94 protein-coding genes, 4 tRNA genes, 3 rRNA genes and 1 pseudogene (2 of these 102 running past the window's edge) are annotated in these 115343 nt (G+C 51.2%); 46 read left to right on the plus strand and 56 right to left on the minus strand.

Annotation, left to right across the window (positions count from 1 at the left end; all coding sequences use genetic code 11):
* The 3 genes in view from rimP to infB are tightly spaced (at most 27 nt apart) and all read left to right on the plus strand, a layout consistent with a single transcriptional unit that may run on beyond the window.
* Window positions 1-201 carry the 3' portion of a ribosome maturation factor RimP gene (gene rimP / locus DQM57_RS05775; RefSeq protein WP_167395547.1) on the plus strand. It extends 231 nt beyond the left edge of the window, so 201 of the gene's 432 nt are visible here — the last part of the coding sequence; the start codon falls outside the window, past its left edge; the stop codon is at window positions 199-201.
* 27 nt (window positions 202-228) lie between these two features.
* Window positions 229-1731: a transcription termination factor NusA gene (nusA, locus tag DQM57_RS05780; protein WP_111727246.1), complete on the plus strand. Its 1503-nt coding sequence runs from the start codon at window positions 229-231 to the stop codon at window positions 1729-1731.
* Window positions 1732-1742: 11 nt separating this feature from the next.
* Entirely contained in the window at window positions 1743-4610 is a 2868-nt protein-coding gene (gene infB, locus DQM57_RS05785; protein WP_111727247.1) for a translation initiation factor IF-2, read from the plus strand.
* Between the two features lie 293 nt (window positions 4611-4903).
* Here infB and DQM57_RS05790 read toward each other — a convergent pair whose 3' ends face one another.
* On the minus strand, window positions 4904-6244 hold the full coding sequence (locus DQM57_RS05790; RefSeq protein WP_197711713.1) for a GTPase/DUF3482 domain-containing protein: 1341 nt from the start codon (window positions 6242-6244) through the stop codon (window positions 4904-4906).
* Between the two features lie 73 nt (window positions 6245-6317).
* On the minus strand, window positions 6318-7658 hold the full coding sequence (locus DQM57_RS05795) for a DUF2868 domain-containing protein (protein WP_111727249.1): 1341 nt from the start codon (window positions 7656-7658) through the stop codon (window positions 6318-6320).
* A gap of 144 nt (window positions 7659-7802) precedes the next feature.
* Between DQM57_RS05795 and trhA the strand changes: the two genes are divergently transcribed.
* The gene (gene trhA / locus DQM57_RS05800; protein WP_107859681.1) at window positions 7803-8429 is read left to right on the plus strand and encodes a PAQR family membrane homeostasis protein TrhA; all 627 of its coding nucleotides are present in this window, start codon (window positions 7803-7805) and stop codon (window positions 8427-8429) included.
* Window positions 8430-8492: 63 nt separating this feature from the next.
* Here trhA and DQM57_RS05805 read toward each other — a convergent pair whose 3' ends face one another.
* Window positions 8493-9911: an alanine/glycine:cation symporter family protein gene (locus DQM57_RS05805; RefSeq protein ID WP_111727250.1), complete on the minus strand. Its 1419-nt coding sequence runs from the start codon at window positions 9909-9911 to the stop codon at window positions 8493-8495.
* A 323-nt stretch (window positions 9912-10234) separates the two neighbouring features.
* On the opposite strand from DQM57_RS05805, the gene DQM57_RS05810 reads away from it, so the two are divergent.
* Window positions 10235-10963, plus strand: a complete 729-nt coding sequence (locus tag DQM57_RS05810) for a YebC/PmpR family DNA-binding transcriptional regulator (protein WP_003678253.1) — start codon at window positions 10235-10237, stop codon at window positions 10961-10963.
* 56 nt (window positions 10964-11019) lie between these two features.
* Here DQM57_RS05810 and DQM57_RS05815 read toward each other — a convergent pair whose 3' ends face one another.
* From DQM57_RS05815 to DQM57_RS05820, 3 genes and pseudogenes are all read right to left on the minus strand, one after another.
* A complete protein-coding gene (locus DQM57_RS05815) occupies window positions 11020-11508 on the minus strand; it encodes a disulfide bond formation protein B (RefSeq protein ID WP_111727251.1) in 489 nt (162 codons plus the stop codon).
* 337 nt (window positions 11509-11845) lie between these two features.
* Window positions 11846-12026 (minus strand): annotated as a pseudogene (locus DQM57_RS10030) (hypothetical protein).
* A 286-nt stretch (window positions 12027-12312) separates the two neighbouring features.
* On the minus strand, window positions 12313-12777 hold the full coding sequence (locus DQM57_RS05820; protein ID WP_107859678.1) for an Lrp/AsnC ligand binding domain-containing protein: 465 nt from the start codon (window positions 12775-12777) through the stop codon (window positions 12313-12315).
* 224 nt (window positions 12778-13001) lie between these two features.
* Here DQM57_RS05820 and alr point away from each other — a divergent pair, with 224 nt between their 5' ends.
* A complete protein-coding gene (alr, locus tag DQM57_RS05825; protein WP_111727252.1) occupies window positions 13002-14060 on the plus strand; it encodes an alanine racemase in 1059 nt (352 codons plus the stop codon).
* A 60-nt stretch (window positions 14061-14120) separates the two neighbouring features.
* Here the strand turns inward: alr and DQM57_RS05830 are convergent, their stop codons facing one another.
* From DQM57_RS05830 to DQM57_RS05870, 9 genes are all read right to left on the minus strand, one after another.
* On the minus strand, window positions 14121-15476 hold the full coding sequence (locus tag DQM57_RS05830; protein ID WP_111727253.1) for a PFL family protein: 1356 nt from the start codon (window positions 15474-15476) through the stop codon (window positions 14121-14123).
* A 14-nt stretch (window positions 15477-15490) separates the two neighbouring features.
* Window positions 15491-15763: an ACT domain-containing protein gene (locus DQM57_RS05835; protein ID WP_108043754.1), complete on the minus strand. Its 273-nt coding sequence runs from the start codon at window positions 15761-15763 to the stop codon at window positions 15491-15493.
* A gap of 128 nt (window positions 15764-15891) precedes the next feature.
* Window positions 15892-16629 (minus strand): toxin-antitoxin system YwqK family antitoxin, encoded by a 738-nt coding sequence (locus tag DQM57_RS05840; RefSeq protein WP_108043753.1) that lies wholly within the window; start codon window positions 16627-16629, stop codon window positions 15892-15894.
* Window positions 16630-16781: 152 nt separating this feature from the next.
* Window positions 16782-17681 (minus strand): 50S ribosomal protein L3 N(5)-glutamine methyltransferase, encoded by a 900-nt coding sequence (gene prmB / locus DQM57_RS05845; protein ID WP_167395548.1) that lies wholly within the window; start codon window positions 17679-17681, stop codon window positions 16782-16784.
* A 261-nt stretch (window positions 17682-17942) separates the two neighbouring features.
* Window positions 17943-18056 (minus strand): 5S ribosomal RNA (gene rrf / locus DQM57_RS05850).
* Between the two features lie 96 nt (window positions 18057-18152).
* Window positions 18153-21044 (minus strand): 23S ribosomal RNA (locus DQM57_RS05855).
* 345 nt (window positions 21045-21389) lie between these two features.
* Window positions 21390-21465 (minus strand) — tRNA-Ala (locus DQM57_RS05860).
* Window positions 21466-21470: 5 nt separating this feature from the next.
* Window positions 21471-21547, minus strand: a tRNA-Ile gene (locus DQM57_RS05865).
* A gap of 100 nt (window positions 21548-21647) precedes the next feature.
* Window positions 21648-23188, minus strand: a 16S ribosomal RNA gene (locus tag DQM57_RS05870).
* Together the 16S, 23S and 5S rRNA genes with 2 tRNA genes alongside form the textbook arrangement of a ribosomal RNA operon.
* Before the next feature lie 506 nt (window positions 23189-23694).
* Between DQM57_RS05870 and coaBC the strand changes: the two genes are divergently transcribed.
* Entirely contained in the window at window positions 23695-24879 is a 1185-nt protein-coding gene (coaBC, locus tag DQM57_RS05880) for a bifunctional phosphopantothenoylcysteine decarboxylase/phosphopantothenate--cysteine ligase CoaBC (protein ID WP_111727254.1), read from the plus strand.
* 67 nt (window positions 24880-24946) lie between these two features.
* On the opposite strand, the gene DQM57_RS05885 is transcribed toward coaBC, so the two are convergent.
* The 3 genes from DQM57_RS05885 to gmk form a co-directional block, all read right to left on the minus strand.
* Entirely contained in the window at window positions 24947-27103 is a 2157-nt protein-coding gene (locus tag DQM57_RS05885) for a RelA/SpoT family protein (RefSeq protein ID WP_108044132.1), read from the minus strand.
* 95 nt (window positions 27104-27198) lie between these two features.
* Window positions 27199-27405 (minus strand): DNA-directed RNA polymerase subunit omega, encoded by a 207-nt coding sequence (gene rpoZ / locus DQM57_RS05890; RefSeq protein WP_108044116.1) that lies wholly within the window; start codon window positions 27403-27405, stop codon window positions 27199-27201.
* 57 nt (window positions 27406-27462) lie between these two features.
* Window positions 27463-28080, minus strand: a complete 618-nt coding sequence (gene gmk, locus DQM57_RS05895; protein WP_108044131.1) for a guanylate kinase — start codon at window positions 28078-28080, stop codon at window positions 27463-27465.
* 161 nt (window positions 28081-28241) lie between these two features.
* On the opposite strand from gmk, the gene DQM57_RS05900 reads away from it, so the two are divergent.
* Entirely contained in the window at window positions 28242-28808 is a 567-nt protein-coding gene (locus DQM57_RS05900) for an adenine phosphoribosyltransferase (RefSeq protein ID WP_107860284.1), read from the plus strand.
* 46 nt (window positions 28809-28854) lie between these two features.
* Here the strand turns inward: DQM57_RS05900 and DQM57_RS05905 are convergent, their stop codons facing one another.
* Entirely contained in the window at window positions 28855-29643 is a 789-nt protein-coding gene (locus tag DQM57_RS05905) for a Cof-type HAD-IIB family hydrolase (protein WP_111727255.1), read from the minus strand.
* A gap of 188 nt (window positions 29644-29831) precedes the next feature.
* Between DQM57_RS05905 and trhP the strand changes: the two genes are divergently transcribed.
* Together trhP and DQM57_RS05920 are read left to right on the plus strand one after the other, a co-directional pair.
* Window positions 29832-31187, plus strand: coding sequence for a prephenate-dependent tRNA uridine(34) hydroxylase TrhP (trhP, locus tag DQM57_RS05915; protein WP_111727667.1), 1356 nt, complete (start codon window positions 29832-29834; stop codon window positions 31185-31187).
* 96 nt (window positions 31188-31283) lie between these two features.
* Window positions 31284-31796 (plus strand): excinuclease, encoded by a 513-nt coding sequence (locus tag DQM57_RS05920; RefSeq protein ID WP_167395549.1) that lies wholly within the window; start codon window positions 31284-31286, stop codon window positions 31794-31796.
* 228 nt (window positions 31797-32024) lie between these two features.
* On the opposite strand, the gene DQM57_RS05925 is transcribed toward DQM57_RS05920, so the two are convergent.
* The gene (locus DQM57_RS05925; RefSeq protein ID WP_145960428.1) at window positions 32025-33884 is read right to left on the minus strand and encodes a transferrin-binding protein-like solute binding protein; all 1860 of its coding nucleotides are present in this window, start codon (window positions 33882-33884) and stop codon (window positions 32025-32027) included.
* 192 nt (window positions 33885-34076) lie between these two features.
* A complete protein-coding gene (locus tag DQM57_RS05930; RefSeq protein ID WP_111727256.1) occupies window positions 34077-34706 on the minus strand; it encodes a biliverdin-producing heme oxygenase in 630 nt (209 codons plus the stop codon).
* Between the two features lie 339 nt (window positions 34707-35045).
* On the opposite strand from DQM57_RS05930, the gene DQM57_RS05935 reads away from it, so the two are divergent.
* From DQM57_RS05935 to gcvP, 7 genes are all read left to right on the plus strand, one after another.
* Window positions 35046-36350 (plus strand): paraquat-inducible protein A, encoded by a 1305-nt coding sequence (locus DQM57_RS05935; RefSeq protein WP_111727672.1) that lies wholly within the window; start codon window positions 35046-35048, stop codon window positions 36348-36350.
* Window positions 36343-38004 (plus strand): intermembrane transport protein PqiB, encoded by a 1662-nt coding sequence (gene pqiB / locus DQM57_RS05940; RefSeq protein ID WP_111727257.1) that lies wholly within the window; start codon window positions 36343-36345, stop codon window positions 38002-38004. Before DQM57_RS05935 ends, pqiB begins: the two co-directional genes overlap by 8 nt.
* Window positions 38004-38522, plus strand: coding sequence for a PqiC family protein (locus tag DQM57_RS05945; protein ID WP_107960694.1), 519 nt, complete (start codon window positions 38004-38006; stop codon window positions 38520-38522). The genes pqiB and DQM57_RS05945 overlap by 1 nt, the downstream gene beginning before the upstream one ends.
* Window positions 38523-38525: 3 nt before the next feature.
* Window positions 38526-39077: a DNA-3-methyladenine glycosylase I gene (locus tag DQM57_RS05950; RefSeq protein WP_111727258.1), complete on the plus strand. Its 552-nt coding sequence runs from the start codon at window positions 38526-38528 to the stop codon at window positions 39075-39077.
* A complete protein-coding gene (locus DQM57_RS05955; protein ID WP_111727259.1) occupies window positions 39067-39708 on the plus strand; it encodes an arylesterase in 642 nt (213 codons plus the stop codon). Before DQM57_RS05950 ends, DQM57_RS05955 begins: the two co-directional genes overlap by 11 nt.
* A 135-nt stretch (window positions 39709-39843) precedes the next feature.
* Complete coding sequence (locus DQM57_RS05965; protein WP_231992097.1) at window positions 39844-40146, plus strand: hypothetical protein; 303 nt, start codon at window positions 39844-39846, stop codon at window positions 40144-40146.
* 43 nt (window positions 40147-40189) lie between these two features.
* Window positions 40190-43042, plus strand: coding sequence for an aminomethyl-transferring glycine dehydrogenase (gene gcvP / locus DQM57_RS05970; RefSeq protein WP_111727260.1), 2853 nt, complete (start codon window positions 40190-40192; stop codon window positions 43040-43042).
* Between the two features lie 304 nt (window positions 43043-43346).
* On the opposite strand, the gene DQM57_RS05975 is transcribed toward gcvP, so the two are convergent.
* Window positions 43347-44186 (minus strand): c-type cytochrome, encoded by an 840-nt coding sequence (locus tag DQM57_RS05975; protein ID WP_111727261.1) that lies wholly within the window; start codon window positions 44184-44186, stop codon window positions 43347-43349.
* A 284-nt stretch (window positions 44187-44470) separates the two neighbouring features.
* Here DQM57_RS05975 and DQM57_RS05980 point away from each other — a divergent pair.
* Window positions 44471-44546 (plus strand) — tRNA-Arg (locus DQM57_RS05980).
* 64 nt (window positions 44547-44610) lie between these two features.
* Here DQM57_RS05980 and DQM57_RS05985 read toward each other — a convergent pair.
* Window positions 44611-45804, minus strand: coding sequence for an amino acid aminotransferase (locus DQM57_RS05985; protein WP_111727262.1), 1194 nt, complete (start codon window positions 45802-45804; stop codon window positions 44611-44613).
* A 5-nt stretch (window positions 45805-45809) separates the two neighbouring features.
* Entirely contained in the window at window positions 45810-46913 is a 1104-nt protein-coding gene (gene trmA, locus DQM57_RS05990) for a tRNA (uridine(54)-C5)-methyltransferase TrmA (RefSeq protein WP_111727263.1), read from the minus strand.
* Window positions 46914-47055: 142 nt separating this feature from the next.
* Between trmA and aroC the strand changes: the two genes are divergently transcribed.
* The gene (aroC, locus tag DQM57_RS05995; RefSeq protein WP_111727264.1) at window positions 47056-48156 is read left to right on the plus strand and encodes a chorismate synthase; all 1101 of its coding nucleotides are present in this window, start codon (window positions 47056-47058) and stop codon (window positions 48154-48156) included.
* Window positions 48157-48247: 91 nt separating this feature from the next.
* Window positions 48248-48658, plus strand: coding sequence for a ProQ/FINO family protein (locus tag DQM57_RS06000; protein WP_107860273.1), 411 nt, complete (start codon window positions 48248-48250; stop codon window positions 48656-48658).
* Window positions 48659-48778: 120 nt separating this feature from the next.
* Here DQM57_RS06000 and parE read toward each other — a convergent pair whose 3' ends face one another.
* Window positions 48779-50764, minus strand: a complete 1986-nt coding sequence (gene parE, locus DQM57_RS06005; RefSeq protein ID WP_111727265.1) for a DNA topoisomerase IV subunit B — start codon at window positions 50762-50764, stop codon at window positions 48779-48781.
* A 68-nt stretch (window positions 50765-50832) separates the two neighbouring features.
* Window positions 50833-51441, minus strand: a complete 609-nt coding sequence (locus tag DQM57_RS06010) for an RNA pyrophosphohydrolase (RefSeq protein ID WP_111727266.1) — start codon at window positions 51439-51441, stop codon at window positions 50833-50835.
* An 81-nt stretch (window positions 51442-51522) separates the two neighbouring features.
* On the opposite strand from DQM57_RS06010, the gene serS reads away from it, so the two are divergent.
* Window positions 51523-52818: a serine--tRNA ligase gene (gene serS, locus DQM57_RS06015; protein WP_111727267.1), complete on the plus strand. Its 1296-nt coding sequence runs from the start codon at window positions 51523-51525 to the stop codon at window positions 52816-52818.
* A gap of 69 nt (window positions 52819-52887) precedes the next feature.
* On the opposite strand, the gene prfA is transcribed toward serS, so the two are convergent.
* From prfA to folP, 6 genes are all read right to left on the minus strand, one after another.
* Window positions 52888-53964, minus strand: coding sequence for a peptide chain release factor 1 (gene prfA / locus DQM57_RS06020; RefSeq protein ID WP_108044099.1), 1077 nt, complete (start codon window positions 53962-53964; stop codon window positions 52888-52890).
* A 104-nt stretch (window positions 53965-54068) separates the two neighbouring features.
* Window positions 54069-54848 (minus strand): TatD family hydrolase, encoded by a 780-nt coding sequence (locus DQM57_RS06025; RefSeq protein WP_108044098.1) that lies wholly within the window; start codon window positions 54846-54848, stop codon window positions 54069-54071.
* A 7-nt stretch (window positions 54849-54855) separates the two neighbouring features.
* Window positions 54856-55848 carry an asparaginase gene (locus tag DQM57_RS06030; RefSeq protein WP_167395550.1) on the minus strand — a complete coding sequence of 331 codons (993 nt, stop codon included), beginning with the start codon at window positions 55846-55848 and terminating at the stop codon, window positions 54856-54858.
* 214 nt (window positions 55849-56062) lie between these two features.
* A complete protein-coding gene (locus tag DQM57_RS06035; RefSeq protein ID WP_107860264.1) occupies window positions 56063-56746 on the minus strand; it encodes a DedA family protein in 684 nt (227 codons plus the stop codon).
* A 190-nt stretch (window positions 56747-56936) separates the two neighbouring features.
* The gene (gene glmM / locus DQM57_RS06040) at window positions 56937-58271 is read right to left on the minus strand and encodes a phosphoglucosamine mutase (RefSeq protein WP_111727269.1); all 1335 of its coding nucleotides are present in this window, start codon (window positions 58269-58271) and stop codon (window positions 56937-56939) included.
* Window positions 58272-58400: 129 nt separating this feature from the next.
* Window positions 58401-59252, minus strand: coding sequence for a dihydropteroate synthase (gene folP, locus DQM57_RS06045; RefSeq protein ID WP_107960676.1), 852 nt, complete (start codon window positions 59250-59252; stop codon window positions 58401-58403).
* A 274-nt stretch (window positions 59253-59526) separates the two neighbouring features.
* Between folP and DQM57_RS06050 the strand changes: the two genes are divergently transcribed.
* Entirely contained in the window at window positions 59527-61647 is a 2121-nt protein-coding gene (locus tag DQM57_RS06050; protein ID WP_111727270.1) for an AsmA family protein, read from the plus strand.
* A 64-nt stretch (window positions 61648-61711) separates the two neighbouring features.
* Here the strand turns inward: DQM57_RS06050 and ubiD are convergent, their stop codons facing one another.
* The 8 genes from ubiD to DQM57_RS06090 all read right to left on the minus strand — a co-directional run bounded on the left by ubiD (window position 61712) and on the right by DQM57_RS06090 (window position 66683).
* Entirely contained in the window at window positions 61712-63190 is a 1479-nt protein-coding gene (gene ubiD / locus DQM57_RS06055; RefSeq protein ID WP_111727674.1) for a 4-hydroxy-3-polyprenylbenzoate decarboxylase, read from the minus strand.
* Between the two features lie 43 nt (window positions 63191-63233).
* A complete protein-coding gene (locus DQM57_RS06060; RefSeq protein ID WP_111727271.1) occupies window positions 63234-63518 on the minus strand; it encodes a hypothetical protein in 285 nt (94 codons plus the stop codon).
* 7 nt (window positions 63519-63525) lie between these two features.
* Window positions 63526-64035 carry a DUF2199 domain-containing protein gene (locus DQM57_RS06065; protein WP_111727272.1) on the minus strand — a complete coding sequence of 170 codons (510 nt, stop codon included), beginning with the start codon at window positions 64033-64035 and terminating at the stop codon, window positions 63526-63528.
* 6 nt (window positions 64036-64041) lie between these two features.
* On the minus strand, window positions 64042-64587 hold the full coding sequence (locus DQM57_RS06070) for a COG4648 family protein (protein ID WP_197711715.1): 546 nt from the start codon (window positions 64585-64587) through the stop codon (window positions 64042-64044).
* A 75-nt stretch (window positions 64588-64662) separates the two neighbouring features.
* Window positions 64663-64908, minus strand: a complete 246-nt coding sequence (locus tag DQM57_RS06075) for an acyl carrier protein (RefSeq protein ID WP_002222119.1) — start codon at window positions 64906-64908, stop codon at window positions 64663-64665.
* 11 nt (window positions 64909-64919) lie between these two features.
* A complete protein-coding gene (locus DQM57_RS06080; RefSeq protein ID WP_003677788.1) occupies window positions 64920-65180 on the minus strand; it encodes a phosphopantetheine-binding protein in 261 nt (86 codons plus the stop codon).
* On the minus strand, window positions 65177-65935 hold the full coding sequence (locus DQM57_RS06085; protein WP_111727273.1) for a lysophospholipid acyltransferase family protein: 759 nt from the start codon (window positions 65933-65935) through the stop codon (window positions 65177-65179). The genes DQM57_RS06080 and DQM57_RS06085 overlap by 4 nt, the downstream gene beginning before the upstream one ends.
* Window positions 65928-66683 (minus strand): beta-ketoacyl synthase chain length factor, encoded by a 756-nt coding sequence (locus tag DQM57_RS06090; protein ID WP_111727274.1) that lies wholly within the window; start codon window positions 66681-66683, stop codon window positions 65928-65930. The genes DQM57_RS06085 and DQM57_RS06090 overlap by 8 nt, the downstream gene beginning before the upstream one ends.
* A 190-nt stretch (window positions 66684-66873) precedes the next feature.
* Between DQM57_RS06090 and DQM57_RS06095 the strand changes: the two genes are divergently transcribed.
* The 3 genes from DQM57_RS06095 to DQM57_RS06105 are packed head-to-tail and all read left to right on the plus strand — an operon-like array spanning window position 66874 to window position 69363.
* Window positions 66874-67365 carry a hotdog family protein gene (locus DQM57_RS06095; RefSeq protein WP_111727275.1) on the plus strand — a complete coding sequence of 164 codons (492 nt, stop codon included), beginning with the start codon at window positions 66874-66876 and terminating at the stop codon, window positions 67363-67365.
* A 37-nt stretch (window positions 67366-67402) separates the two neighbouring features.
* Window positions 67403-68131 carry a 3-oxoacyl-ACP reductase FabG gene (fabG, locus tag DQM57_RS06100; RefSeq protein ID WP_111727276.1) on the plus strand — a complete coding sequence of 243 codons (729 nt, stop codon included), beginning with the start codon at window positions 67403-67405 and terminating at the stop codon, window positions 68129-68131.
* Entirely contained in the window at window positions 68125-69363 is a 1239-nt protein-coding gene (locus tag DQM57_RS06105; protein ID WP_111727277.1) for a beta-ketoacyl-ACP synthase, read from the plus strand. The genes fabG and DQM57_RS06105 overlap by 7 nt, the downstream gene beginning before the upstream one ends.
* 59 nt (window positions 69364-69422) lie before the next feature.
* On the opposite strand, the gene DQM57_RS06110 is transcribed toward DQM57_RS06105, so the two are convergent.
* A complete protein-coding gene (locus DQM57_RS06110; protein ID WP_111727278.1) occupies window positions 69423-70049 on the minus strand; it encodes a 4'-phosphopantetheinyl transferase family protein in 627 nt (208 codons plus the stop codon).
* A gap of 29 nt (window positions 70050-70078) precedes the next feature.
* On the opposite strand from DQM57_RS06110, the gene DQM57_RS06115 reads away from it, so the two are divergent.
* From DQM57_RS06115 to DQM57_RS06175, 13 genes are all read left to right on the plus strand, one after another.
* Window positions 70079-71794, plus strand: a complete 1716-nt coding sequence (locus tag DQM57_RS06115; RefSeq protein WP_111727279.1) for an ApeI family dehydratase — start codon at window positions 70079-70081, stop codon at window positions 71792-71794.
* Window positions 71791-72876: a FlxJ family methyltransferase gene (locus DQM57_RS06120; protein WP_111727280.1), complete on the plus strand. Its 1086-nt coding sequence runs from the start codon at window positions 71791-71793 to the stop codon at window positions 72874-72876. The genes DQM57_RS06115 and DQM57_RS06120 overlap by 4 nt, the downstream gene beginning before the upstream one ends.
* Window positions 72877-72878: 2 nt before the next feature.
* Entirely contained in the window at window positions 72879-73604 is a 726-nt protein-coding gene (locus DQM57_RS06125) for a glycosyltransferase family 2 protein (RefSeq protein WP_111727281.1), read from the plus strand.
* Complete coding sequence (locus DQM57_RS06130; RefSeq protein ID WP_111727282.1) at window positions 73601-74533, plus strand: lysophospholipid acyltransferase family protein; 933 nt, start codon at window positions 73601-73603, stop codon at window positions 74531-74533. The genes DQM57_RS06125 and DQM57_RS06130 overlap by 4 nt, the downstream gene beginning before the upstream one ends.
* A complete protein-coding gene (locus DQM57_RS06135) occupies window positions 74530-74970 on the plus strand; it encodes an acyl-CoA thioesterase (RefSeq protein ID WP_107860247.1) in 441 nt (146 codons plus the stop codon). Before DQM57_RS06130 ends, DQM57_RS06135 begins: the two co-directional genes overlap by 4 nt.
* Window positions 74971-75028: 58 nt before the next feature.
* Window positions 75029-75622, plus strand: coding sequence for an outer membrane lipoprotein carrier protein LolA (locus tag DQM57_RS06140; RefSeq protein WP_111727283.1), 594 nt, complete (start codon window positions 75029-75031; stop codon window positions 75620-75622).
* Window positions 75623-75638: 16 nt separating this feature from the next.
* The gene (locus tag DQM57_RS06145; protein ID WP_111727284.1) at window positions 75639-77945 is read left to right on the plus strand and encodes an MMPL family transporter; all 2307 of its coding nucleotides are present in this window, start codon (window positions 75639-75641) and stop codon (window positions 77943-77945) included.
* A gap of 42 nt (window positions 77946-77987) precedes the next feature.
* On the plus strand, window positions 77988-78512 hold the full coding sequence (locus DQM57_RS06150) for a hypothetical protein (protein WP_111727285.1): 525 nt from the start codon (window positions 77988-77990) through the stop codon (window positions 78510-78512).
* Window positions 78509-79711: a beta-ketoacyl-ACP synthase gene (locus DQM57_RS06155; protein ID WP_111727286.1), complete on the plus strand. Its 1203-nt coding sequence runs from the start codon at window positions 78509-78511 to the stop codon at window positions 79709-79711. The genes DQM57_RS06150 and DQM57_RS06155 overlap by 4 nt, the downstream gene beginning before the upstream one ends.
* A 53-nt stretch (window positions 79712-79764) precedes the next feature.
* A tRNA-Ile gene (locus DQM57_RS06160) sits at window positions 79765-79840 on the plus strand.
* Between the two features lie 74 nt (window positions 79841-79914).
* Window positions 79915-80673 (plus strand): glycosyltransferase family 2 protein, encoded by a 759-nt coding sequence (locus DQM57_RS06165; protein ID WP_111727678.1) that lies wholly within the window; start codon window positions 79915-79917, stop codon window positions 80671-80673.
* Window positions 80674-81738 (plus strand): glycosyltransferase family 4 protein, encoded by a 1065-nt coding sequence (locus DQM57_RS06170; protein ID WP_111727287.1) that lies wholly within the window; start codon window positions 80674-80676, stop codon window positions 81736-81738.
* Between the two features lie 233 nt (window positions 81739-81971).
* The gene (locus DQM57_RS06175) at window positions 81972-83309 is read left to right on the plus strand and encodes a sodium-dependent transporter (protein WP_039854684.1); all 1338 of its coding nucleotides are present in this window, start codon (window positions 81972-81974) and stop codon (window positions 83307-83309) included.
* Window positions 83310-83371: 62 nt separating this feature from the next.
* On the opposite strand, the gene DQM57_RS06180 is transcribed toward DQM57_RS06175, so the two are convergent.
* Window positions 83372-84397: an FAD:protein FMN transferase gene (locus DQM57_RS06180; protein ID WP_111727288.1), complete on the minus strand. Its 1026-nt coding sequence runs from the start codon at window positions 84395-84397 to the stop codon at window positions 83372-83374.
* Window positions 84398-84406: 9 nt separating this feature from the next.
* Window positions 84407-85201 carry a thymidylate synthase gene (locus DQM57_RS06185; RefSeq protein WP_108044077.1) on the minus strand — a complete coding sequence of 265 codons (795 nt, stop codon included), beginning with the start codon at window positions 85199-85201 and terminating at the stop codon, window positions 84407-84409.
* Between the two features lie 425 nt (window positions 85202-85626).
* On the opposite strand from DQM57_RS06185, the gene gdhA reads away from it, so the two are divergent.
* Window positions 85627-86961 (plus strand): NADP-specific glutamate dehydrogenase, encoded by a 1335-nt coding sequence (gdhA, locus tag DQM57_RS06190; protein WP_003677835.1) that lies wholly within the window; start codon window positions 85627-85629, stop codon window positions 86959-86961.
* A gap of 134 nt (window positions 86962-87095) precedes the next feature.
* On the opposite strand, the gene DQM57_RS06195 is transcribed toward gdhA, so the two are convergent.
* Window positions 87096-87875 (minus strand): FadR/GntR family transcriptional regulator, encoded by a 780-nt coding sequence (locus DQM57_RS06195; protein ID WP_107960653.1) that lies wholly within the window; start codon window positions 87873-87875, stop codon window positions 87096-87098.
* A 344-nt stretch (window positions 87876-88219) separates the two neighbouring features.
* On the opposite strand from DQM57_RS06195, the gene DQM57_RS06200 reads away from it, so the two are divergent.
* The 3 genes from DQM57_RS06200 to DQM57_RS06210 all read left to right on the plus strand — a co-directional run bounded on the left by DQM57_RS06200 (window position 88220) and on the right by DQM57_RS06210 (window position 94640).
* Window positions 88220-89863, plus strand: coding sequence for a lactate permease LctP family transporter (locus DQM57_RS06200; protein WP_107960652.1), 1644 nt, complete (start codon window positions 88220-88222; stop codon window positions 89861-89863).
* Between the two features lie 181 nt (window positions 89864-90044).
* Window positions 90045-92225 carry a TonB-dependent receptor domain-containing protein gene (locus tag DQM57_RS06205; protein WP_111727289.1) on the plus strand — a complete coding sequence of 727 codons (2181 nt, stop codon included), beginning with the start codon at window positions 90045-90047 and terminating at the stop codon, window positions 92223-92225.
* Between the two features lie 252 nt (window positions 92226-92477).
* Entirely contained in the window at window positions 92478-94640 is a 2163-nt protein-coding gene (locus tag DQM57_RS06210; protein WP_111727290.1) for a TonB-dependent siderophore receptor, read from the plus strand.
* Between the two features lie 111 nt (window positions 94641-94751).
* Here DQM57_RS06210 and mtrE read toward each other — a convergent pair whose 3' ends face one another.
* The 3 genes from mtrE to mtrC are packed head-to-tail and all read right to left on the minus strand — an operon-like array spanning window position 94752 to window position 100661.
* The gene (gene mtrE, locus DQM57_RS06215) at window positions 94752-96155 is read right to left on the minus strand and encodes a multidrug efflux transporter outer membrane subunit MtrE (protein ID WP_111727291.1); all 1404 of its coding nucleotides are present in this window, start codon (window positions 96153-96155) and stop codon (window positions 94752-94754) included.
* Window positions 96156-96207: 52 nt separating this feature from the next.
* The gene (mtrD, locus tag DQM57_RS06220; RefSeq protein ID WP_111727292.1) at window positions 96208-99411 is read right to left on the minus strand and encodes a multidrug efflux RND transporter permease subunit MtrD; all 3204 of its coding nucleotides are present in this window, start codon (window positions 99409-99411) and stop codon (window positions 96208-96210) included.
* Between the two features lie 11 nt (window positions 99412-99422).
* A complete protein-coding gene (gene mtrC, locus DQM57_RS06225) occupies window positions 99423-100661 on the minus strand; it encodes a multidrug efflux RND transporter periplasmic adaptor subunit MtrC (protein ID WP_107997157.1) in 1239 nt (412 codons plus the stop codon).
* A 250-nt stretch (window positions 100662-100911) separates the two neighbouring features.
* Between mtrC and mtrR the strand changes: the two genes are divergently transcribed.
* Window positions 100912-101547, plus strand: a complete 636-nt coding sequence (gene mtrR / locus DQM57_RS06230) for a multidrug efflux system transcriptional repressor MtrR (RefSeq protein WP_111727293.1) — start codon at window positions 100912-100914, stop codon at window positions 101545-101547.
* 63 nt (window positions 101548-101610) lie between these two features.
* Here mtrR and recC read toward each other — a convergent pair whose 3' ends face one another.
* The 6 genes from recC to ccoN all read right to left on the minus strand — a co-directional run bounded on the left by recC (window position 101611) and on the right by ccoN (window position 110150).
* Window positions 101611-104838 (minus strand): exodeoxyribonuclease V subunit gamma, encoded by a 3228-nt coding sequence (gene recC, locus DQM57_RS06235; RefSeq protein ID WP_111727294.1) that lies wholly within the window; start codon window positions 104836-104838, stop codon window positions 101611-101613.
* Between the two features lie 101 nt (window positions 104839-104939).
* The gene (locus DQM57_RS06240; protein ID WP_111727295.1) at window positions 104940-106349 is read right to left on the minus strand and encodes a PepSY-associated TM helix domain-containing protein; all 1410 of its coding nucleotides are present in this window, start codon (window positions 106347-106349) and stop codon (window positions 104940-104942) included.
* A gap of 199 nt (window positions 106350-106548) precedes the next feature.
* Window positions 106549-107880 carry a cytochrome-c oxidase, cbb3-type subunit III gene (ccoP, locus tag DQM57_RS06245; protein ID WP_107960643.1) on the minus strand — a complete coding sequence of 444 codons (1332 nt, stop codon included), beginning with the start codon at window positions 107878-107880 and terminating at the stop codon, window positions 106549-106551.
* A 23-nt stretch (window positions 107881-107903) separates the two neighbouring features.
* Window positions 107904-108074, minus strand: coding sequence for a CcoQ/FixQ family Cbb3-type cytochrome c oxidase assembly chaperone (locus DQM57_RS06250; RefSeq protein ID WP_003677880.1), 171 nt, complete (start codon window positions 108072-108074; stop codon window positions 107904-107906).
* A gap of 4 nt (window positions 108075-108078) precedes the next feature.
* Window positions 108079-108690, minus strand: a complete 612-nt coding sequence (gene ccoO / locus DQM57_RS06255) for a cytochrome-c oxidase, cbb3-type subunit II (RefSeq protein ID WP_003677881.1) — start codon at window positions 108688-108690, stop codon at window positions 108079-108081.
* Window positions 108691-108716: 26 nt separating this feature from the next.
* The gene (gene ccoN / locus DQM57_RS06260) at window positions 108717-110150 is read right to left on the minus strand and encodes a cytochrome-c oxidase, cbb3-type subunit I (protein ID WP_197711716.1); all 1434 of its coding nucleotides are present in this window, start codon (window positions 110148-110150) and stop codon (window positions 108717-108719) included.
* A 328-nt stretch (window positions 110151-110478) separates the two neighbouring features.
* Here ccoN and DQM57_RS06265 point away from each other — a divergent pair, with 328 nt between their 5' ends.
* Both DQM57_RS06265 and DQM57_RS06270 read left to right on the plus strand, forming a co-directional pair.
* Window positions 110479-112227, plus strand: a complete 1749-nt coding sequence (locus DQM57_RS06265; RefSeq protein ID WP_108044064.1) for a M61 family metallopeptidase — start codon at window positions 110479-110481, stop codon at window positions 112225-112227.
* A 64-nt stretch (window positions 112228-112291) separates the two neighbouring features.
* Window positions 112292-112726, plus strand: a complete 435-nt coding sequence (locus DQM57_RS06270; protein ID WP_197711735.1) for a TIGR01244 family sulfur transferase — start codon at window positions 112292-112294, stop codon at window positions 112724-112726.
* A 64-nt stretch (window positions 112727-112790) separates the two neighbouring features.
* Here DQM57_RS06270 and DQM57_RS06275 read toward each other — a convergent pair whose 3' ends face one another.
* The 3 genes from DQM57_RS06275 to DQM57_RS06285 form a co-directional block, all read right to left on the minus strand.
* Window positions 112791-113225, minus strand: a complete 435-nt coding sequence (locus DQM57_RS06275) for an ExbD/TolR family protein (RefSeq protein ID WP_108044062.1) — start codon at window positions 113223-113225, stop codon at window positions 112791-112793.
* Window positions 113226-113229: 4 nt separating this feature from the next.
* On the minus strand, window positions 113230-113889 hold the full coding sequence (locus DQM57_RS06280) for a MotA/TolQ/ExbB proton channel family protein (RefSeq protein WP_003677893.1): 660 nt from the start codon (window positions 113887-113889) through the stop codon (window positions 113230-113232).
* Between the two features lie 66 nt (window positions 113890-113955).
* Entirely contained in the window at window positions 113956-114804 is an 849-nt protein-coding gene (locus DQM57_RS06285) for an energy transducer TonB (protein WP_111727297.1), read from the minus strand.
* Between the two features lie 247 nt (window positions 114805-115051).
* Here DQM57_RS06285 and DQM57_RS06290 point away from each other — a divergent pair, with 247 nt between their 5' ends.
* Window positions 115052-115343: the start of a site-2 protease family protein gene (locus DQM57_RS06290; protein ID WP_107860222.1), read on the plus strand. It continues 359 nt past the right edge of the window; only the first 292 of its 651 coding nucleotides appear in the window; the start codon lies at window positions 115052-115054; its stop codon lies beyond the right edge, outside the window.

Raw genomic sequence — 115343 nt, forward strand, 5'->3', positions numbered from 1 at the left:
AAAGCCGCCGACTTCGTACGCTTTGCCGGTCAGCAGGCAAAAATCAAAACCCGCCTGCCGATAGACGGTCAGAAAAACTTTATCGGCAAAATCGAAGGCTGTGAAAACGACACTGTTACCGTTTCCTTCGACGGCAAGACCGTGCAAATCGAAATGGACAATATCGACAAAGCCCGCCTGCGTCCCGAATTCAAATTCTAAAACACAACAATATTGGAGATTTTCAAAATGAGTCGTGAAATATTACAGCTGGCAGAAGCTCTGGCAAGCGAAAAAAATGTTGACGCAGAAGTCGTATTCCAAGCCTTGGAATTCGCACTCTCTAGCGCAGCCAAGAAAAAGGCAGACCGCGAACACATGGATGTCCGCGTACAAATCAACCGCGACACCGGCGAATACCAAACCTTCCGCCGCTGGCTGATTGTGGCCGATGAAGACTATACCTACCCCGATATTGAAAAAACCATCGAGGAAATCCAAGAAGAAATCCCCGGCACGACCATCCAAATCGGCGAATATTACGAGGAGCAGCTGCCTAACGAAGGTTTCGGCCGCCAAGCCGCGCAAACCGCCAAACAAATCATCCTGCAACGTATCCGCGATGCCGAACGCGAACAAAACCTGAACGAATTTCTCGCCGTCAAAGAAGATATCGTTACCGGAACGGTCAAACGGGTAGAACGCCATGGCATCATTGTTGAAATTATTGCCGGTAAACTGGATGCACTGATTCCGCGCGATCAAACCATCCCCCGCGAAAACTTCCGCAGCGGCGACCGTATCCGCGCACTTTTCCTTCGCGTGGACGAAATCGGCAATACCGGCCGGAAACAAGTCATTTTGAGCCGTACCAGCGGCGACTTTCTGGCCAAACTCTATGCCAACGAAGTCCCCGAAATTTCAGACGGCATGTTGGAAATCCGCGCAGTCGCACGCGACCCTGGCCAACGCGCCAAAGTTGCCGTCAAAGCCAACGACCAACGCATCGACCCGCAAGGCACCTGTATCGGCGTACGTGGTTCACGCGTCAATGCCGTCAGCAACGAATTGTCCGGCGAACGCATCGATGTCGTCCTCTGGTCTCCTGAGCCTGCCCAATTCGTTATGGGCGCACTCTCCCCCGCCGAAGTCAGCCGTATTGTAATCGACGAGGAAAAACATGCCGTCGATGTTATCGTTTCCGAAGATCAACTTGCGCTTGCCATCGGACGCGGCGGTCAAAATGTCCGACTGGCATCGGAACTGACCGGCTGGCAGCTCAACATCATGACTTCTGCAGAAGCCGACAAACGCAATGCTGCCGAAGATGCCGCTATCCGAACACTGTTTGTTTCCCATCTGAATGTAGACGAAGAAACCGCAGACATCCTGGTTCAAGAGGGTTTCGCAACATTAGAAGAAGTTGCCTACGTTCCTGCCGCCGAACTGCTTGCCATAGAAGGTTTTGACGAAGAAATTGTCGATATGCTCCGAAACAGGGCACGTGACGCCATTCTGACCATAGCGATTACCGCCGAAGAAAAACTGGGCGAAGTATCCGATGATATGCGCAGCCTGGAAGGTGTGGATGCCGATATGCTGCTCAAACTCGCCGAAGCAGGCATTACTACACGCGACGACTTGGCAGAACTGTCCGTCGATGAGCTGATTGAAATTACCAGTGTCAATGAAGAAACCGCAAAAGCCGTCATCCTGACCGCACGCGAACACTGGTTTACCGAAGACAAATAAAGGGGGTAAAGATGAGTAACACAACCGTAGAACAATTTGCCGCCGAACTGAAACGCCCGGTCGACGACCTGCTGAACCAGTTGAAAGAAGCCGGCGTCAGCAAAACCAGCGGCAGCGATTCCCTGACACTGGACGACAAACAGCTTCTAAACGCCTACCTGACCAAGAAAAACGGCAGCAACAGCGGTACTATCAGCATCCGTCGCACCAAGACCGAAGTCAGCACCATCGACGGCGTAAAAGTTGAAACACGCAAACGTGGACGCACCGTCAACATTCCATCCCCTGAAGAGCTGGTAGCGCAGGCAAAAGCCTCACAGGTCCAAGCACCTCCGGCTCAGGCAGAAAAAATGACGGAAGATGCAGCCAAAGCAGAAAGCGAATCTGCCGCACGCGCAGAAGCACGCGCCAAAGCAGAAGCGGAAGCAGCAAAATTGAAAGCGGCAAAATCCGGCAGCAAAACCAAGCCTGCCGCTCAGGAAAACAAACCTGCCGAAGACATGTCGAAACCCACCTCCGACAAACCCAAACCTGTTGCAGGAAACAAAGCAGCCCCTTCCGACAAAGTACCGTCCGGGAAAACAGCTGAATCCACACCGAAACAAGATAAAGGCAGCAAAGGCAAAGAAGCAAAAAAACCGGCAAAACCGGTCGAACCCGCCATCCCGCAGCCTGTAGTCAGTGCGGAAGAACAGGCGCAACGCGATGAGGAGGCGCGTCGTGCCGCAGCATTGCGCGCCCATCAAGAAGCCTTGTTAAGAGAGAAACAGGAACGTCAGGCACGCCGTGAAGCCATAAAACAACAGGCAGAGCAACAGGCCAAAACCTCACCGGAAGCCAAAACTGCGGGGCAGCGCACAGCAAAACCCGCTGAAAAAACGCAGGCTGCCACTTCTGCAAGCGAAAACAAACCCCTCAATCCATCAAAAGCAAAAAAAGAAGACCGCTACAACCGTGATGACGAAGGCCAGGGCCGCAATGCCAAAGGCAAAGGCGGTAAAGGCGGACGTGACCGCAACAATGCGCGCAATGGTGACGACGAGCGCGTACGCGGAGGCAAAAAAGGCAAAAAACTCAAACTTGAGCCAAACCAACACGCCTTCCAAGCGCCGACCGAACCTGTCGTACACGAAGTTTTGGTGCCTGAAACCATTACCGTTGCCGACTTGGCACACAAAATGGCCGTTAAAGGCGTGGAAGTGGTTAAAGCCCTGATGAAAATGGGCATGATGGTAACCATCAACCAATCTATCGACCAAGACACCGCCCTGATTGTGGTGGAAGAACTCGGACATATCGGCAAACCTGCCGCAGCAGACGATCCGGAAGCCTTTTTGGACGAAGGTGTGGAGGCCGCAGATGCAGAAGCCCTGCCACGTCCGCCCGTCGTTACCGTCATGGGTCACGTCGACCACGGCAAGACCTCGCTGCTGGACTACATCCGCCGCGCCAAAGTTGTACAGGGCGAAGCAGGCGGCATTACGCAGCACATCGGCGCTTATCACGTCAAAACGCCGCGCGGCGTGATTACCTTCTTAGATACTCCGGGTCACGAAGCGTTTACCGCCATGCGCGCGCGCGGCGCGAAAGCGACCGATATCGTGATTCTCGTGGTTGCCGCAGACGACGGTGTAATGCCGCAAACCATCGAAGCCATTGCACATGCCAAAGCGGCAGGTGTTCCGATTGTGGTAGCCGTCAATAAAATCGATAAAGATACGGCCAATCCCGAACGTATCCGCCAAGAACTGACCCAACACGAAGTGATCCCCGATGATTGGGGCGGCACCGTACAGTTTATCGACGTATCCGCCAAAAAAGGAACGAACATTGACGCACTGCTCGAAGCCGTCTTGCTCGAAGCCGAAGTCTTGGAACTGACAGCCCCTGTCGATGCACCTGCAAAAGGCATTATCGTCGAAGCCCGTCTGGACAAAGGCCGCGGTGCGGTTGCCACTCTCTTGGTACAAAGCGGTACGCTGAAAAAAGGCGATATGCTGCTGGCCGGTACCGCATTCGGTAAAATCCGTGCGATGGTTGACGAAAACGGCAAAGCCATTAACGAAGCAGGCCCGTCTATTCCGGTCGAAATCCTCGGTTTGTCCGATGTTCCGAACGCAGGCGAAGATGCGATGGTATTGGCCGACGAGAAAAAAGCGCGTGAAATCGCCCTCTTCCGCCAAGGCAAATACCGCGACGTACGCTTGGCCAAGCAACAGGCTGCGAAACTGGAAAACATGTTCAACAACATGGGCGAAAACCAAGCCCAATCCTTGTCGGTCATCATCAAAGCAGACGTACAAGGTTCTTACGAAGCTCTGGCGGGCAGCCTGAAAAAACTGTCCACCGACGAAGTAAAAGTGAACGTGTTGCACAGCGGCGTGGGCGGCATTACCGAATCGGATGTCAACCTTGCCATCGCTTCAGGCGCATTCATCATCGGCTTTAACGTCCGTGCAGATGCTTCTTCACGTAAGCTGGCCGAAAATGAAAACGTGGAAATCCGCTACTACAACATCATCTATGATGCCATCGACGACGTGAAAGCCGCCATGAGCGGTATGCTCTCTCCGGAAGAGAAAGAGCAAGTAACCGGTACGGTCGAAATCCGTCAGGTTATCTCTGTTTCCAAAGTTGGCAACATTGCAGGCTGTATGGTTACCGACGGTGTGGTCAAACGCGATTCCCATGTCCGCCTCATCCGCAACAACGTGGTTATCCATACCGGCGAGCTGTCTTCTTTGAAACGCTACAAAGACGACGTCAAAGAAGTCCGCATGGGCTTCGAGTGCGGCCTGATGATAAAAGGCTACAACGAAATCATGGAAGGCGACCAACTGGAATGCTTCGACATCGTCGAAGTTGCACGCACGCTATAATTTTCATGCAAATCAAATGCCGTCTGAAACATTCAGACGGCATTTCAAAACGGGTTCCGTATGATTATGATACGGAACCCGTTTTTATCACTGACTATCAACCTGCCCTGATTTCAATACAAGGCACCTTGTCCTCGCTCAAAAATAAACATAAAGCCCCAGCTTAATGCCGGTCTTAATTTGTAAAAATCCTTCCCTCATCATAAATCCCAGCCCTATCTCCCGAAACCTTATCCTTCCTTGCTCTCCCTATTTTTAGAAAACCCCGACAAACAATAACGCTTCAGACGGCATTATTTGCCCGACAAACGTATTTGGAGTTTTTCCACATATTCCTCGCGTTCGACGCGGCTGGTTTCGGGGAGGTGGGTGTTGAGGGACGACCATTTCCACCTGCTGCGGGCTTTGTTGAGTTCGGAAGGGAGTTTGTCTGGTGTCCAAGGTGCTTTGCGGCTGTGCAACTCGACTTGCGATTGTGCCGCGTGGCCGCGCGTTTGCAGGATGTGTAGCAAATCGAGGGCGCGGGCGGCGAGCAGGGTCAGGGTTTCGGGGTCGGTGTGCAGGGTTTGGCGGCCGTTGAGCTTGTCAGAAATGGTGCGGGTATTGGGCAGAATGCCGCCCAAAAAACCGCCGATTGCCGTACCCAATCCGAGCGAACCGCCGAGCGTGGCGATGTCCAGCCCCAAGCCGATGAGTGCGCCGGTTGCCGCGCCCGTACCGGTGCGGATGCCGTATTGTTTGAGCAATTCGCTGTCGAATGGGTCTTGATGGAAGGCTTTGGGCACCCAGTCGCCGCCGTCGATTTCGCTGTGATAGAAGCGGTAAATGGAAAACAGCCGCTGCTGCATCTTCCGTTCGAGCTGGCGTATTTCCGCCTGCATGATTTGCAGGACGGGCGCGGGGTCGTCGTTTTCGCCAATTTCCTGTGCGAAGGCGGCAACATCAAGCAGGAAACCTGCGATTTCGTGTCGCGCTTCTTTATCCAGACGCGTCCATTCGCGGCGGCGGGAAGCGGTCAGGCGGTCGATGACTTCGTGCTGCGGCAACATAGTGGCAAGCTTGTTCCAAAGGTTCAATTCGCCTTCAAAATCGAATGCGACGGTGTCGAATCCTGCGAAAACGTGCAAGTTTCTCCGTGCCAGCATGGTCGTCCACGATTCGGGAATCTGTCCGCCGGTAAAGTTGAACACGGGCATGACCGGTTTGGCGCACCATGAAAGGATGGTCAATTCATCCCGATATTTGTCGAGGACGGGTTCGCGCGCGTCGATGATGTACAACGCCATGTCGCTTTGCAGAAGCTGCCGCAGCACTTTGGCTTCTTGGTTGAAATCGTGATGCGCTCCGTCGCTGTCGAGAAACTGTTGCAGCCGCTCGATACCGTCAGAGCGTGCGTCCGTATGGGTTTCAAGCCAGTCCAAAACGCCGCCCGCGTCTTCGAGCCCGGGGGTATCGTACAGATACAGCAGCGTATCGGCGCCGTCGGTAATCGTAGCTTCTTCGACATGGCGCGTGGTGGACGGGGCGTTTTTGATTTCGCCGAAGCCGCTGTCGCGCAACAGGGTGCGCAAGAGCGAGGTTTTGCCGGTATTGGTATGCCCGACGACTGCGAGGGAAAGGGGTTGTTTGTTCATGATGTTTTTGAAGAATGGATTTTCAGACGGCCTTTTTTCAGAATATCGGCTTAACAGAACATTTCAAGTGATTTTATTGGTCTTTCAGACGACCTTCCTGCGCCGCCTTGTCAGGTTCCAACCATGCCACGTCGCACTCTGACAGCGCATTACGCCAATGGTTCAATGTTTCGGACAGGTCGTCTGAAAGCGCCCGTTCCGTCAGAAGCTGTACCACCGCTCCACCTTGAGCCGCTTCCGAAAGCCGAACAATTTGCCGCAACACGCCTCGGTCGGGGACGGTTTCCGCACGCACGCCGATGAGAAGCTGGGCGGGTTTCTGTTGCAATTCCGCTTCCAAAGCGGCCACCTCTTCCCGATTCGCCGCTACGCCTTTATCCAGCCATTCCTGCGCCAATCTGCCCGTAAACCATGTGCTTTCGTGCCATTCGGTTTCCAGCATGACTGCCCACTTGGGCGCGTCGTTTAAGGTGATTTTCGGAGAAACGGCGGACACGGTTTCCCGACGCGTATCCGCATCGACGATTTTGTTCTGCCAGCGGCGAATGACCGCCTGATAGTAAGGCTTCTCCAAATCCAACTTGCTTTGGCTTGTTTTTAAAAAGATTTTGCATACCGCCCAAGCCAGCAGGCGCGGCAGGATGCCGTAGCAGGCTATGCTGCCGACCAACAAGCCCGACCACGCGCGCGCATCGGCGATATTGCCGTTCAGACGACCTTCGACCACCGCCTGCGCGTCCGGCGCAGGGAAACCGAGTTTCGACGGCAGCCACGCCAGCATTTCCACCGCGCGTACCGAAGCGGCATTGCTCAACAGCGTGCTTTCCCAGTTGAATGTATATTGCCGCACCAAAAGCAGCAGCAATACCGACACCAGCATCCCGCTCAGGGTACAGAGCCATAGACTGTGTGAAGTCGCGCCGGCAATCCAACGCGCCGAAGGCTGCCGCCATTCGTCCGCATACAGCCGGAACACCGCCTGATTGACGGAGTCTTTACCCCGAAACCAAGTCGCCGGACTACTGAAAAACCGCCCCACTTTCACGCGCAGGAACAACGTTGCCAACCATACCGCCAACATCAGCGTATTCATGCCCAACACGCCCGCCAAAATCAGGAAGAAATTCAGCCCTTGGCTGTCCATCAGAAGATACGCGCCGGAAAAACCGGTAAAAAATGTAAACATCGCTGCTGCCAGCCACAGCCAAAACGAACCGGCGCGAACATTTTCCAAAGTATGCCTCAACGTTCGATTTCGGTCGATAATCTCGGCACGGCGTATCATTTTTTCTCCGATACTGCCTTCTATACTGCACAGCGCTTCCGTTGCCTGAACAGGATCTCCGCTGAAAATATAACCGTTTTCTTCCAAGATGCGGACCAGCTCAACCAATTTTTGGGAAGGATTCAACATAAAATGCCGTCTGAAAAGAAGAAAACGAGATTCTAACACAAGCATTTTCGAGAATATGCAGAATGTAGGCAAAGAGTAAATCCCAGACAAAGGCAAAGATATCGGCGTAAACTGGCTGCCTCTGTCCAATCGGAAGGTTATGCGATGTATCCAGGCGAACGCTTCAATACTTACAGCCATTTGAGCGGTTTGGTTTTAGCTGCAGCAGGTTTGGTCATGATGCTGCTTAAAGCCGAAGAATACGGCGACGGCTACCGTACCTTCAGCGTATCCGTTTACGGCATCAGCCTTTTCCTGCTGTATTTGAGCTCTTCCCTGTATCACGGAATCAAAGCCGGAAGGCTGAAAAGCATTCTGAAAAAAGTCGATCATTGTATGATTTATGTGCTTATTGCCGGAAGCTACACACCGTTTGCACTGGTCTCTTTACGAAACGGGCCGGGCTGGACAGTATTTTTGCTGTCATGGCTGCTAGCGGTTGCAGGCATCATCCAAGAACTCACTTTAGGGCGGAAAAGTGAAAAACGACTGCTGTCTATTGTGATTTATGTCGTTATGGGTTGGATGGTTTTAGCGGTGATGAAAACCCTGACCGCCTCCCTCCCGGCAGCAGGGCTGGTTTGGCTGGCGGCAGGCGGAATACTGTACAGCATCGGCATTTACTGGTTTGTAAACGATAAAAAAATCAGACACGGACACGGCATCTGGCATTTATTCGTACTAGGCGGCAGCATCACCCAATTTATCAGCGTATACGGTTACGTCATATAAAATGCCGTCTGAAAAACAAAACCTCCCAACCTTGGCAGTTGGGAGGCTTTTTATTTTCCGGCATCAGCCCTTATCGTGAAACTCGTGAAATTCATACTGATAAGACAAGCCCCGGCCGGACTTTTCCTGCGCCAGATAATCATCATAAATGGCGCGGATTTCCTTACGCAGCAAGAACAGGGCAATCAAGTTGGGGATAACCATAAAACCGTTGAACATATCCGACAGGCTCCAAACCAAATCGACTTTACCCAACGTACCCAAGACAATGGCAAACAGAACCAACGCACGGTAAATACCCAGATGCCTGCCGCGGAACAGAAAGCGGATATTGGACTCACCGAAATAATACCAACCGATAATAGTGGTAAAGGCAAAGAAAGTCAGACATACCGCAAGCAATTGCGAACCGAATCCCGGGAAGGCCTTATTAAAGGCAAACTGAGTAACCGCCGCGCCCTGTCCGCTTGAAAGGTTGGCGTCAGTCAACAAGATAATCAACGCCGTAGCCGTACACACCAAAATCGTATCGATAAACACACCGACAAATGCCGCCATACCTTGTTGGACAGGGTGCTTCACATCCGCGGTTGCATGTGCATGCGGGGTAGAACCCATCCCCGCCTCATTGGAAAACAGACCGCGCGCCACGCCGAAGCGTATCGCTTCGCGCATACCGATACCTGCAGCACCGCCCAATACCGCTTCAGGATTAAAGGCGGAAACAAAAATATGGTTGAGCATAGGTATGATATGGTCTGAAAATTCAAACAAAATCACCACCGCACACAAAATATAGACAACCGCCATAAACGGCACGACAAACTGGGCAATATTGGCAATACGGTTTACACCGCCGATAACAATCATGCCGGTAAAGACGGCAAGCACAATGCCCACCGTCAGCGAAGGCACACCAAACGCAATATTAACTGCAGAAGCAATGGAATTGGCCTGTGTCGCATTACCGATAAAGCCCAATGCGATAATCAACGCAATGGAAAAGAAACCGGACAAAAAACGCGCCGCGCCGCGACCGATTTTCGGAGTCAGGCCGTGCGTAATATAAAACGCCGGTCCGCCGATATATTTGCCGTGACTGACCACCCGGTATTTCTGCGCGAGCAGGGCTTCGGCAAAAATCGTGGACATCCCCAAAACAGCGGAAACCCACATCCAAAAAATCGCTCCCGGCCCGCCTGCAGTGATAGCGGTCGCCACGCCGGCGACATTGCCCGTACCGATTTGCGCGGATATGGCAACCGCAAGCGCCTGAAACTGAGATAAGGACTTATCGTCTTTATCCCTTTTGGCAAACAAACCGCCGAATACGGATTTAAACCCCGCGCCAAACTTCAAAATCTGAGGCGCACCGAGATACAGCGTAAAAAACAGGCCGATACCCAAAAGCGCATAAATCAACAGGTAGTCCCAAAGGAACCGATTGACTGTACCCACCAGAACAGACAATATATTTTCCATAAAATAACCTTACATTACGATTAGAACAATTGCTTACCCCAAAAGTGCCAACGGGCAACACGGCGAGCAGGCCGCGTTTATCATACCGCCCCAATTGTCAACAATCGGAATAAAGCAGAGCCATCATACCGTAAAACAACACCAATTAAAATATTTCCTTGTTTTCAAGTGAAAACCTGCATCCCCTTCCCCGTTTCAGACGAAGGCAATATGAGTCGGCGTGATATAGGGCAGAATATTTTGGGCGGTTGCAACTTATGTTAAAATGCACGTCTAAAAATCCGACAAAACGGATTAATCATTTGAAATATGAAAGGAAATCTATGGCAGGCCATAGCAAGTGGGCGAATATCCAGCATAAAAAAGCCCGTCAAGATGCCAAACGCGGCAAAATCTTCACCCGTTTAATCAAAGAAATCACCGTTGCGGCTCGTATGGGCGGCGGAGATCCCGGTGCCAACCCGCGCCTGCGCCTGGCTCTGGAAAAAGCAGCCGAAAACAATATGCCCAAAGACAACGTACAACGTGCCATCGACAAAGGTACGGGCAACTTAGAGGGTGTGGAATACATCGAATTGCGCTACGAAGGCTACGGCATCGGCGGTGCAGCGCTGATGGTGGACTGCCTGACCGACAACAAAACCCGCACCGTTGCGGACGTACGCCATGCGTTCACCAAAAACGGCGGCAACTTGGGTACCGACGGCTGCGTAGCGTTCAACTTCGTACATCAAGGTTATTTGGTATTTGAACCCGGCGTTGATGAAGACGCGCTGATGGAAGCGGCTTTGGAAGCCGGTGCGGAAGACGTAGTTGCCAACGACGACGGTTCCATCGAAGTCATCACCGCGCCAAACGATTGGGCGGTCGTGAAATCCACTCTGGAAGCGGCAGGTTACAAATCCGTTGACGGCGACGTAACCATGCGCGCCCAAAACGAAACCGAACTCTCCGGCGACGATGCCGTCAAGATGCAGAAGCTGATTGACGCGCTGGAAGATTTAGACGACGTACAAGACGTTTATACTTCTGCCGTACTGAATTTAGACTGATACCGTATAGCACAAGCATCCGACAATGCCGTCTGAACCTTTCAGACGGCATTGATTTATTTAGCCCTTGCCCACGCCCACCAAACCGTCAGGACAACCGCCAGAAAATACACAGCACTCCAAACAGGCAAAGCGACCCCCAGCAGATAATCCGGTTCGGCACAATTTCCGAACCCGCGCACAACAGGCTCGAACCAATCAAACAAAGGCCAGCCCTTCAATCGAAACGTCCACGGAGCACCGCACGAAGGAGCCGTACCCGGCGGCAGCGACTGCAGCCACAACTGATATGCCGCAACAGCCGCGCCCGTAACGGCAGGAATACTGATAAACACTGCGCCTGACAGTCGTCCCACCCTGCCCTTGGGCTTACACGCCAGCACAATTGCCGCACATAATCCGGTTGCCAAGACGCACAACCGCTGGCTAATACACAAAACACAAGGGTCCATACCCAAAACATACTGCGCCGCCAAAGAGCCGGCGAAAGCGCAAACCGAGACGGCAAACAGCAGCCAAACGGTTTTTTTAAATAACGGGTTCATTTTCTCAACACATCAATCAAATACCGATACACCGATTTTGCTGGATATATCCAGAGATGGCAAGGGATATATCCAGAGATGGCAAGGGATGCATCAAAATCAGTGCAGGTGCGGACGATTTCGGTTTTCTCCAATATGCACAAGACCTGACAATAGACAAAACGGCGATTTGCTCCGCACAATGCCGACAAGGAAATACCGAGGAATTTAGATTTGGCAAACTTAATGAATGAAAAACAACAGCTGATAAAGAAAAGACAAAAGTTTATTTCAATGAAGTGCGTATGATTTTCTTGAATAAACAGATTGATGAGTTTTTGGGGAAATTTGTTCCCCGTTAGTCATCGGGTAAGATTTTTTGCAGAATTCGAATCGGGCGAATAAATTTTCAGAAAATAATTGACAGCAAGTAAGAAACGGCGGATAATTACCGCCGTTGAGTTGCTTGATGCAGCTTGATTTTTCTCCTCTATTTCTCCTTTGTAGACTTGGCGCACGCTTAAACAAGCCGTGCGCATTTTTTTATCCCGTCCTCTCTTGAAGTTTAATTACTTTTATCGTTTGGATTTCTATTCTTTAAGAAATTTAACAAGAAAAAACTTGCCTTTTATGACTGATAACGGCATAATTCACCCCGTTAGCTGGTTCGAGTAGTCAGTTAATAGTTTCTCCTCTATTTCTCCTTTGTAGACTTGGCACACATTCTATTGAATGTGTGCATTTTTTATCTAAAACTACAACCTACCATACGTTTTGTTGTTATATTTCATTCAGGTGTCAAACTACATAGCCAGCCTGAAATATTCAATCCAAATCCAACACCGTATTTTCTTTGACTTCTTCCATCACGACATAACTCCTGCTCTCAGATGCTGCAGGAAGTTGTAACAAAATATTGCCGAGCATATCGCGGTAAGCCGACATATCGTGTAAGCGGACTTTAATCAGATAATCATACTCCCCCGATACCAGATGGCACTCCATAATCTGCGGTATTTTCAATACTTCCTTTTTAAAGTCTTCAAAGATGTTGCCCGACTTGGATTGTAATTTCAATTCGACGAAAACCAACAACGGTTTGCCCAATAAATGAGGATTGAGATGTGCATGATAACCCGTAATATAATGCTCCCGCTCCAAACGGCGTACCCGTTCGGTAACCGGAGTAGTGGACAATCCTACTTTCTCGGCAAGCTCCGTCATGGGAATACGGGCGTTTTTCTGCAGGATCTTGAGGATACGGAAATCAATCTTATCTAACTCTTTCATTTGTCTTTACCTTGTTGTTTATTATTGATTTTAATGGTTTGGATGCTGATAATGAAAGACAATTATATCAGGAAAACACAAGCCTCCTTTCCCTATGGCAAACCCAACCCTACCTCCGGAGAGTAAGGTTCTTTAATATTTTAAAAGCCTTGCCATTGGATTATAATCCCCCAACCGATTTCTTAATTTTGCTAATAAACACTTGTTTGGTAAGGAATGAATTTATGCGCCCTTTGAACGTGCAGATCAGGTTGGGCAACCTTAGGCACAATTATCAGATTTTAAAGGAAATGCACGGAGGCAAACTGTTGGCGGTAGTGAAGGCCGACGCATACGGACACGGTGCGGTCAGATGTGCTTTCGCGCTGGCAGACTTGGCAGATGGTTTCGCAGTGGCCACAATCGATGAGGGAGTCAAGCTGCGGGAGAGTGGCATTACCAATCCGATTGTCCTTTTAGAAGGCGTATTTGAAGCATCAGAGTACGAAGCGGTCGAACAATACTCGCTCTGGCCGGCAGTCGGAAACCAATGGCAGCTTGAGGCTTTGCTTTCCCGGCATTGGAAAAAACCGGTCAAGGTCTGGTTGAAAATGGATTCGGGGATGCACCGTACCGGATTTTTCCCTCATGATTACGCTTCGGCATATGCAGCCTTGAAACAGTCGGAATATGTGGACAGTATTGTCAAGTTCTCGCATTTCTCCTGCGCGGACGAACCCGAAAGCGGCATGACGGAAATACAGATGGAAGCATTCGATTTGGGTACAAAAGGGCTGGAAGGCGAAGAAAGCCTTGCCAATTCGGCGGCTATTTTGAATATCCCCGAAGCACGCAGGGATTGGGGGCGCGCGGGCTTGGCGTTATACGGCATTTCCCCGTTCGGAGGCAACGATGACAGGCTGAAACCCGTGATGAGGCTTTCCACCCGTGTTTTCGGCGAACGCGTTTTACAGCCGCACTCCCCTATCGGTTATGGCGCAACATTTTATACCAGTAAATCTACGCGCGTCGGCCTGATTGCCTGCGGTTATGCGGACGGTTATCCGCGCCGTGCTCCAACCAACTCCCCCGTAGCCGTCGACGGTAAATTGACCCGGATCATCGGCAGAGTCTCTATGGATATGATGACCATCGAGCTGGATGCTTCGCAAGAAGGTTTGGGTCATGAAGTCGAACTGTGGGGCGATACGGTCAATATCAATACCGTTGCCGAAGCAGCCGGAACCATTCCTTACGAATTAATGTGCAATATAAAACGTGCAAAATTCACTTATATTGAATAAATGAACTAAAAAAGAAATGCCGTCTGAAATGTTTCAGACGGCATTTTTAATATACGGCAATCAGTTTTTCATCGATTGAACCGGTGCAGGAATCCTGCCGCCGCGGTTGACGAACACTTCGCACGAACCTTCTTTAACCGGCATCACAGGCGCATAGCCCAACAAACCGCCGAACTCGACGCTGTCGCCGACGGTTTTGCCCGTTACCGGAATAATGCGCACGGCAGTAGTTTTGCTGTTGATCATGCCGATGGCAGCTTCGTCGGCGATGATGCCGGAAATGGTGTGCGCAGGCGTGTCGCCAGGGACGGCGATCATATCCAAACCGACCGAGCAGACAGCGGTCATCGCTTCGAGTTTGTCCAGCGTCAGCACGCCTGCTTCGGCGGCAGCAATCATGCCTTCGTCTTCAGAAACGGGGATAAACGCGCCGCTCAAACCCCCGACCGCGCTGGAAGCCATCATGCCACCTTTTTTCACGGCATCGTTCAGCAATGCCAAAGCAGCCGTCGTGCCGTGCGTACCGCAGACGCTCAAGCCCATTTCTTCAAGGATGCGCGCCACCGAGTCGCCGACGGCAGGGGTCGGTGCCAGCGACAAATCAAGAATGCCGAACGGGATGCCCAGTATTTTCGAGGCTTCGCGGCCGATGAGTTCGCCCACGCGGGTGATTTTGAAGGCAGTTTTCTTCACAACTTCGGCGACTTCGGTCAGGCTGACCGCGTCCGAATTTTCCAGCGCGGCTTTGACCACGCCCGGTCCCGATACGCCGACGTTGATAACGGCGTCCGCTTCACCAGCACCGTGAAACGCACCCGCCATAAACGGGTTGTCTTCCACCGCGTTGCAGAACACGACGATTTTGGCGCAGCCGAAACCTTCGGGCGTGATTTCGGCCGTGTGTTTGATGGTTTCGCCTGCCAGCTTGACTGCATCCATATTGATACCGGCGCGCGTGCTGCCGATATTGATGGAGCTGCACACGATGTCGGTAGTCTTCATTGCTTCGGGAATGGAGCGGATTAACACCTCATCCGAAGGCGACATGCCTTTTTGCACCAGCGCGGAAAAGCCGCCGATAAAAGACACACCGATGGCTTTGGCTGCCTTGTCCAAAGTCTGCGCCACGCTGACGTAAGAATCGGCTTTGGTTGCCGCCGCGATTTGGGCAATCGGCGTGACGGAAATGCGCTGATTCACAATCGGCACGCCGTATTTGGCGGAGAGATGTTTCGCCGTAGCGACCAAATCTTTGCCGACAGTGGTAATTTTGTTGTAAATGTTTTGGTTCAGTACATCGATGTCGGTGCTGATACAGTCGTGCAAATCAATACCTATGGTAATGGTGCGGACGTCGAAATGCTGGTCAGCAACCATTTTGACAGTTTCTAAAATCTCGCCGGATTGAATACTCATCACATTCCTCCGACTCAAATGCGGTGCATGGCTTGGAAAATTTCTTCGTTTTGCATACGGATATCAAGCGCGAGTTTTTTGCTCTCTTCCGCAAACAAATCCAAGATCTCTTGATGCGATTTGGTGCATTTTGAAGTGTCCACCAAAATAATCATGGTAAAAAAATCATCCATCAGTTGTTGGCTGATGTTGAGAATATTGATTTGGTTTTCCGCTAAAATTTTGGAAACATCGTACACAATGCCCACACGGTCTTTGCCGATGACGGTGATGACTGAATTATTCACGAAACTTTCTCCTTGCAGATATTCATTAAAAGCCAAAATTATATACCACGGCTAAATTTTCAAGAAACAATGCCATCAATCTGCACATATAAGAATGCCGTCTGAATATATTTCAGACGGCATCAACTTTAGGGTTCGATTAAATAACCATCCTTATCCCACTGGGTTTTCCTAACCAACTTATCATCCTGATAAACAGCTTCACTCTTTTTAGAACCATCTTCATACCACTCTAAGACTACTCCATTACGTTTATGATGATGGATAGACAGTTCCGAGAGTAATCGGCCGCTTTCATCCCATGTCAGAATCTTGGCTGGCTCATCATTGACCATGACCATTTCCGTCTTGATATTGCCATCAGCATACCATTGTTTCCATATGCCGTTTGCCTTATTTTGTTTAAACTGGATTTCGCTTTCCTTGCTGCCATTACGGTAATAGCGGTATCCCGTACCCTCACTCAAGCCATTTTTATAAGGCATAACTGCAGATTTTTTACCGTTCGGATACCAGTTGACCCATTCACCATCCGGTTTACCCTTACTGAAACTTCCCGTCATCTTTCTTTGACCATTAAAATGCCACAAAATCAACATGCCATTTTGCAGGTTAGGTACAAAAGATTTGATTTGCGTTGAAGCAACAATATAAGGTTCGGAATATTTCTTCATCGACGGATAATAAAAATCCTGAGCATGAGCAATACCAGATACCACACTATATTGCCTAATATAAGCCGCAGATGACATCGTTGCCGTCAGTTTCCCATGCTGATTAAAATAAACTGAATAAGTCTGCGCCGACAACGTAGCCGAAAAACTCAAAAGTACAATTGAAAATACAATCCGATATAACGTTTTCATTACAATAGCAATATAAAAATCAAAAAGTAAAGCAATTAACTTGTAAACAATATGGTAAAGGATTTATCAGCCAACCGTCAAACCCAAGACAACACATAGTAAAAAATGCCGTCTGAAAACAAATCGTCTTCAGACGGCATTTTCCCTTCAACTCACTCTTCACCCAATAACTGTTCACGCGTCAACAGGAAAACAAAACCATCTCCTCCACTGGTTTCCAACCAAGTAAAAGGCAATTCCGGATACGCTGCTTCTAATACATCCCTGTTATGCCCGATTTCTACCAACAATACACCTTTAGGATTCAGAAACTTTGCAGCATTCAGAAGAATTTGTCTGGTTGCATCCAATCCGTCCTCACCACTACCCAATGCCAATTCCGGTTCATGTAAATACTCTTCAGGTAATAACTCAACCGATTCCGCATCAACATAAGGAGGATTGGAAACAATCAAATCATAAGTACCTTCCAATCCTTCAAACAAATCCGTATGAATAAGCTGGATGCGTTCTTCCAAACCATAATCTTCGACATTAATCCCTGCTACTTCCAAAGCATCCAAGCTCACATCAACCGCATCAATGTGCGCATCGGGATAGTGATGCGCCATCTGAATTGCGAGACATCCGCTTCCGGTACAAAGATCCAACGCATTATGCACCAACTCATCGTATTCTATCCAAGGACGAAGTCCGTCACCCAACAATTCATAAATAAAAGAACGAGGTATGATTACGCGCTCATCCACATAAAAATCAAACTCTCCCTGCCATGCCTGCTGCGTCAAATAAGCAGCAGGAATATGTTCAACGGCGCGTCGCTCAATAACCGCCAACACTTTCTCTTTTTCAGCTTTAAGTAATTTTGCATCAAGATAGGGATCAAGAACATCCAAAGGCAAATTTAACGTATGCAAAATTAAATAAGCTGCTTCATCATGAGCATTATCACTACCATGACCAAAAGAAAGTCCCTCTTCATTAAAACGACTGACTGCAAAACGCAAAATATCACGGATAGTCATTAATTCCTGTACCGCTTGAATAAACATAACATGAACCATTTCACATATAAACATCTAGAATTATAGCAGAAACAACAACTATGCCATTTTAAATCACCAAATAGCATTTAATCCGTACATTCAAATACAAGAAGCTGCTGAAAACATCAAAATAAAACATCCTTTCCTCTAGGAAAGAATAACCCACACTAACCTTTTATTTATTATTCTCATTCTTTCTGAATATTCTCAACATTTTTTCCTGGCAAAGCAAAAACCCCCGGATATCCGGGGGTTTTCTGAATGGGTGTTTGGCAGTGACCTACTTTCGCATGGAAGAACCACACTATCATCGGCGCTGAGTCGTTTCACGGTCCTGTTCGGGATGGGAAGGCGTGGGACCAACTCGCTATGGCCGCCAAACTTAAACTGTTACAAATCGGTAAAGCCTTAATCAATATATTCGGTGATGACTGAAATCAGTCAGTAAGCTTTTATCTTTGAAGTTCTTCAAATGATAGAGTCAAGCCTCACGAGCAATTAGTATGGGTTAGCTTCACGCGTTACCGCGCTTCCACACCCCACCTATCAACGTCCTGGTCTCGAACGACTCTTTAGTGTGGTTAAACCACAAGGGAAGTCTCATCTTCAGGCGAGTTTCGCGCTTAGATGCTTTCAGCGCTTATCTCTTCCGAACTTAGCTACCCGGCTATGCAACTGGCGTTACAACCGGTACACCAGAGGTTCGTCCACTCCGGTCCTCTCGTACTAGGAGCAGCCCCCGTCAAACTTCCAACGCCCACTGCAGATAGGGACCAAACTGTCTCACGACGTTTTAAACCCAGCTCACGTACCACTTTAAATGGCGAACAGCCATACCCTTGGGACCGACTACAGCCCCAGGATGTGATGAGCCGACATCGAGGTGCCAAACTCCGCCGTCGATATGAACTCTTGGGCGGAATCAGCCTGTTATCCCCGGAGTACCTTTTATCCGTTGAGCGATGGCCCTTCCATACAGAACCACCGGATCACTATGTCCTGCTTTCGCACCTGCTCGACTTGTCGGTCTCGCAGTTAAGCTACCTTTTGCCATTGCACTATCAGTCCGATTTCCGACCGGACCTAGGTAACCTTCGAACTCCTCCGTTACTCTTTGGGAGGAGACCGCCCCAGTCAAACTGCCTACCATGCACGGTCCCCGACCCGGATTACGGGTCTGGGTTAGAACCTCAAAGACACCAGGGTGGTATTTCAAGGACGGCTCCACAGAGACTGGCGTCTCTGCTTCTAAGCCTCCCACCTATCCTACACAAGTGACTTCAAAGTCCAATGCAAAGCTACAGTAAAGGTTCACGGGGTCTTTCCGTCTAGCAGCGGGTAGATTGCATCTTCACAACCACTTCAACTTCGCTGAGTCTCAGGAGGAGACAGTGTGGCCATCGTTACGCCATTCGTGCGGGTCGGAACTTACCCGACAAGGAATTTCGCTACCTTAGGACCGTTATAGTTACGGCCGCCGTTTACTGGGGCTTCGATCCGATGCTCTCACATCTTCAATTAACCTTCCAGCACCGGGCAGGCGTCACACCCTATACGTCCACTTTCGTGTTAGCAGAGTGCTGTGTTTTTAATAAACAGTCGCAGCCACCTATTCTCTGCGACCCTCCTAGGCTTACGGAGCAAGTCCTTAACCTTAGAGGGCATACCTTCTCCCGAAGTTACGGTATCAATTTGCCGAGTTCCTTCTCCTGAGTTCTCTCAAGCGCCTTAGAATTCTCATCCTGCCCACCTGTGTCGGTTTGCGGTACGGTTCGATTCAAACTGAAGCTTAGTGGCTTTTCCTGGAAGCGTGGTATCGGTTACTTCGTGTCCGTAGACACTCGTCGTCACTTCTCGGTGTTAAGAAGACCCGGATTTGCCTAAGTCTTCCACCTACCGGCTTAAACAAGCTATTCCAACAGCTTGCTAACCTAACCTTCTCCGTCCCCACATCGCATTTGAATCAAGTACAGGAATATTAACCTGTTTCCCATCGACTACGCATTTCTGCCTCGCCTTAGGGGCCGACTCACCCTACGCCGATGAACGTTGCGTAGGAAACCTTGGGCTTTCGGCGAGCGGGCTTTTCACCCGCTTTATCGCTACTCATGTCAACATTCGCACTTCTGATACCTCCAGCACACTTTACAATGCACCTTCATCGGCCTACAGAACGCTCCCCTACCATGCCGGTAAACCGGCATCCGCAGCTTCGGTTATAGATTTGAGCCCCGTTACATCTTCCGCGCAGGACGACTCGACCAGTGAGCTATTACGCTTTCTTTAAATGATGGCTGCTTCTAAGCCAACATCCTGGCTGTCTATGCCTTCCCACTTCGTTTACCACTTAATCTATCATTTGGGACCTTAGCTGGCGGTCTGGGTTGTTTCCCTCTTGACAACGGACGTTAGCACCCGCTGTCTGTCTCCCGAGGAACCACTTGATGGTATTCTGAGTTTGCCATGGGTTGGTAAGTTGCAATAACCCCCTAGCCATAACAGTGCTTTACCCCCATCAGTGTCTTGCTCGAGGCACTACCTAAATAGTTTTCGGGGAGAACCAGCTATCTCCGAGTTTGTTTAGCCTTTCACCCCTATCCACAGCTCATCCCCGCATTTTGCAACATGCGTGGGTTCGGTCCTCCAGTACCTGTTACGGCACCTTCAACCTGGCCATGGATAGATCACTCGGTTTCGGGTCTACACCCAGCAACTATTCGCCCTATTAAGACTCGGTTTCCCTACGCCTCCCCTATTCGGTTAAGCTCGCTACTGAATGTAAGTCGTTGACCCATTATACAAAAGGTACGCAGTCACACCACTAGGGTGCTCCCACTGTTTGTATGCATCAGGTTTCAGGTTCTATTTCACTCCCCTCCCGGGGTTCTTTTCGCCTTTCCCTCACGGTACTGGTTCACTATCGGTCGATGATGAGTATTTAGCCTTGGAGGATGGTCCCCCCATATTCAGACAGGATTTCACGTGTCCCGCCCTACTTTTCGTACGCTTAGTACCACCGTTGTGATTTTGAATACGGGACTATCACCCACTATGGTCAAGCTTCCCAGCTTGTTCTTCTATCTCAACAGTTATCACGTACAGGCTCCTCCGCGTTCGCTCGCCACTACTTGCGGAATCTCGGTTGATTTCTTTTCCTCCGGGTACTTAGATGGTTCAGTTCTCCGGGTTCGCTTCTCTAAGTCTATGTATTCAACTTAGGATACTGCACAGAATGCAGTGGGTTTCCCCATTCGGACATCGCGGGATCATAGCTTTATTGCCAGCTCCCCCGCGCTTTTCGCAGGCTTACACGTCCTTCGTCGCCTATCATCGCCAAGGCATCCACCTGATGCACTTATTCACTTGACTCTATCATTTCAAGAACTTCTTTGACTTCGTTTACCTACCCGTTGACTAGGGAAGCAAACTTGAAATTTCTACTTTGATAAAGCTTACTGCTTTGTTGTGTCTTAATCCTGCCTTTTGTGTTTCAGGATTAAGTCGATACAATCATCACCCAAATACTGTGTTTGTTTTCTTTTCTCTCGCGAGAGATTTTTACCCTTTGCAAAAGGTAAAAATCAAAACAAACTCATTGTCTTTGTTTGTTGATTTCGGCTTTCCAATTTGTTAAAGATCGATGCGTCGTTATTCTACTTCGCAAATCAAAATAAGCTGCTAAAAATAGCAAACTTGCTTTCATTTGTAAAGTTTTGGTGGAGGCAAACGGGATCGAACCGATGACCCCCTGCTTGCAAAGCAGGTGCTCTACCAACTGAGCTATGCCCCCGTTATTGGTGGGTCTGGGAGGACTTGAACCTCCGACCCCACGCTTATCAAGCGTGTGCTCTAACCAGCTGAGCTACAAACCCGGATTCTCTTCTTAAGCGAACCTTGCCTTCACTCAAGCTTCTTCCGCATCTTTTCAGTTTACCGATAAGTGTGAATGCCTAAAGCCTCTTCTTTCTCTAGAAAGGAGGTGATCCAGCCGCAGGTTCCCCTACGGCTACCTTGTTACGACTTCACCCCAGTCATGAAGCATACCGTGGTAAGCGGACCCCTTGCGGTTATCCTACCTACTTCTGGTATCCCCCACTCCCATGGTGTGACGGGCGGTGTGTACAAGACCCGGGAACGTATTCACCGCAGTATGCTGACCTGCGATTACTAGCGATTCCGACTTCATGCACTCGAGTTGCAGAGTGCAATCCGGACTACGATCGGTTTTGTGAGATTGGCTCCACCTCGCGGCTTGGCTACCCTCTGTACCGACCATTGTATGACGTGTGAAGCCCTGGTCATAAGGGCCATGAGGACTTGACGTCATCCCCACCTTCCTCCGGCTTGTCACCGGCAGTCTCATTAGAGTGCCCAACTGAATGATGGCAACTAATGACAAGGGTTGCGCTCGTTGCGGGACTTAACCCAACATCTCACGACACGAGCTGACGACAGCCATGCAGCACCTGTGTTACGGTTCCCGAAGGCACTCCTCCGTCTCTGGAGGATTCCGTACATGTCAAGACCAGGTAAGGTTCTTCGCGTTGCATCGAATTAATCCACATCATCCACCGCTTGTGCGGGTCCCCGTCAATTCCTTTGAGTTTTAATCTTGCGACCGTACTCCCCAGGCGGTCAATTTCACGCGTTAGCTACGCTACTGAACAATCAAGTTGCCCAACAGCTAATTGACATCGTTTAGGGCGTGGACTACCAGGGTATCTAATCCTGTTTGCTACCCACGCTTTCGAGCATGAACGTCAGTGTTATCCCAGGAGGCTGCCTTCGCCATCGGTATTCCTCCACATCTCTACGCATTTCACTGCTACACGTGGAATTCTACCTCCCTCTGACACACTCTAGTCACCCAGTTCAGAACGCAGTTCCCAGGTTGAGCCCGGGGATTTCACATCCTGCTTAAGTAACCGTCTGCGCTCGCTTTACGCCCAGTAATTCCGATTAACGCTCGCACCCTACGTATTACCGCGGCTGCTGGCACGTAGTTAGCCGGTGCTTATTCTTCAGGTACCGTCATCAGCCGCTGATATTAGCAACAGCCTTTTCTTCCCTGACAAAAGTCCTTTACAACCCGAAGGCCTTCTTCAGACACGCGGCATGGCTGGATCAGGCTTGCGCCCATTGTCCAAAATTCCCCACTGCTGCCTCCCGTAGGAGTCTGGGCCGTGTCTCAGTCCCAGTGTGGCGGATCATCCTCTCAGACCCGCTACTGATCGTCGCCTTGGTAGGCCTTTACCCCACCAACTAGCTAATCAGATATCGGCCGCTCGAATAGCGCAAGGCCCGAAGGTCCCCTGCTTTCCCTCTCAAGACGTATGCGGTATTAGCTGATCTTTCGATCAGTTATCCCCCACTACTCGGTACGTTCCGATATGTTACTCACCCGTTCGCCACTCGCCACCCAAGAAGCAAGCTTCTCTGTGCTGCCGTCCGACTTGCATGTGTAAAGCATGCCGCCAGCGTTCAATCTGAGCCAGGATCAAACTCTTATGTTCAATCTCTAACTTTTTAACTTCTGGTCTGCTTCAAAGAAACCGACAGGACAATGTTCAAAACATCATCTTGTCTGTCTTTCAAACAGTGTGAGGCTCAAGGCACTCACACTTATCGGTAATCTGTTTTGTTAAAGAGCGTTTGAACTATTAAGTACGCAACAGTATCGGAATATCCAATACGGCTTAAACCAAACCGTGCTATACTTCTCCGTTTCATTACCGCCGCTTCGTCAGCAGCGAAGAACCGAACTATACGCTTGAAGACGTATACGGTCAATACCTCACCTTGCCTTTTTTTAATTATTTTCTCCATCTCGCTGTCTGATAAGGTTTTTTATTTCGCCACAAACCACATCCGACTCGAAATTTACCTACACTCCTCTTATCCACTCCCCTTTTTTTCTGTCATATAGCTTTAAAATAACTGAGAAAGAGGTATCAGACAAGTAATCTGTATTTTGTTATAAAATTGGTAATGTTTCTTCTTTTACAACCAAAATCATTCAATGGGTAAACATATTCTTTTAGGCATAACGGGCAGTATTGCAGCTTATAAAGCTTGCGAACTGGTACGCTTACTGAAAAAACAGGGGCACTCCATTACGGTGGTCATGAGCCGCTCAGCAACCGAGTTTGTCTCTCCTTTAACTTTTCAGGCTTTAAGCGGAAATCCTGTGCTAACCGACACGCACGGTGACAACGGTTCAAACGGTATGGAACATATCAACTTAACCCGGAATGCGGATGTTTTTCTGATTGCGCCGGCAAGTATGAATACCGTGGCAAAAATCTGTAACGGCTTGGCAGATAACCTACTGACCAATCTGGCAGCCGCACGGAAATGTCCTCTTGCCATCGCTCCCGCCATGAATGTGGAAATGTGGCTCAACCCTGCCAACCGACGGAATATCGCACAACTAGTTTCAGACGGCATTACTGTCTATATGCCAGGCTCGGGCGAACAGGCTTGCGGAGAAAATGGTATGGGAAGGATGCCGGAGCCCGCAGAATTGCTGGACCTGCTTCCAGATTTATGGACACCGAAAATTTTAAAGGACAAGAAAATCTTGATTACCGCAGGCGCGACATTTGAATCCATTGACCCTGTCAGGGGCATCACAAATATTTCCAGCGGGAAAATGGGCGTGGCTTTAGCGCGGGCGTGCCGTGCCGCCGGTGCGGAAGTCAGCCTGATTTACGGGCAACTTCAAACCGAACTGCCTTTCGGTATATCCAATACGGTTCAAACCGTCAGCGCTGAAGATATGCATCGCGCAGTGCATCGTTTGATTGAAAAACAAGATGCTTTTATTTCTGTTGCCGCCGTCTCAGACTATAGGGTTAAAAACAGGAGTACTCAAAAATTCAAAAAAGATAAAAATGCCAATCCGTTATCTATCGAATTGGATGAAAACCCTGATATTTTGGCGTCCATTGCCTCATTACCGAACCCTCCTTTCTGTATCGGTTTTGCCGCTGAAACGGAGAATGTATTGGCATATGCGCGAGAAAAACGTATTAAGAAAAAAATACCGATGATAGTTGCCAATGATGTTTCAATCGCGATGGGCAAATCGACCAACCGGATTACCATTATCGGGGACGACGGGGAACTGTCTTTTCCCGAAACAAGTAAAGATGAAGCGGCAATGTGGATTGTTGAAAGGCTTGCCGTATATTTAGACAAATAAGTAGCTGGACAGATAAACCACAAAACGGGTTGTCTATTACTGAAAAAGACAACCCGTTTTACCTGCTTCAACTTCTAATAACTTTGCGGATATATGGGATACTGTGCAGATTTTGAATAATCTGATTCAATTGATTCAGATTTTTAACTTTCAATAAGAATTTGAATTCGACAAAACCTTCCGTTCCCGACTGGGATTTAGACGGTGTTTCGACCGACTCGATGTCCGCACCGGAATCGGAAATAGCTTGCGCCATTAATGCCAGCAATCCGTGACTGTCTTCCGATTGAACATGCAGCCCGATACGATAGTTCTGTCCGTTCATATTTTCCCAGTCTGCATCCAGCTGCTGTTCGGGATCGGACTTTAACAACGTTGGGCATGTATCCCTATGGATAATCATGCCTTTTCCCTTAACCAACAACAAACGGATGGAATCACCGGGAACCGGATGGCAACACTCTGCAAAATGAATATGTCCGCTTTCCTGCCCATCGACTTTAATGGAACTGAGCCTGACCTCGCTACCGAAATGCTTTCCTGCCAATTCAGCAATATGCATGGCAACATAAACGGGCAGGGTATGGCCCATCCCGACGTTATACAATACTTCTTCAAACGATGTCTGTTTATCGTTAAGGTCTTCCAAATATCTTTCTTTAATGCCGTCTGAAAGCAAGATATCTTTGGGTAACAAACTGGACAGGGCTTTCTGCAACAAGCCTTCACCCAAAACAATCGCATCATGCCTGTTAAGGTTTTTAATATATTGGCGTATGGCACTGCGCGCCCTGCCGGACACGGCGAAATTCAACCATGCAGGATTTGGTTTGGCATGTTCGGATGTAATAATTTCGACGGAATCACCGGTTTTGAGCTTCGTACGCAACGGCATCATGATATTGTTGATACGTGCGGCAACGGTTTTGTGCCCAATATCGGTATGCACCGCATAAGCAAAATCGATAGGTGTTGCACCCTTGGGCAATGTTAGGATTTTTCCTTTTGGCGTAAGGATATAGATTTCGTTTGGAAACAAATCTACCTTGACATGTTCAAGAAACTCAATAGCATTGGCACTGCTTGCCTGCAAATCTAAGATATTTTTCAGCCACCGGTTTGTGTGAAGCACCGCCTGATCGACCGTCTTAGAATCTGATTTATAGCTCCAATGTCCGGCGATTCCACCTTCGGCAACAGCATCCATTTCCCTGGTACGTATCTGCACTTCAACCGGCAAACCGTAAGGCCCGACCAAAGTAGTATGCAAGCTTTGATAACCGTTGCTTTTCGGAATGGCGATGTAGTCTTTAAACCGTCCGGGCTTGGGCTGATAGAGGTTGTGCAATGCTCCGAGCGCAGCATAACATGCAGGAATACTGTTAACGATGACACGGAAACCGTAAATATCCATAACTTCGGAGAAATGCAGTTTTTTTTCTAACATTTTCCGATAGATGCCGTACAGGTTCTTTTCCCGACCCTTGATTTTGGCTTCTATGTTCGCCCCTACCAAACGCTGGCTGAACGCACGCAAAATCTTTCCAACAATATCCTGCCTGTTTTTCCGACTCTTATCCATCGCCTTTTTCATGGTTTCATAACGATTGGGATGGAGATTCTGGAAAGATAAATCCTGAAGCTCTTGATATGCATTATTCAAACCTATACGGTTGGCAATTTGCGCATAGATTTCAAGGGTTTCTTTTGCAATACGGCGACGCTTGTCCGGACGCATCGAACCGAGTGTCCGCATATTATGCAGACGGTCGGCAAGTTTGACGACAATCACGCGTACATCTTTGGTCATTGCCAAAATCAGTTTGCGGAAACTCTCCGCCTGATGCTCTGCATGATCTTCAAATTTGAGTTTTTCAAGCTTGGACAGACCGTCCACCATCTCGGCAATCGTATTGCCGAATCTTGCGGCCATCTCCTCTTTCGTAACGCCTGTATCTTCCAGCACATCGTGCATTACACCCGCACAGAGACCCTGTACGTCCATATGCCAAACGGCAAGCTGTGTCGCAACGGCAATCGGATGCGTAATGTATGGTTCGCCACTTTTCCGGGTTTGTCCGTCATGAGCGTGAAATGCATAGGCAACGGCCTTCTCGAGCTCAACCTGTTCTTCAGGCTTGAGATAGGAAGCGGTACGGAAAAGCAGAGTGCGTGCTTCGGCAGTTAAATGGTCGTAAGGTGCGGTGGGTTGTGGGACAGGCATTTCAGACGGCTTTCGGAACATATTTTATTTTTCGTTTCAAACCGTCGGACCGCGCACCTGCGGAAAGATTCGCCGGCGCGCGTTTCCGGCAGGCTTTATTTACTGCACGTCAGCAGTTCCATGCCGACATGTCCTGCAGCAATTTCCCGCAAGGCAGTAACGGTCGGTTTGTTATTGCGGACATCGTCCACAAGCGGCGTATTGCCATTTTCAAGCTGGCGGGCCCGACGGGCCGCTACCAATGTCAGGTCAAAATGGTTTGAAATTTTTCCGGTACAGTCTTCTGTGGTAATACGTGCCATATTATTCGCTTTCTTTCAAGAATATTTAAAATGGGAACTGGATATTTTCGCCGTTTTCTAGGAATTTTCCAACAAATTCGCAATAAACCCCAGTTGCACGGATTTTTTCAGACGGCAAGAACTCACAATATGAACCAAATCCGCCTCCGCTTTCTCCAAGTCGTCATTAACCACGACATAATCGAACAATACAGACTGTTCGATTTCATGCCTTGCTTTCGAAAGCCTCCTTTGGATAACTTCCTGACTATCCGTCCCGCGTCCGTGCAGACGTGCAGCAAGCACATCGAAAGACGGCGGCAGGATAAAGATACCGACAGCTTCGGGCAGCGCATCTCGAACCTGAGCCGCCCCCTGAACGTCGATTTCCAGAATGACATCATAACCTGCCGCAGCCAATGCATTCACACCTTCGATGCTTGTACCGTAATAGTTTCCGAATACATCGGCGTACTCCAAAAAAGCCTTCTGCGCGATAAGCGACTCAAACTCTTCTTTGGAGACAAAGTGATAATGCACGCCGTTTGCTTCACCTTCCCGCGGCGACCGAGTCGTATGCGACACGGAAACGCGCAAACCGGCATGATTTGCCAATAGCCGAGAAACCAGCGTGGTTTTCCCCGTACCGGAGGCGGCGGAGATAATAAAGATATTGCCTTTTTTATAAGCGGTCATGTCTCTTACCTGTATGTTTTCAAGCCGATTGTACCACAACAGGCACCTGATTTCATGCTCGCCTACACCCATATTTTGCCGCTATTGCCTTGATTGATTTGGCAAGCAGCAGACTGACGGCTACAATATGGCGTTAAAAACATTAAATTTGGAATACTCCCATGCTGTTTCACCCCGAAGCCATGAGTGTCGGCGCGCTTGCCGACAAAATCCGCAAAATTGAAAACTGGCCGCAAGAAGGCATCTTATTCCACGACATCACACCTGTCCTGCAAAGTGCGGAACACTTCCGCCTTTTAGTCGACCTGCTGGTTTACCGCTATATGGGTCAAAAAATCGATATGGTTGCTGGCTTGGATGCACGCGGATTTATTATCGGCGCGGCACTCGCCTATCAGCTCAATGTCGGTTTCGTACCTATCCGGAAAAAAGGCAAGCTACCTTTTGAAACCGTATCGCAAAGTTATGCGCTCGAATACGGGGAGGCGACAGTGGAAATTCACACCGATGCCGTCAAACCCGGTTCCCGTGTCCTGCTGGTCGATGATTTAGTTGCGACAGGCGGCACAATGCTTGCCGGACTGGAGCTGATCCGCAAACTCGGCGGAGAAATTGTCGAAGCTGCCGCCATTTTGGAATTTACCGACCTTCAAGGCGGCAAGAATATCCGTGCAAGCGGCGCGCCCTTATTTACCCTGCTTCAAAACGAAGGCTGCATGAAGGGCTGAAAACCGACCCTGCCGTCTGAAAACCGGCAGGGTTGTTATTATGCGTTCAAATCACACCCAAATCTTGCAAGCCCCTCAACACACCGTCTTCATCAACGCCGGGGCAAACATATTTCGCCGCTTCTTTCGCTGCCTGTTCCCCGTTACCCATTGCCACGCCGAACCCGACTTCTGACAGCATTTCCACATCGTTCAAACCATCGCCGAACGCCATCACGTCCGCCATATTCCATCCCAATGCCTCAACCACGCTTCTGATGCCGTCCGTTTTCGACGCACCGGCCGGCAGCAGATCGATAGCTTCCTCGTGCCAACGCACCGTTTTTAGCCCTTCCTGATGGAAAAATTCCGATAAATCAGTCACCTCCTGACAATCTGCAAACACCAGCATCTGATAAACTTGATTGCGTAAAAAATAATCCCTTCCTTCAAAAAAATTATCGGCAATACGGTTTAGCGCACGGCATACCCGCGCCGACAAAGAAGACACGGCAATCCCCCTTCCTCCGACGAAGGCATAATCCATCCCCAATCCATCTAAAAAAGAACAAGCCCGGCCTATCTGCCCGACATCCATCGGCATCTCGCGCACAGCCTTGCCATTGAGCAAGGCAAACTGCCCGTTGATGGTAACCAAGGCATCCATTCCCGTTGCCAATGCCATGTGTTTCACTTTGTCCGGTATCGTCGCCAAAGACCGCCCCGTTGCCAATGCCGTCAAAATTCCCTTACCCCTTAATGCCTCTACCGCTATTTTCACAGAAGGACGCAAAGTATCCGTATATTTGCGGTACAGCGTATCGTCAATATCGAAAAACACGATTTTAGGACTCATAATTTTTGCTTTCGAACAAGAACGGCCGCATTGTATCCCAAACCGTCAAATACAAGATAACCCACTATAAATCCGCAACAAAATTGACCGAAAATACAAAAAGGCGGATAATCCGCCTATCCTCAAACCCTTTTCAGACGGCATTTGCAGCAATGCCGTCTGAAACATTTCTGCAAAGCACACAAATCATGAAAGCACCCGAACTCTTATTGCCCGCCGGCGGATTGGAAAGAATGCGCGCCGCCTACGACTACGGCGCAGACGCCGTTTATGCCGGCAGTCCGCGTTACTCCCTGCGCGCCCGCAACAACGAATTTGCCAAACTCGACGTCCTCGAACAAGGCATTAAAGAAGCGCACGAGCGCAACAAAAAATTCTTCCTGACCGTCAATACGCTGCCGCACAACTCCAAACTCAAAACATTCATTTCTGATATGGAACCCTTGATTGCCATGAGACCCGACGCGCTGATTATGGCGGATCCGGGTTTGATCATGACCGTGCGCGAAAAATGGCCGGAAATGCCGATCCATCTATCCGTTCAGGCAAACACCACCAACTACTGGGGCGTGAAATTCTGGCAGAACATCGGCGTCGAACGCATCATCCTGTCGCGCGAATTGAGCATGGAAGAAATCGCCGAAATCCGCCAAGAATGCCCTGACATCGAACTCGAAGTCTTCATCCACGGCGCATTGTGCATCGCCTACTCAGGCCGTTGCCTATTGTCGGGCTATTTCAACCACCGCGACCCCAATCAAGGCACCTGCACCAACTCCTGCCGTTGGGACTACAAGGTTCACAACGCCACTGAAAGCGATGCGGGCGATGCCCAGCTTCTGCAAGGTTTTAACTTTGAAAAAGCCCAAGAAGAAGCCAACCAAAACTTTGAAGGCATCAACGGCCAAAAACGCCACCCCTACGCCGACAAAGTTTTCCTGATTGAAGAATCCAACCGCCCGGGCGAAATGATGCCGATTATGGAAGACGAACACGGCACCTACATCATGAATTCCAAAGACCTGCGCGGTATCGAAGTCGTTGAAAAACTCGCCAAAATCGGCGTGGACAGCCTCAAAGTCGAAGGCCGCACCAAGTCGCTCTATTATGTCGCACGCGTCGCCCAGTCCTACCGCAAAGCGATTGATGATGCCGTCGCAGGCCGTCCGTTTGATTACAGCCTGTTGAGCGAACTCGAAGGCCTCGCCAACCGCGGCTACACCAGCGGCTTCCTCGAACGCCACCAAACTCAGGATTACCAAAATTACCTGACCGGCCACTCCATCGCCAAACAAAGCCAATATGTTGGCCACGTTACCGAAATCGACACTGAAGGTTGGGCAACGGTGGAAGTTAAAAACCGCTTTGCCGTCGGCGATTCACTCGAAATCATCCACCCGAGCGGCAACCAAACCATCAAATTGGAACAAATGACCCGCAAAGGCCAGCCTGTCGATGTAGCCCCGGGCAACGGCATTCAGGTCAAAATCCCCGATATGCAAGGTAAAGAAAAAGCCCTCATCGCACGCGTATTGAACCCCTAAGCCATTATGCCGTCTGAAACCTGTTTTCAGACGGCATTTTGTTGAATCTTACTGTACAATTGCAATGATTTCCCACAGCAAGCAAGGATATCCGACATGAAAAAAATCCTCATACTCTCCGCCGCCGCCCTTATGCTGGCAGCCTGCCAATCCGGCAGCGCACCTAAAAACGCACACATGAAATCTGCCGGCACACCGGCCAGAGAATCATGCAAAGTTATCCGCGGAGACACCGCAGGAGGCGGCAAAAACATCATTTACCGTTGTAGCAACGGTCAGGCGGCAATAAATGCAGCCATTGCAGACGGCGCATTGGAATCTGGGATTCCCGTCAGCTTCAGCGGCGGTGGCGTACCTGTTGCAAACGGTCAGGGCCTGGTTACCCGTCAGGCGGCAAACGGAGTAGGTAAATCCGACTCCGAGGCCTGTGAACGCGCCTTAATCAATGCCGCCCGCAAATTCCAGCAGACCGCAGGCAAACTCGGCGGACGCGGCGTTACCGGCTTCCACAGCTACTTTGATAAGCAACCGCTGCAAGGCGGACAATACGACTGTCAGGCAGGCTCGTTCCACGTCCGCGTGGTCATGCGCGCCAATGTCGTCCGTTAACATATCGGCAATCAAAAAAATGCCGTCTGAAACATTTTTTCAGACGGCATTTTTTCAGGCTTTACCGGTAATTCTCTTTAAAATCCTACTCCGGCTGTAACTGTAATACTGTAGCGGCAAGGTATACGGGTATATTATCACCTTCCACCATCCTAACCATATAATATCAAACAAAAGCCCCGGTCTATCCGCACCGGGGCTTTCGTCAAATCAAGGATTCAAACGGGATTATTGGGCTTTCTTACCACCAAATACGCCGAAGCTGTTATTTGTCCATTTCCCGGCCTTTTCTGGTGCATCCTTAACATAGCTGTACCTACCTGCCATTTCTGCAGCATTGGCACCATAGAATCCTCCGGAGATGCTACCTTTCTCACCGTTTTTCCAAGTACCGGTAAAGCGGTTGCCATCAAGGCTTCCCTTGAATTCCTGGGTACCCATATACGATCCGTCACCACTATTAATCTTACCGCTCAGGGATTTACCGGCAAAATTGACCTCAGCAGTAAACGAACCGGCTGAACGGAATGTATTACCATCACTAAACCAATTCTCACCTTCGGTCAAGTTGCGCGAACGGAAATGCAATACATCGCCTTTATAAGTAGCCGTACCGCCGGGCAGACTGTCGCTCAACTTTCCTTGCACAAAGAGTGCGTATGAACCATCTGCCAATTTAGCCGCACCATAAATCAGATTTTCAAAACCTTTTGAAGTAATAATCTTACCGAAGTCTGTCCAAAGCTGCGTCCTACTTGACAGCCGTTCATTAGCCACTGTCAAATCAATGGTTTCGCCATTGATGACCAGCTTCGTGATTTCACCTTCCCCGTAAAAATATTTTTCACCCAACTCACCGGTTTTCAATGGTGATGCAGCTGGTGCTGAAGGTTTGGGATTGGCAGGATGGGTTGACGCACCTCCTTGGCTGCCTGAGTCTTGGTCATCCGAATCTTGATCATCCGAATCTTGATCATCCGAATCTTGATCATCCGAATCTTGATCGCCCGAGTCTTGGTCACCTGCCTCAGGAGCGGGTTTCGTCGATGTATCAGCAGTTTTTACTGTGGTAGCATTGGCTTCAGTTGCCAAACGCTCAGCTTCGGTTTTCAATGCCTGCGCATCTGCAGTCTGATATTTTTTTAAGAACTGGTCGGCACGGATTTTCAATGCTTCAGCTTTTTCTTTGTATTCCTTCGCAGTAGCGTCATCCGGCTTGGCTTTCAACATTTCTTCCGCTTCAGCCAATGCTTTTTCGGCTGACGTTTTCCACTGCTCGGCATCTTTACGGGTTCTCTCTATATTACTGAGGTACTGCCCCGCTTTCTCTTTTGCTTCTTCTGCCGCTTTTACTGCAGCCTTACGGTCTGCTTCTGTGGCATATTTCCCTTCCACCGCTTTTTTTGCTGCTGCTTTATATGCACTGGTAGACCCTTCCAATTCCGTTTTCTGACCTGCTAAGAATTCATCTTTAGAGTCGATTTGCTGGGCGGAATAATCATTGCCTTTTGCACCTTTACCCCATGATTCTTCAAATTTTGCTTTTGCTGCATCATAAGCTTTATCGGCTGAAGGTGGTTGGGTTGTATCGCCACCTGTCGGACTTCCTTCATGATGGTTGTGATTGGGAGGTGTCGTCGATTCGCTTCCTGCACTACCGCCTTCATGATGGTTGTGACTAGGAGGCGTCGTCGATTCGCTTCCTGCGCTACCGCCTTCATGATGGTTGTGACTAGGAGGCGTCGTCGATTCGCTTCCTGCGCTACCGCCTTCATGATGGTTGTGACTAGGAGGCGTCGTCGATTCGCTTCCTGCGCTACCGCCTTCATGATGGTTGTGACTAGGAGGCGTCGTCGATTCGCTTCCTGCGCTACCGCCAGCCCCTGGAGGGGTCGGCACCGAACTACCGTTTTGACCGGATGAAGGAGTTTCAACCTTTCCACCTTGACCAGGCACCGGGTTTGATGCACCCGGAACAGTCGGGGTAGGCTTAACACTTGGCGCATCTCCGCCTCCCGAACTACAAGCTGAAAGAGCTAGACCGCAGGCAATGGCAAGTGCGCTTAATTTAAATGATGAATTCGACATGACATACTCCTAATTACATGAATAATAAAAATAAGTTCATTCTCTTTTACGAAAAGGTATGATGCTTATTCATAAATTTATTGAAAGAAATTTCAAGTTTTCATAGTCGGTTGCAAATACGTTCCGGCAAACAGCTGCGTATTATATAAAGTGCAATTCCATGAAAACATCGATACCTGATTTTTGCATTACTCAATGCCTGTGCGGCATCATTCCTTCCGGTGCTTCGGCATCAGCGGCCAAACCGAAGGTTTCGCGCAAAATCACTTTATAGAAGGCAAATGCTTCGCGTGCACCTTGGATGGCTTCTGCTTCGGCTTCCGGAGTTAAGTTCAAGGCATTCAGATGCTCGACAAAGGCACGCCAGTGTTTGCCACGCCCGGCAGGATGGGGGGCAAGGTGTCTAGCGCCGTGTTCGCCGTTGTAATCGAGTTTTTGCGCATGCTTAAAGAGAAACGCCGCGCCGAGATTCGAACCTTCCGCGCAGTAAAGCCAGCCGATTGCTTTGTTGCCGGTTTCATGCGGCAACGGTTTGCCGTATTCGTAAGGTTTGTCGCCCAAATCTGCAAGGTCTTGCGTTACGGCATCGTATCGCGCCATGTATTCCAGTTCGGGAATGGCTTTGTTCAATTCGGCATCTTTATAAATATGATCGACAGCCTTATGGAAAACTGATTGGAGTTTCAAAAATTTGATGTAGTTTTCTTTACTTGAAAACGGCTGAACAGACATGACGAGATTGTCTACGCTGTCGTGAACACCCGTGGTCTCTGCTTTCAAGCGTTTGGCAAATGTCAACTCTTGGTTTTCTGCTTCACTCATGTTTTTTCCTTTATCAATTAAATGCGGATGATGGCGATACGGATAAAACCCATATTTGCCTATACACTCGACATACAAAAATAATAAATGAAATTTATTATCATATAATTTATGAAATATATATCATTTGTGTTATACGTTCAAGCAGATGTTTTACTATCATTTACAGAGATGCCGTTTTATAAAGGGATTCGATAATCAGGCAGGTAGCCGCACAAAGAATATTTCTACTGCATAGCGGTTTGTTTATGCGGTTGCCCATGCCGGTTTTGCATCCTGATTGGGCGTATCGCATTTTTCCTTTATAATGCTATAACTTATATTTTACTCATGTCCCGCATGATTGCTTTTCGCCAACCTGTCCGTTACCGCTCCTGCACCGACTCTCTTTATGGTGCCTTACCGCCGCATACGGTAGACTGCCCGGAATGCGGCTGCCGTGTGGATGTGCCTCAATTAGACAGGGGGGAGGCGGCATTTTGCCCACGCTGCAGCTATAAACTCTTCAGGGTAAGCAATCATCCTTTTTCCGGTCCGCCCGCTTATGCGGCGGCTTCCCTGATTCTGATGATGTTTGCTTATAGCATGACCTATATCCGGGTGGATATACCGGGTGCAACGTCTATTTTGTCCCTACCGGAAATGGTGCGCCTGATGGTGTTTCAGGATTACGGTTTTTTGGCGGAAGTGATGTTTATACCGACCTTCGGCGCACCGATTCTGTTTCTGTCGCTGTGCCTATACGTCTATACGGCACTGATACGGGGGAAGGCGTATCCCGCATTAAGGTTGGCAACGCGCGTAATGGTGCGCCTAAAGCAGGTCATGATGGTGGATGTGTTTTTTATTTCTACTTTGGTGGCATATATCAAGCTTTCATCCGTATCCGAGGTAACTTTCGGGCCTGCGTTTTATCTGATGTTCCTGCTGTCGGTCATGTTGATTCGGACATCGGTATCTGTTCCCCAACATTGGGTGTATTTCCAGATTGAACGGCTGACGGGCAATGATGCGGTTCAGACGGCATCGGAAGATAAAACCTGTTGCAGCCGTTGCCTGTATTTCCGCAACAGGTACGAACGCCCCTGCAGCGTGTGCGGTGCGGACCTGTATCGCCGGCGGCCGAAAAGTCTGAGTATTTCGTCGGCGTTTTTGACGGCTGCGGTTATTTTGTATTTCCCTGCCAATATCCTGCCGATTATGATTTCGTCCAATCCTGCCGCCACAGAGGTAAACACCATCCTTAACGGCATCACTTATATGTGGAACGAGGGTGACAGGCTGATTGCGGCGGTTATTTTCAGCGCGAGTATTTTGGTGCCGATGCTGAAAATTGCGGCAATGTCAGTTTTGATTGCGGCCGCCCGCTTCGCTTTGCCGGCGGGCGCAAAGAAATTGTCTCACCTCTACCGCATCACCGAAGCGGTCGGCCGCTGGTCGATGATTGATATTTTTGTGATTATTATCCTGATGTGTTCGTTCCACACCAATATGGCCCGCGTCGTACCAGGTGGCGCGGCCGCCTATTTTTGCCTCGTTGTGGTTCTGACCATGCTGTCTGCCTATTATTTCGACCCGCGCCTCATCTGGGACAGGTACGCCTCAGACGGCATTTTGCTCAATGAAACGGAAAAATATGACTGACAACACCTCTCCTCAAAACGGGCATACCAAAGCACGCGTCCGTAAAAACAATACCTTCCTCTCCGCTGTCTGGCTGATTCCCCTGATCGCGCTGATTGCCGGCGGCTGGCTTTGGGTTAAGGAAATACGCAATAGGGGACCCGTAGTTACGCTGCTGATGAACAGCGCGGAAGGTATCGAAGTCAACAAGACAGTCATTAAGGTATTGAGCGTCGATGTCGGACGCGTTACCCGAATCAAACTGCGCAACGATCAAAAAGGTGTGGAAGTTACTGCCCAACTCAATGCGGACGTATCCGACCTCATCCGCAGCGATACCCAGTTTTGGGTGGTTAAACCGCGTATCGACCAAAGCGGCGTAACCGGTTTGGGTACGCTGCTTTCGGGTTCGTACATCGCTTTTACACCCGGGAAAAGCGACGAGGCAAAAGACGTGTTCCAAGTGCAGGACATTCCTCCGATTGCCGCTATCGGTCAAAGCGGCCTGCGCCTAAATTTGATCGGCAAAAACGACCGCATCCTCAACGTCAGCAGTCCCGTTTTGTATGAAAACTTTATGGTCGGCCAAGTAGAAAGCGCGCATTTCAACCCGTCCGACCAAAGTGTGCATTACACTATCTTCATCCAGAGCCCCAACGACAAACTGATTCATTCCGCCAGCCGTTTTTGGCTGGAAAGCGGCATTAATATCGAAACCACAGGCAGCGGTGTCAAACTCAATTCCGTCCCTCTGCCCGCATTGCTGTCAGGTGCGATTTCATTCGACTCCCCAAAAACAAAAAATCAACACCATGTTCAAAACGACGACCGTTTCGAGCTTTACGACAACCGCAGAGAAGTGGAAAACCTGCCTGACGACCGCTCGCTGTACTACACCGCGTTTTTCAAACAATCCGTACGCGGCCTGTCTGCCGGTTCGCCTGTCGAATACAAAGGCCTGAATGTCGGCGTGGTTTCCGATGTCCCTTATTTCGACCGCAACGACAGCCTGCATTTGTTTGAAAACGGCTGGATTCCCGTACGCATCCGTATCGAGCCTTCCCGTTTGGAAATCAATGCCGACGAGCAAAGCAAAGAGCATTGGAAACAACAATTTCAGACGGCCTTAAACAAAGGCCTGACCGCCAGCATCTCCAGCAACAACCTGCTGACCGGCAGCAAAATGATTGAGTTGAACGATCAGCCTTCCGCATCGCCTAAGCTGCGACCGCATACCGTTTATGCAGGCGATACCGTTATCGCGACCCAAGGCGGCGGTTTGGACAATTTGCAGGCAAAAGTGGCCGACTTGTTAGACAAATTCAATAATCTGCCATTGGATAAAACCGTTGCCGGCTTGAACGGTTCGCTTGCCGATCTCAAGTCCACACTCAAATCTGCCAATGCCGCCCTAAGCTCCATCGACAAACTGGTCGGCAAACCGCAGACACAAAACATTCCGAACGAGTTGAACCAAACCCTGAAAGAATTGCGTCAAACCCTGCAAGGCGTATCGCCTCAATCGCCTATCTACGGCGACGTACAAAATACGCTGCAAAGTTTGGACAGAACCTTAAAAGACGTTCAACCCGTGATTAATACTTTGAAAGAAAAACCCAACGCGCTGATTTTCAACAGCAACAGCAAAGACCCTATCCCGAAAGGAAGCCGATAATGCGCCTCTTCCCGATTGCCGCAGCCCTGCTGCTTGCAGCCTGCGGCACCGCGCAAAGTACGCAGTATTTCATACTGCACGACAGCCGGTACCTACCGCCCGAACGCCGCGTGGCGGAAACCGCCGTCAAAGTCCGCCTTGCCGAACCGCTCAAACGGGGCGGACTGGTTTACCAGACCGATCCCTACAGACTCCATACCGCCCAAAATCACGTTTGGGCAAGTTCTTTAGACGATATGCTTGAAGCAGCACTGAGCAATGCATTCAACCGCCTGAATACCAAACGTGTATTCATTCCCGCTTCTCGCAACGGCCAGTCAGAAAAATGGACGGTCTATATCGATACCTTCCAAGGCAGCTACACAGGAAAAACCATCGTCGGTGGCTATGCGGTATTTCCGGATGGCACGGTCAGATCCTTCCATGCCGAAACCGAACAGCAGGGTGACGGCTACGCCGCCATGACCGCCGCACTCGAACAGGGACTGAAACAGGCAGCGCAACAGATGGTCGAGTAAACCGTGAACTATTGCGAATTTGCCGCCTCACTTCCCGAAAACACCGACAACCCGAACAAACATTACCACGACACGCAATACGGTTTTCCGATTGAGGACGACAATGAATTGTTTGAGCGGCTGGTGTTGGAAATCAATCAGGCAGGATTAAGCTGGACGCTGATGCTGAAGAAGCGGCAGGCATTTCAGACGGCATTTGAAAGGTTCGACATCAATACCGTTGCCGCCTTCGACGACACCGACCGCGAACGCCTGCTTGCCGACGCTGGCATCGTCCGCAACCGCCTGAAAATCGATGCCGCCATTTTCAATGCACGGCAAATCCAAGCGTTGCAACAAGAATACGGCTCGTTCAAGAACTGGCTCGACGCGCACCATCCGCGAAGCAAAGACGAATGGGTCAAACTCTTTAAAAAACATTTCAAATTTGTCGGCGGCGAAATCGTCGGCGAATTTCTGATGAGTACCGGCTACCTCAAAGGCGCGCACGCCGAAAGCTGTCCGGTTTACCGTAAGACCCTGAAATACCACCCAAAATGGCTCGATGCCGTCTGAAAAACCAATGAACAGAAGAACCTTCCTCCTCGGCGCAGGCGCGTTGCTTCTTACCGCCTGCGGCAGAAAATCCGCCCGAACCCACGCCAAAATTCCCGAAGGCAGCACCGTGCTTGCCTTGGGCGATTCGCTCACCTTCGGCTACGGCGCAAACCCCGGCGAATCCTACCCCGCTCAACTGCAAAAACTGACGGGGTGGAGCGTCGTCAACGGCGGCGTATCTGGCGATACGTCTGCACAAGCCCTGTCGCGCCTGCCCGCGCTGTTGGCACGCAAACCCAAGCTTGTGATTGTCGGCATAGGCGGCAACGACTTTCTGCGCAAAGTTCCCGAAGAACAGACCCGCGCCAATATCGCGAAAATCATCGAAACCGTGCAGAAGGAAAACATCCCCGCCGTCCTCGTCGGCGTGCCGCACATCACACTGGGCGCGTTGTTCGGGCATTTGAGCAACTATCCGCTGTATGAGGATTTGTCCAAGGAATACGGCATTCCGCTGTTCGGCGGCGCGTGGGCAGAAATTTTGGGCGATAATAATCTGAAATCCGACCAAATCCACGCCAACGGCAAAGGCTATCGGAAATTTGCCGAAGATTTGAATCAATTTTTGAGAAAGCAGGGGTTTAGATAATCATGAACCGACTGGAACACCAAACTGCTTCGGGACGCATATGCCGTCTGAAGTGCAAAACCTACGCCATACAGCCGCATGAAGTTGCAGCGGTATGGCGTTTTTTGAAAAAGACGGCCTGCCGGTTCAGACGGCATGACCGACCGTCCGAACCTGCTGTGGATAAAACCCGGACAGGCTGAAATCATGGAATATTGCGAACCTGATGGCGGGGCTGCCGCTGTTTATCGTGATTTTGGTTCTACTCAATATTGTTTTTCCGCTTCCGGCGTATCCATTGGCTTGACTGGTGCTTGCAGGTTTCATGGTTTTGGTCAGCGGCTTTCCCTTATCGCTGCTGCTTGTGGCGCTGCTTGTCCTGACCTGCTGCATTCTGGCGTGTTGTCCGCCATTATCCCGTCTTTTGTGCTACCCTTACCCGAATCATCCGATGTCTAAAAATTCTGCCTGATGGCAGCCCTACAACACCGAAGGAGCAGAAATGAAACTATCCGAACTGTTCAACCCCAACGAATTTGCCGCGCGCCATTTGAGCTTTGGCGACGAGGCTGCGCTTTTGGAAGCGCTCGGCGAGAAGAGCATGGATGATTTTGTCGGCAATACTGTGCCGCAAAGCATCCGTATGCCGTCCGAACTCGACCTGCCCGAAGCCCTGACCGAGGCGGACGCGTTGGCGGAATTGAAAGGCATTGCGTCGAAAAACGTGATCAACAAATCCTATATCGGCTTGGGTTATTACCCGACCCGCGTGCCGAACGTGATTTTGCGCAACGTATTGGAAAATCCGGGCTGGTACACCGCCTATACGCCGTATCAGGCGGAAATTGCCCAAGGTCGTTTGGAAGCTTTGTTGAACTTCCAACAAGTGTGTATCGATTTGACCGGTTTTCCTGTGGCAGGCGCGTCTTTGTTGGACGAGGCGACTGCCGCCGCTGAAGCAATGGCGATGGCGCACCGTGTAGGCAAAGTGAAATCCGAGCGTTTCTTTGTGGATGCGCGCGTGTATTCGCAAACTTTGGACGTGATGAAAACCCGCGCCAAATATTTCGGCTTCGAGTTGGTGGTCGGTGATTTTGCCCAAGCGGATGAAGGCGAATACTTCGGCGCGCTGTTCCAATACGTCGGTAAAGACGGCGACGTGCAAGACTTGCAGGACGTTATCGGCCGCCTGAAAGCAAAAGGCACAATCGTTGCTGTTGCCGCCGACATCATGAGCTTGGTTTTGCTGAAATCTCCTGCTGAGTTGGGCGCGGATATTGCTTTGGGCAACACCCAACGCTTCGGCGTACCGATGGGCTTCGGTGGTCCGCACGCCGCTTATTTCGCGTTTAAAGATGAGTTCAAACGTTCCGCTCCGGGCCGCATCATCGGCGTATCCAAAGACGCATCGGGCAAGCCTGCCTTGCGCATGGCGTTGTCCACCCGTGAGCAACACATCCGCCGCGAAAAAGCCACGTCCAATATTTGTACGGCACAAGCATTGCTGGCGAACTTGGCGGGCATGTACGCCGTTTATCACGGCCCTGAAGGTGTGAAACGCATTGCCAACCGTATCCATGCGTTGGCTTCTGCCTTTGCCGATGCGCTGGTTTCAGACGGCCTGAATGTGGTTCACAAAGTCTTCTTCGATACCGTTACCGTCGATTTCGGCAGCAAAGAGAAAGCAGACCAAGTGTTTGCCGCTGCTTTGGCGTCGGGTTACAACCTGCGCCGCGTCAACGATACTCAAGTTGCGGCTGCATTCCATGAAACATCGGCATACGAAGATTTGGTTGATTTGTACCGCGCGTTTACCGGCAAGGATACGTTCGCATTTGCCGATGACGTCAAAGGCCGTCTGAATGCAGAATTGCTGCGTCAAGACGACATTCTGCAACATCCTGTGTTCAACCGTTACCATACCGAACACGAAATGTTGCGCTACCTGAAAAAACTCGAAGACCGCGACTTGGCGATGAACCGCAGCATGATTTCGCTCGGTAGCTGCACCATGAAGCTCAATGCGACTGCGGAAATGTTGCCGATTACTTGGGCTGAGTTCTCCGACATCCACCCTTACGCTCCCGAAGCGCAAACTGCCGGCTACCATGAATTGCTCGCCGATATGGAAAACAGCCTGAAAGCCATCACCGGCTTTGACGCGATTTCCCTGCAACCAAACTCCGGCGCACAAGGCGAATACACCGGTATGCTTTCTATCCGCCGCTATCAAGAAGCCAACGGCGAGGGACACCGCAACATCTGTCTGATTCCAAAATCAGCCCACGGCACCAACCCCGCAACTGCCGCCATGCTCGGTTTGAAAGTCGTCGTTGTCGATACCGACGAACACGGCAACGTCAATATTGACGATTTGAAAGCCAAAGCCGAGCAACACCGCGACGCTTTGTCCGCCATCATGATTACCTATCCGTCGACCCACGGTGTGTACGAAGAAGGCATCCGCGACATCTGCCGCATCATCCATGAAAACGGCGGACAGGTTTACATGGACGGCGCCAACCTCAACGCCCAAATCGGCATCATGCAGCCTGCCGAAGTCGGTGCGGACGTGTTGCACATGAACCTGCACAAAACCTTCTGTATCCCTCACGGCGGCGGCGGTCCGGGCATAGGTCCGATTGGCTTGAAAGCCCACCTTGCCCCGTTTGCACCGGGACACGCTTTGACCGACACCCACAGCGCCAGTGCCGACCAAACCGCCGTTGCTGCTGCGGCCTTCGGTTCTGCGTCCATCCTGCCAATTACTTGGATGTACCTGACCATGATGGGCAAACAAGGCATGGAACAGGCGACACGCTGGGCATTGCTCAACGCCAACTACGTTGCCAAACGTCTGAGCGAAGACTATCCGATTCTGTATACAGGCAAAAATGGCCGCGTCGCGCACGAATGTATCGTCGATTTGCGTCCGCTTAAAGCCGAAAGCGGCATCACCGAAACCGACATCGCCAAACGCCTGATGGACTACGGCTTCCACGCCCCGACCGTCTCCTTCCCCGTTGCCGGCACGCTGATGATCGAGCCGACCGAAAGCGAGAGCAAAGCCGAACTCGACCGCTTCATCGCCGCCCTGAAACAAATCAAACAGGAAGTGTTGAAAGTCGAGCGCGGCGAATGGCCGAAAGAGGACAACCCGTTGGTGAACGCTCCGCATACCGCATCCGACGTAACTGGCGAATGGACGCATCCGTACTCCCGTGAAGAAGCCGTCTTCCCATTGCCGTTTGTCCGCGAACACAAATTCTGGCCGAGCGTCAAACGGGTAGATGAAGTGTATGGCGACCGCAATCTGGTTTGCTCCTGCCTGCCGACAGAAAATTATGAAGACTGACTGTTGATATCTTAAAAAATGCCGTCTGAAACATTTTCAGACGGCATTTTCATCAACGGCAGACCGGTTGCACCGATACACGTATCTCGACTATAACTTTAAAAAAATGAGTTAAACCAATATCCATACATCCGCTTTTTTTATCATCCCACTTTTTATTCATCCGATCGAGCAGACAGATTTCGAAGATAAAAAATCTATTCACACCCTTTGATGTCATTCCCACACGGGCAAACAAATAAATTCCAATAAAAAAACGGAGCAGATACCTGCCCCGTTTTTTAATTTAATCCGAAATCCGAATTTAGAATTTTGCACCGGATTGGTTGGCCATATAGTCAACCGCTGCTTTGACTTCATCATCGCTCAAACCTGCATTACCGCCTTTTGCCGGCATAGCATTGAAACCTTCGAGTGCATGTTTATGCAAGGTTTCTTTACCTTGTTTGATACGGGGAGCCCAATCATCTTTTTTACCTATGCCGGGGATACCTGGAATCGCTCCGCCATGGCATGCCTGACAGGTTGCTTCGAAAACTTTCTTGCCGTCTGCACCGGCTGCAGGTGCGGCAGCACCTTTGTCTTCTGCCTTCGCTTCCGCCAGAGCTGCATTATCGGCAGGAGCAGAAGCTGTTCCTGAAGCGGCACTGTCGGCAGGCGCAGCCTCATCCGGATTCGGGAAAGAACCTCCGCTTTTATTCGCCATGTAGGTAATCGCCCGTTTGAGTTCCTGATCGGTCAGGTCTGCCGCGCCGCCTTTTGCAGGCATGGCATTAAATCCGTTAAGCGCATGTTGGAACAAGGTATCGAAACCTTGTGCGATACGCGGTGCCCAATCGCCGTTGTTCTCCAGTTTCGGAGCATTCGGCACATTGCTGTCTGCAGCATGGCACTGGATACAGATTTTGTTGAAAATCTGCTCGCCCTGACGCTCTCCGACCGGAATACCGTCACCCATGGTCAATTGGCCCACAGGCTGGATACGGGTCTGCGTTGCCGCTTCCGTCGTTAAATCAACATCGCCGAACGAGCCGCTGCCCGCCAGCTTAATCAGGAAATAAAGAACTGCAATAACAATAACGATACCGCTCACAAGGGTGAACAATGCAGAGCCTTGGGCTTTATTGTCGCGGAGTTGTTTCATTTGGTAGGCCTCGCCGTCAGGTTAGGTTGTGCTGTAAATTATAGTTTGGTATGTTAAACGCAATTAACAATATTTTGCTGGATTATACTGAATTCACAGGGTCTTTCCAATCACTATCATTGAAAATATGCAAAAAATCACAGGCAGCGTCTCTTTTAAGCAAATAATCCATTGAAAATACTTGCTTATCCCCAAACAAATATCCCTCATACCCCACGCATCAGCCTGACGCCTCAAGATAAACTTTGCCAATTTGCAGAATTTACGTTAATCTTACGTTTTCCGCACCCATAGCTCAGTTGGAAGAGTGTCAGTTTCCGAAGCTGGAGGTCACAGGTTCGATCCCTGTTGGGTGCGCCAATTATAAAGAGGCCGTCTGAAAGATAAATATTTTTCAGACGGCCTTTTGATTTACTTCAAATTCTTATTTCAATACTTCGGCAAATGCATCGGCAACATAGGCGATATTCGAAGCATTCAGTCCGGCGACGCACATCCTGCCCGAATCCAGCAGGTAAACGGCAAATTCGTCGCGCAACCTGCGGACTTGTTCCACGCTCAATCCTGTGTAGCTGAACATGCCGCGCTGTTTGATGAAATAAGTGAAATCGCGATCGGGGATTTGCGCGGTCAAGACATCGTAAAGTTTCTGTCGCATGGCGCGGATTCGGTCGCGCATGACATAGACTTCGTTTTGCCACAAAGCGTAAAGTTCGGAGCTGTTCATCACATCGGCGGCGATATACGCGCCATGTGCGGGCGGGCTGGAGTAGATACGGCGGACGGTGAATTTGAGTTGTCCGAACACCAATTCCGCTTCTTCTTTATTCGGGCAAACCACGCTCAGGCCGCCGACGCGCTCGCCGTAGAGCGACAGATTTTTTGAGAAGGAATTGCTGACAAGCAAGGGCAATTCCATTTCCACCGCTTTGCGGATGGCGTAGGCATCGCTGTCCAAATCGCCGCCGAATCCTTGGTAGGCAATGTCCATAAACGGAATCAGTTCGCGCGTTTTGATGATGTGCAACACTTCGTCCCATTGTTGTTCTGACATATCCACGCCGGTCGGGTTGTGGCAGCAGGGATGCAGGATTAAGACGCTGTGTTCGGGCAGGGTGTTGAAAAACGCGGTCATTTCGTCGAATTTCACGCCGACAGTGGCGGGGTCGTAATAAGGATAAGTGCCAACCTCGAAACCTGCGCCTTCAAAAATGCCGCGATGGTTGTCCCAAGTCGGGTCGCTGACGTAGGCGCGTGCTGTGGGGAACCAGCGGTGCAGGAAATCCGCTCCGACTTTGAGCGCGCCCGAGCCGCCCAAGGTTTGTACGGTAACAATACGTCCTTGCGCGAGCGCGGGGTTGTCTTTGCCGAACAACAAATGCTGCACCGCACTACGGTAAGTGTCCAAGCCTTCCATCGGCAGGTAGGGCGACGGCGCAGGCGTGGCAGCGCGGGCGGTTTCGGCTCGGCTCACGGATTCCAATACGGGCATCTTGCCTTCGTCGTCGAAATAAATGCCTATGCTCAAATTGACTTTTTCAGGGCGCGGGTCGTTTTTGAAGGTTTCGACCAAACTCAAAATCGGGTCGCCGGGATAGTATTCGATGTGTCGGTACATAGTCCTTACCTTTTGCTTTTTCCAAGGATTTTCTTTTTCAACAGTACGCCGCTTTCGATATGGTGCGTAAACGGAAATTGGTCGAACAGGGCGGCACGTTCGACCGTATGGGTTTCCGCCAAGGTGTCCAAATTGGCACGCAGCGTTTCAGGATTACAGGAAATGTAGATGATATTGTCAAACTGCGACACCAACTTCAAAGTTTCCTCATCGATACCGGCACGCGGCGGATCAACAAAAATAGTAGAAAATGCGTAATCCGTCAAAGCAATACCGCCCTCCTTAAGGCGTGTAAACTCACGTTTGCCGGTATAGGCTTCGGTAAATTCTTCGGCAGACAGGCGGGCGATTTTGATGTTGCCTATCCCGTTTGCCTCAATATTCCATTGCGCCGCGCCTACTGAAGTTTTGGAAATCTCGGTTGCCAAAACACGTTCAAACTTTTCAGATAAAGGCAGCGTAAAATTGCCGTTTCCGCAATATAGTTCGAGCAAATCCCCACCCAGCCCTTCTGCCGCACCGCATGCCCATTCAAGCATTTTTTGACACACGGCAGCATTGGGTTGGGTAAAACCGCCTTCAATTTGCCGATAACGGAAATCCCGATTACCGACCTTCAAAGTTTCCGTCACATAGTCCTGTTTTAAGACTATTTTCTGCCCCCTGCTCCGCCCAATAACGGAAATATCCAACTGTTGCTGTAACGCTTGCGCCGCCCGTATCCACTCATCATCAAGCCTTTTGTGGTAAATCATAGTAACCAGCATTTCCCCGCTGAGCGTGGACAGAAATTCGACGGCATACCAACGGTTTCTCAGTTCGGCAGATTGGGCGGCAACGGCAATTAATTCGGGCATCAGGCAGTTGACTGCCTCTGAAGCAGCATCGAAGCGGTCGCAACGGATCAGGCTTGCCCCGCTAGCCTTTTGTCCTTTTTCAAACATGGCATAAAACATTTCCCCGCCTTCGTGCCAAATACGGAACTCGGCACGCATACGGTAATGTTTGTCCGGAGATTCATACACTTCCCACTCAGGAACATCCAAACCTGCAAAAAGGGTTTTAAGGTGGTCTTTTTTACCTTGAAGCTGCTGCGTGTAGTCATTCATATCGCTATCCCGAAAAATCAGACCGGATTATAAGCCGATTCACTGCAAAACACGCAACTCCTTTACCGGCATATAACCCGTTTTCCTCCGGCTTTTATGCTAAAATCCGCTGTCTCCAACATACCGTCCACAGAGGGAAAACATGGCAGGCAACACTTTCGGACAACTCTTCACCGTTACCACCTTCGGCGAAAGCCACGGCGCAGGTTTGGGCTGCATCATCGACGGCTGCCCGCCCGGACTGGCCTTAACCGAGTCAGACATCCAAGCCGACCTCGACCGGCGCAAACCCGGCACCAGCCGCCACGTTACCCAACGCCGCGAAGCCGACCAAGTAGAAATCCTCTCCGGTGTCTTCGAAGGCAAAACCACCGGCACACCCATCGCCCTCTTAATCCGCAATACCGACCAACGCAGCAAAGACTACGGCAACATCGCCACCAGCTTCCGTCCCGGCCATGCCGACTATACCTACTGGCACAAATACGGCACGCGCGACTACCGCGGCGGCGGCAGAAGCTCCGCCCGTGAAACCGCCGCCCGCGTTGCCGCCGGAGCCGTTGCCAAAAAATGGTTGAAAGAAAAATTCGGCACGGAAATCACCGCCTACGTCACTCAAGTCGGCGAAAAAGAAATTCAGTTTGAAGGCTACGAACACATTTCCCAAAACCCCTTCTTCGCCGCCAACCAAAGCCAAATTGCCGAGCTGGAAAACTATATGGACAGCGTGCGCAAATCCTTGGATTCCGTCGGCGCGAAGCTGCATATTGAAGCCACCAATGTCCCCGTCGGCTTGGGCGAACCCGTATTCGACCGCCTCGATGCCGAAATCGCCTACGCCATGATGGGTATTAACGCCGTCAAAGGCGTAGAAATCGGCGCAGGTTTCGGCAGCGTCGTCCAACGCGGCAGCGAACACGGCGACGAACTCACCCCGCAAGGCTTCCTGTCCAACCACTCAGGCGGCATCCTCGGCGGCATCAGCACCGGACAAGACATCCACGTCAATATCGCCATCAAACCCACCAGCTCCATCGCCACACCGCGCCGCAGCATCGACATCAACGGTGACCCCATCGAACTCGCCACGCACGGCAGACACGACCCCTGCGTCGGACTGCGCGCCGCCCCCATTGCCGAAGCCATGCTCGCGTTAGTCCTCATCGACCACGCCCTGCGCCATCGCGCGCAAAATGCCGACGTTCAGGTTAATACGCCCGACATTACCCTTTCAAACAAATAAAAATTTAGCCAAAACACAGACTTTATAATAGAATATCGAGCATTGCCGTGCAGCCTTGACGCACGGGTTTGTTTAGAGGAATGCAACTGAAATGACACAAGAAACCGCTTTGGGCGCAGCACTGAAATCTGCGGTCCAAACCATGAGCAAAAAGAAACAGACAGAAATGATTGCCGACCATATCTACGGCAAATACGATGTATTCAAACGATTTAAACCGTTGGCACTCGGTATCGACCAAGACTTGATTACCGCGCTGCCCCAATACGATCCTACACTTATTGCACGCGTCCTCGCCAACCACTGCCGCCGTCCGCGCTATCTGAAAGCATTGGCGCGCGGAGGTAAACGCTTCGACCTGAACAACCGCTTTAAAGGCGAGGTTACTCCTGAAGAGCAAAACATCGCGCAAAATCATCCTTTCGTACAACAAGCTTTACAAAAACAGGCTGAAACCGCTACACCGGCAGCCGAAGCGGCAGAACCTTCCGCAGCAGAATAAGCTGTCCGAATAAAATGCCGTCTGAAACCTGATTGGTTTTCAGACGGCATTTTTCACATTGACTCAAATAGCTTGTTTATACAGTGTTTTATCCTTATTTTCTTCTTTTCTGCCAACCAATTAAATATCCAATTGAGCCGTATCACCTTCCCGTTCCATCCATGCGCGGCGGGCTGCAGCTTCGCCTTTGCCCATCAGTTTGACGAAGATATCGCGTGTTTCGTCATCCGCGCCTTCTGGGATTTGTACCTGCAACAGGCGGCGGGTATCGGGGTGCATGGTGGTGTCTTTGAGCTGGTCAGGGTTCATCTCGCCCAAGCCTTTGAAACGGCTGATGGAATAGGCGGTTTCTTTAACGCCTTCTTTTTGCAGTCGCTCTAAAATGCTGTCGAGTTCGTTTTGGTCGAGGGCGTAGAATTTGCGGGCGGGTTTGCTTTTGCCTTGTGCGTTGACATCGACGCGGAACAGCGGCGGCTGGGCGACGTAGATGTGTCCGTCGGCGACCAGTTTCGGGAAGTGGCGGTAGAACAGGGTCAGCAGCAAAACTTGAATATGCGAGCCGTCCACGTCGGCATCGGACAGGATGGCGATTTTGCCGTAGCGCAGGCCGCTTAAATCGGGCTTGTCGTTGATGCCGTGCGGATCGACGCCGATGGCGACGGAAATGTCGTGGATTTCGGCGTTGCCGAAGAGTTGGTCGGGGTGGACTTCAAAGCTGTTGAGCACTTTGCCGCGCAGGGGCAGGATGGCTTGGGTAACTTTGTCGCGGGCGAGTTTGGCGGAGCCGCCGGCGGAATCGCCTTCGACGAGGAAGAGTTCGTTTTCGCGGATGTCTTCGCTTTCGCAGTCAGTCAGTTTGCCGGGCAGGACGGCGACGCCGCTGCCTTTTTTCTTTTCGATTTTTTTAACCGAACGCATCCGCGCCTGCGCTTGGCGGATGGCGAGTTCGGCGATTTTTTTGCCGAAGTCCACGTTTTGGTTCAGCCACAATTCCAAAGGGTCGCCCGATACGGTGGCAACGAGTTTCAACGCGTCGCGGTTGGTCAGTTTGTCTTTGGTCTGGCCTTGGAACTGCGGGTCGAGGACGCGGGCGGAGAGGACGAAGGCGGTTTTGCTGAACACGTCGTCGCTTTGTACTTTTACGCCGCGTGGTAGGAGGTTGTGCAGGTTGATGAAGTTGTTGACGGCGTTGAACACGGCTTGTTTCAAGCCTGCTTCGTGCGTGCCGCCCAGCGGGGTAGGGATGAGGTTGACGTAGCTTTCGTTGGCGCACGAGCCTTCTTCCAGCCAGGTCAGGGCAAACGCTGCACCTTCGCCGATGCTGAAATCGCCGTTGTGATCGTCTGAAATGTAGTTTTCGCAGGAGAACAGCGGCACGGCTTCTTGCGCGTCGGCAATCAGGTCGGTCAGATAGCTTTTCAGGCCGTCGGGGTAGTGCCAAGTTTGGGTATGCGCTTCGTCTTCGCCTTTGACCGGACAGGTCAAGGAAACGCGCACACCCGGCAGCAGCACGGCTTTGGCACGCAGCAGGCGTTCGAGTTCGGGAATGCTGTAATTCGGGCTTTCAAAATATTTTCCGTCCGGCCAAACGCGCACTTCGGTGCCGCTGTCTTTGACGGCGCATTTGCCCACTTCTGCCAACGGTTCGACCACGTCGCCGCCGGCAAACACGATGCGGTGGATTTTGCCTTCGCGTTTGACGGTGACCTCAAGGCGGGTGGAGAGGGCGTTGGTGACGGATACGCCCACGCCGTGCAGGCCGCCTGAAAAGGCATACGCGCTGCCGCCGTCTTTTTTGTTGAACTTGCCGCCCGCGTGCAGACGGGTAAACACGAGTTCGACCACGGGCACGCCCTCGACAGGGTGCAGCCCGACGGGAATGCCGCGTCCGTTGTCGTGTATGGACAGCGAACCGTCGTCGTGGATGCGCACGTCGATTTCAGTAGCGAAACCGCCCAACGCCTCGTCCGCCGCGTTGTCGATGACTTCTTGGCAGATATGGGTCGGACTGTCGGTGCGGGTGTACATGCCGGGACGTTCTTTGACAGGCTCCAAGCCTTTGAGGACGGTAATGCTGGATTCGCTGTATTGGTTGTTTTTAGCCATAGGAATAATGTAAAGGCCGTCTGAAAGGATGAAAAACAACGCTTTCAGACGGCCTGAAAGCGTTTGGGTTATAGGTTTTCTATTGGATTGCGACGGATAAAGTCTTCGTAGCTTTCCATGCCGCGCAGGAAGCGGGAAGAGAGTTCTTCCAATGCCCCCAAGTAAACGTCTCGTTTGAAATCAATTACTTCGTCAACGGGAGCCCAATATTGTTGCCAACGCCAACCGTCAAATTCGGGATGGTGGCAGGCGCGGAGGTTGACATCGCTGTCACGGCCGACCAAACGCAAAAGATACCAAATCTGTTTTTGTCCGCGATAGGATCCGCGCCATTCGCGGCGTACCCAGTTGTTCGGCACGTCGTAACGCAGCCAGTCGCGCGTCCGCCCGACGATTTTGACGTGTTGCGGCAGCAGCCCGACTTCTTCGTACAGCTCACGGTACATGGCGGTTTCAGGGCTTTCGCCCGGCTTGATGCCGCCTTGAGGAAACTGCCATGAATGTTCGCGTACGCGCTTGCCCCAAAAGACCTCGTTGCGGTTGTTGATTAAGATGATACCGACATTGGGGCGATAGCCTTCTCTGTCCAACACGGTGTCGCCCTCCGTTAAATTCAATCTTGGGATTTTCCCACAAATCGAACGGTTTTGACAAATCGGACGATATGGTTCAAGCATGTCGAAACACAGACGGATTCGGGAAAATATCTTAAATTTGGTTTACAATAATACGTTTCAAATTAATTCGGGAATCAGACCATGTTAGATATCCAATTGCTCCGCAGCAACACCGCCGCCGTTGCCGAACGGCTTGCACGGCGCGGTTATGACTTTGATACCGCACGTTTTGACGCACTGGAAGAACGACGCAAGTCCGTTCAGGTGAAAACCGAAGAACTACAAGCCTCGCGCAACAGCATTTCTAAACAAATCGGCGCACTGAAAGGTCAGGGCAAACATGAAGAGGCGCAGGCGGCCATTGATCAAGTCGCCCAAATCAAAACCGATTTGGAACAGGCTGCCGCCGATTTGGATGCCGTTCAAAAAGAATTGGACGCATGGTTGTTGAGCATACCTAACCTGCCGCACGAAAGCGTACCCACCGGTAAAGACGAAACCGAAAACGTCGAAGTCCGCAAAGTCGGCACGCCACGCGAATTTGACTTTGAAATCAAAGACCATGTCGATTTGGGCGAACCTTTGGGTTTGGATTTCGAAGGCGGCGCAAAACTCTCCGGCGCACGATTTACCGTTATGCGCGGACAAATCGCCCGTCTACACCGCGCGCTGGCACAATTCATGCTCGATACGCACACGCTGAAACACGGCTACACCGAGCATTACACACCCTATATCGTAGACGACACCACCTTGCAAGGCACAGGCCAACTGCCCAAATTCGCAGAAGATTTATTCCATGTTACCCGCGGTGGCGATGAAACCAAAACCACCCAATACCTGATTCCGACCGCAGAAGTAACGCTGACCAACACCGTTGCAGGCAGCATTTTGGACGAAGGCGGACTGCCGCTAAAACTGACCGCCCACTCGCCCTGCTTCCGCAGCGAGGCGGGTTCGTACGGCAAAGACACACGTGGCCTGATCCGCCAACACCAGTTCGACAAAGTAGAAATGGTACAAATCGTTCATCCCGAAAAATCATACGAAGCGCTGGAAGAAATGGTCAGCCATGCCGAAAACATCCTGAAGGCTTTGGAACTGCCCTACCGCGTGATTACCCTGTGTACCGGCGACATGGGCTTCGGCGCAACCAAAACGTATGACTTGGAAGTTTGGGTTCCCGCGCAAAATACCTACCGCGAAATCTCAAGCTGCTCCAACTGCGAAGATTTCCAAGCCCGCCGCATGAAGGCGCGTTTCAAAGACGAAAACGGCAAAAACCGCTTGGTACATACTTTGAACGGCTCCGGTTTGGCAGTCGGCAGAACCTTGGTCGCCGTGTTGGAAAACCATCAAAACGCCGACGGCAGTATCAATATCCCAGCCGCTTTGCAGCCTTATATGGGCGGCGTTGCCAAGTTGGAAGTGAAATAAGCCTTAACCCTGAACATAAATGCCGTCTGAAACTTAGTTCAGACGGCATTTTTTACCCAAACACAAAACTCAATCTCCCATTGCCGCCAAAAGCTCGGCCTGATGCTCAGCAATCAGGGCGTTGGTAATTTCTTCCAAGTCGCCGTCCATCACAAAATCCAGCTTGTGCAGGGTAAGGTTGATGCGGTGGTCGGTTACGCGGCCTTGGGGGTAGTTGTAGGTGCGGATGCGTTCGCTGCGGTCGCCGCTGCCGATGAGAGATTTGCGCTCGGCAGCTTCTTTGGCTTGGGCTTCGCGTTTTTGCGCGTCGTTCAGGCGGGCTGCGAGGACTTTCATCGCCTGCGCCTTGTTGGCGTGTTGGCTGCGACCGTCTTGGCATTCAACCACCATACCGGTAGGCAGGTGGGTGATGCGGACGGCGGAGTCGGTTTTGTTGATGTGCTGACCGCCCGCACCGGATGCGCGGAAGGTATCGATGCGCAGATCGGCGGGGTTCAATTCGATGTCTTCCAGTTCATCCGCTTCAGGCATGACGGCGACGGTACAGGCTGAAGTGTGGATACGGCCTTGGCTTTCGGTTGCAGGGACGCGTTGCACACGGTGGCCGCCCGATTCGAATTTCAGACGGCTGTACGCACCGAGTCCGACAATACGGGCGATGACTTCTTTATAGCCGCCCAATTCGCTTTCGTTGGCGGACACGATTTCGACCTGCCAGCGGTTGCGCTCGGCATAGCGGCTGTACATACGCAGCAAATCGCCTGCAAACAGCGCGGCTTCGTCGCCACCGGTACCGGCGCGCACTTCGATAAAGATGTTTTTGTCGTCGTCGGCATCTTTGGGCAGCAGCAGTTTTTGCAGTTCGGTATCGAGCGTGTTGATTTTGGCTTTGGCCGCTTCGATTTCTTCGGCGGCAAAGTCTTTCATTTCGGGGTCGGACAGCATTTCTTCGGCATCCGCCAAGTCGCTTTGCGCCAGCTGATAGTTTTGGAAGACTTCGACGACGGGCGTCAATTCAGCGTGTTCGCGGGTGAGTTTACGGTAATTGTCCATGTCGGACGTAGCTTCGGGCTGACCGAGCAAATGCGTGACTTCTTCCAGTCGGTCGCTGAGTTGTTGTAGTTTTTCTAAGATAGACGTCTTCATAATTCTTCCATAACAAACGCCGCCTGAATGTTCAGACGGCATCAACACTGGATTATTATAATAGGTTTTCCGGATATTCAAAAAGATAATCTTAGATGGATAACCTACCGTCCCAACAGGGCATCGGCATTGCGCTCCGTTACCTTGGCAATCTCTTCTACACAGGTTCCGCGGATTTCCGCAGCAATCTTTGCAATACCTGGAATATTGGCAGGCGTATTAATCTCCTTTTTCAGCATAAACGGGCTGTCGGTTTCCAAGATGAAATCGGTGTCATTCAAGGTTTTGAGGGTTTCGCGTATTTTGCGGGCGTTCGGGTTGAGCAACAACGAACCGATGCCGATTTTGAAACCCAATTTCGTCAACACGCGCGCTTCTTCCGCGCTGCCTGAGAAGGCGTGAACGATGCCGCCTTGGGTAAAGCCTGTCTGTTTGACGGCGGCAGCGATGTCGGCGGTGGCTTTGAGATTATGGATAATCACGCGCCGACACAGGGTTTGCGCGATGACAAGCTGGCGGCTGAAGACTTGGATTTGCCGTTCGCGCTGTCGTTGCGTTTGGGTTTTGTCGTAAAAATCCAAGCCGATTTCGCCGACCCATGCCGTCGGACTCGCTTTCAATGCTTGTTCCAAATGCCGGAAATCCGTTTCGGAAACGTCGTCTGAAAACCAAGGATGGATGCCGAGCGCGATATGGATGTTGCCCCAAAGCGGATTTTCAGACACCCTTTCTGCCAAATCCGACACGTCCTGCCAATCCTGCGGCCGAGTTGCGGGAACGATAAACCGCCCTACCCCTGCCTCCCGCGCTGCGGTCAAAATGTGCGGCAGGTTTTCGCGTAAGGCGGGATCGGCGAGATGGCAGTGGGTGTCGGTGAAGTTCATTTCGATTTCACAATAATTGCAGTCTTACCAACTCTTTTTTTACATCTTCCGCACCCCAGCCTTGCGATACGGCGAGGGTCATGAGCGCGGTGGCGGTTTCGAGGTTGCATTTGCCGCCGTTGATGATGCCTGAGTTGCGGAACGCATTGCCTTGCGCGTAAACGGCGGCAGTTCTGCCTTGTCGGACTTGGCTGATGTTGAGCAACAATTTGCCTTGCTGCGTAAAGTCTTGCACGGCGCGGATGAAACCTTCATCTGCGGGGGTGTTGCCGTGTCCGTAGCTTTGCAGGATAAGGGCGTGGGCGGGAAGCTGTGCGAGTCCGTCCGCAAGTTCTTGGACGGCAAAGCCGGGGATAAGCGTGCGGACGGCGATTTTTGCCTGCGGATCGGGATAGCGGATTTTGAGGCCGTCTGAAACGGCTGCTGCGTCTTGGGACGGGATACGAAGATTGTGCCAGCCTTGTGTTTCATCCCATTCGGCGATGGCGCCGAAATGCGGATTGTCGAAGCCTGCGGCGGTTTCGGTGCTGACTTTGCTGCTGCCGACGGCGGGATACAGTTTGCCGTCAAAGGCAATGACGGTTTGTTTGAGCTTGAGGCTGAAGGCGGCAACGGCGGTGGAGAGGTTGCGCGGGGCGTCGCTGTTTTCGGCGGCGTAAGGCCATTGGGAACCGGTCAGGACAATCGGTTTGCCCAAACCTTGCAGGGCGAGCGCGAAGAGGTTAGCGGTGTACGCCATGCTGTCCGTGCCGTGCAGTATCAGGATACCGTCGCAGGAAGGGAGTTTGTCGGCGATGATGTCCAGCCAGTCGCACCAGTGTTGCAGCGTGACGGAGGAGGAATCAATCAAGGGATTGCAGACGTGCCACTCGAAGTCGAGGCCGTCTGAAAAAGGGGAAAGGGCTTGGCTGACCAATGCAGTATCGGGGCGCAGGCCTTCGCTGCTTTGGGTCATGCCTATGGTGCCGCCTGTGTAGAGGACGAAGATTTTTTGTTTCATGGACATCATCGGGTCGTCTGAAAATAATGATACGGCTTATTTAACTATATTTCGGACAGGCTGGCAATTTGGCGGAGCGGACGGTTTTCAGACGGCCTTCAAATGAAAAAGCACCCAAGGGCTGTCGATATTTGATTTTCCAAGTGGATTTTTATAGTGGATTAAAAAAACACGGAAACTATTGAATATCGGCAACCTATTTAGGTGCTTGATTTTATTGTTCGCTTTGCGCGGCTTTTTTGGCTGCCTTGGCGGCTTTGCGTTGCGCCCGCTTTTCTTTCAATTTACTGCGGTAAAACTGGATACGTTGGCGTTTTTTCCACCAAATCCAAGCGACAACGGCCGCACCTATACCCAAGATAACGAAAATACCCGATTGCAGGCTGTGCATTTTCGCCATCAGCCAATCGATGTTGTGCGCACCGTATTCGCCCAGATAAATCCAAATAGGGACGGAAATCAGCGCGGCCAGTCCATCCATAATGATAAAACGCAAGTATGAAACCTTGCGGCTGATACCGGCTGTAACAAATACGGCCGTTCTCAAACCGGGCAGGAAACGGGCGACAAATAAGACCCAGTTACCGTATTTGTCGAATTTTTCCTGAACCTGCTCATAACGTTTCGGCGTCATGATACGCGCAATAGGTTTGAACCTTAGGATTTTCTGCCCCCAAATTCGTCCGGCGGCGAACATGATGCCGTCCCCGACCAATACGCCGAGCATACCGACTGCAAACATAATATGCGGATTGGTATAACCCATACCCGAAATCACGCCGCCTGTTACCAAGGTCAAATCCTCGGGAATCGGCACGCCGAAACCGCAGATGACCAATACAAAAAAAACAGCCGCATAACCGTATTCGACAAAAAAGGCTTCTAAAAAAGCAAACATGGCGGATATTCCATTGTCGGAGATAAAAAGTCAGAACAAACCGAAACATTTTCTACATGAAGCAGGCATTCTATCAAAGATTATGCCGTCTGAAAGCGGAAAAAAGGCAGATTCGCGTATCCTCCGCATGTTCAGACGGCATTTAAACAGAAAACCGGCCGATTCTGAAAACGGTTTTTCCTGATTTTGCCTAAATGCTGCCGATGGCGGAAGCAATACGTTCCGCCCCTTCGCGCGCCCAGTCGGCCTGTCGTGCCTCAACCATCACGCGCACGACAGGTTCGGTTCCCGAAGCGCGCAATACAACCCTTCCTTTGCCTTCGAGTTCTTTTTCCACTTCGGCCAACACGTCTTTCGAAGCCTCCTGCCATTTCTGACCCTTTTGGATGCGCACGTTAATCATAGTTTGCGGATACGGCTGCCAGTCGGCGCAAACAGTGGCGAGGTCTTGGTTCAGGATTTGCAGCGCCGCCAAAACTTGCAGCGCGGAAATAATGCCGTCGCCGGTGTTGTGTTTGTCCATGCACAAAATATGGCCGCTGGCTTCGCCGCCGATGAGCCAGCCGCGTTGGTTCAGTTGTTCCAACACATAGCGGTCGCCGACTTTGGCGCGGCAGAAATCGACGCCCTGCTCTTTCAGGGCGATTTCCATCGCCATATTGGTCATGACCGTGCCGACCACGCCGCCGATGTTGATACCTTCTCGGGCGCGGGCTTTAGCAATGACGTAAATCAGGCTGTCGCCGTCGTAAACCTTACCGTTTTTATCGACCATCATCAAGCGGTCGCCGTCACCGTCCAAGGCGATGCCGTAGTCGGCTTCATGCTGTAAAACGGCGGCCTGGAGTGTCTTGGTATAAGTCGCACCGCATTTTTCATTGATATTGTAGCCGTTGGGTTCGTCGCCGATGCTGACGACTTGTGCGCCCAGTTCGTGAAACACCTTGGGTGCGACACCGTACCCCGCGCCGTTGGCGGTATCGATAACCAACTTCAAACCCCGAAGGTCGGAATGACTGGGAAAGGTGGATTTGCAAAATTCGATATAGCGGTCGTCCGCACCGCTGATGCGGCGTGCGCGCCCGAGGCGTGCAGAAGGCTGGGTTTTCATTTCTTCGTCGATTTTGGCTTCGATTTCCAACTCGATTTCATCGGAAAGCTTCACGCCACCCTCGGCAAAGAATTTGATGCCGTTGTCGGAATAGGCATTGTGCGACGCGGAAATCATCACACCGGCGGACAAACGCAGCGCACGGGTCAGATAAGCCACGCCGGGCGTAGGCAGCGGACCGGTTTGGATAACGTTGACACCTGCGGCGGTAAAACCTGCCACCAAAGCGGCTTCCAGCATATAACCGGAAATACGCGTATCCTTGCCGATTAAAACGGTCGGTTTCTGGTCGGTGTCGTGCTGAACCAAAACCTGCCCCGCCGCATAGCCGAGTTTCAATACAAAATCGGGCGTAATCGGAAACTGCCCGACTTCGCTGCGCACGCCGTCCGTGCCGAAATATTTTTTTGCCATGTGTTGCTCCAAGAATGTGAACCGTTGTCCGAGATTATACAGTCAGTTTGTGCCTTGCTGTCTGCACCGTTGATGCCGTCTGAAGCCGCTCCGTCCTTTTCAGACGGCATGAAGTATGTGAACCGCTGTTTATAGATTGATGCCCAACGCTTCCCACGTCTTCAAAGCATCCGCCGTTGCCTTCACATCATGCACCCGCACGATTTGCGCGCCGCGCGCCACGGAAGCCAGCGCCGCCGCCACGCTGCCGTGTACGCGCGCCGCCGCGTCTGCCTCGCCGGTCAGCTCGCCTATCATGCGTTTGCGCGACACGCCGATGAGCAGCGGAAAACCCGTTTCCGCCATCAATTCGGGCAAATGCCGCATCAGTGCGATATTGTGTTGCAAGGTTTTGCCGAAGCCAAAACCGGGGTCAAGCGCGATACGTTGCGGGGCGATGCCTGCCGCGATGCATTCCGCCGCCCGCGCTTTCAAATACCGCGCCACTTCACCGACAACATCCTGATATTTCGGATTAATCTGCATGTTTTCAGGCAAACCCTGCATGTGCATCAGGCAAATACCCGTGTCCGTCTGGCGCGCCAGCAATTCGACCGCGCCTTCGTCGGTCAACGCCGCCACATCGTTAATAATATCGATGCCGCCGAGTGCCAATGCTTTTTCCATAACCACCGTGCGACGCGTGTCCAAACTGACGGGAACGCCCCACCCAGCCACTTCCGCCAATACAGGCTCAACCCGCGCCCATTCTTCTTCAGGCGAAACATAATCCGCACCCGGCCGCGTCGATTCACCGCCGATGTCGAGAATGTCCGCACCCTCTTTCAAAAGCCGTTCGGCATGCGCCAAAGCTGTTTGGGCGTTTTGCGAATACGCGCCTCCGTCGGAAAAAGAATCGGGCGTGAGATTCACGATACCCATGATTTTCGGTTTGTCCAAACCGATTTCAAACCGTCCTGCCTGCCAAACGCATCCGACCATATCCGTGCCTCCTGAATAAAAAGCAAATTATATGCCGTCTGAACAAAACTTGTCCGTTTCAGACGGCATCGGTATTTCAAAAAAGTATCTTACAGAATCCGCCGCCGTATGAAACATACACTGCCCCTGCAAACGCGGCAACACCCGCGATACCTGATCCGGCGGTATGCCTGCTTATGGACATTACCCCTTTATACAAGATAATCCGCCCGCACAAAATAGGATTTCTACAAGCCGTGTTATACTGTGGCGTGTTTTACAGACTTTTCAGGCTATGGATTTATTATCGGTCTTCCACAAATACCGTCTGAAATATGCGGTAGCCGTGCTGACGATACTGCTTTTGGCAGCAATCGGGCTGCACGCTTCCGTATATCGCATCTTCACACCTGAAAACATCCGAAGCCGCCTCCAACAAAGCATTGCCCATACGCACCGGAAAATCTCGTTTGATGCGGATATACAGCGCAGGCTTCTGCCCCGGCCGACCGTCATCCTGAAAAACCTGACCATTACCGAACCCGGCGGCGACCGGACTGCCGTTTCCATCAAAGAAACCAAAATCGGATTGAGCTGGAAAAATCTGTGGTCGGATCAGATACAGGTTGAAAAATGGGTGGTTTCGGGTGCGGAACTTGCCCTGACACGCGACGGGAAAGGCGTTTGGAACATCCAAGACCTGATCGACAACCCAAAACGCAAAGCCTCGGTAAACCGCATCATTATCGAAAACAGCACCGTCCACCTCGACTTCCTGCAAGAGCGGTTTACCCTGAAGGAAGTCCGCCTCAACCTGCAATCCCCCGTTTCATCGGGACAACAGTTTGAAAGTTCGGGCATACTGACAAGCGAAAACCTGTCTGCCTCATGGAAAAGCAAAGGGCTTTTCATTTCAGACGGCATCAATCCGCCCGAAATCTCACCGTTCCATTTCGAAGCCGAGACCGCACTAAACGGGCACGGCATTACCGTTTCCACCACCGGCAACCCCACTATCCGTTTTAACGCCGGCGGACCGGATGCGGCCAACCTCAGCCTGCGTGCCGACACCGCCTTCCACAACCTCCACCTGACCGCCCAAATCCCTACGCTGGCACTCAGGAACAACAACATCAAAATTGAAACCGTCAACGGGACATTTACCGCTACCACCAACGACGGGAATTCCCAATGGGGCGGATCGTTCAAACTCGATAAGGCCAAACTTCACCCCAGTATCGGCAACATCGGTAACGCCGAAATCTCCGGCAACGTCAAAACACCCCGCCTTCAAACCAACTTTTCCCTCGGTTCACCATTGGTTTGGAGCCGGAATAACGGTCTGGAGGCACCGCGCCTGCATGTATCAACCCTTCAGGATACCGTCAACCGCCTGCCGCAACCCCGTTTCATCAGCCGGCTCGACGGTTCGATGTCCATAAAAAACCTTCATCAGTGGCATGCCGAATTCAACGGTTCGTTCGACCGCCAAACCGTTGCCGCGAAATTCAGATACACGCATGAAGACGCACCGCACCTGGAAGCCGCCGTCGCACTGCAAAAATTGAACCTGACCCCCTATCTTGACGACGTGCGACAACAAAACGGCAAAATATTTCCCGACACCCTCGGCAGGCTGTCCGGAGATATCGAAGCCCACCTTAAAATCGGCAATGTCCAACTTCCCGGCCTGCAACTGGACGATATGGAAACCTACCTCCACGCCGACAAAGGCCATATTGCGCTCAGCCGTTTCAAGTCAGGGCTTTACGGCGGCCATACCGAAGGCGGCATCAGCATCGCCAACACCCGTCCCGCCACTTACCGCCTGCAACAGAATGCAAGCAACATCCAAATCCAACCGCTGCTGCAAGACCTGTTCGGCTTCCACAGCTTCAGCGGCAACGGCGATGCGGTCATCGACCTGACCGCGAGCGGCGAAACCCGAAAAGAGCTTATCCGCTCGCTTCAAGGCAGCCTGTCGCTGAATATTTCCAACGGCGCATGGCACGGTATCGACATGGACAATATCCTGAAAAACGGCATTTCGGGCAAAACTGCCGACAATGCCGTACCCAGCACACCCTTCCACCGATTCACGCTCAACAGCGAAATTTCAGACGGCATCAGCCGCCACATCGATACCGAACTCTTCTCCGATAGCCTCTATGTTACCAGCAACGGCTATACCAATCTGGATACGCAGGAATTGTCTGAAGATGTCCTTATCCGCAACGCCGTCCATCCGAAAAACAAACCGATTCCCCTGAAAATCACCGGTACGGTGGACAAGCCGTCCATTACCGTCGATTACGGCAGGCTGACCGGCGGCATCAATTCGCGCAAAGAGAAACAGAAAATCCTCGAAGATACCCTGCTGGAACAATGGCAGTGGCTCAAACCTAAAGAACCGTAAATACCCTGCGTACAAAAATGCCGTCTGAAACACCCCCGCGCTTCAGACGGCATTACCGTAAAACCTACAACCCCAATTCCCCCCAAATCTCATCAATCTTAGCCGTAACCGCAGGGTCTTTTTTGATTACTCGTCCCCATTCGCGGTCGGTTTCACCCGGCCATTTGTTGGTCGCATCCAAACCCATTTTGCCGCCGAGTCCGCTGACGGGGCTGGCGAAGTCGAGATAATCGATGGGCGTGTTTTCTACCAAAACAGTGTCGCGTACGGGGTCCATGCGCGTGGTTACCGCCCAGATGACTTCTTTCCAGTCGCGTACGTTCACATCATCATCAACCACGATGATGAATTTGGTGTACATAAACTGTCGCAGGAACGACCAGCAGCCCATCATCACGCGCTTGGCATGGCCGGCGTATTGTTTTTTCATGCTAACCACCGCCATGCGGTAGGAACAGCCTTCGGGCGGCAAGTAGAAATCGGTGATTTCGGGGAACTGCTTTTGCAAGAGCGGTACGAACACTTCGTTCAACGCCACGCCCAAAACGGCAGGCTCATCAGGCGGTTTGCCCGTGTAGGTGGAATGGTAAATCGGATTTTCACGCATGGTAATGCGTTCGACCGTAAATACAGGGAAATGGTCCTGCTCGTTGTAATAGCCCGTGTGGTCACCGTATGGACCTTCCAACGCGGTCTCGTTTGGATGGATGACGCCTTCCAACACGATTTCTGCACGGGCAGGCACTTGCAAATCGTTGCCGATACATTTCACCAGCTCCGTCCGCGAACCGCGCAGCAGTCCGGCAAACTGGTATTCGCTCAAGGTATCGGGAACGGGTGTTACCGCGCCCAAAATGGTGGCAGGGTCGCAGCCGAGCACGACGGCGACAGGATAGGGCGTATCGGGATTGAGTTTACGAAATTCCTGATAATCCAGCGCGCCGCCGCGATGCGACAGCCAGCGCATAATCAGCTTGTTTTTGCCGATGAGTTGCTGGCGGTAAATGCCGAGATTTTGGCGTTTTTTGTGCGGACCGCGCGTTACGGTCAAGCCCCACGTTACCAGCGGCGCAACGTCTTCCGGCCAGCAATGCTGAATCGGGAGTTTATACAAATCAACGTCTTCACCTTCCCACACGATTTCCTGACACGGAGCGTTTTTCACCACGTTCGGCGCCATGCTCCAAATATCTTTCAGTAATGGCAGTTTGGAAAACGCGTCTTTAATGCCTTTGGGCGGTTCGGGTTCTTTCAGATACGCCAGCGTCTGCCCGATTTCGCGCAGCTTGGACACGCTGTTTGCACCCATGCCCATCGCCACACGTTCGGGCGTACCGAACAGGTTTGCCAACACGGGATAATCGTAACGCGTACCATCGGGCTTAATCGGGTGTTCAAACAACAACGCTGGCCCTTCGGCACGCAGCACGCGGTCGGCGATTTCGGTCATTTCCAAATGCGGGGAAACGGGATGCGCGACGCGCTTGAGTTTGCCCTGCTGCTCGAGCATGGCGATGAAGTCACGTAGGTCTTTGTATTTCATGTTGATCCTCATTTGAGGCCGTCTGAAAACCGAATTTTGGACTTCAGACGGCCTGAATCATAGATTGCAATATAGCTTCAGGGCATTCGTTGTTTTCGGCAAAAAAACAATATTCATCATATGGGTTGTGGATACCGAACTTCCAGCCCTTGTAACCGAAATCTATCCACGTTTCGCCCGTAACCCAATCCGATACGAAGTCGGTAAGCATTCCGCCGAAATGGACAATTTTCCGCAGCAGGCTCGACGGCGGGCAGGTTTGCGGCAGTTGCAGGAACAGGCGGGAGCCGTTGTGCATGGTTTCGTTCAATAGAGGGCGGTTTGTCATTTGGTCCTTAATAGTCTGCCCCGGATGCCGCCTCTATCCTTGCCTGCGCTTCGGCATATTCTATGCCGTTATAAAAGTCGTGTACCAGCGGATGTTCGCCGCTTTGATGAAGTTGCAGCAGGGGACGTCGGTTGTCGGACTGGGTAACGACATTGCAGTGCAGACCGAAGGTGTCGGTTTCATAAGGGGGCAGCCAGTTGCATATCATGCCGAAATAAACGACGTTTTCCGGATTGTCGTGAAAGTGGCTTTGATAGTCGTTAAAACTCTTTTCGCTGACAGATACCCACACCCCGTATTCCAGCGTTTCCTCATGCCCGATAATCGGAATAAGCAGCACCGCGCGGATAAAACGGTCGGTTTGGTCGGGATAGCAGATGATGCAGAAATCAGAATCGCATTCTGCTTGATAAGCAATGCGTTCTTCTTCACTGAGTTGATTATAGGGATCGGGAATGGCAAAACCGATTGCCGGCATATCTTCATGTTTTTCACCGCAGGAAGTGCAAGTGTGCATAAGGTTTCAGACTTTCAAAACAAGTTTGCGGTAAAGCCATTCGCCGGCAAACAATATCCCCATCAATACATAAGCAATCACGCCGGTATAAACCGCCCACCAATCGTATCGCCCCAACCAGGCCAACAAAGCGGCAAGCGTCCCGTTGATTATAAAAAATACGCACCAAACCTGCGTTACCCAGCGGGTATAGCGCACGGCTTGCCCGGGGAGTTCCGGCTGTTGCAAACGCGCGAGCCTTTCTATGACCGTCTGTTTGGCAAACAGGCTTCCCCCGAACACCGCCAACATCATCAAATTAACGAGGACAGGATACCAATACATTGAATCACGCCGCCCGAACACCAATACTGAGGCAAAAAACAGTGTAATAAACAAAGCCGTATAACGCTGTTGGGGAAATTTGGCAGTCAGAGCGCGCAGAAGCCACAACCCGCACATCGACGCCGCCAGCCAGACAAACCATCCCGCCTCCCTGCCGTAATACCACAAAGCGGGATAGGCAATACTCGATACGGTCAGAAAAATATGTCCGAAAAAACCGAGTTTCATTTTGAATCCGCACAAACGTTTTCAGACGGCATCCGATAAAAACATGCCGTCTGAAAAATAATTAGAAATACCCGATTAGCCAGCCTGAATCTTCAATACCGCCTGTACTACGTCGTTGACGGTGCGGACATTGCGGAAATCTTCAGCTTGCAGCTTGCGGCCGGTTTCACGCTTGATACGGTCAATCAAATCGATGGCATCGATACTGTCGATTTCCAAATCTTCGTAAAGATTGGTATCGGGCGTAATCCGTTCCGGTTCGATTTCAAACAACTCGGTCAGGGTATCGCGCAACAACCGGTAGATTTCTTGTTCGGTCATATGTTTCATCCTTATGCTTGACGGTTTTTGACAAAAGCGGCGAGTGTTTTGACATTGGCAAAATGTTCGCGCAAGTTGTCCTGCTCACCGTCCAGGCGGAAACCGAAATGTTTTTGTACCGCCAAGCCTAATTCCAGAGCATCGACGGAATCCAAGCCCAACCCCCCGTCACCGAACAGCGCATCTTCGCTGCCGATGTCGGCGGCGGTTATATCTTCCAAAGCCAAACTGTCAATAATTAGTTGCTTGATTTGGGCTTCCAAGTCGTTCATATGGTTTTCCTTGTAAAATAATCTTGCAGATATTCATTCAGCCGCCGAGCCGCAATCGGCAACGGTTTTTCGGCGAGCCAATCTTGGGGGAGGATGTCGTCTCCGACCGTAATTTCATACCGTATCCGTTTCGAAGGAATTCGGTACCACGGCTGTCCTTTTTTAAAATTGGGCGGATTCATTTTGATACATACAGGCGTAATCACTTCGGCATACCGCAGTCCCAAAGAAACCGCGCCCCGGTTCATCTTGACCCGTCCGTCCCACCCCGTTCTTGTTCCTTCGGGGAACACCAGCAGGCTCTGCCCGCTGTCAAAAACTGCCTTTACCGTTTCCAGCATTGCTTCCGATTCTTCGTTTGGAATATAGCCCGCACCTTTAATCTGGCTGCTCATTGCCGGATTGTGCTGCAAATCTTTTTTCACGATGCAATTCATTTCGGACACATGGCTGACAAGCAGCACCACATCCAACAGAGACGGATGGTTTGCCAAAATCAACTGTCCCGGTCGGTTGAGTTTTTCAATACCCTTGAACTCTACATCCAACACACCCGACCATTTCAGATAAGCAACGAACAAACGCCAAGATGTTCCGATAATCCGGCGCGCCGCCAATTGGCGGGCGACAGACCTTGAAGTACCGTTTAAAGTGTAAGGCAGCAAAACCAATTTCATCATAATGCCGCCGACACCGAAAATCACAAATCCTAACCAAGTCGCCAAAAAACGGCGGCAATAATCCAATTTATCCATTCTGCTGCCACAACCATTCACGATTGCGATATACCCGGCGATATTCCTGATTGCCATTCAGTAAAAAACGCACCCATTCCAAACCGCTCCAATATGCCTCGGATAGCATACCGGTTTCAGACGGCATATCATCCGAAGCAGACAGAGTCAGACTGTAACGCGTCCCTTTGGTCAGGACCATCGCCAAAGCATAAGCAAACGGAGCGCGAGTCGCCGATACGGCATATCCTTCCGGCAGCGGATCGTCCGCCACCAAAACCAAAACCGACCCGAATCCCTCTTTCAATAGGGACGCCGCTTCTGCCAAAGCCGTCTCCACACCATCGGCACACACGGCCAATGCCGTCTGCTCACTCATATCCTGCCTCAATATCGACCATTGCCCCGCCGTCGCATTGTGCACCGACAAACCGAACGAAGTCGGTGAAACGGTTTGCGATTTCAACAGTTCCAACCACAAATCGAAACTACGCGCCATTTCCCCATCGTGCGAGGCATAAACTACCGGACTGCCGGGATAGGCGGAGGCAATGTCCCAAGCCGCATCACATACCAAACGCGCCGCCTTACTCAAACGGCGGCGCTGCATAGCGGGCAGGAACGGCAATTCCGGCTTGACATCTGGCAAACCGTCGGCGAAACCCGGACATTCCGCCCACTGCCTCCACTGGGCCATATTACACATTTTGCTGCCTGAAACCCGCCATGCGGAGATGTCGAAGTGAAACCGGCAAATGATAGACGGCATGGTTTCTTTCAAAAATTTACACTATGCCACATTCTAACCAAAGCCTATCTGCCTGACAATGCCGAAAGCCAAACACATTGCCGCCCCTTTTTTTCCGACAGGCGCCATCTCCGTAGCAGACAGCCACATTAGCCTGAATTTACATTTATCACTATAATGCCGATATTTGTGTGCCGCCCTACCGCAACAGATGAATACACTGCCAGAATGCCCGATTACCGACACAGCCCCCCTGCTGCCGCACAGCGGACGCATGGTTCTGATAGACCGTATTAACCGATACGGCGATTATTTTGTCGAAGCAGGGGTGCAGATAAGGTCCGACCACATCCTTCTGGTCGACGGCATGCTGCCCTACACGGCATTTATCGAACTGATGGCACAGGCTGTCGGTGCATATGCCGGCATCCAAGCCCGAAAAAACGCACAACCGGTCCGGCTCGGATTCCTGCTCGGCACGCGCAAACTTGAAATTTTTACCCAATCCGTCCCTGTCGGAACACATTTGCTGGCAACGGCGCATATGTCTATTCAAGACGTCGGAGGTATGGGTGTGTTCGACTGCGAACTGCGTTGGACGGACGCACCGGAAACTTCGTCCGAAACACTCCCCTCAGACGGCATTTTGGCACGCGCCTCATTGAACGTGTACAGTCCCGAACACCCTGTCGAAATAACTTAATGCCGTCTGAACAGGCACACACATACGGAGAACAACCATGACCGAAACCGTCCTGATTACCGGCTCAAACAGAGGCATAGGCAAAGCTGTCGCACTCGGTTTGGCAGAAGACGGCTTTGATATCGTCGTCCATTGCCGCAGCCGCCGCGATGAAGCCGAAGCCGTAGCGGAAGAAATCCGAGTTTTGGGCAGACAGGCAAGGGTGTTGCAGTTTGACGTGTCAGACCGCGCAGCCTGCCGCGATATTTTGACTGCCGACATCGAAGCAAACGGCGCGTATTACGGCGTGGTGTTGAACGCCGGACTGACGCGCGACAATGCCTTCCCCGCGTTTTCAGACGACGATTGGGATTTGGTGCTGCGAACTAATTTGGACGGTTTTTATAATGTATTGCACCCGTTGACCATGCCGATGATACGCCGCCGCAAAGCCGGGCGGATTGTGTGCATGGCGTCGGTGTCCGGCTTGACGGGCAACCGCGGTCAGGTCAATTACAGCGCGTCCAAAGCGGGCTTGATCGGCGCGGCGAAAGCCTTGGCGGTCGAACTGGCGAAACGCAAAATCACCGTCAACTGCGTGGCGCCGGGTTTGATCGATACGGACATTGTCGATGAAAATGTACCCGTCGAAGAAATTTTGAAAGCCGTCCCCGCAGCGCGTATGGGGCTGCCGGAAGAAGTAGCGCATGCGGTGCGTTTCCTGATGGATGAAAAAGCAGCGTATATTACGCGCCAAGTGATTGCGGTGAACGGAGGTTTGTGTTGAATACCAGAAGAGTCGTAGTAACAGGCATAGGCGGCATTACCGCCTTCGGTCGTGACTGGCACAGCATTCAGACGGCATTCAAAGCCGAAAAAAACGCCGTCAAATATATGGATTGGCACGAACGTTTCCCCGAATTGGAAGCGCAACTGGGTGCGCCGATTGAAAATTACGCGCCGCCGAAACATTGGACGCGCAAGCAGCTCAGAAGTATGGGGCGCGTGTCGTATCTGTGCGTCGATGCGGCGGAGCAGGCTTTGACGGATGCCGGTTTGCTCGGAGACGAAAGTATTACCGACGGACGGATGGGCGTTGCCTGCGGCTCTTCCAGCGGCAGCACCAAAGACATCGGCGATGTGGGCGAATTGTTGCTGACTGGCACGTCGCGCAACTTCAGCGCCAACACCTATGTGCGTATGATGCCGCATACGACCGCCGCCAATATCGGCATCTTTTTCGGATTGAAAGGACGCATCATCCCGACATCGAGCGCGTGTTCGTCCGGCAGCCAAGGCATAGGTTATGCTTACGAAGCCATCAAATACGGCATGATAGACATGATGCTGGCGGGCGGCGGCGAAGAATTTTGTCCGTCCGAAGTTTATGTTTTCGACTCGCTTTATGCCGCCAGCCGCCGCAACGGAGAACCGGAAGAAACCCCACGCCCATACGACGCGAACCGCGACGGCCTGGTCATCGGCGAAGGTGCAGGGATTTTTGTGCTGGAAGAGTTGGAACACGCCAAACGGCGCGGTGCGAAAATTTACGCCGAACTCGTCGGCTACGGCGCCAACAGCGACGGCAGCCACGTTACCCAGCCGCAAAAAGAAACCATGCAGAAATGTATGGAACTTGCACTGCAAGATGCAGGCATTACGCCCGATAAAATCGGCTATGTAAACGGGCACGGCACAGCAACCGAAAAAGGCGATATCGCCGAAACGCTGGCAACTGAAGCTGTATTCGGATTTGTGCCCGTCAGTTCGCAAAAAAGCTATTTAGGGCACACGCTCGGCGCGTGCGGCGCTCTGGAGGCATGGTTCTCGATTGAAATGATGAACGGCGGCTGGTTTGCACCGACCCTGAACTTGAACGACATTGATCCGCGCTGCGGCAAGGTGGACTATATTTTAAGCGGCGGACGTGAAATCCAAACCGATTACGTGATGAGCAACAATTTTGCCTTCGGCGGCGTGAATACCTCGCTGGTGTTCAAACGTTGGAAGAACGGATAAAACAGGCGGCATTGACGGCAAGCTGCCGTATGGCAACGGTAAAATGACGCTTTACGGGTTTATTTGCCGCCTATGCGCTCGATCCGTGCAAGCTCCCGATAAGACTCCATTCCGCAATATTGCCACGCCAATTCGGCAGCTCCGCGCCACACGCAGGCGACAACCATACTGCCGCACCAGACGGCGCTGACCGCGTGCCAACCGGTTCCACCATCCGCACGCAAACCGTAAACTGCCGAACCGTCTGTCCGATAACCGACTTTTGCCATATCTTGCGGAAAATCCAAACCGCAGGCTTTAAGCAGAGCCTCCTTGATACACCACAAACGGTAAAATGTTTCCCCGTCCCAGCCGGAACGTCCCAACAGAATTTGCTCCTCAGGTGAACAAACCCACTCGGAGAGCGCGCGGAAATCACGCGGGCGGACAGCCTCGATATCGACACCGCAAACCATGTCGCCATCACACACCAAAACTGCCGCGTACCCGTTGCTGTGCGAAAGCGACCGTACCTTACCTCCTTGTTGCTTTAAAAACCGGCTGACCTGCCAATCCGTCCGTCCTGCCAATTCCGGCGCGCGCAGCAAACGCGCCCTGTCCGCATCGTCCAGACAGGATTCCCGATAAGCGGTGGCGGCCGACTCATCGGCAAGGCGGCACTGCAATACTGCTTTTTTATCCGGCACGACACCCTCCGTTCTGCCATTTGGAATATATGACCCGAATGTTTGACATCCATCCCTCCGACGGCACACCGATTGCCCTAGACCCATTGTGGACCCGCGCCGATTTTATACGCACGGTACACGCCCTGTCGTTAAAATTAAAGCAAAACAACATCCGTTCGGCGGCATTGTGGTTTGACGATGCCGCACTGTTCGCATGTGCATTGCTTGCCGTTTGGCGCAGCGGCGGCAAAGCCCTCCTGCTGCCGAATACTGCACCCGGAAACCTGACTTGGGCGAAATCCGCACAAATACTGTTGACCGACACCGATATTGTTTCAGACGGCATCAGCGTTTGGCAAATACCAACCCCTTCCGACGGCATGCCGTCTGAAAACCGCATACCGAAAACATTGGACATCCCGCCAGAATCAGAAGTGCATTTGCGCACGTCGGGTTCCGGCGGGGAAGCCAAGACGATCGTCAAAACCGCCGCGCAAATAGAATCGGAAGCCCGCACGCTGGCTACGGCAATCCCGTTCGGACACGGCAAAACCGCCGTCCTCGGCAGCGTATCCCCTCAACACATGTATGGGTTCACCTTCCGCTTCGCTCTTCCGCTGCTAATGGGGTGGGCCATGATCCGCAGGCAAAACGCCTATCCCGAACTGCTGCTGTCGGCAAGCCTGAACGTGCCGTCCGATTATCAAAATGTCTGGATTGCCAGCCCGGCACTGCTCAACCGTTTCGGCGAAAATCGGGATTGGGCGGCGTTAAACGGAAGGATGGCCGGCATCGTTTCCGCAGGTGGGGAACTCCCCCCGGAAACTGCCGCCCTGTTGGAACAATATGCAGTCCGCCCTTACGAGGTCTACGGCAGTACGGAAACCGGCATCATTGCATCACGCCGGAAACAAACCTTATGGCAACCGTTCCCCAACGTCTCCGTCCGCAATACCGGCAAATCAGTGGAAATATCCTCGCCGTGGACAAATGGCTTGCAATACATTGCCGACTGCATCGAAACACACGAAGACGGTTTTGTCCTGTTGGGCAGGCAGGATAGGATAATCAAACTGGCAGACAAACGCATTTCGCTCAACCAAATCGAACACGAATTACTGAAACACCCCTGGATTGCCGACGCACATTGCGCCCTCCATCCGAAACACGGGCGCATTGCCGCCTGGACGGCATTGGGCGAGGAAGGCATTGCCGCATGGTGCGCCCGGGGACGTGCCGCCGTTATCGCCGCACTCAGGCAACACCTTGCGAAAACGCAAGATACGGCTGCCCTTCCGCGCTACTGGCGTTTTACAGACCGTCTGCCGCGCAACGGACAAGGGAAAATTACCGCAACGGACTTTCAGACGGCATTGACAGAACCCGCAGCCCCCCGATGGCATATCTTGCCGCCCGAAGGAAACCGATTACGCTATCAAACCCGCGTACCGCTGGATTTACCCTATTTCGGGGGACATTTTTCCACCTTTCCCCTCGTCCCCGGCGCAATCGAATTGGAATGGATACGCCGGCTCGCCGCACGGCACCCCTTCGGCAGGCAAAACATTATCCGTATCGAAAACCTGAAATACCAGCAATTTATCCGTCCATATGACGACATTTCCGTAGAACTCGGATACGATGCCGATAAAAACAAACTGTCGTTTAAAATCCAAAAACAGGATGCCGTCTGCTCCTCGGGGAAGATGGTATTCGACACATTACCGGACAATTCCAACCAAACCACAAGGGAGGAACCATGAACCTTTTCCATAACCTCAAGCAACGTTACAGCCACGAAAGGCTTTCTGCCGGCGAGGCACAACGCCTTGCCCAAGAAATTGCGTTTGCCCCGGTCGTTTTCCAAGTTTCACGGCTGATGGTGAAATTCGGCATCCTGCAACTGCTCGACCAAAACCCGGACGGCCTGACACAGGCAGAAATCGTCAAACAGGTGGAAATCGATACCTATGCCGTCCAAGTTCTACTGGAATCCTCTTTATCCGCAGGCACGGTCCTATTTCAAAACGAGCGCTACCTCATCAGCAAGGCAGGCTGGTTCCTGCTGAACGACAGCATGGCGCGTGTCAATATGGACTTTATCCACGATGTCTGCTACCAAGGGCTGTTTGAATTGGAAAAAACCCTGCAAACCGGCAAGCCGGAAGGCCTCAAAACCTTCGGTACGTGGCCGACCCTCTATGAAGGCTTGTCTTCCCTGCCGCAACAGGTGCAGAAATCGTGGTTCGGATTCGACCACTATTATTCCGACCATTCATTTGACAAAGCACTGGACATCGTGTTTTCACACGATGTCAAAACCCTGCTCGACGTAGGCGGCAACACCGGACGCTGGGCCGTACAATGCGTTACCCGCAATCCGGATGTCCATGTAACCATCATGGACTTGCCTCAGCAAATCGGCCTGATGCGCCAAGCCGTCAAAAACGTTGCCGGGCAGGACCGCATCCACGGACATCCCGCCGATCTGCTCAATCCCGAGGTACCTTTCCCGCGCGGGTTTGATGCAATCTGGATGAGCCAATTCCTTGACTGTTTTTCCGAAAAGGAAGCCGTTTCCATTTTGAGCCGTGCGGCAAACTCCATGGACAAACACACCGCCCTTTATATCATGGAACCGTTTTGGGACAGGCAGCAGTATGAGACCGCCGCCTACTGCCTCACCCAAACCAGCATCTACTTTTCCGCCATGGCAAACGGCAACAGCAAAATCTACCACTCCGACGATATGATACGCTGCATCGAAGCAGCCGGACTGAAGGTCACCGGCATTACAGACGGCATCGGACGGGGGCACAGCATCCTTCGTTGCACCCTGGTATAAACATGAACATCCTCGCCCTCATCCCCCATTACAACCACCCGACAACCGTCGGCACGGTTGCACGCAGCCTGCGCGCCCACGGTTTGGACGTGTTGGTCGTGGACGACTGCTCCCGCCCCGACTGCATACCCGTTTTAGAAAATCTGGCTTCAGACGGCATCCGCGTCATCCGCCGTACATACAACGGTGGCAAAGGCGCGGCAGTACGCACGGGTTTCGAGGCGGCGGCGGAGCTGGGATACAGCCACGTCCTGCAAATCGACGCCGACGGCCAACACTGTTTGGACGATGTGCCAAAGTTCGTCCGTGCCGCGCAACTCAATCCCGAAGCCCTCATCTGCGGTCAGCCGCAATACGGCGGCGACGCACCCAAATCACGATTGTACGGGCGCAAAATTACCGACTTTTGGAATATGGTTCACACCTGGTCGTCTGATATTAAAGACGGTATGTGCGGCTTCCGTCTTTATCCGTTGCCGTCCGCCTTGGCGGTAATACGCGAAGAACACGTCGGCAACCGTATGGACTTCGATATCGAAATCCTAATCCGGCTATATTGGCGCGGCATCAAAACCGTGTGGATTCCCACGCCCGTCCGTTACGCCGCAGACGGCATTTCCCACTTCCGCACCCTTGCCGACAACATCCGTATCAGCCAAATGCACACACGGCTGTTTTTCGGTATGCTCAAATGGCGTTGGCGCATATTGAAAGACACATTCCGATGAACGGCACTTCCCGACACTGGGCGGAACAAAACGAACGCGGCAACCGCCTGTTCCTCAAGCTGACGGCGGTAATTGTTCGTTACTTCCCTCCCCTGCTGATGAAACCGTGTATTTGGTTTGTCGTCCTATATTTCTACCTGACCTCACCCCGGGTGCGGAAAAACCTCCATACCTACCAAAACCGCCTGCGATATACCTTTCCCGACGCTATGCCGTCTGAAAACCGCATATTCGCGCAGTTTTTGGCATTCGGCGAAGCCGTTTGCGACCGGTTTGCCGTATGGCAGCGCAAAATACGTTACGAAGACCTGATTATCGAAGACCCCGACAACCTGACCGCCGCCATGTATCAAAACGGGCGCGGACAGATTTTTGCCTGTTCGCACTTGGGCAATACGGAAATCTGCCGCGCACTGGTTTCCCACCACCGGAATTTCAAACTCAATGTCCTCGTACACAGCCGCCACGCGCAAATGTTCAACGAAGCCCTGCAACAGGCGGGCGCGGACAAAATCCAACTGATACAGGTAAGCGACTTGGACGCATCGCTGATGATGACGCTTAACCGGCGCATTGAAGCAGGGGAATGGTTGGCAATCGCCGCCGACCGCATTCCCGTCCGGGGCGAAAAAACCGTAACCGTCGATTTTTTGCAACACCATACCGAAATACCGCAAGGTGCGTGGATTCTGGCATTGCTGCTGAAAACCAAGGTCAACGCGCTGTTTTGCATCAAACAAGACGGACGCTACCGCCTGAAACTTCGCCCTATGATCGACACATCGGATTGGACGCGGGCGGAACGCACGCAAAAAATCAAAGAATCCGCGCAACATTTCGCCCGCATTTTAGAAGAAGAATGCCGTCTGAATCCGCTGCAATGGTTCAATTTTTACGACTTCTGGCATAGGGAGCACCATCCCCGATGAACAAAAAACACATTTTCTGCCGCCACAGCCACATCATCCAAGTCCCGTTTTTCGATGTCGATCCGATGCGGATCGTTTGGCACGGCAACTACGTCAAATACCTCGAAGTCGCACGCTGCGCCTTCCTTGACAGCATAGGCTACGGCTACGATGAAATGGGCAGGCGGGGCTTCAGTTGGCCCATCGTCAAAATGGACTTGAAATACATACGCCCCGCACGGTTCGGACAAACCATACGCATCGACATGGCAATCAGCGAAATCGACAGCTGCCTGCGTATCGACTACACTTTGTCCGATGAAAAAACCGGCGAAAAACTGACCCGCGCATCGACCACGCAGGCGGCAGTATCCCTGGAAACCGGAGAAATACAGTTCCAAACGCCGGAAAGCTGGCTCGAAGCCATACGGAGTCATCCGACTTTTCAAGCCGCATAAGCCACCGTCCGTTTTCAGACGGCATTTTTACCCATTATTGCCACACCGACAGACAACCATGAAAAAATACCTGCTTGCCGCACTCCTTGCCGCAACCTCCCTTTCCGCCTCGGCATTTTCCACTGCCGAACTGACCCGGATACTGCAAAAACCCGACAACATCCAAGGCAACTTTATCCAATACCGCCATCTGAAATCCCTATCCAAACCGATGGCTACAACCGGAAAATTCGTACTGATGCCCAAACGCGGTCTGCTCTGGCAGATGCAAAAACCGTTTGCCGCCGTCCTCCGCGTCCGTTCAGACGGCATCAGCCAATGGAACGGTAAAGGCTGGATAATGCCCGATACTGGAAAAATGCCCGGACAAAACAGGCAAATCAAACTCTTTCTTGACCTTATCGGCGGCGATACGCAAGGACTGGAAAAACAGTTTGACCTGAAACTCGAAGGGTCGGTGCAAAAATGGACGCTGCAACTCACACCGAAAACACTGGTGATGAAACAAATCTTCAACCATATCGACATCAGCGGGGACAACGTCGTACGCCGTATCGAACTGCATGAAAAACAAGGGGACAAAACCGATATGCAGTTTAACGGCATAACCGTCGGCAACCCTCTGGACGAATTTGCCAAACAATCACTCTGACACCGTCCGAACCGCCATGATCCGCCTGATTTATACCCTGTTGATGTCTGCACTTACCGTCTTTGTCTGTTACAGCATGACAACGCGCGCCTGGCTGCAGACCGACCTTACCGAACTGCTGCCCCAAAGCAGCCAAGATACCGTTTTGCAGGCGGCCGAACACGCCGGCGACGCACAAATCAACAGTCAAATCATCCTGCTTGCCGGCAGCCCCCAACCCGAAACCGCATTTCAGACGGCATCGGAAATCGCCTCCTTATGGCGGCAAAGCGGGATATTTTCCGAAGTAAACAGCCAAATCAGCCCCGACCTTGCACAAATCCGCCAAGACATCGGCAGAATCAGTTTAGCCGTCTTACCCGAAGCCCAACGGCGTTTGCTGACCGAAAAACCCGCTGACTATTTCCGCCGGCGCGCCGAAGATGCCGCCAACCCGTTTGCCGTATCCTCCCTGCCCTTAGACGAGGACTGGCTGGGTTTCGGGCGTTTCGTTGCCGGCAAAATCAATCCCCAAACCCGTCTGCAATGGCATCCCGAAAACGGTATGCTGTTCAACGAAGACAACGGGAAAACCTGGGTTTGGATACGCGCCAAGCTGCCCGGCAACGCCCTGCCTCAAGATGCCTTGGGTCATTTATTCCAAAAAACACAGACATTGGCATCCGACAGGCACGCCGAAATCCTGACCGGGGGCGGCGCACTTTTTGCAGCAGCCGCCAAAGCCGATGCCGAAAAAGAAAGCCGGATAATGGGTTTTGCCGGCATCGTCCTGACCGCCGTCCTCATCTTGTGGGTTTTCCGCAGCGCGCGCACTTTCTGGCTGCTGCTGCCGCCTGCGGCGGGAATGCTGGCGGGTTTGGCGGCGACGCTGGCGGTATTCGGACATATCCACGCCCTGACGCTGGTTATCGGTACGAGCCTGATCGGAATGCTGGTCGATTTCCCGCTGCACTGGCTGACCCCGTCGGTATTCTCATCATGGCAGGCGAAACCGGCGATGAAACAGGTATTGCCCACCTTTGCCGTCAGCCTGCTGATTACCGTTTCGGGATACGCGCTGCTCTGGTTCACACCTTTGCCGGTTTTACAACAAACTGCCGTTTTCTCCGGATTCTCGCTACTTGGCGCATTCGGCGCGACCATCTGCTGGCTGCCGCCCCTGTTTGCCCGTTATCAGGCAAAACCCGTACCTTTTGCCGCCTTAAGTACCATACTGGGCAAACATATCAAGAGACGGTTTCCCTCATCCTTCCGTTATCCCGCAGCAGTTTTCCTGATGGTTTTCACCGCCGTCGGACTGTGGCGCAGCAACTGGCACGACGACATCCGCCAATGGGTAAATATGCCGCCCGGACTGTTGTCGCAAATACAAAAAATCGGCACATTGGGCGGAACCGATTTCAGCGGTCAATATCTGGTTGCCGAAGCCGCAAGCGAAGACGCGCTGCTGTTAAAAAATGCCGAACTGCGCCGCACCCTCGCCCCCCTGATTCGACAAGGCAAACTGAAAGATATCCAATCGCTGGATCAATTCATTCTGCCGGCAGCCGAACAAAACCGCCTGAAACAACATTTGCGCACCATTGCAGACAAACCCGGAAACTACCGCGCCATGTACGAACTGGGTATTCCGGAAGACACGCTGAAATCCGCCCTGCTGCAAGCGACCGGCACGCCTACCCTCACCCTTTCAGACGGCATCGCCCTGCCTCTGGCACAGGCTTGGAAACCCCTGTATCTCGGCCAAGTCGAACCGCATCGTTATGCCTCGGTTATCCGCCTGAACGGCATGACCGAACCGGAAACCGTCCGCAAAACGGCGGAAACCGTTCCGGGAATCAAATGGGCGGACAAGCGTGGCAGGCTCAACGACCTGTTCCGCCATACGCGCAATCAGACGGCTTGGCTGAAATTGTCGTCTTACCTGCTGGCATGGCTGCTGCTGTGGCGGCTGTTTGGCGCACGGCTGGGCGGAAAAATCCTTGCCGTACCCGTCGCTGCCGCCATAGGTACTGTTGCCGTATTAGGTTGGCTGGGCATACCCGTTAGCCTGTTTGCCATGTTCGGATTGTTGCTGGTTTCCGCCATTGGCATTGACTATGCCGTTTACGTACTCAATGCTGGACACAGTACCGATGCACGGCTGGGCGGCATGCTGCTTGCCGCGCTCACGACCGGTATCTCGTTTATCCTGCTTGCCTTCAGCGGCACACCGGCCGTCGCCGCATTCGGCATGACCGTCAGCATCGGAGTAATATTAAATCTGTGGCTGGCGGCACGGCTGATGTACTCGGTCCCGGATACGCAACATCCGCGCCGTTAACCACCCTGCTGCCGCTTCAGACGGCATTTTTGAAAGGAACTTATGCGCCTGACCACAACCCTGCTTGCCATATTGACCGCAAAACTGCTCGCCGCCTGCTCCTCATACACCCTACCCGTCCCCCAAACCCAACCACGTCTTGTCGAAGACGTACAATGGTTCAAATGGGAACGCTACAATAAGGGGCAAGAATCGGTACAAACCGGCATATTGGCAGCCGAACAGCTGGAAGACGGAATCCGATTTGTACAAACCGACATATTAGGCGCACCGGTTTCACGCCAGACTATCAACAGCAGAGGCTGGCAAAATGACGGATTTATCATGCCGAACATATCGTCTCGACTACTGTTTGCCGCACTGCTCCCGCTGATAACCGCCGAGAATGCCGCACCCCTCTATCCCGAATCCAAACGGACAGACGCCGACACATCCTTCTGCAGCAAGGGGGCATTGTTCCGTTACCGCAATCGAGACATATGGTGCGTCAACCACACCGGCGGGCAATTTTTGATTACCCTACCCGACCAAACCAGCTGGTCGGTTGCACCGATTGAACCATTATGAACATACCTGTTTACCTCGGAAGTCCTGCACTCACCAGCGCATTGGGCAGCGGCCTGCACACCCACATCGACGCCCTGCTGTCCCCTTCTTCCAAACCGGCACTGACATTTTCATCCGACTGGGTTGACGGCAAAAACCTTGCTTTCGGTATGGTAAAAGAAACCCTGCGTCCCTTTTCAGACGGCACGCCCGCACACTGCCGCAGCCGCACTAACCGGCTGCTTTGGCACACGCTCGAACAAATCGAACCTCAAATTTACGCCGCCATACGACGATACGGCGCAAACAGGATTGCCGTCGTTATCGGCACATCCACCGGCGGTGCAGATGAAAACATCCCGATGTTCCGACAGGCAATGCAGGGAAAAGCCTGGCAAGACCTCACGTTCAATCAATGCCAACACCTCATGAACGCACCTGCCGATTTCATTGCCGACGCTTACGGGCTAAACGGCCTGCGTTACGTCGTTTCCACCGCCTGCACTTCCGGCGCGCGCGCATTAATCAGTGCCGCCCGCCTGCTTCGAGCCGGTATGTGCGATGCCGTCATCTGCGGCGGCGCGGACACACTCTCGCCGCTGACCGTCAACGGATTCGCCTCACTGGAAGTCTTGTCCCCAAACATTGCCAATCCCTTTTCCGCCAACCGCGACGGCATCAATATCGGCGAAGGCGCAGGCGTATTCATCATGACGCGCGATGCGGATTTTTCCGGCGGCATGCAGCTTCTGGGTTATGGCGCAAGCAGCGATGCCTACCATATGTCTTCGCCACGCCCCGACGCGCAAGGCGCAATCCTCGCCTTTCAGACGGCATTGCAACACGCCGGACTCAAACCCGAAGACATCGGCTGGATTAATCTGCACGGCACCGGGACGCACCACAACGACAGTATGGAAAGCCGTGCCGTTGCAGCGGTCTTCGGCAACAATACGCCCTGCACTTCCACCAAGCCGCAAACCGGGCATACTTTAGGCGCGGCGGGTGCAATCGAAGCCGCATTCGCGTGGGGCATTGCCGACCGGCGCCTCAATCCGGAAAATCGGCTTCCTCCCCAGCTTTGGGACGGGCAAAACGATCCGGACCTTCCCGCCATCAACCTTACCGGCGGCAACAGCTTCTGGACAACGGAAAAACACATTGCCGCCAGCTCGTCATTTGCCTTCGGAGGAAGCAACTGCGTTTTACTCATCGGATGAAATAAGTTTGTCAATCCCACCGCTATGCTATACAATACGCGCCTACTCTTGACGGGTCTGTAGCTCAGGGGTTAGAGCAGGGGACTCATAATCCCTTGGTCGTGGGTTCGAACCCCACCGGACCCACCAATTCCGAAGCCCAGACGTATGTTTGGGCTTTTTTGCCGCCCTGTGAAACCAAAATGCTTTGAGAAACCTTGATGATGAAAAAAGTCAGCGTATTGATTGTTGCTAGAAATGAAGCAAACCACATTCGGGAATGTATTGAAAGTTGCCGTTTCGATAAAGAAGTTATCGTTATCGACGACCACAGCACCGACAATACTGCCGAAATTGCCGAGAGTTTGGGTGCAAAAGTCTTCCAACGGCATTTGAACGGGGATTTCGGAGCGCAAAAAACATTTGCCATAGAACAGGCAGGCGGAGAATGGGTTTTCCTGATTGATGCAGACGAACGCTGCACGCCGGAACTATCTGATGAAATCTCAAAAATTGTCCAAACCAGCGATTATGCCGCCTATTTTGTCGAGCGCCGCAACCTTTTTCCTAACCATCCGGCCACACACGGCGCGATGCGTCCCGACAGCGTATGCCGTTTGATGCCGAAGAAAGACAGTTCAGTGCAAGGCAAAGTACACGAAACCGTACAGACCCCCTACCCCAAACGCCGTCTGAAACATTTTATGTACCATTATACGTACGACAACTGGGAACAATATTTCAACAAGTTCAACAAATACACTTCCATCTCAGCCGAGAAATACCGGGAGCAGGGAAAGCCCGTGCGTTTCGTTAGGGACATTATCCTCCGCCCGATTTGGGGTTTTTTCAAAATTTATATCCTGAACAAAGGGTTTCTTGATGGGAAAATGGGTTGGATTATGTCCGTCAACCACAGCTATTACACGATGATTAAATATGTCAAACTATATTATCTGTACAAATCCGGCGGAAAATTTTAAATGGAAAAAGAATTCAGGATATTAAATATCGTATCGGCCAAGATTTGGGGTGGGGGCGAACAGTATGTCTATGATGTTTCAAAAGCATTGGGGCTTCGGGGCTGCACGATGTTTACCGCCGTCAATAAAAATAATGAGTTGATGCACAGACGCTTTTCCGAAGTTTCTTCCGTTTTCACAACGCGCCTTCACACGCTCAACGGGCTGTTTTCGCTCTACGCACTTACCCGCTTTATCCGGAAAAACCGCATTTCCCACCTAATGATACACACCGGCAAAATTGCCGCCTTATCCATACTTTTGAAAAAACTGACCGGGGTACGCCTGATATTTGTCAAACATAATGTCGTCGCCAACAAAACCGATTTTTATCACCGCCTGATACAGAAAAACACCGACCGCTTTATTTGCGTTTCCCGTCTGGTTTACGATGTGCAAACCGCCGACAATCCCTTTAAAGAAAAATACCGGATTGTTCATAACGGTATCGATACCGACCGGTTCCCTCCCTCTCAAGAAAAACCCGACAGCCGTTTTTTTACCGTCGCCTACGCCGGCAGGATCAGTCCGGAAAAAGGATTGGAAAACCTGATTGAAGCCTGTGTGATATTGCATCGGAAATATCCTCAAATCAGACTCAAATTGGCAGGGCACGGACATCCGGATTATATGTGCCGCCTGAAGCGGAACGTATCTGCTTCAGGAGCAGAACCATTTGTTTCTTTTGAAGGGTTTACCGAAAAACTTGCTTCGTTCTACCGCCAAAGCGATGTCGTGGTTTTGCCCAGCCTCGTCCCGGAGGCATTCGGTTTGTCATTATGCGAGGCAATGTACTGCCGAACGGCGGTGATTTCCAATACTTTGGGCGCGCAAAAGGAAATTGTCGTGCATCGTCAATCGGGGATTCTGCTGGATAGGCTGACACCTGAGTCTTTGGCGGATGAAATCGAATACCTCGTCTTAAATCCTGAAGCGAAAAACGCACTGGCAACGGCAGGGCATCAATGCGTCGCCAACCGTTTTACCATCAACCATACCGCCGACAAATTATTGGATGCAATATAAACTGCTTTCAGACGGCATATGCCGTCTGAAAGCCCATCATGCAACAAACCGCCAAATTATATTCATTCATTGAAAAAAAAAACCTGAAATATATCCTTCAAAATAAGAAAATCCCAATATCCACTAATATCGCGCAGCCTATTGGCAAAGTTTTGCAGCGTCCTCCCCGGCTTATGCCGCCGCATCAAGCGCTTTGTTACAATGCACTGTCTTCACATTTCTTAATAAACCCTATGACTACCCATGCTTCTTGGTCGTCCAAAATCGGTTTCGTCCTTGCTGCGGCAGGTTCGGCTATCGGTTTGGGCGCGATTTGGAAATTTCCTTATACGGCAGGCACCAACGGCGGCGCGGTGTTTTTCCTGCTGTTTTTGATATTTACTATCTTGGTCGCCCTACCCGTTCAGCTTGCCGAATTTTATATCGGGCGCACGGGCGGTAAAAATGCCGTCGATTCCTTCAGGGTTCTGCGTCCGGGTACGCAATGGCTTTGGGTCGGGCGTATGGGCGTTGCCGCCTGCTTTATTTTGCTGTCGTTTTACAGCGTGGTCGGCGGATGGGTATTGAATTATGTCGTCCACAGTTTTACGGGGGCAATCCATGCGGGAGCCGACTTTGAAGCCCTGTTCGGCACAACGATTTCCAATCCGGCAGGTTCGCTGTCCTACCAGGCACTGTTTATGCTGATTACGGTTTGGGTGGTCAAAGGCGGGATTTCAGACGGCATTGAAAAGGCAAACCGTTATCTGATGCCGGGGCTGTTTATCCTCTTTATTGCGCTGGCAATCCGTTCGCTGACGCTGCCGGGTGCAATGGAGGGCGTGTCTTTCCTGCTCAAACCGAATTGGTCGTACTTTAAAGCCGATACGATGATTACGGCTTTGGGACAGGCGTTTTTTGCCCTGAGCATCGGCGTTTCCGCCATGATTACCTACGCTTCATATTTGGGAAAAGATCAGGATATGTTCCGTTCCGGCCATACGATTATGTGGATGAACCTCTTGGTTTCCCTGCTTGCCGGCCTGGTGATTTTCCCGGCGGTATTCGCCTTCGGTTTTGAACCGAGCCAGGGGCCGGGATTGATTTTTATCGTATTGCCCGCAGTGTTCATGAAGATGCCGTTCGGTACGGTTTTATTTGCAGTATTCATGCTTCTGGTCGTTTTCGCCACGCTGACTTCCGCATTTTCGATGTTGGAAACAGTCATTGCCTCAACCATCCGACAAGACGAGCGCAAACGCAAAAAACATACTTGGCTTATCGGCACGGCCATTTTCATTATCGGCATACCGTCCGCACTGTCTTTCGGCATCTGGGGTGAGTTTAAGATTTTCGGCAAAACCATTTTTGATTTGTGGGACTACCTTATTTCTGCAGTCATCATGCCTGTCGGCGCATTGAGCGTTGCCGTATTTACCGCCTGGATTCAGGACAAGCAGTCTGTGTTAAAAGATGCCGGATCGGGCAGCACCGTACCGGGAACAGTACTGCTGCTGTGGCTGAATACCTTGCGCTACCTCGCTCCGATTGCCATTATTATTGTTTTCGTCAATTCTTTAGGTATTCTCTAAAAAGCCCTCCAAACGGCAAAAATGCCGTCTGAAACAGTTTCAGACGGCATTTTACTTTTGGCTCAGCCTATTTCGTTCAAAGTATTGTCTGGCATGACCAGCCAAACTTTAAGCCGCCTGCTTTCGGCAACCGACCGTATCAAGGGCAAATCCATAATGGAAAACGCCGTCGACAAGGCATCGGCAACCGCTGCATCATCCGCCATTACGCTCATGCTTTTATAACGCGGCGTACTCACGCCGGTTCGTGGATCGAACAAATGGGTAAACCTGCCCGCTTTGTCCATCACCGTCCCATAGCCGCCCGAAGTGGCAAACGCCTTGTCTTTCATGACAACCGTCGCCAACACGCCTTCTTCGTCATCCGGATTGCGGATACCGACATTCCAAGTCCGTTTACCGTTTGTATCAAACCCGCGGATTTCACCCATATCGACCAAAGCGGCAGGCACGCCATTTGCCTTCAGCAACGCGACGACCTTATCCGTAATATAGCCTTGCGCGATGCCGTTCAACGACAAACCCATACCCTTTTCGGCAAAACGGATTCCACGGTCGTCAAACACCAATTTGTCAAAGCCGACCCGCTTCAAGGCTTCCTTCACGCTATTTTCCGATGGCGGTGTTTCCGCATCGGGATGAGCGGCAAAATAATCGGCATACAGTTTCCACAAAACCTGAACCGTCGGATCAAATGCCCCGCCGGTCAAAGTATGCATATCCCGACAGATGCTCAACAGTTCCAAGAAATCCGCCGGAGGCGAAGTCAGATAACCGTCCCTGTTCAGACGGCTGATCAGACTGTCTTCACGGTAAAGGCTGAACATTTTTTCCAAACGCGCCACTTCCGCCAAAACCTTGTTGACCAAATCCGCCGCACGTCTGTCGTCCACACCGAACAGACGGAGCTCCGCACCGGAACCCAGCGCGACACCTTTCCAGAAAAACACATTTTCATTGCGTTTTTCATCTTTATTGCGTTTTTCATCATCGGCGGCAAAAGGATTCGGCAAGAAAGAAACCGCCGCGCCCGCCGCCGCAACGGCGGCAACCGTCAAAAAACGCCTGCGCCCGAAATGCCTGTCCATATACCCTCCTCAAACCGATACTGCCGCCTTGATATGCGGATGAGGGTCGTAACCTTCCAACTCAAAATCTTCAAATTTGAAGGAGAACAAATCCTTAACCTCCGGATTAATCTTCATGACAGGCAGTGCCCGATATTCGCGGCCCAATTGCAACTCTGCTTGTTCGAAATGGTTGCGGTACAAATGCGCATCGCCAAACGTATGGATAAACTCACCTGCTTCCAGTCCGCATACTTGCGCCATCATCATGGTCAACAATGCGTAGCTGGCGATGTTAAACGGCACGCCAAGGAAAATATCGGCGCTGCGCTGGTAAAGCTGGCAGGACAGTTTGCCGTCGGCAACGTAAAACTGAAACAGCGCGTGGCAAGGCGGCAAGGCCATCTCATCGACCAAAGCCGGATTCCATGCCGATACAATCAGACGGCGCGAGTCCGGATTCTTCTTGATTTGTTCCACCACATTGGCAATTTGGTCGATATGGCGGCCGTCGGGTGCGGGCCAGCTGCGCCATTGGTAGCCGTACACCGGGCCTAAATCGCCGTTTTCGTCCGCCCATTCATCCCAAATGGAAACGTTGTTGTCTTTCAGGTATTTGATATTGGTATCGCCTTTGAGAAACCAAAGCAGCTCGTGAATAATCGAGCGCAAATGCAGCTTTTTGGTCGTCAGCAGCGGAAAGCCTTTGCCCAAGTCAAAACGCATCTGATAACCGAATACGGAGCGCGTACCCGTACCGGTGCGGTCTGATTTGTCGGTACCGCTGTCAAGGACATGGCGCATCAAGTCTAGATAGGCCTTCATAATATTCTTTCATCAAGTTGAACGGCGCATATTGTAACATTTTCAGATGGCATCCAAATCCCAAACCATACTTTCATGCCCTCTTCTCCCAAACATCCGAAATGTTCACAGAAACAGGCAATATTGTTGACAATCCAGAATGATTTCACAGGCAATATACATAGAATAACAAAAAATAATTTGACAAAAATCAAAAATCTAGTTTAATTACTTAGATGTAAATGCTAATTAAGTATATATATACAAAATTATATTTTTTATTATTATCTATTTATGGTATTAAATTTTAAATTTATAAAAAGTCAAAAAAATAATGTCAACAATTTCCGCAAAATTCAGCTTGGCATCAAAAAAAAATAGGTTTATATTGCCATCTACAAATTTGTTTTCCCATTAGTACAATATAAACCTAAAGGAGCATCAAAATGACTGACTTGAACACCTTGTTTGCCAACCTCAAACAACGCAACCCCAATCAAGAACCATTCCATCAGGCCGTTGAAGAAGTCTTCATGAGCCTTGACCCGTTTCTGGCAAAAAATCCGAAATACACCCAGCAAAGCCTGCTGGAACGCATCGTCGAACCCGAACGCGTCGTCATGTTCCGCGTAACCTGGCAAGACGATAAAGGCCAAGTTCAAGTCAACCGCGGCTACCGCATTCAAATGAGCTCCGCCATCGGTCCTTACAAAGGCGGCTTGCGCTTCCACCCGACCGTCGATTTGGGCGTATTGAAATTCCTCGCTTTTGAACAAGTCTTTAAAAACGCGCTGACTACCCTGCCTATGGGCGGTGGCAAAGGCGGTTCCGACTTTGATCCCAAAGGCAAATCCGATGCTGAAGTAATGCGTTTCTGCCAAGCCTTCATGACCGAACTCTACCGCCACATCGGCGCAGACACCGATGTTCCGGCCGGCGACATCGGCGTAGGCGGCCGCGAAATCGGCTATCTGTTCGGACAATACAAAAAAATCCGCAATGAATTCACTTCCGTCCTGACCGGAAAAGGTTTGGAATGGGGCGGCAGCCTCATCCGTCCCGAAGCGACCGGCTACGGCTGCGTCTATTTCGCACAAGCCATGCTGCAAACCCGCAATGACGGCTTTGAAGGCAAACGTGTACTGATTTCAGGCTCCGGCAACGTGGCGCAATACGCTGCCGAAAAAGCCATCCAACTGGGCGCGAAAGTACTGACCGTTTCCGACTCCAACGGCTTCGTCCTCTTCCCAGACAGCGGTATGACCGAAGCACAACTCGCCGCCTTGATCGAGCTGAAGGAAATCCGCCGCGAACGGGTTGCCACCTACGCCAAAGAGCAAGGTTTGCAATACTTTGAAAACCAAAAACCGTGGGGCGTTGCCGCTGAAATCGCCCTGCCCTGCGCCACCCAGAACGAATTGGACGAAGAAGCCGCCAAAACCTTGTTGGCAAACGGCTGCTACGTTGTTGCCGAAGGTGCGAACATGCCGTCAACTTTAGGCGCGGTCGAGCAATTTATCAAAGCCGGCATCCTCTACGCCCCGGGAAAAGCCTCCAATGCCGGCGGCGTGGCAACTTCGGGCTTGGAAATGAGTCAAAACGCCATCCGCCTGTCTTGGACTCGTGAAGAAGTCGACCAACGCCTGTTCGGCATCATGCAAAGCATCCACGAATCCTGCCTGAAATACGGCAAAGTCGGCGACACAGTAAACTACGTCAATGGTGCGAACATTGCCGGTTTCGTCAAAGTTGCCGATGCCATGTTGGCGCAAGGTTTCTAAACAAACGCGACCAACCCGCAAACAAAATGCCGTCTGAACCGCAAATGCGGTTCAGACGGCATTTCCTTATCCGCCCGTTCGAATCGGGTGATACTACCGATACATCCGAATATGTCAGGCCGTCTAAACGGTATTCATACCTCCCAGTCCTGCACACGTTTCAAATCATTTTGTGCCAAAGTATCCGCATGGCGGTTACGGCTTTGATACTCCCTGTCTTTCATGATGCTGCTTGCCACATAATTCAAATGAACCTTTGCCGCTTCTGAAGCTTCGCCCGGCCGACGGTTTGATATCGCCTCATACAATACACGGTGCTGCGCCATCAGTTTCGGACGCGGATCCTCTTCCTGATTCAAATAGATGATACTGCTGCGCGTCTGCCGGTAAAGCATTTTTAACAAACTGCCCGACAAATGGCTGAACAGCAGGTTGTGCGCCGCATCGGCAATCGTCTGATGAAAGCTTACATCGGCTTCGCTCTGATGTTCTAAATTGCCGCTTTCGCATGCCTCCTCAAACTTCTCAAGCCAAAACCCAATCCGCTTCAAATCCGCATCCGTACGGCGTTCTGCCGCCAAACCCGCCATACAGCCTTCTATATGGCAGCTGAAATCGAAGACATCCTGTTCCCAATTGGAATGCTTGCCCAAAAGCTCCTGCCAACTTTTCAGGAAATCCTGTTGCGGTTTGACAGAAACATAATAACCGTCTCCCTGCCTCGCTTCCAAGACTTGACGGGCAACCAAAACATTCAATGCCGTCCGTACCGACGGACGCGAAACGCCGAACTCTTCCGCCAAAACACGCTCCGGAGGAATCTTGCCCCCCTCCTCATAAACACCTTCCGCAATGCGCTCCTCCAACACCGACAACACCTGATCGCTGATTTTCTGCGGCCTTATCAATTTCATAATCGCATTCTCCTTCTATCGATTTTCTGCCAAACTTTCTCCGAAATATAAATAAAATTGGACTGACCAACAAACATAAATTCTAATAATACAACACTCCCACCGTCAACCGCATTACCGGCCCAACATGGCAACCCCCTTCAGAACTACATCCAATTACATTTTAAATAAAATACCATCTTGATTATTAAGGAATAAAATTAATATTCTTTTAAAAATCATCATTTGTATTGAAAAATATATTGACTGGTATATTAAAGTTTCGTAAAGTAGCACCGCATTATCTTAATTGGTTTGACCAATTTTATTATTAATCAGAAAAATATTTTCGGAGATGCTCAATTATGGAAACTTGGGTTCAAAACTACACGGCAATAGGAGGCAGCCTGTATCTGACGGCAGCTGCAGCCCTCTTGCCCATCATTTTTTTCTTCACTGCCCTGACCGTCCTGAAACTCAAAGGCTATCAGGCAGGCCTTTACACGCTGCTGATTGCACTGGGTGTCGCCATCCTCGGCTTCGGCATGCCGGCAAGCATGGCTGTTTCTTCCGCACTGTTTGGTTTTGCCTACGGCTTATGGCCGATTGCATGGATTATCGTTACCGCCGTATTTCTATATAAAATTACCGTAAAAACAGGGCAGTTCGATATTATCCGCGCCTCCGTTATTTCAATTACAGAAGACCAACGCCTGCAAATGCTCTTAGTAGGTTTCTCTTTCGGAGCCTTCTTGGAAGGTGCAGCAGGTTTCGGCGCACCGGTGGCGATTACCGCCTCTTTGCTGGTAGGCTTGGGCTTTAATCCACTCTACGCCGCCGGTTTGTGTTTGATTGCCAATACCGCGCCCGTAGCTTTCGGCGCGATGGGTATTCCCATCTTGGTTGCCGGTCAAGTGTCCAATCTCGACCCTTACCATATCGGTCAGGTAGCAGGCCGCCAACTTCCTATCCTGTCAGTCATCGTACCCTTCTGGTTAGTTGCCATGATGGACGGTATGCGCGGCATACGCCAAACTTGGCCTGCCGTTCTGGTTGCCGGCGCATCCTTTGCCACAACCCAATTCATTACTGCCAACTTCATCGGCCCCGAGTTGCCTGACGTTACCTCCGCATTGGTCAGCCTGATCTGCCTGTCTGCCTTCTTGAGAAAATGGCAGCCTAAAGAAATCTTTACATTCAACGGCATGAAAAAACCGTCCGAACGCAAAGCGGGCGAATACACTGCCGGACAAATCATCAAAGCTTGGTCGCCTTTTGCCATCCTGACCGTTTTCGTCAGCGTGTGGACGATTAAAGGCGTTAAAGAGGCTTTGGGCGTTGCCACCATCAAATTCGACTGGCCGATGCTGCACAACTTGGTACAAAAAGCCGCGCCTATCGTCAGCGAACCAACACCATACGCCGCCGTATTCAAAATTGACTTCCTCGGCGCAGTCGGTACGGCAATCCTGTTTGCTTCCATCGTTTCCGCAATCTTGCTGAAAATGAAACCTTCCGAAGCCGTCGGCACTTTCTTTGAAACGCTTAAAGAACTGCGCCTGTCCATCCTGTCTATCGGTTTGGTACTCGGTTTTGCCTTTGTAGCAAACTATTCGGGATTGTCATCCATACTGGCGCTAATCCTCGCAGCAACAGGAACCGTATTCCCGTTCTTCTCACCGTTCCTCGGATGGTTGGGCGTATTCCTGACAGGCTCGGATACTTCTGCAAATGCATTATTCAGCTCGCTGCAAGCCAGCACCGCGCATCAAATCGGTGTTACCCCCGAGCTGACCGTTGCCGCCAATACGACCGGCGGCGTAACAGGCAAAATGATTTCCCCTCAATCCATCGCCATCGCCTGTGCGGCAGTAGGCTTAGAGGGCAAGGAATCCAACCTGTTCCGCTTCACCGTGAAACACAGCCTGATTTTCTGTAGTTTTGTCGGTCTCCTCACCCTCCTGCAGGCATATGTTTTACCGTGGACACTGATTTTCTTTAACAAATAAAATATCCGTAAAAATGCCGTCTGAAACAGGTCATGTTTCAGACGGCATTTCTTTTGCGCAACCCATATCTTTCTTATTGATATATGTTAAAAAAAATATAACTCCCCTTTTAACATGTAAACTAGTACTATATACTACCTAAGTAGTATTAACATAAAACCTTCTATATAGAGAAACTGATATGAAAACTACCCACTTCCTACTCCTTCCCCTCGCAGCCGCGCTAAGCCAAGCATGGGCAGCCCCTATTGCGGAAGAAACCGCCGAGCTCTCCCCCGTTACCGTTACCGGGACACAGCAGCAAAAAGCCAATACAGTCAAATTCAATCCTAAAGCTACCCTCCAGCCCCTACCGGCAGGGGATGGCGCAGACCTTTTACAATCCGTCCCCAACATGAGCATCATCCGCAAAGGCGGCAGCTCGGGCGATCCATTGTTCCGCGGTTTGGGCGGCTCGCGCCTTGCTATCAACGCAGACGACCAGTTCGTTTACGGCGGCTGTTCCAACCGCATGGACCCACCCACTTCCTACATCCACCCCAGCACCTTTGACGAAGTTGTTGTAACCAAAGGTCCGCAAACCGTTACCCAAGGGATGGGTTTGATCAGCGGTTCCGTTCATTTCGTCCGTAAAGATCCTACCTTCCACGAACAACCCTACTCCTTCAACGGCAGCACCACATTAGGCAACAGCGGCAGACGCGATGCCTCCTTTGAAGCCGGTGCAGGCGGCAAATACGGTTATGCCCGCCTCAATGTCTCACACAACGAATCCGACGACTATAAAGACGGAGCAGGCAACCGCGTACATTCCAACTTCAAACGCGACAGCCAAATGGTTCAGTTGGGCGTTACTCCGACCGAAAACACCACCATCGCCGGCACATACGAACGCAGCCGCGGTAAGGCAGCCTACGCCGACCGTATGATGGACGGCAGCAAATTCGACCGCGACGCGTGGAATGTCCGCATCAGCCAACGCAATATCACACCCTGGTTGAGCGAAATCGAAGCACGCTACGGCTCCAGCGAAATCGACCACGTTATGGACACCTACAGCCTGCGTCCCGTCGGAAAAATGGGCAAGGCAGCCATTAACCCCAAACGCCGTACCGATACCGGCAATCTGAAAGCCACTTTCGATTGGGACAACGTTAACCTTCAAACCGGCATCGACTACATGCGCGACCGCCATACCGAACGATCAGGCGATGAAAAATTCACCGAAAAAGCATATGCTCCGACACAAAGCTTTGACCAACTGGGTGGCTTTGCCGAAGCAGCATGGCAACGTAACGATGCACAAAAACTGATTGCCGGCTTCCGTCACGATCAGGTAACAGGCACATACGAAAACAAGGCCGACTCCGATCCCCTCAAAAAAACCAAATACCCCTTGAATTCAGGCTTTTTCCGATTTGAACAAAAACTGGGCGATACCAAATACTACGCAGGTTTAGGCGTGGCCCAACGTTCTCCCGACTACTGGGAGCGCAAAAAATCGGAAAACCTCCGAAAAGAAACCAACCGTCAACTTGATGCAGGGCTGATTTGGAACAGCGGAAATTGGCACGTCTCCGCCTCTGTGTTTGCAGGCAAAGTTGACGACTTTATCATTGTCGAAACAAAACCGATGATGATGCATCATGCATCCAACAGCGCGGCGGCACATGACCATGCGGCAGCACATAACCACGCGGCGGCACACGATCATGCAGCAGCACACGACCACGCGGCACACGATCATGCAGCACACGATCATGCAGCACACGACCACGCGGCACACGACCATGCGGCACACGACCATGCGGCAGCCGGTGGCAACGCTCCGGCAGCAGGCGGACACTCCGGCCATCATCATGGTGCAGACTTAAGCGCGCGCAATATTGATGCCATCCGTCTAGGCGGCGAAATTGAAGTGAAATGGGAATTCGCTCCTAATTGGAGCGTATCCAGCAACTTAGCCTATACCTACGGTAAAAACCGTACCGACGGCAAACCGTTGGCACAAACACCTCCGCTCGAATGGAACAACACCCTTGCCTTCGACAACGGCAAATTCAGCGCGGGCGCATTGTGGAAAGTCGTTGCCAAACAAAACCGCTTCAGCAAAGGTCAAGGCAATATCGTCGGCCAAGATATCGGCGCATCCGCGGGCTTTGGCGTACTTTCCGTCAATGCAGGTTGGAAATTCAACAAATACGCCACCCTGCAAGGCGGCGTGGACAACGTCTTTAACAAAACCTATGCCGAATTCGTCAGCAGAAGCGGAGGATTTGTCGATCCTGCCGCAGGCATCAAAACCACTCGCGTGAACGAACCCGGCCGCACCGCTTGGTTAAGGCTGCAAGCCAAATTCTAAACGGTTGCATTTTAAAATGCCGTCTGAAACAGAGTCCGTTTCAGACGGCATTTTTTGTAAGGTGCAACAATCCGACAGCACGCTAGCATTTCCTTTTACCCCTCCTATAATGATTCAATATAAATCTTTATAACTAGATAACTATATATATTTTGACAACAGTCAAAATAATCCTAAATAATATTTACACTAACTAGTATAATTACAACATTTTGCTAAAATCCCGCCGCTAAACCACTAAAAGGAAAAATCATGCGTACCCCACACCCTTCACGCACTGCGCTTGCCGTATCATCCGCACTCATGCTGTTATGCGCCGCGCACTCCTCCGCCGCAGACATTGCCGCCCTTCCGGAAATACACGTCAAAGAACTGGGAAAACAAACGGCTTCCAACTACACCATCCCCGCTTCTTCCGCCGCCACAGGCATCAAGCTGACCCAGCGTGAAACACCGCAATCCCTGTCTGTCGTAACGGCAAAACAAATCGAAGACCAAGGCTTGGACAGCCTGCAGGACGTATTGAAACAAACACCGGGCGTGTTCCACAGCAAAATGGGCAACAACGTATCCGGCCACAGCGAGTTTATTTCGCGCAGTCAGGCGATTGACAGCATTACCGTGGACGGCGCGCCCAAATTCCTTTACGACGGTAAAGCCATCCGCCACGGCACCAACAATCTGGACAGCGCATTGTATGACCAAGTCGTCGTCGTGCGCGGCGCAAGCGGTTTGTCCAACGGCGGTATGGGCGAGCCGGGCGGTACGGTTGCTTTGGAACGCAAAAAACCGACTGCCAAACCTGCCGTCAGCGTCGAAGCCGGAGTCGGTTCGTGGAAACACTACCGCTTCGTCCTTGATGCCAATCAGCCTTTGAATGCAGACAATACCTTGCGCGGCCGCACTATTTTGGTCAGCGACCACGGCGGCGATTACCTGCCGAACACTTCGCGCCACAACCACACGTTCTACGGCATTCTCTCCTACGACATTACCCCTCAGACTCAGTGGAATATCGGTACGGAAATACACCGTTTCCGCAATACCGGCAGCTCGCCTTTCAGCTATCTGACCGTGGCGGGAGACCCTGAAAACAATCAACCTTTCAAACCGTTTGCAGCCTCACCGCGCAGCAATGCCTCGGCAAAATGGGCTTACGGTAAAGACAACAGTGCGGAAATCTTTACCTCTGTCAATCATGAGTTTGAAAATGGTTGGGCTCTGAACGGCAACTACAGCCATACTTATGGAAAAAGTGATGCAGTTTCCGGTATAGCCGGTCCTTTTGTCATTTATCCGAACTATTCCGCTAAATTCTTTGCCGAGCGCGATCAAGCCAAATACGCCGACCAAGATTTTTCTCTGAATTTAGACGGCGATTACCCGCTTTTGGGACGCAAACATGAATTCAATGCCGGCATCAGCTATCAGTACAATAAGGAAACTCCTTCATATTACGAAGAAAATGAAGATGAGATTGTCCCTGATTTGCGCCTTTTTGACGGAAATTTCACAAAACCGGCCATACCCTACCTTCGCGACGGCTTTGCCCATATGAAAAACCTCTCTGTTTACGGTTCGACCCGTTTCAAACTGACTGACAGGCTGGCATTGATAGGTGGCGGACGGTTTGTCGATTGGCAATACCGCTACAGTTCCGATCGCAACAATTTTGCCGACAGCAGGCATAAAAACAAGGTATTTATCCCCTATTTGGGCGCAAGTTATGATTTAAACGACAATCTGACAGCCTACACCTCCTATACCACCATATTCCGCCCTCAAGTGCGTTACTTGACCAAAGACGGTACGGCACTCGAACCGCAACGTGGCAAAACATATGAACTCGGCTTAAAAGCCTCTTGGTTTGAAGGCCGTTTGAACGCTTCTGCATCCGCCTTTATGAATAAACGCGACCATTTGGGCGTGGTTGCAGGCAAATTCGCGAATGGTAAGAAATACTACCGTGCAGCCGACAACACTACAACAAAAGGTATGGAACTCTCTGTCGGCGGCCGTCTAAGCGACAAATGGCTGCTCAATGCTTCTTATGCATACTCCAAACTCAAAAACGATTCGGGCAATGTGGTCAACCCTTCTTATCCTGCCCACCTTTTCAAACTCTTTACTGCGTATGACGTTACCGACCGTTTGAACTTGGGTGCAAACGTCAACTGGCAAAGCGGCACAAACGCCTATGATGAATATCAGCCATTTACCGCTGCCGGTAAAGAAGCACTGACCCAACGCCCATACGCTACGCTGGATTTGACTGCGCATTACAAAATCGGCAAATCCACCCGCATCGGTTTGGACTTTGAAAACGTGTTCAACAAACGCTACCGCCCCATGCCGGACATCCATGTTTACGGCACGCCGCGCAGCCTGACCGCAACCGTCAAACATACCTTCTAAACGGATACGGCCTGCCGTCTTAAAAGGCAGGCCGGCACCGGAAACCGTTTTAAAGAAAGAAATGCCGTCTGAAACCTTATCGTTTCAGACGGCATTTTATTGCCCGGCCGGTTATTTATTGGTTTGGGTATCCCGTTTCAATCCTCCGCCGAGTGCCTTGTACATATCGGCAAGGTTTTCGGCGTGGGTCAGTTGGGCCGACAAAACGGCGCCCTCGGCCGAATAGCTGCTGCGTTCCGCATCAAGCAAATCGAGCGCTCCGGATACGCCGTGTTTGTAACGCAGGCCGACCAGACGCAACGCTTCCTTATAAGCACGGCTTTGTTTGTTTAAAGCGGCATAGGCTTTATCCAGCTGCTCGCGCGCGGCCAATGCGTTTGCTACGTCTTGAAATGCGGATTGGACGGCGGATTCATAGGCAACGATTTGTGCCTGTTGGCGCAGCTTGGCTGCATCAAGGTTGGCTTTGTTCGTACCCCAGGTAAAAATCGGCAGGGTAATAGACGGCGCAAACGACCAAACACCGGTGCCGCTTTTGAACAGCCCGCTCAATTCGGCAGAACCCGTACCGACGCTTCCGGTCAGGCGGATGGATGGGAAAAAGGCGGCGCGTGCCGCACCGATATTGGCGTTTGCCTGTTTGAGCGCGTGTTCGGCGGCACGGATGTCGGGACGGTCGAGCAATACTTCGGAACTCAAACCGGCCGGCAGTTTTTCAACAAAAAACTGCTTGTCCAACGGCAAACCGGCGGGCAAGTCATTGGGTATCGGTTGGTTAATCAGGGTTGCCAAGGCATTGCGCGCCTGTTCGCGGTTGCGCGCGGCATGGGCATAATCGGCTTTGGCGGATTCGATTAGGGCTTCCTGCTGACGTAGGGCGACGGCGGAAATCACACCTGCCTTGTACCGCAATTCGGACAGCTTGTAGGTTGCTTCGCGCGTTTTCAAGACACGCTGCGCCAAGGACATCGCTTCTTCGGCATAACGCTCGTTAAAATAGGCTTTGGCAACGGTGGCAATCAGGCTCAAATGTGCCGCATCGCGGTTGGCGACACTGGCAAAATAGCCTTGCAGTGCTGCTTCGCTACTGCTGCGCACACGCCCGAACAGGTCGAGTTCGTAAGATGCCGCACCCAGTCCGACATTGTAGCTGCTGCTGACATTGCCGCCGCTCAAACTGCCTTGGCGCGAGCCGCCAGCATTGGCGGCCAGTGTGGGCAGAAGGTTGTTGCGTTCAATCATGTATTGTTTACGGTAGATTTCGCTGTTCAATACGGCTGTACGCAAACTGGTATTGCGCTCGAGTGCGATGTCGATCAGCTTTTGCAGGCGCGGGTCGGCAAAATAGTCATGCCAACCTAAATCGACTGCACGGATGCCGCTGTCGGCAGTATCGTTTTTAAACGTTTCCGCAACTTCGACTTTAGGCTGCTCGTATTGGGGAATCATGGTACAGGCAGACAATGCAAAGGCTGCTGCAACAGAAGTCAAGGTGGTTTTCAATGTAGTATTCATAAAAAAGTCCCGATGCCGTCTGAAAACCTGCGGTTTTCAGACGGTATTTTGCTTAATATTGTTTATCGTCCGAACCGGTTATACCCGCTTCTGATGCATGTCTGACCGCCATTTCATGCTCGTGTGCAGTTTCTTTGAAGAATTTGCGCACCACCACATAGAAAAGCGGAACCAAGAATACGGATAAAAGCGTGCCGACCAACATCCCCCAGAATACGGTTGTACCGATGGCGCGCTGGCTGGCAGAACTTGCACCGCCGGCAATATACAGGGGAACCACGCCCAAAATAAAGGCAAACGAGGTCATGATGATCGGACGGAAACGCAGGCGGGCTGCTTCCAAAGCGGCTTCGACCGCGCTTTTCCCTTGCGCTTGAAGGTCTTTGGCAAATTCGATAATCAAAATCGCGTTTTTCGCACTCAAACCCATCACGGTAACGAAACCGACTTGAAAGTAGATGTCGTTGGCAAATGCAGGAATACCGCCCAACATCAGCTCGGTCAGGTTGCGCCCGGTTACACCTGCCGCCGCCCCTGCCAAGCCTAAAGGCATCACAAGCAGAACGGCCAGCGGAATAGACCAGCTTTCATAAAGTGCGGCAAGCACCAAAAAGACTGCAACGGCGGCAAGCGCGTAAAGGGCAATAGTTTGCGAACCGCCTTTTGCCTCTTCGCGCGACTGTCCGCCCCACTCCAGGCTGTAACCGCCGCCCAATTCGTCAACCATTTTTTGAACTGCCTCCATGGCCTGACCGGTGGAAACACCTGTTGCGGGCGAACCGGACAGTTCCATAGCGGGATAGCCGTTGAAACGGACGCTCTGTTCCGTACCCATCTGCCAAGAAACGGTGGCTATCGAAGAAAGCGGAACGGCAATGCCCGAGCTGTTCGGCACAGTCAGATTCAAGATGTCGGCAGGCTGCATACGTGCCGAAGCATCCGCCTGAACCATCACGCGCTGCAAACGGCCTTGGTTCGGGAAGTCGTTGACGTAAGACGAACCCAGCGCATTTGCCAGTGCGGTACGGATGCTGGCAAAAGAAATACCTTGTGCCGAAGCCGCCGAACGGTTAATGTCGATTTTCAACTGCGGCGCATCTTCCAAACCGCCGGCACGGACGGTGCTGGGATTAAACAAACCGCTGGTGCGCATTTTCTGAATCAACTCGTTGCGTTTGGCCAGCAATGCGGCATGACCGGTATTGTTGCGGTCTTGCAGGTTGATGCTCAAACCGGAACCGTTGCCCAACTCCATAATCGGAGGCGGAACGATGGCGATGCCGAAACCGTCTTTAAGCGTCCCCATCATCATACCCGTCAGCTTGCCGGCAATCGCAACGGCATCGCTGCCGGGGGCGGTACGTTCGTTCCAGTCTTTGAGCATGGCAAAACCCATCGCCATGTTCTGACCGTTACCCGAGAAGCTGAAGCCGGAAACGGTAATGATGTTTTCAATTTCAGGAATGCTTTTTGCCAACTGCGTTACTTGCGCCAGCGTCGCATCGGTACGCTCTTTGGTCGCACCCGCAGGCAGTTGCACGCTGACCATGACGAAGCCTTGGTCTTCGGTCGGCAAGAAAGAAGTCGGCAGGCGCATAAACAGGAATACGCCGACAACCGCCAAACCAACATAAACAACCATCATGCGCAAAGTCTTGCGCAATACTTTGGCAACCCAGCCTTCGTAGCCGTGCGTCCAGTTGTCGAATTTTTTGTTAAACCAACCGAAGAAACCTTTTTTCTCTTCGTGATGCCCTTTCGGGATGGTCTTCAACATTGTGGCACACAAAGCAGGGGTGAGTGTCAGCGCAAGGAAGGCGGAGAAGGCTATCGATGCCGCCATAGTCAGTGCAAACTGCTTATAGATATTGCCCGTCGCCCCGCTGAACATAGCCAGAGGAACGAATACAGACATCAAAACAGCAGTAATACCGATTACCGCACCGGAAATCTGACCCATTGCTTTTTTGGTTGCAGCCTTAGGCGGCAGGCCTTCGCCCGCCATAATGCGCTCGACGTTTTCAACCACCACAATCGCGTCATCGACTACGATACCGATGACCAAAACCATCGCAAACATGGTCAGTACGTTAATCGACATGCCCATATAAGAGATGAAGGCGAAACCGCCCAACAGGGAAATCGGTACGACAATGGTCGGAATCAGCGTATAACGGATGTTTTGCAGGAAGAGGTACATCACGACAAAAACCAGCACCATCGCCTCTAACAAGGTATGGATGACTTTTTCAATCGAAATTTCGACGAATTTGGAAGTATCGTAAGGGGTTTTCCAGCTCATACCCTGAGGAAAGTATTTTTCCAACGTCGCCATGCGTTCTTTAACCGCCTTTGCCGTCGCCATCGCATTACCGCTATTGGACAGCATCACCGCCATACCGGTGGTATTTACCCCGTTCAGACGGGTTGAGGAAGAATAGTCTTCCATACCCAATCCGACTTTCGCCACATCCTTCAGGTAAACATTAGAACCATCAGTATTGGCACGGAGGATGACGTTGCCGAATTCTTCGGCCGTACTCAACTGTCCTTGCGCCGTTACGGTAGCCGTAACAGTCTGCCCCTGAACAGCGGGAAGCGAACCGATGGAACCTGCGGAAATTTGGATATTCTGTGCCGACAGCGCACTGCCGACATCAGCAAACGATAAATTGTAGTTCTGCAGTTTCTTAGGATCGACCCAAATCCGCATGGCGCGTTGCGCGCCGAACAGACGGACCTGTCCCACCCCGTCGATACGTTGCAGTTCGGGCACAATATTGCGCTGCGCGTAGTCGTTCATCTCCTCGGTTGACTGTACGTCTGACGACAGCATCACAATCATCAAGAAATTGGAACGCGCTTTGGATACGGTAACGCCGTACTGTTGAACGGTCGCCGGCAACATGCTCAATACTTCGGAAAGCTTGTTTTGCACCTCCACCTGAGCCAAATCTTCGTCGGTTTCAGGCGTAAAGGTCAGGCTGACGCTGCCGCTGCCGCTTGAATCGGCGGAAGTGGACATATAATCCAAACCTTCCACGCCGTTCATATTCCGCTCGATAACGGAAAGTACGCTGTCTTCCATCACTTGTGCGGATGCACCCGGATAAGTAGCCCTCAGGGTAATATTCGGAGCGGCAACAGACGGATATTGCGAAACAGGCAGGCTTTTAATGCCGAAAATACCCGCCGCAATAATAAAAATCGAAATAACCCACGCAAAAATGGGGCGGTCGATAAAAAATTTAGCCATCGATGCCTTCCTTATTTTGCTTCAGAAGCAGGTTTGGCTTCAGATGCCGTCTGAACGCCGGCTTGAGGGGCAGAGGCTTGGTTTTCAGACGGCATCCATTCTTTAGGCGTTACTTTTTTCGCACCCGTCATGCCGGCGATACTGATTCCTTCCACAACTACCTTGTCCCCGTCCTTCAGACCCGACGTAACAATCCAATTCGCACCCTGCTGTTGTGCAACCGTTACCTCTCGGGGTTCCATACCGCCTTGGGCGTTCACAATCATCACGGTATCTTTCGTACCGCGCGTTACCGCCTGCTGCGGAACGATGAATGCATTATCCACCGCCACTTGATCCATCAGCACGCGCACATACAGGCCGGGCATCAGGATATTCTGATCGTTCGGTACGGCGGCGCGCAGGGTAATCTGACCGGTCGATTCGTTGACGGTCGGATCGGCAAACAGCAGGCGGCCTTTTTCAGGGTAAACCGTACCGTCATCAAATTTGATGCCGACCGCTACCGCACCGTCTGCCGCCAGCAGCTTGCCTTCGGCTATCTGCCGGCGCAGTTTCATCACTTCGGATGCAGACTGGGTAACGTTCACATACATCGGATTGGTTTGGCGGATGGTCGCCAGTACGGTCGCATCGCCGGCGTTCAGCAACGTACCTTCGGAAACTTTGGACTGGCCGATAAAGCCCGAAATCGGTGCGGTAATACGCGAACGGTTCAAGCTGATACCGGCGGATTTGATTGCCGCCTGTGCCGCTTTAACGCCTGCCTCGGCAGAACGTTTCGCCGTTACCGCAGCATCGTACTCTTGTTTACTGATGGCATCGGCGGCAACCAGCGGTTTGTAACGCGCCAAGTCGGCATTGGCTTTGGCGAGGGTCGCCTGCGCGCTGGCTAATTGGGCGCGCGAGCTTTCCAGATTTGCTTCATAGGTGGAACTGTCGACTTGGTAAAGCGGCTGTCCGGCATGGACATAACTGCCTTCTTGGAACAGGCGTTTTTGAATGATGCCGCCGACTTGCGCGCGGACATCGGCGGTACGCAGCGATTCCAAACGTCCCGGCAACTCGACGGTCAATGCGACGGTTTGCGGATGGACGGTTACGACACCGACGACGGGGGCCGGGGCTTCCCGACCCGCAGGCTGCCCGCCCTGTGCCGCTTCATCTGCTTTGCCGCAAGATGACAGTGCCAACGCGACAGAGGCAGCCAACGCAGCCGCACGCATCGCCTTAGAAGCATAAAAAGCCATTATTTATCCTATCTGTCTGGTTTGATATAAAGGGTTTTGCCAATCAACAGGCATTCTTATTTCAGGATATAAAAACCGCCTGCTTTGATACCTGAATGTTCGAACGGGTTGCAAAGCAGGTTGTACCGGTTTTCAAAGTTGAGATGTAGTCTCAATTTCATTGGTTTCATTATACATACACGCTTGCATGGTTTCAAAGCATTTTTTATAATCCGCCCTCATCAAACCGTGCCGAAACGAAACTGCCATTATGAGAAAAACCAAAACCGAAGCATTGAAAACCAAAGAGCATCTGATGCTTGCCGCACTGGAAACCTTTTACCGAAAAGGGATTGCGCGCACCTCGCTCAATGAAATCGCCCAGACTGCCGGCGTAACGCGCGGCGCACTCTATTGGCACTTCAAAAATAAGGAAGACTTGTTTGACGCGTTGTTCCAACGTATCTGCGACGATATTGAAAACTGTATGTCGAAAGATACGGAAAATAATCCCGAAGGACAATCTTGGGCAGTATTCCGCCGTACGCTGCTTCATTTTTTCGAGCGGCTGCAAAGCAACGACATCCACTACAAATTCCACAGCATCCTGTTTTTAAAATGCGAACACACAGAGCAAAATGCCGCCGTTATCGCCATTGCACGCAAGCATCAGGCAATCTGGCGCGAGAAAATCACCGCTTTTCTAACCGAGGCGGTGGAAAATCAGGATTTGTCGGGTGATTTGGACAAGGAAATGGCGGTTATCTTCATCAAGTCGATGTTGGACGGGCTGATATGGCGCTGGCTCTCTTCCGGTGAAAATTTCGATTTGGGTAAAACTGCACCTCGCATCATCGAAATTATGATGGACAACTTGGAAAATCATCCCCAGCTGCGCCGGAAATAATCAAGCCTTTGTAACAATGCCGTCTGAAAACCTTTTTTCTGTTTTCAGACGGCATTTGTCTTTCTATCCTGTTATGCTGCTCCGGCCTCTTCCCGCTCCGGCCTCTTCCCTTTTTTCCGCTGCAGCAAGCGTGTCGGCAAGCAGGCGGACAAGGTTTTCAAACAGGGGCTGTTCGAGTGGTTCTTCCCCTCCGCCGAAAACGAGGGCAACTTCGGTATAGTCTTTCTGCCCTTTGCTGACTTTGCTACCGTAATAGACGGTTTGGGCTTTTTTCAGTGCCGCTTCCCAATCCGTTTTTTCGGCCAATGTTTCGGCGGCGGCAAGCGAGGTCTTGGCAAAAAACGGCAGCGGGCGGTTTTGTCCGATATTAAAAAATGCAATCCATTCCGACAATAGCTGCAATGCCCTGTCTTGCACGATTCCCGCCAATACTTCTGTTTCTCCGGATCTGACGATAAAGGTTTGCAGCGTTTCGGCTTCAGACGGCATGACGGCGCAAAATATTAGGTGTTCCAACAAAAAAGCCACACGTTGTGGCGCGTTGGGTTTGCCGTAGGCGTAAAACACCTGACCGCAGCGGTACAGATTGCCCAAGCTGCCTTTCAGGATTTGTCCGTCCGACGGTATGGCGTATGAAAGCGGTGGCAGTTTGGGGCTGTTTAAAACCGCCGTGTCGATTTGTTTGGCAGCGGTTTGGAAGTCCTGCTGCCAAAGTCTGCCCAACTCTCCCGACGGCAGCAGGCTTTCCGCCCCGATGCGGGCGGCGGTTTGGGAAAAATCTTGTCCTTCGCGGCGCGCCTCGATATAGATTTCGGCGATTTGCTCGGCATGTTGCGGCTCGAAGGGTTCGGCCGGTTCCCATGCTTCGTCGATATAGGGTTCGCTCCATGAAAGCTGCTGCTGAAGCCATGCTTTGACGGGATTACGCCAAAACCGGACAAATGCCTCCTGTCCGATTTCGGCAACGGGTTCGCAGCTTTCGACGGGGTTGTCGAAAAAGGGTTGAGACTGCCCTGAGGGGCATTCGAGTGCTTCGGCGTAGTCGGTACGTGTACTGAATATGCCGTTTGAGCGGGAACCGGTCTGGAAATAGCGATGTGAGAAGGGTTGCAGCGGATGCTGTTCTATCCAGTTTTCTGCAAGTTGCCGGCTGCCGATTCCGGTCATAGCGGCAACAGTATCGATGAGTTCGCCCAACAGGGAAGACGGAGCCAGTTCTTCGTCTTTGCGGATGTCTCGCCCGATGTAGGACAGGTAGAGGATTTCACGCGCGCTGATGAGGGCTTCGAGGAACAGGTAGCGGTCATCATCGCGGCGGGCTCGGTCGCCTTTGGCGGGATGTTTGGCAATTAGGTCGAATACGGCGGCTTTGGTATTGCGGGGAAAATCTCCGTCGTTCAAACCCAACAGACAGATGACTTTAAAGGGTAGGCTGCGCATCGGTACCATACTGCAAAAAGTGATGCCGCTGCGTAAAAAGCCCGCCTCGCTTTCGCTGTCGAGGAAGCGGAGGATGTGGCGGATGACGGTTTGTTGCGGCAACTGTCCGAAGAACCCAGCCAAAGTGCTCTCTTCCTGCCATTTGACCCATTCGTTTTCGAGATTTTGGACTGCATTTTGGTCATCGGCTTCGGCTTGGAACAATGTTTTAAGCAAATCTCGGCAACGTCCTACCCATTCATCAACCGTCGCAGGTTGCCGCCATATCCGTACAATATCCGTCAGGGACTCGATAAAGGCGGTAAAACGTCCGAACATGGCGGTTTGATTCACGTCGGCATACCACGCGCTGACATCCTGCCACATCGGATTGTCGCCTTCGGGCAGCATCCAGCCCAATATCATGCGTTCTACCGCCTGCTTCCAGGTGAATAGCTGATCCGTGCCGCCGCGCATTTCTCCGTCCAAACCCCAGCGGACGTTCAAATCGGCAACCATGTCGTGCAAAAGCGGCAAATCGTCCTCAGTCAGTCCGAAACGGCGCAACACGGGCGCGGTTTCTAAAAGCACAAGCACTTTATCGACTTCAAATCGGCTTTCCAACAAGTCGAACAGGCATGACAAAGCATGAAACAGCGGTTGTCGGCGGCTGATTTTCACGTCCGAAACGGAATACGGCAATGCCTGCGCACCGGGCTGCGCCTGTCCGAACACGGCTTCGATAAAAGGCGTATAGGATTCGATATTCGGGGTTAATACGGCTATATCGTGCGGCTGCCAATCGGGATGTTCATGCAGAATTTTCAACAGTTTGTCTTTGAGTATCTGCAATTCGCGCAAAGGGCTGTGTGCGGAGACGATACGTATCGATCCGTCGTCCGTATTAATATTTCCCGCTTTTTCAGACGGCATATCCAAGTTTTGGATATCGGTTTGCAGGGCGTGCAAAAGCGTATCGCGGCTGCCTTCTTCAAACACCGGCGTTTCTTCTATTTCCATTTCGTTCAAAAAGTCGAAAAAGTCCCGCCCCTGCTTGCCCAATGAGGCGAGCAGCGGATGCCCTGCCTGAGTTAAATCGGGATCGCCGCCGCCTTTGAGGATTTTCGCCGCTTCAATGACATTACCCCAATGCATCCCGCTCGGATTGAGTGCGAACACGAACACATCGCAATGTTCGGACAGCTTGTGCAAAAGCTGCAGATACATCGGCGCCATAGTGGAAATGCCGAAAACGAAATAACGCTCGGGCAGCTTATCACTGCTCAAAGATTCCAACAGCTTTTCCCACAAAGCAACACGGTGCAGCGCGCTCTGCCTGCCGTCGTCGAGGTAACGCCACAGTTTGGACTGCCAGATTTCATCGTCGCCCAAACCGAGCAGCCTGCCCTGCTGCCAAGCGTCTATCCACTGGGGACGATACACGAGGTATTGGTCGAATATGTCTGCAAGCTGACCCGCAAGCTGATAATCTGCCGATTCGCCGCTGCCCAGATAGTCTTGCAGCACATTCCTCACATCTTCAAATTCTGCCGTATTCCGGAATGCTTCACTGCGGAATAAATCAAGCAGCCGCCAGCGCATGACTTCTGGGGCAAACGGGCTGAGTTCCGGAATACCGGGAATCAGTTTTTTCATCAACTTCCACGTCAGGCCGGCGGGCAGGCTGAACGCCAAATTCGCCGCCACGCCCAAATCGCGGGCGAGGCAGGTGTTGAGGTAGCGGCGCATCCCCTGGCTCTGCACAATAATCTGTTCGGGTTGTAAAGCCGATTTCAGCGGTTTGAATTTTTGAATGTGGGCAAACAGTGCCGCCAGCGTTTCAAGACGGTTGGATTGATACAAATAAAACATGATTTCAAACAGAATCTGTGGTCAAGTATTCGGGATTATATAGCCTTTCCCCCGTCCGCCTTCAAACAAAATGCCGTCTGAACCTTTCAGACGGCATTTTGTCATTTAAACCATTTCCTCAAAACAGGAATCCGCGACAGCAGCAACGTATCCAGCAGCCAAATAACGGCAATGGCAACCAGTGCGGTCGGGAAGAGCAATGCGATTGCCAATAGCGGCAATGCCATCATCCACCAAACCGGCAGCTTGATTTTCTGTGCCGGCGGAACCATGCCCACCGCTCCGGTCGGACGGCGTTTCCACCACATCACGCAGCCGCTGATACTGATAAAAATGACGGCAAGGCAGAATAAGACGTTTGCCAATACGCTCCACCAGCCCAGAGTACCCATATGCAGAGCAATGCTTGCCGCCATGAATTTACCGAACGGGTTGTAATCGGCAAAACGGATATCGGCAAGAATCTTGCCGCTGTATTGGTCGATATGTACCGTACGGTCGGCAAACGGACTAATCATATCGTAACTCATGGAATCCTGAGACAAAGTCCATACTCCCTCCTCGCCTTTGGGCAAATTCAGCTGATAACGCCCTTTGAAACCGATTTCCCGCGCAAAACGGTCGACGGTTTCCAATGTCATCGGCTCACTGGGGTTAATGCCGTTTTCACCCACAGTCGTCCCTGAGACAGGCATGGGCGTAAGCTCCAAAATCCACGGTACTTCTTTAACCTTGCCATCATTCAATACCTCACCGTGGGTCGGTACAACTGAAACAGGGTTCGGTTCGACGCCCCATTTGCCAGCCGGGAACTGACTCCAAGCCTGTACGAACTTACCACCCCAAATACCCGACCAAGCAATTCCGGACAGACAGAACAACAGCAAAATCAACGACACCCAAGTTCCAAACGCACCGTGCAAATTCCGCCACCAAGAACGCGCCCTGCCTTTTGGCGGCAGCAGCATCGCTTTAATGCCGCGCTGTTTCGCCCACCAAAGGTACAAGCCGCTGACAACCATAATAATAGTCAGTGAAGCTGCCGTTTCCAAAAGATAATCGCCTGCCGCACCGAGCATCATATCGCCGTGGATTTCATCCATAGTGTGATACCAACCCTGATTGCGCGGCATGGTGTTGACCACTTTTGCCGTATAAGGATCGACCGCAACCATGGTTGCCTTACCTTCATTGTTGACACGGAACACAGCAACCATATCATCAGCACGCGGTGCAATATATTGGACGACAGATGAAGTCTCCGGATTAACGGCACTTCGTGCCGCTTCTGCCTGAGCAGAGAGGGGTTGCACCACTGCCTGAGGAACGACATGAATACGCTCTCCCTCTTTGCCGGTAATATTGGCAAACAACAGCATACCCAAACCTGTAACGGCAAGCAGAGTCAAGAAAGGCATAACCAACAAACCGGCATAAAAATGCCACCTCCAAACGCTCAGATAATGCCGGTTATTCTGCTGACCGACTTCAGTTTTGATTTGTGTATCCATTAATCGTCCTTTTGAAAATAGGGCTGCTGTTAATGCCCGCAATTATAAACAATAAAGCCTAGTTCTTTATGACTAAATCAAAATTCATTACAACAAATAGGCCGTCTGCGTTTAAAACCTAATGCCCATTAAAACAAAAATCCAGATTCAATACTGAATCTGGATTTTCATAACCAATAATATCGGAAACTCAGTCAAGTTAGAATTTACCACCTGATTGGTTTACCATGTAATCAACTGCCGCTTTCACTTCATCATCACTCAGGTCTCCGCGGCCGCCTTTTGCCGGCATCGCATTGAAGCCCTCGATTGCATGTTTATGTAGCGTTTCCTTACCCTGTTTAATACGGTCGGACCAATCAGCTTTAGTACCTACATGGGGGATGCCCGGAATCGCATTGCCATGGCAGGCGGCACAAACGGTTTCATAAATCTGTTTGCCATCGACTTTGGCTGCAGGTACGGCTTTTTCTTCTGCCTTAGGTTCTGCTGCGGCAGGTTTGGCTTCAGAAGCAGCCTGTGCTGCTTCTGCAGGAGCAGATGCTGCGGGTTCTGCCGCCGGTGCGGGAGTCGGTGCAGGCTCGGCTTTTTTCACCGGAGCTTTACCGTCTTTATTGGAAAGACCCCATACATAAGCAGTCATAATATGCAGTTTGTCTTTATCCAAGAAACGTCCCCAAGCGGGCATTTGGCTGCTGCGTCCGTTGGTAATGGTTTCGATAATGGATTTTTGCGTACCGCCCCACAACCACACGTCATCAGTCAGGTTCGGACCCAAACCTTGGATACCTTGTCCCTTATCACCGTGGCAAGTGAAACAGTTGGCAGGCGGACCACTAAACAAGGCCTGTCCGCGTGCTGCACGCTCTTCATCATACTGACCTTTTGGTTTTGAAAGAGACATCACATAATGCGCAACGTCTTTTACGCCTTCCTCACCTAAAGCAGGACCCCATGCAGGCATGGTTGCAATGCGGCCTTTTTCAATGGTCTCATGAATTTTATCGGGATCACCGCCCCACAGCCAATCGCCATCGGTCAGGTTAGGGAAACCTTTAGAACCTTTAGCATCAGAACCGTGACACTGGATACAATAAGTGTTAAACAGGTTTTGGGCAATTTGTTTGGCTTGAGGATCTTTTGCCACTTTTTCAATCGGCATATCTGCAAATTTAGCGTACAGCTTGCCATATTGTTCATCGGCTTTTTTAACCTCTTTTTCATATTGGTTATGGCTGGTCCATTTCAACAGACCTTTATAGTCGCCGACACCCGGATACATAACCAGATAACCGATACCGAACAACCATGTCAAAACATACAGCCAAAACCACCACCGCGGTAACGGATTATCGTATTCGGCAATACCGTCCCACTCATGACCCGTGGTTTGCACTTCTTCGCCCTTCTTCGGGCGCTTGACAACATTTTGAGACAACAGCAGCCAAGCTAAGCCGATAAAGCTCAGTAAGACAATAACTGCAATATATAAATTCCAAAAGTTACTGGTAAATTGGGATGTTGTGTTCATTGTTTTGCTCCGTTATCACAATATCAACGGTGTTCGTTTTTTTTATCTTGTGTATCTTGATTTTCATCGAAAATACTGTTTGCGGCATCATCGTAGTTTTTCTTGTTCCGTCTGTTGAAGACAATATAGAGTACCAACAGGAAACAGATGAAGATCCATACCGTAAAAAGAGAACGAATACCGTTAATATCCATGATGTTACCTTACGTTCTTCAAAGCCAGGCCCAATCCTTGCAGATAGGCGACTACAGCGTCCAGCTCTGATTTGTTTGTCAAAGCTTCCGGTGCTTTTGCAATTTCCTCATCGCTGTAAGGCGTACCCACTTTACGCAAAGCCTTCATATGTGAAACGGTTGCTTCAACATCTACCTTATTGCGTGCAAGCCACGGGAATGCCGGCATATTGGATTCAGGCACGACATCACGCGGATTCAGCAAGTGGATACGATGCCATTCGTCAGAATAACGACCGCCGACACGTGCCAAATCAGGACCTGTACGTTTGGAACCCCATTGGAACGGATGGTCATAAACTGACTCTCCGGCAACGGAATAATGACCGTAACGTTCAGTTTCTGCACGGAACGGACGAATCATCTGGGAATGGCAGTTATAGCAACCTTCACGGACAAAAATATCCCGTCCTGCAACTTGCAAAGCATTGTAAGGTTTCACGCCCGGAACCGGCTGTGTTGTCGCCTTGGTAAAGGCCAAGGGGACAACCTCGATCAACAGACCGACACTGACTACAAGCAGCGTGAACACAATCAGAACACCGATTTTTTCTTCAGCTAATTGTTGTAATTTCATTTTGGTAGCCTATCTTTCTTAGTATTTTAGTGATGCTGTGTTTGGGAAACCGCAGGGATTTCAGCATCAACCGCTTTACCGCTGATGGCTGTGCGGTACACGTTGTACGCCATAATGCACATACCGCTCAGATATAATAAACCACCTGCAAAACGAATCATGTAATAAGGCATGGTACGTTTTACGGATTCGACAAACGAATAAGTCAAAGTACCATCATCGTTCAAAGAACCCCACATCAAACCCTGCATTACACCGGCAATCCACATAGCAGCGATATACAGTACCACACCGATGGTGGCAATCCAGAAATGTGCTTCTACCAGTTTGGTGCTGTGCATCTGTTCTTTACCGAAGAGGCGAGGAATCATGTAATAAACAGAACCGATAGTTACAAAACCTACCCAACCCAATGCACCTGCATGAACGTGCGCGACAGTCCAGTCCGTATAGTGGCTCAATGCATTGACCGTTTTAATCGACATCATCGGACCTTCAAAGGTAGACATACCGTAGAAGGACAAGGATACAATCAGGAATTTAAGAATTGGGTCTGTACGCAATTTGTCCCACGCGCCGGACAAGGTCATGATGCCGTTAATCATACCGCCCCAAGAGGGTGCAAACAGAATTAAAGACAGAACCATACCCAAAGATTGAGTCCAATCAGGCAGCGCAGTGTAGTGAAGATGGTGAGGACCTGCCCACATATAGGTGAAGATCAGCGCCCAAAAGTGAACGACAGACAAGCGGTAGGAATAAACGGGGCGACCTGCTTGTTTGGGGACGAAGTAGTACATCATACCCAAGAAGCCGGCAGTCAGGAAGAAGCCTACGGCGTTATGACCATACCACCATTGAACCATGGCATCGATTGCACCTGAATAAACAGGATACGATTTCATCAAACCGGCCGGGATGCTGATGTTATTGACGATATGCAAAAGCGCAACTGCCAAAATAAAGCCGCCATAGAACCAGTTGGCAACATAAATATGTTTAATCTTACGTTTGGCAATCGTACCGAAAAATACGATGGCGTAAGCCACCCAAACCAATGCAATCAGAATATCAATCGGCCATTCCAGTTCGGCATATTCTTTACCCTGAGTCCAACCCATAGGCAGGCTAATGACCGCAGCAACGATTACTGCCTGCCAACCCCAAAAGGTAAATGCAGGCAGCCAACCGCCGAAAAGACGGGTGTTACAGGTACGTTGGACAACGTAGTATGAAGTGCCGATTAAGCCGCAACCGCCAAATGCGAAAATAACTGCATTGGTATGCAGCGGACGCAGACGACCAAAGTGAAACCAAGGGCCGATGTCCGATAAATCAAGGGCGGGAGCAAACAATTGGGCAGCTACGATAACGCCGACCAACATGCCCACGATACCCCAAACTACAGTCATGATGGCGAACTGGCGCACCACTTTGTAGTTGTAAGTTTGTGTGTCCATGAGAGTCTCCATGAATTATGGGAATAAAAATTTTTTATCCTGCCGACCCTTGCAGCCTATTCAAGGTACAATTCGGGCAAGCGTAATTTTTTCTAAATTTAACATATCTACTTTATTACGCCAAGCAGAATTACATTTGAAAGATAAAGGGTGCCCACTCTTAAATATATTTTTATTCCATAGAAATCAAATTTTTATAATAAATTGTATTTTATTTTTCATTACTTGTTTTTCAAGCCCCCTTTTTTTTATAGCACTTTATTGATGTAGATTAAGCTGCATTCTAAAGTCATTTAGTCAATAATATTTAACAATACAAGCAATAGCTATGATTAATTATAAAATTGTTCCATCTCCTCTCGATCATGAATGGCACATCCTACTGACATTCACGAAACATGATGATTTTCCAATAGAAATAAGCCTCCCGAACTGGACTCCCGGCAGTTATCTGATTCGGGATTTTTCCCGCCACATTACATCTATCGATGCATCCTGCAACGGTGTGCCCGTCCGACTCGACCAAATTGCAAAAAACTGTTGGCATGCCGCCTCCTCACGCGGAGAGTGGCAAATCCGCTACACAGTGTATGCATTCGATTTGTCTGTTCGCGGTTCTTTCCTGTCGACGGAACGAGGTTTTTTTGACGGGGCATGCATGTTTTTAAGGGTTAAAGGGACTGAGATGCTGCAGCACCGGTTGGATTTGTCTGATATTCCGACAGGATGGCGTATCGCCACGACCCTAACCGAAACAGACCGATATATTTTTCAGACGGCATCCTATGCCGAATTGATTGACCGCCCTGTGGAAATGGGCTTGATTGAATTTTTAGATTTTGAAGCGGCAGGAATTCCGCATACGCTCGCCCTAAGCGGCATCTATCCCGACTTCGACCGCAACAGGCTGATTTCAGACCTCAAGAAAATCTGCGAAACTGAATTGGCAATGTTTTCCTCCCCTGCCCCATTTGAGAAATATTTGTTCCTGCTCCATGTCGGTGAACAAATATATGGCGGTCTGGAACATACCGACAGCACTGCCCTGCTTTCTGACCGGCACTGGCTGCCACCTGCAGGCATGGCTGATGCAAATGAAAACTATACCCAGCTGCTCGGTCTTTTTTCCCACGAATATTTCCATGCATGGAATGTCAAATCCATCAAACCTGCCGCATTCGTCCCTTATGACCTCGACAAAGAAAACTATACCGAACAACTATGGGCATTCGAAGGCATTACATCCTATTACGATGATTTATTTTTGATCCGCAGCCGCACTATCTCGCCCGAATCCTATTTAAACCTGCTGGCACAAGGTATTACGCGCGTACAACAAACCCACGGCCGTTTAAGGCAGACTTTGGCCGAATCAAGCTTTACCGCGTGGAACAAATTTTATAAACCGGATGAAAACAGTCCGAACGCCATCGTCAGCTATTACCAGAAAGGTGCACTGGTCGCATTGTGCCTTGACCTGATAATACGCAACCGGAGCAACGGCAGTCATTCTCTTGATACGGTAATGAACGAACTCTATCGGGAGTGGAGGGACACGCATTCGGGTATTCCGGAAAAACACTGGCAAATCCGTTGTCAGGAAATTACCGGCTTGGATTTGGAAGATTTTTTCCAAAAAGCGTTATACAGTACCGAAGATTTGCCGCTTGCCGAATGCCTGTCTACCGCAGGCGTGGGACTGACCTTCCTGCCTCTTCCCCGACAACACGGGGGCGGATATGCGGAACACATCTGCACCGTCCTCCCGGTAGGCGATTTTGGCGCACGTTTCAAACAAAACACCGACCACATCGTCCTGACGCATATCCTTAACGGCGGCAGCGCGGAATCTGCTGCACTGTGTCCGCAAGACAAAATCATTGCTTTAGATGGTTATGCCTGTACCGACTTTGCCGCACAATGGGCCCGATACCCCGTCGGGGCAAAAATCAATATCCACTTCTTCCGTTCCGGCATATTGCGTCAAACCGTCTTGACGGTTCAGGCAACGGGGGCGGATACTGCACTTTTACATATCACAGACCGGAACCTGTTGGAAAACTGGTTGTTCGGTTAAACTTTCAGACGGCATTGCACACAAAATGCCGTCTGAAAACCAACCGCAAAGCAAAGGAAATAAAATGACGATTCTAAAACTTGACGAACATCTCTACATCTCCCCACAACTGACGGAAGCCGATGCGGAACAAATCTCGCTACTGGGTATCAAAACCGTCATCTGCAACCGCCCGGATCATGAGGAAGAAGGACAACCGGACTTTTCGCAGGCTCGCCCGTGGCTGGAAAAAGCAGGCGTTACCGGATTCCATCACCAACCCGTTATCGCCCGCGACATCCAAAACCATGATGTCGAAGCCTTCCGACAACTCATCGGACAAGCCGAATATCCCGTCCTTGCCTATTGCCGAACCGGTACGCGCTGCTCCCTCCTGTGGGGCTTCCGCAGAGCGGCAGAAGGTATGCCGGTTGACGAAATCATCCGCCGCGCAGAAGCGGCAGGTGTGAATCTGGAAAACTTCAGAACCCGTTTGGAAAACGCAGCGGCCAAACCATAAAACCAACCGATACAAAAATGCCGTCTGAACAGATTTCAGACGGCATTCGTTCAAACGTCAAACTTTATTGAGCCTTGGTTTCCGTTACAAAACCGATTTTGGTAATCCCTGCCTGACGGGCGGCCTCCAACGCTTTGTTCACATAATCATATTCTACAGCCTTATCTGCCGCAATTGCCACAATCACGTTTTCATTCTGATCCTTGGCAGCTTTCAGACGGCTTTCCACTTCCTCGATTTCCACTTTGCTTGCAGAATCTCCGCCGACATAATAACCACCGTTTGCATCAATCGTCAGGCGCAAGGGATCTTTAGGCTGTTTATTCTGCTTGTTTGCCTGCTCGGACGCGGTCGGCAATTCCAAAGGAATGGAATGCGTCAGCACCGGCATGGTAATCATAAATACAATCAGCAAAACCAGCATCACGTCCACCAACGGCGTAACGTTGATGTCGGACATCGGCGAGTCATCGCCGGAATTCATCGAACCGAATGCCATTTCATTAATCCTTTTGGTTCAACAGGCGGACATGCAAATCATGCGCCATCGCATCCAAATCCTGAGTCAGCGTCTTCGCACCGCGGTTGAGGAAGTTGTACGCCAACACAGCAGGAATCGCCACAAACAGACCCGCCGCAGTAGAAACCAATGCCTCGCCGATCGGGCCGGCAACCGCCGCAATACTCATCTGTCCGCTTTGTCCGATATTGATCAGAGCATGGTAAATCCCCCAGACCGTACCAAACAGACCGATAAATGGCGCGGTTGCACCAATGGAAGCAAGTGCGGTCATGCCATAATCAAAGCGACGCATAATCTGAGCCATACTGTTGCGGATTTGAATGACCAAATACTCGTTCAACGGCAGCGCCTGAGCCAATTTGGAAGCTTCATTTTGACGGTAGTTGCGGTACGACTGCAATGCCTCTTGCGCCAGTTTGGACAGGGGAGCGTCAACGGCACGCACTTTTTCAAGCGCATCGTTCAAAGACAAAGTATTGCTCATATGCTGCTTAACAACCATATTGCCTTTGCGAGCCTGATACAGCTTAATGCTGCGTAAGACAATCAGACACCATGTTACGATACTCATCAGCAACATCAACACAAACACACCGATCAGGACGACATCGCCTGATTCAAACACTAATTTCAAATCCATAATGATTCCAAAACTGATAAAAACAAATCAAAAATCCAAGCTGCCGCAAACTGCCGCGACAACAGCCTAATTCAATTCAAATTTAACGGGGACTTTAAACTCCGTCCAGGCATCCGCATGGAAATGCCCGTTTTGCGCCGCCTTGCGTGCCGCATTGTCCAAACGGGAAAAACCACTGCTTTTCACCACTTTGACGGACTCGACATGACCGCCCGGAGATACCATCACACTCAGGACAACCGTACCCTGTTCATCGTTTTCCATAGAAAGCGTAGGATAAGGCGGTCGCGGAATACTGCCGTTGGCACGCAGGGGATTGCCTTTGCTGCTGCCGGCACCTGTTCCGCCGCCGCTGCCGCCGGTTCCTTCTCCATGCTCGCCTCTGGCTCCGCCGCTGCCTTTACCGCTGCCTTCTCCGCGCCCCGTTCCGTCACCTTTGGTACCGGTTCCCTTACCTTCTCCCCCGCCGTTCTCGCTGCCGACTTTGGCGGAAGTATTGCCGGGATGTTCGGCAGGTTTTTCAGACGGCTTCTCTACCGTTTTCTCAACCGGTTTGGGAGTCGGCTTCACTTCCGGCTTAGGCTCTGGTTTCGGTTTTTCTTCGGGTTTCGGCTTTTCCTTGGGCTGCTGAATATCCGCATCCGCCTTTTTTGTAACCACCGGCTTCAAAACCGGTTTGGGCGGCTCAACAGGTTTGGGCTGCTCAGGCTCGGGTTGCGGCTCAGGCGCAGCAGGCGCACCTGCGCCTTCGGGTGCACCGTCCCCGCCTCCAAAATCACCGAGATCAACAAACTCGATATTTCCGGTCTCCACCACAGGCGGCTTATGCGCCTGCCAAAGCAATGCAACCATTGCCAAATGCAGCAGTGCAACAGAAACCACGACCGCAGGGGTTAAAATTCGTTCTTTATCCATAATTCGACCATAATAATGGCAACAATTCCTATTTGCAACCTATTTTTTATAATTTGTTGTCATGTGAACGCCTGCTTCATTCATAGGCAAACCGTGTTTAAACGCGGTATTACAGCAAATCATCAGATAATAGGATGGCAGAAAAAATGATTCCGTCTGATTTCTTATTCCAATAAAATCAGGTTAGATGGTATATTGCTGTTTTCAGCCGCCAGTAACTGCATACCACCTGTTTTAAAGGAAAATCATGTTTCGGAATTTTGACTTGGGCGTATTCTTGCTTGCCGTCCTGCCCGTACTACTTGCCATTACCGTCAGGGAGGTGGTACGCGGCTATACGGCGCGCTACTGGGGAGACAACACTGCCGAACAATACGGCAGGCTGACACTGAACCCCCTGCCCCATATCGATTTGGTCGGCACGGTAATCTTTCCGCTGATTACTTTGATGTTCACACCGTTTCTATTTGGTTGGGCACGTCCTATCCCTATCGATTCGCGCAACTTCCGCAACCCGCGCCTTGCCTGGCGTTATGTTG

The organism is Neisseria cinerea (assembly GCF_900475315.1).
Classification (GTDB): Bacteria; Pseudomonadota; Gammaproteobacteria; order Burkholderiales; family Neisseriaceae; genus Neisseria; species Neisseria cinerea.

What these genes read in the sequence shown, in the direction of transcription:
- nusA (WP_111727246.1), top strand. Translation starts at nt 229, where the DNA reads ATGAGTCGTGAAATATTACAGCTGGCAGAAGCTCTGGCAAGCGAAAAA.
- infB (WP_111727247.1), top strand. Translation starts at nt 1,743, where the DNA reads ATGAGTAACACAACCGTAGAACAATTTGCCGCCGAACTGAAACGCCCG.
- DQM57_RS05790 (WP_197711713.1), bottom strand. Translation starts at nt 6,244, where the DNA reads ATGAACAAACAACCCCTTTCCCTCGCAGTCGTCGGGCATACCAATACC.
- DQM57_RS05795 (WP_111727249.1), bottom strand. Translation starts at nt 7,658, where the DNA reads ATGTTGAATCCTTCCCAAAAATTGGTTGAGCTGGTCCGCATCTTGGAA.
- trhA (WP_107859681.1), top strand. Translation starts at nt 7,803, where the DNA reads ATGTATCCAGGCGAACGCTTCAATACTTACAGCCATTTGAGCGGTTTG.
- DQM57_RS05805 (WP_111727250.1), bottom strand. Translation starts at nt 9,911, where the DNA reads ATGGAAAATATATTGTCTGTTCTGGTGGGTACAGTCAATCGGTTCCTT.
- DQM57_RS05810 (WP_003678253.1), top strand. Translation starts at nt 10,235, where the DNA reads ATGGCAGGCCATAGCAAGTGGGCGAATATCCAGCATAAAAAAGCCCGT.
- DQM57_RS05815 (WP_111727251.1), bottom strand. Translation starts at nt 11,508, where the DNA reads ATGAACCCGTTATTTAAAAAAACCGTTTGGCTGCTGTTTGCCGTCTCG.
- DQM57_RS05820 (WP_107859678.1), bottom strand. Translation starts at nt 12,777, where the DNA reads ATGAAAGAGTTAGATAAGATTGATTTCCGTATCCTCAAGATCCTGCAG.
- alr (WP_111727252.1), top strand. Translation starts at nt 13,002, where the DNA reads ATGCGCCCTTTGAACGTGCAGATCAGGTTGGGCAACCTTAGGCACAAT.
- DQM57_RS05830 (WP_111727253.1), bottom strand. Translation starts at nt 15,476, where the DNA reads ATGAGTATTCAATCCGGCGAGATTTTAGAAACTGTCAAAATGGTTGCT.
- DQM57_RS05840 (WP_108043753.1), bottom strand. Translation starts at nt 16,629, where the DNA reads ATGAAAACGTTATATCGGATTGTATTTTCAATTGTACTTTTGAGTTTT.
- prmB (WP_167395548.1), bottom strand. Translation starts at nt 17,681, where the DNA reads ATGTTTATTCAAGCGGTACAGGAATTAATGACTATCCGTGATATTTTG.
- coaBC (WP_111727254.1), top strand. Translation starts at nt 23,695, where the DNA reads ATGGGTAAACATATTCTTTTAGGCATAACGGGCAGTATTGCAGCTTAT.
- DQM57_RS05885 (WP_108044132.1), bottom strand. Translation starts at nt 27,103, where the DNA reads ATGCCTGTCCCACAACCCACCGCACCTTACGACCATTTAACTGCCGAA.
- rpoZ (WP_108044116.1), bottom strand. Translation starts at nt 27,405, where the DNA reads ATGGCACGTATTACCACAGAAGACTGTACCGGAAAAATTTCAAACCAT.
- gmk (WP_108044131.1), bottom strand. Translation starts at nt 28,080, where the DNA reads ATGACCGCTTATAAAAAAGGCAATATCTTTATTATCTCCGCCGCCTCC.
- DQM57_RS05900 (WP_107860284.1), top strand. Translation starts at nt 28,242, where the DNA reads ATGCTGTTTCACCCCGAAGCCATGAGTGTCGGCGCGCTTGCCGACAAA.
- DQM57_RS05905 (WP_111727255.1), bottom strand. Translation starts at nt 29,643, where the DNA reads ATGAGTCCTAAAATCGTGTTTTTCGATATTGACGATACGCTGTACCGC.
- trhP (WP_111727667.1), top strand. Translation starts at nt 29,832, where the DNA reads ATGAAAGCACCCGAACTCTTATTGCCCGCCGGCGGATTGGAAAGAATG.
- DQM57_RS05920 (WP_167395549.1), top strand. Translation starts at nt 31,284, where the DNA reads ATGAAAAAAATCCTCATACTCTCCGCCGCCGCCCTTATGCTGGCAGCC.
- DQM57_RS05925 (WP_145960428.1), bottom strand. Translation starts at nt 33,884, where the DNA reads ATGTCGAATTCATCATTTAAATTAAGCGCACTTGCCATTGCCTGCGGT.
- DQM57_RS05930 (WP_111727256.1), bottom strand. Translation starts at nt 34,706, where the DNA reads ATGAGTGAAGCAGAAAACCAAGAGTTGACATTTGCCAAACGCTTGAAA.
- DQM57_RS05935 (WP_111727672.1), top strand. Translation starts at nt 35,046, where the DNA reads ATGATTGCTTTTCGCCAACCTGTCCGTTACCGCTCCTGCACCGACTCT.
- pqiB (WP_111727257.1), top strand. Translation starts at nt 36,343, where the DNA reads ATGACTGACAACACCTCTCCTCAAAACGGGCATACCAAAGCACGCGTC.
- DQM57_RS05945 (WP_107960694.1), top strand. Translation starts at nt 38,004, where the DNA reads ATGCGCCTCTTCCCGATTGCCGCAGCCCTGCTGCTTGCAGCCTGCGGC.
- DQM57_RS05955 (WP_111727259.1), top strand. Translation starts at nt 39,067, where the DNA reads ATGCCGTCTGAAAAACCAATGAACAGAAGAACCTTCCTCCTCGGCGCA.
- DQM57_RS05965 (WP_231992097.1), top strand. Translation starts at nt 39,844, where the DNA reads ATGACCGACCGTCCGAACCTGCTGTGGATAAAACCCGGACAGGCTGAA.
- gcvP (WP_111727260.1), top strand. Translation starts at nt 40,190, where the DNA reads ATGAAACTATCCGAACTGTTCAACCCCAACGAATTTGCCGCGCGCCAT.
- DQM57_RS05975 (WP_111727261.1), bottom strand. Translation starts at nt 44,186, where the DNA reads ATGAAACAACTCCGCGACAATAAAGCCCAAGGCTCTGCATTGTTCACC.
- DQM57_RS05985 (WP_111727262.1), bottom strand. Translation starts at nt 45,804, where the DNA reads ATGTACCGACACATCGAATACTATCCCGGCGACCCGATTTTGAGTTTG.
- trmA (WP_111727263.1), bottom strand. Translation starts at nt 46,913, where the DNA reads ATGAATGACTACACGCAGCAGCTTCAAGGTAAAAAAGACCACCTTAAA.
- aroC (WP_111727264.1), top strand. Translation starts at nt 47,056, where the DNA reads ATGGCAGGCAACACTTTCGGACAACTCTTCACCGTTACCACCTTCGGC.
- DQM57_RS06000 (WP_107860273.1), top strand. Translation starts at nt 48,248, where the DNA reads ATGACACAAGAAACCGCTTTGGGCGCAGCACTGAAATCTGCGGTCCAA.
- parE (WP_111727265.1), bottom strand. Translation starts at nt 50,764, where the DNA reads ATGGCTAAAAACAACCAATACAGCGAATCCAGCATTACCGTCCTCAAA.
- DQM57_RS06010 (WP_111727266.1), bottom strand. Translation starts at nt 51,441, where the DNA reads ATGCTTGAACCATATCGTCCGATTTGTCAAAACCGTTCGATTTGTGGG.
- serS (WP_111727267.1), top strand. Translation starts at nt 51,523, where the DNA reads ATGTTAGATATCCAATTGCTCCGCAGCAACACCGCCGCCGTTGCCGAA.
- prfA (WP_108044099.1), bottom strand. Translation starts at nt 53,964, where the DNA reads ATGAAGACGTCTATCTTAGAAAAACTACAACAACTCAGCGACCGACTG.
- DQM57_RS06025 (WP_108044098.1), bottom strand. Translation starts at nt 54,848, where the DNA reads ATGAACTTCACCGACACCCACTGCCATCTCGCCGATCCCGCCTTACGC.
- DQM57_RS06030 (WP_167395550.1), bottom strand. Translation starts at nt 55,848, where the DNA reads ATGAAACAAAAAATCTTCGTCCTCTACACAGGCGGCACCATAGGCATG.
- DQM57_RS06035 (WP_107860264.1), bottom strand. Translation starts at nt 56,746, where the DNA reads ATGTTTGCTTTTTTAGAAGCCTTTTTTGTCGAATACGGTTATGCGGCT.
- glmM (WP_111727269.1), bottom strand. Translation starts at nt 58,271, where the DNA reads ATGGCAAAAAAATATTTCGGCACGGACGGCGTGCGCAGCGAAGTCGGG.
- folP (WP_107960676.1), bottom strand. Translation starts at nt 59,252, where the DNA reads ATGGTCGGATGCGTTTGGCAGGCAGGACGGTTTGAAATCGGTTTGGAC.
- DQM57_RS06050 (WP_111727270.1), top strand. Translation starts at nt 59,527, where the DNA reads ATGGATTTATTATCGGTCTTCCACAAATACCGTCTGAAATATGCGGTA.
- ubiD (WP_111727674.1), bottom strand. Translation starts at nt 63,190, where the DNA reads ATGAAATACAAAGACCTACGTGACTTCATCGCCATGCTCGAGCAGCAG.
- DQM57_RS06060 (WP_111727271.1), bottom strand. Translation starts at nt 63,518, where the DNA reads ATGACAAACCGCCCTCTATTGAACGAAACCATGCACAACGGCTCCCGC.
- DQM57_RS06065 (WP_111727272.1), bottom strand. Translation starts at nt 64,035, where the DNA reads ATGCACACTTGCACTTCCTGCGGTGAAAAACATGAAGATATGCCGGCA.
- DQM57_RS06070 (WP_197711715.1), bottom strand. Translation starts at nt 64,587, where the DNA reads ATGAAACTCGGTTTTTTCGGACATATTTTTCTGACCGTATCGAGTATT.
- DQM57_RS06075 (WP_002222119.1), bottom strand. Translation starts at nt 64,908, where the DNA reads ATGACCGAACAAGAAATCTACCGGTTGTTGCGCGATACCCTGACCGAG.
- DQM57_RS06080 (WP_003677788.1), bottom strand. Translation starts at nt 65,180, where the DNA reads ATGAACGACTTGGAAGCCCAAATCAAGCAACTAATTATTGACAGTTTG.
- DQM57_RS06085 (WP_111727273.1), bottom strand. Translation starts at nt 65,935, where the DNA reads ATGGATAAATTGGATTATTGCCGCCGTTTTTTGGCGACTTGGTTAGGA.
- DQM57_RS06090 (WP_111727274.1), bottom strand. Translation starts at nt 66,683, where the DNA reads ATGCCGTCTATCATTTGCCGGTTTCACTTCGACATCTCCGCATGGCGG.
- DQM57_RS06095 (WP_111727275.1), top strand. Translation starts at nt 66,874, where the DNA reads ATGAATACACTGCCAGAATGCCCGATTACCGACACAGCCCCCCTGCTG.
- fabG (WP_111727276.1), top strand. Translation starts at nt 67,403, where the DNA reads ATGACCGAAACCGTCCTGATTACCGGCTCAAACAGAGGCATAGGCAAA.
- DQM57_RS06115 (WP_111727279.1), top strand. Translation starts at nt 70,079, where the DNA reads ATGACCCGAATGTTTGACATCCATCCCTCCGACGGCACACCGATTGCC.
- DQM57_RS06120 (WP_111727280.1), top strand. Translation starts at nt 71,791, where the DNA reads ATGAACCTTTTCCATAACCTCAAGCAACGTTACAGCCACGAAAGGCTT.
- DQM57_RS06125 (WP_111727281.1), top strand. Translation starts at nt 72,879, where the DNA reads ATGAACATCCTCGCCCTCATCCCCCATTACAACCACCCGACAACCGTC.
- DQM57_RS06130 (WP_111727282.1), top strand. Translation starts at nt 73,601, where the DNA reads ATGAACGGCACTTCCCGACACTGGGCGGAACAAAACGAACGCGGCAAC.
- DQM57_RS06135 (WP_107860247.1), top strand. Translation starts at nt 74,530, where the DNA reads ATGAACAAAAAACACATTTTCTGCCGCCACAGCCACATCATCCAAGTC.
- DQM57_RS06140 (WP_111727283.1), top strand. Translation starts at nt 75,029, where the DNA reads ATGAAAAAATACCTGCTTGCCGCACTCCTTGCCGCAACCTCCCTTTCC.
- DQM57_RS06145 (WP_111727284.1), top strand. Translation starts at nt 75,639, where the DNA reads ATGATCCGCCTGATTTATACCCTGTTGATGTCTGCACTTACCGTCTTT.
- DQM57_RS06150 (WP_111727285.1), top strand. Translation starts at nt 77,988, where the DNA reads ATGCGCCTGACCACAACCCTGCTTGCCATATTGACCGCAAAACTGCTC.
- DQM57_RS06155 (WP_111727286.1), top strand. Translation starts at nt 78,509, where the DNA reads ATGAACATACCTGTTTACCTCGGAAGTCCTGCACTCACCAGCGCATTG.
- DQM57_RS06165 (WP_111727678.1), top strand. Translation starts at nt 79,915, where the DNA reads ATGAAAAAAGTCAGCGTATTGATTGTTGCTAGAAATGAAGCAAACCAC.
- DQM57_RS06170 (WP_111727287.1), top strand. Translation starts at nt 80,674, where the DNA reads ATGGAAAAAGAATTCAGGATATTAAATATCGTATCGGCCAAGATTTGG.
- DQM57_RS06175 (WP_039854684.1), top strand. Translation starts at nt 81,972, where the DNA reads ATGACTACCCATGCTTCTTGGTCGTCCAAAATCGGTTTCGTCCTTGCT.
- DQM57_RS06180 (WP_111727288.1), bottom strand. Translation starts at nt 84,397, where the DNA reads ATGGACAGGCATTTCGGGCGCAGGCGTTTTTTGACGGTTGCCGCCGTT.
- DQM57_RS06185 (WP_108044077.1), bottom strand. Translation starts at nt 85,201, where the DNA reads ATGAAGGCCTATCTAGACTTGATGCGCCATGTCCTTGACAGCGGTACC.
- gdhA (WP_003677835.1), top strand. Translation starts at nt 85,627, where the DNA reads ATGACTGACTTGAACACCTTGTTTGCCAACCTCAAACAACGCAACCCC.
- DQM57_RS06195 (WP_107960653.1), bottom strand. Translation starts at nt 87,875, where the DNA reads ATGAAATTGATAAGGCCGCAGAAAATCAGCGATCAGGTGTTGTCGGTG.
- DQM57_RS06200 (WP_107960652.1), top strand. Translation starts at nt 88,220, where the DNA reads ATGGAAACTTGGGTTCAAAACTACACGGCAATAGGAGGCAGCCTGTAT.
- DQM57_RS06205 (WP_111727289.1), top strand. Translation starts at nt 90,045, where the DNA reads ATGAAAACTACCCACTTCCTACTCCTTCCCCTCGCAGCCGCGCTAAGC.
- DQM57_RS06210 (WP_111727290.1), top strand. Translation starts at nt 92,478, where the DNA reads ATGCGTACCCCACACCCTTCACGCACTGCGCTTGCCGTATCATCCGCA.
- mtrE (WP_111727291.1), bottom strand. Translation starts at nt 96,155, where the DNA reads ATGAATACTACATTGAAAACCACCTTGACTTCTGTTGCAGCAGCCTTT.
- mtrD (WP_111727292.1), bottom strand. Translation starts at nt 99,411, where the DNA reads ATGGCTAAATTTTTTATCGACCGCCCCATTTTTGCGTGGGTTATTTCG.
- mtrC (WP_107997157.1), bottom strand. Translation starts at nt 100,661, where the DNA reads ATGGCTTTTTATGCTTCTAAGGCGATGCGTGCGGCTGCGTTGGCTGCC.
- mtrR (WP_111727293.1), top strand. Translation starts at nt 100,912, where the DNA reads ATGAGAAAAACCAAAACCGAAGCATTGAAAACCAAAGAGCATCTGATG.
- recC (WP_111727294.1), bottom strand. Translation starts at nt 104,838, where the DNA reads ATGTTTTATTTGTATCAATCCAACCGTCTTGAAACGCTGGCGGCACTG.
- DQM57_RS06240 (WP_111727295.1), bottom strand. Translation starts at nt 106,349, where the DNA reads ATGGATACACAAATCAAAACTGAAGTCGGTCAGCAGAATAACCGGCAT.
- ccoP (WP_107960643.1), bottom strand. Translation starts at nt 107,880, where the DNA reads ATGAACACAACATCCCAATTTACCAGTAACTTTTGGAATTTATATATT.
- DQM57_RS06250 (WP_003677880.1), bottom strand. Translation starts at nt 108,074, where the DNA reads ATGGATATTAACGGTATTCGTTCTCTTTTTACGGTATGGATCTTCATC.
- ccoO (WP_003677881.1), bottom strand. Translation starts at nt 108,690, where the DNA reads ATGAAATTACAACAATTAGCTGAAGAAAAAATCGGTGTTCTGATTGTG.
- ccoN (WP_197711716.1), bottom strand. Translation starts at nt 110,150, where the DNA reads ATGGACACACAAACTTACAACTACAAAGTGGTGCGCCAGTTCGCCATC.
- DQM57_RS06265 (WP_108044064.1), top strand. Translation starts at nt 110,479, where the DNA reads ATGATTAATTATAAAATTGTTCCATCTCCTCTCGATCATGAATGGCAC.
- DQM57_RS06270 (WP_197711735.1), top strand. Translation starts at nt 112,292, where the DNA reads ATGACGATTCTAAAACTTGACGAACATCTCTACATCTCCCCACAACTG.
- DQM57_RS06275 (WP_108044062.1), bottom strand. Translation starts at nt 113,225, where the DNA reads ATGGCATTCGGTTCGATGAATTCCGGCGATGACTCGCCGATGTCCGAC.
- DQM57_RS06280 (WP_003677893.1), bottom strand. Translation starts at nt 113,889, where the DNA reads ATGGATTTGAAATTAGTGTTTGAATCAGGCGATGTCGTCCTGATCGGT.
- DQM57_RS06285 (WP_111727297.1), bottom strand. Translation starts at nt 114,804, where the DNA reads ATGGATAAAGAACGAATTTTAACCCCTGCGGTCGTGGTTTCTGTTGCA.